At 50.2% G+C, this 82702-nt stretch carries 65 protein-coding genes, 2 pseudogenes and 1 riboswitch (1 of these 68 running past the window's edge); of the genes and pseudogenes, 20 read left to right on the top strand and 47 right to left on the bottom strand.

Going from position 1 to position 82702, the window contains the following annotated elements; all coding sequences use genetic code 11:
• From O9H85_RS29735 to O9H85_RS29760, 6 genes are all read right to left on the bottom strand, one after another.
• On the bottom strand, positions 1–401 hold the start of the coding sequence (locus tag O9H85_RS29735) for a glycosyltransferase (RefSeq protein WP_269885032.1). 721 nt of this gene lie to the left of the window's left edge; 401 of the gene's 1122 nt are visible here — the first part of the coding sequence; the start codon lies at positions 399–401; its stop codon lies off the left edge, out of view.
• Between the two features lie 100 nt (positions 402–501).
• On the bottom strand, positions 502–1641 hold the full coding sequence (locus tag O9H85_RS29740) for an acyltransferase family protein (protein WP_269885033.1): 1140 nt from the start codon (positions 1639–1641) through the stop codon (positions 502–504).
• Positions 1642–1658: 17 nt separating this feature from the next.
• Positions 1659–2774, bottom strand: a complete 1116-nt coding sequence (locus O9H85_RS29745; protein WP_269885034.1) for a glycosyltransferase family 4 protein — start codon at positions 2772–2774, stop codon at positions 1659–1661.
• Between the two features lie 217 nt (positions 2775–2991).
• A complete protein-coding gene (locus O9H85_RS29750) occupies positions 2992–3210 on the bottom strand; it encodes a helix-turn-helix domain-containing protein (protein ID WP_269885035.1) in 219 nt (72 codons plus the stop codon).
• 187 nt (positions 3211–3397) lie between these two features.
• Entirely contained in the window at positions 3398–4546 is a 1149-nt protein-coding gene (locus O9H85_RS29755; RefSeq protein WP_269885036.1) for a glycosyltransferase, read from the bottom strand.
• 24 nt (positions 4547–4570) lie between these two features.
• The gene (locus tag O9H85_RS29760; RefSeq protein ID WP_269885037.1) at positions 4571–5683 is read right to left on the bottom strand and encodes a glycosyltransferase family 4 protein; all 1113 of its coding nucleotides are present in this window, start codon (positions 5681–5683) and stop codon (positions 4571–4573) included.
• Positions 5684–6157: 474 nt separating this feature from the next.
• On the opposite strand from O9H85_RS29760, the gene asnB reads away from it, so the two are divergent.
• Both asnB and O9H85_RS29770 read left to right on the top strand, forming a co-directional pair.
• Positions 6158–8038 carry an asparagine synthase (glutamine-hydrolyzing) gene (asnB, locus tag O9H85_RS29765; protein ID WP_269885038.1) on the top strand — a complete coding sequence of 627 codons (1881 nt, stop codon included), beginning with the start codon at positions 6158–6160 and terminating at the stop codon, positions 8036–8038.
• A gap of 158 nt (positions 8039–8196) precedes the next feature.
• Positions 8197–8973 (top strand): metallophosphoesterase, encoded by a 777-nt coding sequence (locus tag O9H85_RS29770; RefSeq protein ID WP_269885039.1) that lies wholly within the window; start codon positions 8197–8199, stop codon positions 8971–8973.
• A 105-nt stretch (positions 8974–9078) separates the two neighbouring features.
• Here O9H85_RS29770 and O9H85_RS29775 read toward each other — a convergent pair whose 3' ends face one another.
• Both O9H85_RS29775 and O9H85_RS29780 read right to left on the bottom strand, forming a co-directional pair.
• A complete protein-coding gene (locus O9H85_RS29775) occupies positions 9079–9249 on the bottom strand; it encodes a hypothetical protein (RefSeq protein WP_269885040.1) in 171 nt (56 codons plus the stop codon).
• Between the two features lie 264 nt (positions 9250–9513).
• On the bottom strand, positions 9514–9960 hold the full coding sequence (locus O9H85_RS29780) for a hypothetical protein (protein WP_269885041.1): 447 nt from the start codon (positions 9958–9960) through the stop codon (positions 9514–9516).
• A gap of 204 nt (positions 9961–10164) precedes the next feature.
• Here O9H85_RS29780 and O9H85_RS29785 point away from each other — a divergent pair, with 204 nt between their 5' ends.
• Positions 10165–10551: a helix-turn-helix domain-containing protein gene (locus tag O9H85_RS29785; protein WP_269885042.1), complete on the top strand. Its 387-nt coding sequence runs from the start codon at positions 10165–10167 to the stop codon at positions 10549–10551.
• A 70-nt stretch (positions 10552–10621) separates the two neighbouring features.
• On the opposite strand, the gene O9H85_RS29790 is transcribed toward O9H85_RS29785, so the two are convergent.
• The gene (locus tag O9H85_RS29790) at positions 10622–11860 is read right to left on the bottom strand and encodes a DUF1501 domain-containing protein (protein WP_269885043.1); all 1239 of its coding nucleotides are present in this window, start codon (positions 11858–11860) and stop codon (positions 10622–10624) included.
• A gap of 15 nt (positions 11861–11875) precedes the next feature.
• A complete protein-coding gene (locus O9H85_RS29795; RefSeq protein WP_269885044.1) occupies positions 11876–13192 on the bottom strand; it encodes a DUF1800 domain-containing protein in 1317 nt (438 codons plus the stop codon).
• A 794-nt stretch (positions 13193–13986) separates the two neighbouring features.
• Between O9H85_RS29795 and O9H85_RS29800 the strand changes: the two genes are divergently transcribed.
• The 4 genes from O9H85_RS29800 (at position 13987) to O9H85_RS29815 (ending at position 18728) form a co-directional block, all read left to right on the top strand.
• A complete protein-coding gene (locus tag O9H85_RS29800; protein ID WP_269885045.1) occupies positions 13987–14760 on the top strand; it encodes an IclR family transcriptional regulator in 774 nt (257 codons plus the stop codon).
• Positions 14761–14963: 203 nt separating this feature from the next.
• The gene (locus O9H85_RS29805) at positions 14964–16922 is read left to right on the top strand and encodes a primary-amine oxidase (protein ID WP_269885046.1); all 1959 of its coding nucleotides are present in this window, start codon (positions 14964–14966) and stop codon (positions 16920–16922) included.
• Positions 16922–17302: a hypothetical protein gene (locus O9H85_RS29810; protein WP_269885047.1), complete on the top strand. Its 381-nt coding sequence runs from the start codon at positions 16922–16924 to the stop codon at positions 17300–17302. Before O9H85_RS29805 ends, O9H85_RS29810 begins: the two co-directional genes overlap by 1 nt.
• A gap of 121 nt (positions 17303–17423) precedes the next feature.
• Positions 17424–18728: an ammonium transporter gene (locus tag O9H85_RS29815; protein ID WP_269885093.1), complete on the top strand. Its 1305-nt coding sequence runs from the start codon at positions 17424–17426 to the stop codon at positions 18726–18728.
• A 387-nt stretch (positions 18729–19115) separates the two neighbouring features.
• Here O9H85_RS29815 and glnA read toward each other — a convergent pair whose 3' ends face one another.
• The 8 genes from glnA to O9H85_RS29855 form a co-directional block, all read right to left on the bottom strand.
• On the bottom strand, positions 19116–20540 hold the full coding sequence (gene glnA / locus O9H85_RS29820) for a type I glutamate--ammonia ligase (protein ID WP_269885048.1): 1425 nt from the start codon (positions 20538–20540) through the stop codon (positions 19116–19118).
• Between the two features lie 263 nt (positions 20541–20803).
• Entirely contained in the window at positions 20804–21847 is a 1044-nt protein-coding gene (gene aroF / locus O9H85_RS29825; RefSeq protein WP_269885049.1) for a 3-deoxy-7-phosphoheptulonate synthase, read from the bottom strand.
• Between the two features lie 119 nt (positions 21848–21966).
• Positions 21967–22482, bottom strand: a complete 516-nt coding sequence (locus O9H85_RS29830) for a DUF2062 domain-containing protein (protein ID WP_269885050.1) — start codon at positions 22480–22482, stop codon at positions 21967–21969.
• A gap of 50 nt (positions 22483–22532) precedes the next feature.
• The gene (locus tag O9H85_RS29835) at positions 22533–23486 is read right to left on the bottom strand and encodes a 4-hydroxy-3-methylbut-2-enyl diphosphate reductase (RefSeq protein ID WP_269885051.1); all 954 of its coding nucleotides are present in this window, start codon (positions 23484–23486) and stop codon (positions 22533–22535) included.
• A 42-nt stretch (positions 23487–23528) separates the two neighbouring features.
• The gene (locus O9H85_RS29840) at positions 23529–25076 is read right to left on the bottom strand and encodes a sensor histidine kinase (RefSeq protein ID WP_269885052.1); all 1548 of its coding nucleotides are present in this window, start codon (positions 25074–25076) and stop codon (positions 23529–23531) included.
• A gap of 1 nt (position 25077) precedes the next feature.
• Complete coding sequence (locus O9H85_RS29845) at positions 25078–25770, bottom strand: response regulator transcription factor (RefSeq protein WP_269885053.1); 693 nt, start codon at positions 25768–25770, stop codon at positions 25078–25080.
• A gap of 91 nt (positions 25771–25861) precedes the next feature.
• Complete coding sequence (locus tag O9H85_RS29850) at positions 25862–27454, bottom strand: S1C family serine protease (RefSeq protein WP_269885054.1); 1593 nt, start codon at positions 27452–27454, stop codon at positions 25862–25864.
• A gap of 363 nt (positions 27455–27817) precedes the next feature.
• The gene (locus tag O9H85_RS29855) at positions 27818–28231 is read right to left on the bottom strand and encodes a YugN family protein (protein ID WP_269885055.1); all 414 of its coding nucleotides are present in this window, start codon (positions 28229–28231) and stop codon (positions 27818–27820) included.
• 235 nt (positions 28232–28466) lie between these two features.
• On the opposite strand from O9H85_RS29855, the gene O9H85_RS29860 reads away from it, so the two are divergent.
• Positions 28467–29768 (top strand): ammonium transporter, encoded by a 1302-nt coding sequence (locus O9H85_RS29860; RefSeq protein ID WP_269885056.1) that lies wholly within the window; start codon positions 28467–28469, stop codon positions 29766–29768.
• 42 nt (positions 29769–29810) lie between these two features.
• On the opposite strand, the gene O9H85_RS29865 is transcribed toward O9H85_RS29860, so the two are convergent.
• The 5 genes from O9H85_RS29865 to O9H85_RS29885 all read right to left on the bottom strand — a co-directional run bounded on the left by O9H85_RS29865 (position 29811) and on the right by O9H85_RS29885 (position 34765).
• The gene (locus O9H85_RS29865) at positions 29811–30152 is read right to left on the bottom strand and encodes a hypothetical protein (protein ID WP_269885057.1); all 342 of its coding nucleotides are present in this window, start codon (positions 30150–30152) and stop codon (positions 29811–29813) included.
• Positions 30153–30445: 293 nt separating this feature from the next.
• Positions 30446–30580 carry a hypothetical protein gene (locus tag O9H85_RS29870; protein ID WP_269885058.1) on the bottom strand — a complete coding sequence of 45 codons (135 nt, stop codon included), beginning with the start codon at positions 30578–30580 and terminating at the stop codon, positions 30446–30448.
• Between the two features lie 62 nt (positions 30581–30642).
• Positions 30643–31308 (bottom strand): 3D domain-containing protein, encoded by a 666-nt coding sequence (locus O9H85_RS29875; protein ID WP_269885059.1) that lies wholly within the window; start codon positions 31306–31308, stop codon positions 30643–30645.
• Between the two features lie 241 nt (positions 31309–31549).
• The gene (gene thrS, locus O9H85_RS29880) at positions 31550–33493 is read right to left on the bottom strand and encodes a threonine--tRNA ligase (RefSeq protein WP_269885060.1); all 1944 of its coding nucleotides are present in this window, start codon (positions 33491–33493) and stop codon (positions 31550–31552) included.
• A gap of 342 nt (positions 33494–33835) precedes the next feature.
• Positions 33836–34765 carry a putative sporulation protein YtxC gene (locus tag O9H85_RS29885; RefSeq protein WP_269885061.1) on the bottom strand — a complete coding sequence of 310 codons (930 nt, stop codon included), beginning with the start codon at positions 34763–34765 and terminating at the stop codon, positions 33836–33838.
• A gap of 132 nt (positions 34766–34897) precedes the next feature.
• On the opposite strand from O9H85_RS29885, the gene O9H85_RS29890 reads away from it, so the two are divergent.
• Both O9H85_RS29890 and O9H85_RS29895 read left to right on the top strand, forming a co-directional pair.
• Positions 34898–36007, top strand: coding sequence for a GGDEF domain-containing protein (locus O9H85_RS29890; protein WP_269885062.1), 1110 nt, complete (start codon positions 34898–34900; stop codon positions 36005–36007).
• 185 nt (positions 36008–36192) lie between these two features.
• Positions 36193–37731, top strand: coding sequence for a L,D-transpeptidase family protein (locus O9H85_RS29895; protein ID WP_269885063.1), 1539 nt, complete (start codon positions 36193–36195; stop codon positions 37729–37731).
• Positions 37732–37899: 168 nt separating this feature from the next.
• Here the strand turns inward: O9H85_RS29895 and gndA are convergent, their stop codons facing one another.
• The 5 genes from gndA to zwf are packed head-to-tail and all read right to left on the bottom strand — an operon-like array spanning position 37900 to position 44928.
• Positions 37900–39318, bottom strand: coding sequence for an NADP-dependent phosphogluconate dehydrogenase (gene gndA / locus O9H85_RS29900; RefSeq protein ID WP_269885064.1), 1419 nt, complete (start codon positions 39316–39318; stop codon positions 37900–37902).
• 17 nt (positions 39319–39335) lie between these two features.
• Positions 39336–40685 carry a glucose-6-phosphate isomerase gene (locus tag O9H85_RS29905; protein WP_269885065.1) on the bottom strand — a complete coding sequence of 450 codons (1350 nt, stop codon included), beginning with the start codon at positions 40683–40685 and terminating at the stop codon, positions 39336–39338.
• A gap of 41 nt (positions 40686–40726) precedes the next feature.
• Positions 40727–41395, bottom strand: a complete 669-nt coding sequence (gene fsa / locus O9H85_RS29910; protein ID WP_269885066.1) for a fructose-6-phosphate aldolase — start codon at positions 41393–41395, stop codon at positions 40727–40729.
• A gap of 37 nt (positions 41396–41432) precedes the next feature.
• Positions 41433–43421 carry a transketolase gene (tkt, locus tag O9H85_RS29915; RefSeq protein ID WP_269885094.1) on the bottom strand — a complete coding sequence of 663 codons (1989 nt, stop codon included), beginning with the start codon at positions 43419–43421 and terminating at the stop codon, positions 41433–41435.
• The gene (zwf, locus tag O9H85_RS29920) at positions 43405–44928 is read right to left on the bottom strand and encodes a glucose-6-phosphate dehydrogenase (RefSeq protein ID WP_269885067.1); all 1524 of its coding nucleotides are present in this window, start codon (positions 44926–44928) and stop codon (positions 43405–43407) included. The genes tkt and zwf overlap by 17 nt, the downstream gene beginning before the upstream one ends.
• A gap of 126 nt (positions 44929–45054) precedes the next feature.
• Between zwf and O9H85_RS29925 the strand changes: the two genes are divergently transcribed.
• On the top strand, positions 45055–45948 hold the full coding sequence (locus tag O9H85_RS29925; RefSeq protein WP_269885068.1) for a LysR family transcriptional regulator: 894 nt from the start codon (positions 45055–45057) through the stop codon (positions 45946–45948).
• A 1055-nt stretch (positions 45949–47003) separates the two neighbouring features.
• Here the strand turns inward: O9H85_RS29925 and mqnC are convergent.
• From mqnC to metA, 5 genes are all read right to left on the bottom strand, one after another.
• Positions 47004–48143, bottom strand: coding sequence for a cyclic dehypoxanthinyl futalosine synthase (gene mqnC / locus O9H85_RS29930; protein ID WP_269885069.1), 1140 nt, complete (start codon positions 48141–48143; stop codon positions 47004–47006).
• Positions 48144–48280: 137 nt separating this feature from the next.
• A complete protein-coding gene (locus O9H85_RS29935) occupies positions 48281–49654 on the bottom strand; it encodes an EAL domain-containing protein (RefSeq protein WP_269885070.1) in 1374 nt (457 codons plus the stop codon).
• Between the two features lie 156 nt (positions 49655–49810).
• Entirely contained in the window at positions 49811–50998 is a 1188-nt protein-coding gene (locus tag O9H85_RS29940; RefSeq protein ID WP_269885071.1) for a trans-sulfuration enzyme family protein, read from the bottom strand.
• Positions 50991–52181, bottom strand: coding sequence for an aminotransferase class I/II-fold pyridoxal phosphate-dependent enzyme (locus O9H85_RS29945; protein WP_269885072.1), 1191 nt, complete (start codon positions 52179–52181; stop codon positions 50991–50993). Before O9H85_RS29945 ends, O9H85_RS29940 begins: the two co-directional genes overlap by 8 nt.
• Entirely contained in the window at positions 52178–53104 is a 927-nt protein-coding gene (metA, locus tag O9H85_RS29950; protein WP_269885073.1) for a homoserine O-acetyltransferase MetA, read from the bottom strand. The genes O9H85_RS29945 and metA overlap by 4 nt, the downstream gene beginning before the upstream one ends.
• 120 nt (positions 53105–53224) lie before the next feature.
• Positions 53225–53374, bottom strand: a riboswitch (SAM riboswitch).
• A gap of 418 nt (positions 53375–53792) precedes the next feature.
• Here metA and corA point away from each other — a divergent pair.
• A complete protein-coding gene (gene corA, locus O9H85_RS29955) occupies positions 53793–54728 on the top strand; it encodes a magnesium/cobalt transporter CorA (protein WP_269885074.1) in 936 nt (311 codons plus the stop codon).
• Between the two features lie 76 nt (positions 54729–54804).
• Entirely contained in the window at positions 54805–55392 is a 588-nt protein-coding gene (locus tag O9H85_RS29960) for a DUF421 domain-containing protein (protein WP_269885075.1), read from the top strand.
• A 14-nt stretch (positions 55393–55406) separates the two neighbouring features.
• On the opposite strand, the gene O9H85_RS29965 is transcribed toward O9H85_RS29960, so the two are convergent.
• A complete protein-coding gene (locus O9H85_RS29965) occupies positions 55407–56408 on the bottom strand; it encodes an HRDC domain-containing protein (RefSeq protein ID WP_269885095.1) in 1002 nt (333 codons plus the stop codon).
• 220 nt (positions 56409–56628) lie between these two features.
• On the opposite strand from O9H85_RS29965, the gene O9H85_RS29970 reads away from it, so the two are divergent.
• Complete coding sequence (locus O9H85_RS29970) at positions 56629–56922, top strand: hypothetical protein (protein WP_269885076.1); 294 nt, start codon at positions 56629–56631, stop codon at positions 56920–56922.
• A gap of 57 nt (positions 56923–56979) precedes the next feature.
• Here the strand turns inward: O9H85_RS29970 and ilvD are convergent, their stop codons facing one another.
• Positions 56980–58668 (bottom strand): dihydroxy-acid dehydratase, encoded by a 1689-nt coding sequence (gene ilvD / locus O9H85_RS29975; RefSeq protein WP_269885077.1) that lies wholly within the window; start codon positions 58666–58668, stop codon positions 56980–56982.
• Between the two features lie 227 nt (positions 58669–58895).
• Here ilvD and O9H85_RS29980 point away from each other — a divergent pair, with 227 nt between their 5' ends.
• Positions 58896–59189 carry a DUF3055 domain-containing protein gene (locus O9H85_RS29980; protein WP_269885078.1) on the top strand — a complete coding sequence of 98 codons (294 nt, stop codon included), beginning with the start codon at positions 58896–58898 and terminating at the stop codon, positions 59187–59189.
• 83 nt (positions 59190–59272) lie between these two features.
• Here O9H85_RS29980 and O9H85_RS29985 read toward each other — a convergent pair whose 3' ends face one another.
• Complete coding sequence (locus tag O9H85_RS29985; RefSeq protein ID WP_269885079.1) at positions 59273–60961, bottom strand: penicillin-binding transpeptidase domain-containing protein; 1689 nt, start codon at positions 60959–60961, stop codon at positions 59273–59275.
• Positions 60958–61293 carry an NTF2-like N-terminal transpeptidase domain-containing protein gene (locus O9H85_RS29990; RefSeq protein WP_269885080.1) on the bottom strand — a complete coding sequence of 112 codons (336 nt, stop codon included), beginning with the start codon at positions 61291–61293 and terminating at the stop codon, positions 60958–60960. The genes O9H85_RS29985 and O9H85_RS29990 overlap by 4 nt, the downstream gene beginning before the upstream one ends.
• A 63-nt stretch (positions 61294–61356) precedes the next feature.
• On the opposite strand from O9H85_RS29990, the gene O9H85_RS29995 reads away from it, so the two are divergent.
• Positions 61357–61488, top strand: coding sequence for a hypothetical protein (locus O9H85_RS29995; protein WP_269885081.1), 132 nt, complete (start codon positions 61357–61359; stop codon positions 61486–61488).
• Here the strand turns inward: O9H85_RS29995 and O9H85_RS30000 are convergent.
• The 7 genes from O9H85_RS30000 to O9H85_RS30025 all read right to left on the bottom strand — a co-directional run bounded on the left by O9H85_RS30000 (position 61478) and on the right by O9H85_RS30025 (position 75045).
• A complete protein-coding gene (locus O9H85_RS30000; RefSeq protein WP_269885082.1) occupies positions 61478–61795 on the bottom strand; it encodes a cupin domain-containing protein in 318 nt (105 codons plus the stop codon). The genes O9H85_RS29995 and O9H85_RS30000 overlap by 11 nt on opposite strands.
• A 133-nt stretch (positions 61796–61928) precedes the next feature.
• Entirely contained in the window at positions 61929–62441 is a 513-nt protein-coding gene (locus tag O9H85_RS30005; protein ID WP_269885083.1) for an acyl-CoA thioesterase, read from the bottom strand.
• 222 nt (positions 62442–62663) lie between these two features.
• Complete coding sequence (locus O9H85_RS30010) at positions 62664–68294, bottom strand: S-layer homology domain-containing protein (protein ID WP_269885084.1); 5631 nt, start codon at positions 68292–68294, stop codon at positions 62664–62666.
• Positions 68295–68946: 652 nt separating this feature from the next.
• Positions 68947–69177, bottom strand: coding sequence for a GGDEF domain-containing protein (locus O9H85_RS37970; RefSeq protein WP_409348221.1), 231 nt, complete (start codon positions 69175–69177; stop codon positions 68947–68949).
• Between the two features lie 79 nt (positions 69178–69256).
• On the bottom strand, positions 69257–70393 hold the full coding sequence (locus tag O9H85_RS30015; protein WP_269885085.1) for a response regulator: 1137 nt from the start codon (positions 70391–70393) through the stop codon (positions 69257–69259).
• Positions 70394–70395: 2 nt separating this feature from the next.
• Complete coding sequence (locus tag O9H85_RS30020) at positions 70396–73497, bottom strand: hybrid sensor histidine kinase/response regulator (protein ID WP_269885086.1); 3102 nt, start codon at positions 73495–73497, stop codon at positions 70396–70398.
• A 666-nt stretch (positions 73498–74163) separates the two neighbouring features.
• Positions 74164–75045, bottom strand: a complete 882-nt coding sequence (locus O9H85_RS30025) for a 5'-3' exonuclease (RefSeq protein ID WP_269885087.1) — start codon at positions 75043–75045, stop codon at positions 74164–74166.
• A gap of 346 nt (positions 75046–75391) precedes the next feature.
• On the opposite strand from O9H85_RS30025, the gene O9H85_RS30030 reads away from it, so the two are divergent.
• The 4 genes and pseudogenes from O9H85_RS30030 (at position 75392) to O9H85_RS30045 (ending at position 80166) form a co-directional block, all read left to right on the top strand.
• On the top strand, positions 75392–76090 hold the full coding sequence (locus O9H85_RS30030; RefSeq protein WP_269885088.1) for a response regulator transcription factor: 699 nt from the start codon (positions 75392–75394) through the stop codon (positions 76088–76090).
• Positions 76091–76326: 236 nt separating this feature from the next.
• Positions 76327–77496, top strand: a complete 1170-nt coding sequence (locus O9H85_RS30035) for a HAMP domain-containing sensor histidine kinase (RefSeq protein WP_269885089.1) — start codon at positions 76327–76329, stop codon at positions 77494–77496.
• A 110-nt stretch (positions 77497–77606) separates the two neighbouring features.
• A complete protein-coding gene (locus O9H85_RS30040) occupies positions 77607–79115 on the top strand; it encodes a choice-of-anchor Q domain-containing protein (protein WP_409348223.1) in 1509 nt (502 codons plus the stop codon).
• Between the two features lie 118 nt (positions 79116–79233).
• A pseudogene (locus O9H85_RS30045) lies at positions 79234–80166 on the top strand (transposase).
• A 132-nt stretch (positions 80167–80298) separates the two neighbouring features.
• Here O9H85_RS30045 and O9H85_RS30050 read toward each other — a convergent pair.
• The 3 genes and pseudogenes from O9H85_RS30050 to O9H85_RS30060 all read right to left on the bottom strand — a co-directional run.
• Positions 80299–80796 (bottom strand): annotated as a pseudogene (locus tag O9H85_RS30050) (amidase family protein); the annotation flags it as partial.
• A 392-nt stretch (positions 80797–81188) separates the two neighbouring features.
• Positions 81189–81614 (bottom strand): universal stress protein, encoded by a 426-nt coding sequence (locus O9H85_RS30055; protein WP_269885091.1) that lies wholly within the window; start codon positions 81612–81614, stop codon positions 81189–81191.
• Between the two features lie 77 nt (positions 81615–81691).
• Entirely contained in the window at positions 81692–81955 is a 264-nt protein-coding gene (locus O9H85_RS30060; protein WP_269885092.1) for a hypothetical protein, read from the bottom strand.
• Positions 81956–82702: the final 747 nt, after the last annotated feature.

Raw genomic sequence — 82702 nt, forward strand, 5'->3', positions numbered from 1 at the left:
TTCCGAAACCAATTAAGCCCTCCGTCTGACCCGCCTTCTACAAATCTGCTTGGAATCAATACCTCAATACCTTGCAGTAAACGCCTATAAATAAGTGGAAGCAGTTCTGGTGGATGCTGAAGATCGGCATCCATGACTATAATGAAATTTCCTTGTGTTCTTTTGAATCCTTCCACAACCGCTGTTCCAAGTCCTCTTCCATTTTGACGATGAAGATACTTCACTTCATGATGATTTTTTGATAATTCTTCCAGCACTGTCGGGGTGTCATCACGGCTATCATCCACAAAAAAAATTTCATAACTGCATCCTATGGGTCGCAGTACATCCATAATCCTGTTTGTTATTTTCCTTACATTTTCACGTTCATTAAATGTGGGAATAATAATGCTGAGTTCCATGAGTCACACTCCTAATTAACCAATATTATCAATCAGTTTATGATACATATTGTATCATAAACAAGACGATGGTCCGTTAATAAATGGGACTTATAATCATTCAACCTTCGTTTCCCATTTCAATCAATGATGGGCTACGATTTGTTGCTTTTTGTTTCTTTGAAGTCAATATTTTTCCCAAACGGATGGAAGGTCTTTCCACAATAAAGTAGGTTAGCGATGAAACTATAAGTGTTAGAATTATAGTCAAGATAAATATGATTGAATCGTGAAGTTTATTATGAAATACATTTATAAGCGTGATTAAAATAAGAATATGGAAGAGATAAATACTATAAGAAATCTGTCCGAGATATGTAAAAATTTTTTTCCGTAGAACGTTTCCCCATGATTGCTTACCTAGAATTGCTATAATAAAAACAACACCTGCAAAAGCCGTTAGCCAATCTGAAACTTTTGAAGGAAGTGCCCCCCCATAATATGAAATGTATTTATATCCGAATACATAAACCACGAAATTCAAAATCACGAAAAGGATATTATGTTTAAACTTATTAAAAATATGAATTAAATCCTCTTTATGTTTTGCGACTAAGGCTCCCATAATAAAAATAAAAATGTAATGAAAGGTATCATAATAATTGGTAAACATATCCGCACCGGAATCAAACCTTAATAAGGTAATACCAATTAGAGAACTTAAAGCACCAATTAACAAATTTATTCTCCAATTTAAATTTATTACCAAGAACATTATTAACGGAAATAGAATTGAAATTCTCATTTCGTGAACCAATGACCAAATGACAGGAACAAAATAATTTTGACTAAACGAAGAAATTAAAACTAGGTGATTTAAATAAACGGCCAGGTTTAAACTTCCACTCCAATGACCGGGTAATACATTTTGATTAAACAAATAACGACAAGTTATTCCAACTATAATTGCAAAAAGATACGGGATATATATTCGACAGAGCCGTTTGATCATGAATTTATAGTAGTTAACTTTTACTCCACGTAAAAAAGGTAAAGCTAAAACAAAACCGCTTAACAAAAAGAAAACAATAACCGATTGGTGTCCGGAAATTAAAAATGCGAATGGGGTGTACCATATATTCGACTTTATTTTAAGAGGCACATCCAATAGCACCCAACAATGAAAAATAACTACAATTAAAGCTGCAATCCCCCTTAAAGAGTCAAGCTCATAATAACGAGAATTTTCTATTCTCTTCACAAGTTGCACCTCAATTATTAGTTAATAAGTGAAGCAAGATTATTTTCAAAGTTTTCGGCCATATGTGCAACAGTGAACTTCTTTTCAACCGTTTGTCGGGCTCTTATTCCTATTTCCGCCAAAGATACTCGACCGTTCAAAACTTTATCCATTAGTTGGACTAATTGACTTTCCGAACCGTCGTAGAGCAAACCGTCGTTTCCATTAGTAATAATTTCGACCGGTCCACCTTGCCCTACGGCAATAACTGTTTTGCCTACTGCCATCGATTCAATAATTACCATGCCAAATGGTTCCATCAAGGAAGCATGGACAACAGTATCGGCTGCTTCCAATATAGCTCCAACATCTTTTTGATGACCCATAAATATAATTTTCGAATTTTCTCCTGTCGCAGCAAGCTCCTTCAATTCATCCTCATAATCTTGCTCTAGCCCAAACAATGTACCACCAATTATAAGCAGGTAAGTATTCTTCCCTTTAGCAACTTGGTTAAATGCTTTTATTACCACATCCGGACGTTTCCAGCGTTGTAATCGTCCCACAAAAGCAAATACGACTGAATCCTCGGGGATACCCATTTTTTCCCGGAAGCTCTTCGTTTTATTGGTGCTGCAACCGAACTGCTGCAAATCAACGCCAAGATTATTTAGTAACACACGTCTATTAGGAGTTAATTTTTCTTGAAAATGTTTTGTTACTTTTGAAGGGCAAAGCACTCCGTGTGCCGGTATTCTAGAAGCTAATTTATCCATCCAATGATTTTTGGGAATCATATGCTGCCACCAAACGGATTTTTTCTTTTCTAGAAGTGCAGCAATACCACCATATAAATGAGCTTTAGGCATCCAACTTATAACGATATCGATTTGATCATTACGTATTAGTTTTCGTATCTTACTAACAACTCTAATGTATGTACCAAGGTCTCTAAGCCTGTCGGCCGGTATCACTTCCGTGTCATATCCTAACCGACTCATCTCTTCCACCAACGAACCATGTTCAAAAAAAACAAGCTTGGCACTAAATTTATTACGGTTTAAATATTTTAGGGTATCGACCATAACCCTTTCGGCCCCACCTCTTTCTGCAACAGGGCTAAGAACTAATAAGTTAGTCAGTAACTGCTTCATGATAATTCCTCCTGAATTCACAAACAAAGTCGATTCAGCTTACTATATGTATAATATCATCAATGATACAATTTGTAACTATTTTTTTGTGTAAAAAAATTGATAAACTCTTATTTTGACAGAATTTTTAAATATGAAATAAACAAGCCGACATCGATGAATATAGACGTCGGCTCGTAACCTTGTTTTTTAAAATGTCGAATAAACAGTGGCCTTGTTAACCATGTATTTGAGTCGTATTATCTCCCTCGATAACATACTCTACACTTACTGAAAAGTATTTGGCTATCTTCATAAGCGTATTGTAATCCGGTAATCTCCGATCATTCTCATAATGAGAAAGTGCAGCTCGTGTAACCCCAATGATTTGAGCTAGTTCGCCCTGGGTAATTTGCTTTTGTTCCCGAAGTCCGGAAATACGTTTACCCAATTTCATTAAACCTACCTTCCTTTCTATACATTCATCAAATCATGGATAATAGATAAATTTATTGTAATCGCTTTCCTTATGATCTTCTTCATTGGAAAATTATAAGTTTACGTTAACATTATACATCTTTGTCACTTCTGATACAATTTGTATCTGACACTTTTTGTATATTTTTTTAAAAGGAAAGCCCGAGCTACATGCTTCGGGCCACTTTTTCCAGCTCTATTGCTTGGAAGCTGCTCGCTGTTTCGTTTCTCAACACATCCACAATAAACTCGCTGACCGCGTTGATTTGGGCTTCTTTATCAAATACGGGAAAATTCCTGGGAATCCCGCCTCCCTTCGATTGCACATTTTCCCAAGTCACTTGTTCCATAAAGTCGGCCAAGTTACGAATATAAGTTTCTGACCAAGGTGTATCTCCATAAATTCGATACGCCCAATCCCCATATAAGTCATAGGTCATCGGCAGAGTTCCCGCCAAGATCGGAAGCCCTACGGATAAGTATTCACTGATTTTTGTCGTATAGCGGAAATTACCTACTTGATCGATGCTTTGCGGCAAGCTGGCCAGATCAAAGGCCGATAAATACATAGGAACCTGGTCTCTCGGAACACGCCCGGTCAAGATCACCCGGGCCCCGGGGCCCGTACCGGCCAATTGCTCCAACTGTGCTTTTCCCGTGCCGTCTCCGACAATCATGACGGTAATGTCGTCCCGCTTTATTCTTCGGGCAGCCTGTACCAATTCATAACCGTAGCAATAGCCGATTCGTTTGCTCCAATTTAAAGAGCCTACGATGCCCACCACAATGTGATTCTCCGGTATGTCATACTTTTCTCTGATCTGCTTCCTGAACGCTTTCCGTTCGCTTTCCGAATGCTGAAAGGGCGCCCAGCCCGCAGCAGTCATTGCGTATTTGGTTCCGTAGGACAACGCCCTTCCGGCCAAATAAGGGGTCCAGCCAATGAAACCGATCGATCTCCGGTAGAGCAGCTTTTCATACATCAGAAACAAGGGCCCCAAGATAGGCTGATGTTTAGCGATGAAAGGACCTACGGCATCCCCGCTGCTTACGATATAGGGTACGCCCGCTATCATATTTCCTGCGATCAAGGCAAGGCCTCCGAAGATACCGGTTCCCTCCATGACCATCAAATTCGGCCTGTCCCGAATAATGCTTTTAAGGAGGCGCCAAAAATTCAGATGCTTCTTTCTTTTCTCGAAAGGATAGAAGGTAGCAGGAACTTGGCTTAATAATGCCTTGAGCCGGTTCTCATCATCCCCGTTGCTTCCTTGGGTGGCAAACCCAACGATTTTAACATTTTGATTCCGATCCAATGGCAACAGCCTCCAATGACAAGTTTAAGTCAGAGCTTTTTCCTTCAGCCCGTTGTGATGTTCATCATAATGCCCGATCAAAATGCGGTGCATGTTCTCCCAAGTCAGCTGTTTAACGCGCGCCCTGGCCCGCTCTCCATAAAGACGATAACGTTCGGGAGCGCTTAATATTTCGCGTAAAGCCGAAGCAATTTCATCACTGTTCCGCTCTAAAATGAAGCCATTGACGTGATGCGTAATTAGATCTTCCACGCCCCCAACCTTAGTCGAGATGATGACCATGCCGGCAGCCGCCGCTTCATGCACTACCAGAGAAAAAGTCTCGTAACTGGACGGAAAGACGAATATATCGCTCATCCCGAACCAAAGCTGCGGTTCCGATTGTTTTCCCGTGAATCGGACGCGATCCTGATGTTCCGGCTGTACCATCTTATAATACGGCTCACGTTCGCCTTTCCCGACGACAAGCAAATAGAGCTCCGGAAATTGATCCGCTACTTTATTGAAGGCTTCTATGACGAGATTAAGCCCCTTTCTTGGCCAGTCCCCTCCCATAAAGAGCAGAATATCGCCGTCCTCAGGAACGCCGTACTGCTGGCGAAGCACTTTTTTAGCCTCGCTCTCGTACACGGTAAACTTGTCGATGTCCACCCCGTTCGGAAGATAACCGACTTGTTCCGGTGCGTAGGGGAAATCCGCCAAAATTTCTTCCCGGACCCGGTTCGAAACAGCAAGCAGCTTCGCGGTTCGGTTCGGATGATAGACGATTCGCTCCATCGTACGGGCAATGAAGGAAGCGATATCGCTGTTCCACTTGCGAAACCGGGAAACTCCGCTGTCTGCGCGTGTGCCCCCTGCCTTCAAGTAGCCGTGATGGCAATAATGAACGGTTGAGAAATCGGCGCGGTTAAAGACGATCGCCCCCGTGGTGTGAAGAATATCCCGCTTCACGAAGAGAAGTCTCAGGCTGGCAAAAATGGAAAACAGAATCAGTCTTAGGGGGACAGGCCTTTTGATCACCGGTATTTTAATAAATTTGATGCCCTCGGGGTTTGTCACGTTTAAAGAGGAAGCAACTACCGTTACGTTGTAATCTTCTTTAAGACGCATAATCATTTCATTTAAATGAATTTCCATTCCGCCTAAGCCTCCGGCATCATGGGCAACAATAGCTATAGTCGGTTTTTTTATCATAGGAGCTCCTTCCATGCCGAACCGTTAATTTAGTTGTTTGGATACTAAGTGTATCCTTTTTAACTAAATTTACGATACTATTTGTATCATTGTCAATTTATTTTCATATGTTTTTTGCAATTATTCTGAAAGCCGGAGTTGAAATTTATTATTTTTTTAACCATTTGATAATTGCTTTCTCTTGATACACACCGTATAATGATCTCGATGTTACGTTTTGTATCATTAAACCTGCACAAGGAACAAAAGAACCATTTTTTCCTATTCTTTATTTTATGTAAAGAACAACCGGCTTCGTTCTCTATCTATTTATTACTAAAGAACCAACGCGTTGCACTTGATTTGACAGTTAAGTCGATGCTTTAACCGTATGCAACAATGATAAGTAACTTAAATTAGAGTTGGAGTGGATCATACATGTGTGGAATTACCGGTTGCGTTGGTTATTCAATGGATAAAGTAAAACGTTCCCTGAACCGAATGGTGGAGCGAGGGCCGGACAATGAAGGGACTTGGAGCAATCAGGATGTGATTCTGGGGCATCGCAGACTTTCCATCATCGACTTAAGCGCGTCAGGGCATCAGCCTATGCTCGATGCAAGCGAAGAAATCGCGATTACGTTTAATGGAGAAATTTATAATTATTTGGATCTGCGCAATGAGCTGAAGCACCAGTACTCGTTTCGTACCCATACGGATACGGAGGTGATCCTCGCCGCCTATTCATGCTGGGGGCTAAACCGGACACTCCAAAAAATCAGGGGAATGTATGCCTTTGCCATCTGGGATAACCGCAGCAAGAGTCTAATCATGGCGCGCGATCCTTTCGGCAAAAAACCGCTTTTCTATTCCTGTGCGAATGGAAAGCTCGCTTTCTCATCGACATTAAATGCGCTGTTGGAATATTATGATGCGCTTCCGCCCGTCAACCCTTGTGCGATCGATGATTATTTGACCTATTTGGCCGTTCCCGGGGACGAGTGCATTTTTGAAGGTATTCAGAAGCTTCTGCCCGGCCATTACGCGATTTATAAAGACAGGAAATTGTCTGTCGAACGTTACTGGCACCTTTCTTTCGCCAATCCCGTATCCATCTCGGAAGAAGAGGCCTTGGAGGAACTGGACCGCTTGATTCGAAAAGCCGTTCGCAGCCGAATGGTAAGCGACGTGCCGATCGGCGCCTTTTTAAGCGGCGGCGTCGATTCCAGTCTTGTCACCGCCATCATGGCCCTGGAGTCCGGAAAACCGATTACGACCGTAACAATGGGGTTTGACGATCCTCAATATGACGAAACCCGATTCGCACGCAAAGTTAGCGAGGCTTATCAAACCGACCATCATGAATTCACTCTCACGATGGATTATTGGAAGTCGATCCCCGACATCTTGAGCAGGTTTGGCGAACCGTTTGCGGACTCATCCGCCCTGCCCACTTATTTTGTATCCAAACAAGCCAAGGAAGAAGTAACGGTCATTCTTAATGGAGACGGCGGGGACGAACTGTTCGCCGGGTACACGCGCCCTCTGGCGGAATCGATGGCCATGCGCTACAGAAAGGCGCTGCCGGGATGGCTCCGGCGCCCGATCGGTCGTTATGCGCTTTCTAAACCGAAGCTTTCCCCCAGGATTTTGAACGGCATGAAACAAGTATTCGAATTAGGGATGACCGACGCGCGAACCGCTTATGTTTTCAACCGCGCGCTACGGCCTTATCGGGAATCCGTTTATACGCCGGAATTTCTGCAGCAGCTGGGGAACCATCATCCGGATATATGGTATCAGCGCGTCTGGGATCAGGCGGACGGCCTCGCTTCCGTGGATAAAATGATGTACGGCGATCTGAACAGTTATTTGCCGGACGATCTTCTTGCCAAGATGGACACGATGACGATGGCTCATTCGCTTGAAGCGCGCTCCCCGCTGCTTGATATTGAACTGGCCGAATTCACCGCAACCCTCCCTCATCAGCTGAAAATTCAAGGTCTCGATACGAAGATGCTGCTGAAAAAGCTTGCATCAAGGTACGTGCCTCACGAGGTATTGTACCGTCCGAAAAAAGGGTTTAATATGCCGATCGAATCTTGGCTGCGGACGGTATTGTCCAAGAAGGCTTCAGAGCTGCTTTTGGGCAAACGAGCCGTAGACCGGGGATTGTTCCGATCGGAGCATGTCAAGCGGCTGCTTGATGCCCACCAATCGGGGAAACGCAATTATGCCCAGCAATTGTGGTCATTATTATGCCTTGAAATTTGGTTCCGGATCCAGGTGGACAAAGATTTTCTCTCCATGCTGATGTGACGGCACCAGGATAAATATAAACTCTTATCAACTCCAAAAAGTCCTTACTTTTTTCACGCAATGAAAAAGGTGAGGACTTTTTATTCCCGGATGGGGTCTTAAGAAAATATTTGTGATACAATAGGTATCGACTCTATGTATCGTGAAAGGACTTCAAGATGACCCTAATCTTATCGACTGTTATCTTCATTGCAATCTTCGCCGGGATGTATACCCTCTTCATTCTCCCCACCCAGTGGCTCAAAACGGAAAAGATCCGCCTTGATCTGGGTATCGGAAAAAAAATACTCCAGCTCAGCGATCTGCATGTCGAGCGGCTCCGGGTGCGTCCGGGGCAAATCCGGCGTGTCATCGAAGCGGAGCGCCCGGATTATATTATTATTACCGGGGATTTCACGAAGCTCCCCTCCAGCCTTCCCAAGCTGGGAACTTATTTAAGCATGGTTCGGGACAGCGGCATTCCCGCCTATGCCGTTCTCGGCAATCACGATCACCAGCAGCCCAAGGTCAGCCGGTTAATCAAGTTCATCGAAGGGTACGGCATACGGATTTTACGCAATGAAGCCGCTCTCTTGGACGGTTTTCAGCTGGTCGGAATCGATGATTTCGACAGCGGCAAGAGCAGAATACGCAAATCCTTCGCGCAGGTGCATCCTCAGCTTCCCATCCTCGTCGCAACGCATGATCCGAATATCGTATTGATGATGAAACAATGGTCTTACCATTATTTGATGGCGGGCCATCTGCACGGCAAACAAATCAACATTCCGTTCTTTTACAAATTCAGACCGATGGGCCCTTTGCCCGCTTCAGGCATATACAAAGGATTGCACCGGAAGCCTTACGGTACCTTCTATATTTCCAAGGGTCTTGGACAAACGGGGATCAATATCCGGTTCATGGTGCGCAGCGAAGTCACCTTGCATATGCTGTAATCGCCTGCTGCGTACCAGATACCGTAGGATGAATCTAGGAAGGCATGAACCCAAGTTTCGGCTTGCGCTTACGTAGTGGGGGTTAGGCTCAATCGAGCGCGAGGATTAAGACAGGCAGGAAAACCATGTCTTCGGAGCCGGAGAAGAGGATGTTACGCTGGTATTTGAGACGGCGGCATTCATACGGGTGTACTTCTCTTGGTCAATATTCATCTGAGCCAAAATCTTGTGAATATCCAATTCGACCTTGCCTTGATTCAAACGGTCGCTGCTCATTTACAACGCTCCTTCTGACAGATATGGATTTGACGGGTGAGATGATGCGGATATCCCGGTGCCTTGCCTCAAATAACATGATGAGCTATGCAGCGAAGATGAATTGCCGTTATGCTCTAGTAACACTTTATGTTACGATATGTATCCTTGTCAAACGCTGTTTTTCGGTTTTTTTGTCGTCTGATGAGGCTTTTAGGCTGCTTTTTGTAAGTTAAAATATAAATTTTCCTTTACCATTCCGAAAACTGTATGTAAGCCCTTTCTTTAGGTTTGAAAATCAATTTGAGGGTAAAGCTGAGGATAGGGCTGCAGCGCATTGTAGCTCTCCACAGCCTTGGCGGTGAAGGTTTGGGCATGAACCGCCATCTGATTGATCATGCCGAAGAAGAAGGAGCGGCTTGCTGCCGGCATATCGTATTTCACCCGGTACGCATAAGGTGCCCGTACGCCTTTCTTCTCAATTCGGCTTCCGAGCAACCGGATCGAATGATGTGCTGTAAACAGCTCCAGGCCTATCGTTATACGGTGATCCTGAGGGAAGTCAAGCTCGCTGTCGAACCGGATTTCCCCTGCATCCAGGTAAGTGATCTTTATCGTCGTATAGTTGCTTTGGACCGCTCTGCCGTCCACCCGGACGATCGTCAGCCTGCACTCGAGAGAAGTGAGCAGCTGCTGCCATTGCAGCTGTCTAAGCTCCATCGCATTGGTCATTTCCTTACCACCCGGCTTCCCCAATTTTCGGTAACAGCATTTCAATAATGATACGAATAGTATACTTATAAAGCCATAATCCAAGATAAGATACGTTTCGTATCATGTCAAGTATTTGTTTGTGCTCCTACCGAAAAACGTGCTATCTTGGTATTAGAACAACGAGTATAATTAACAACGCATGTAACCACTGGAGGTAGTCGCATGAAATACGGAGAGCGGATTGCCCAGCTTCGCGAGAAGCATGCCTTGACTCAGGAAGAGCTTTCTAGCAAACTCGGGATTACCCGAGCCTCTCTCTCTCACTACGAAAACAACCGAAGAGAACCGGATTACAACACGATGGTCACGATCGCCAATTTTTTCAAAGTGCCTATCGATTATCTCATCGGGAGAACAGACAATCCCCATCCGATCATGGATGAAGATGTACGTGAATTTGCGGACAGCCTGGAGCTATCGGACGATAAGATCATGGAGAAGTTCGCTCTGACGATAGACGGCAAGCAATTAACTCCGGAGGAAGCCAGACGGTTCATCGCTTTCGTCCGGGCCGAGCGCTCCATTCAAAAGGACGACAAGAGCGATTAAGTCCGCAAGGCAGGGCGGTGGCGCCTCCTTTAAACGCAAAAAAATCGAGGCCGAGGCCTCGATTTGCTTTCTACACGAAGGTAAGCTTCTCATAAGCTTTCCCCAGGACGCCTTGCGCGTCTCCCTTCATCCATCCGTCCAGAACCGTATAGTAGACGCTCCTGAAGTCCACTTCATACTTCAAATCCCCGTTGTTCAGGTTCGTTAAGCTCGGCATAACCCCGTACAAGCCCCCCTTGATTCTGCCGCCAAGGACAAAGACCGGTGCAGCCGTCCCATGGTCCGTACCGCCGTTGCCATTCTCCTTCACCCGTCTGCCGAATTCCGAGAAAGCCATCGTGACCACCCGGTCGACGAGCCCCTGCGCCTCCAAATCCTTGTAAAACGCCCCGAGCGCCTCATCCAACTGTTGCAATAGCTTCGCATGCAGTACCTTTTCTTGAATGTGATCGTCGAAGCCGCCGAGCTGAAGATAGAATACCCTTGTTCCGGAATTGCCCGCCAGCATTTTGGATACGAGCTGCAAATCCTTTGCAATGCCTGTCTTCGGATATTCCACCTTCATTTGATAACCGTTCGTCAGGCTGTGAACCGCTTCGACGCTCTCATACGCATCCTTGCCGCGCTGACAAGTAACTTGAATGGCCGTTCCTTGCTGGTCCGGATCGTACATATCGAGAAACGCTTTGGCGATCCGGTTCTGGTCCGGCTTCGGCGTCTTCGGATCCAGGAAATTATACGTTTCAAGCGATTGAATGACCGGAATACTGACGACGTCGGAGTTCATGGCCTTATTCGCGCTGTTGCCGATTTGCAGCGCTTTAAGCGGGTTGGCGTTCGACTTCAGGGAAGTTTCCGCATACCTGCCCAGCCAGCCGCTGTGGATGTATTTCTCCGGCTCCGCCGTCTGCCAAATTTCCATCGAACGGAAATGGGAATGGTCCGGATTAGGATAGCCAACCCCTTGGATGATAGCTAGCTTGCCGTTGTTATACATATCCTTCATATTCGTGAGGCTGGGATGCAGGCCCACTTGATTGTCGATCGCAAGCACTTTGTTTTCCGTAATTTTTAGCGTCGGCCTAGCGTCGAAATAGCCTCCCATACCGTATGGAATCAGCGTATTGATCCCGTCATTGCCGCCGCTCAGCTGAATGACCACCAGCACCGGAGCATCCGGATCCGGCGTATCCTGGCTTTGGGAGCTGAGCAGGCCTCCACTCTCTGCAAAAATCATCGGTCCGCCGAGGCCCAGCGTGGCCAGCAGCGCCGTCCCTTTAACGATGAAATCTCTTCTTGTAAGCTTCATACGGCTTGCTCCCTTCTATTTCATCTGAGCTTCCGGTGAAATCATGACCAGCTGCAGCAGGCCGCGCATCCCGTTCGCTTTTTGAATGGAGTGAATGAACGTATCGTCGGCATACTTGGACAGCGCAGCGGCGGATTGCGTGCCGAACGACCAGATGCCGGTATTCATACCGAACTGCTTTACGTATGTATCCGCCGTCGCCAAGGGATCGAGCATATAATCCGGCTTGCTCAGCAGATTGCTGTTCAGCCTCTTGGCTACCGATTCCGCAAACTGGTATCGCGCCAGCAGATTCGACGTCAGCAGCCAGGTCGCTCCGCCCCTCCAGCCCGCTACATCCGGAGGCAGGTATAGCTCCTGCCCCATCTTGCGCATCGCTTGCACGAAGCCTCTGGCCACCGGCAGCTGAAAGGCCTTCATGATCCCGACCACATATTCGGCCGGCGTCTTGATCAGAGCGCCTCGATTAGCGTCCGAATAGAAAGCGTCGGACAAGAACAGCGCGCTTAAGGTTTCTTTAATATTGTAGTTTTGGGAGAACACCTTCGCGATTTCATCGATCCATTCGGCAGCAGGGTCGTCCGCCGCGAAGTAGGTCAACAGCTTTTTCGCTATAAAATGCGGCAGCGCATCCTGCTTGAACAGTATCTTGACGACATCGGTCTCGTCGAAGTTGCCCCTGCTGCCCAGGAAGCTTTTTGTGCCGGTGTCGTGCTGCCCCTTATTGAATTTGACTTCGTCCGTCTTCATGTTATAGCTCCAGCCGGTAAGCGCCCGCGCAGCTTCCCGGATGTCCTGCTCGGTATAATTCCCGATGCCCAGCGTAAACAGCTCCATGACCTCGCGGGCGTAGTTCTCGTTCGGCTTGCCTTTGCGGTTGTTGTTCGTGTCCAGATACAGCATCATGGCCGGATCCTTGCCGATTTGGTCGACCAGCTCATGGAAATTGCCGAGCGCGTATTTGCGCAGCAGCTCGTTCTGGCGCACCATCAGCGGAATCTCGCGAACCTTCTGGTAGGACGTAGCAAAATGCCCGTGCCAGAATAGCGTCATCTTCTCGATGAGCGGCGCATCGGTACCCGCCATCCGGTACAGCCAGTACGTTTGCTGATCACCGATCTGGTTGGCAGCCAAATCCTTGCCGTCCGCCTTGACCTGGGCGAACGGAAGCAGCTCCGTTCCCGTTCCCGTCAGCGGTTCCCCATCCAATAAACGGCGAACCGTTTCTTCTTTACCCAGCATTACGGAAGCGCTTACCTCGGTTTTTCCTGCAAAGAACGCGGCTCTTCCTAGTAAATGAGCAGCTTCCTTATCTGTCCATCCCATCGTCATCCTCACACCACCTTGCTTCGCTTTTAACTATATTATCGTCATTATATATGGCAGATGTTACAAAAAGTTGAACCTGTTCGGTGTTGTGAAATAGATAAATAAAGCGTGATGGCAGGTGCAGAGGTGATGCCTCCGGCGGCTGTTAAAATTCGTGACCTTTTGTTATACATTACAAGAATTCCGGTGAATAAGAAGCTGCTCCCCGAGCAGATCATTCTTCCGATCGCTGCTCTGCCCCGCAAAGTGAAGTCCATTCAAAGAAGCAAATCCAAGTACTTTGCGGGGACCCCCACCCCTAGAATTCTTGGATTTGATAACACCTTAAGCGGTAAGAATCCGGGGACAAAGGCGAACGCTTGCGCTTCTCCAGAACGATCCGCCCGCTCCGCTGTTTATTCACCGGACTTCTAGTGGAAGGTTATAAAAGCGGCGCCTGGCGGCTCCTCCGGCAGCGCCTCACTTTCCCTCGAACGCTAGAGTAAAGATTTAAAGACACTGGCAGCAGGTTCAAGGGGGAGAGATAGAAAAAAACCTTCCCGATGAACAGGGAAGGTTCAGAGTGCCCTAGAAAGAGGTGTTTGATAAGAATATAGATACAAACGGAGGTTGGCTACTGGAGGAGCGATAGCGTTCGCCTTTGTCTGCGGGAAAAAGCGTCCTTCTTTTTTATTTTTTCCTGAACGGATCGATTTTCTCGCATAGTGGGAAAACATCGTTTTTCTTTTCTGCATTATGTGGTATATTTATGTTATATAATATAACATCATATCGAATTATTTTGGGAGGTGATCGATTTGTCTGTAATTTCGAAAGCCATTCAAATTTTGGATATTTTGGTGCCGCAAGGGATGGAGAAGGAGCTTAGCGTAACAGAGATCAGCAAGGAGCTAAGCATGCCTGTGCAAAGCGTCCATCGTATTCTTACCTCTTTGTGCGGGCATGGCTTCATCTCCCAGAACAGCAAGACGAAGAAATACAAGCTCGGTCTATCCCTCATGAAATACGGGTTTCTGATGTGGGACAGCTTGATGCTCCGCTCTACCGCCAGACCGTATATGGTGGAGCTTTCGCAAACGACACGGGAAACCGTCTACCTCGCAACCCGTGAAAATGACGAGGGCGTCTATATCGATTCCATCGACTCCCCCCAAATCCTCAAGATTTCCGAGCCGATCGGGCTGCGTCTGCCGCTCTACATCGGCGCTTCCAACCGCGTCATTCTTGCCTATTTACCGCAAAAGCTGCAAGAGAACCTGCTGCGTCATGTCAATTGGAGCTCCGTTCCGTCCCTGAAGCCGCTTAGCTATGAGTTTATACGACAGGATCTGGATCAGATCCGGGCTCAAGGCTACTCCGTCACGACGGGTGAGGCAACGGATGGAACTACCGACGTGGCCGCCCCTATTTTTTCCTACGAAAATACGGTTATTGGCTCGCTGAACGTCGCCGGTCCGGTGCTGAGATTCAGCCGCGACAACCTTCAGAAGTATGCATTTTATGTAAGCAAGTATGCGGATCTGATCTCCAAGGAGCTTGGCTATCGGAGCAATTACCGCGCTCGTCCGTAGTTTCCCATTCTGATAAAGCTAAGGGCGAAACATTTTGTTGCTTTCCCACTATTCGGTAAACCTACATTTATTTTACTTATAATGTCTCTATAATGTTAATTAAGATCACATTAAAACAAGTTCTTTCGAAGATACTGCATTAAGCGGAAGTTTTTCATGTGATGAGACACAGAAAAATAAGTTTCGAAGGAGAGGGAGAACGAATGAATATGAAGCTTGCACAGGAATATCAGGTAAAGCACCCCTTGGAACCGCTCAGCGCGAAAGAAATTGAATTGGCCGTCCATATCCTGAAAAATAAAAAAACGCTTGGTGCATACGACCGATTTATTTCGGTCATGCTGCGTGAGCCGCTCAAGCGGGAAGTGCTGGCTTTTGACGGCTCCAAGCCGTTTGACCGCCAAGCTAACATTGTCATCCTGAACAACGAATTTAACGCATGCTATGAGGCGATCGTATCGATCACGAACGGGGAGCTGTTATCGTGGAAGCACGTGCCGGGCGTGCAGCCGAGTTTCATGCTGGAGGAGCATGCCGAGTGCGAACAGGCGGTGAAGGCTAGTCCCCTGTTCCATGCAGCGCTGGAGCGGCTCGGCATTACGGATCCTGAACTTGTCATGGTCGACTGCTGGTCGGCAGGCAACTTCGGCAGTGAGGAAGACAATACGCTCCGGCTGGCACGCCCGCTGTGCTTCCTGCGCAGTGATGCTTCCGACAACGGCTACGCCCGTCCGCTCGGTCTTGTGCCGATCGTCGATTTGAACAAAATGGAAGTGCTGCGGGTCGAGGAATATCCTTACGCCACGATTGCGACAAAGCCCGCCAACTATACACCGGATCGCGTCGGACCGCTTAGATCGGATCTGTTGCCGATCTCCATTACGCAACCGGAGGGGCCCAGCTTTACCGTGGACGGCCATGAGGTGAATTGGCAAAAATGGAACTTCCGTATCGGCTTCAACTCCAGAGAAGGCCTCGTCATTCATACAGTCAGCTACGACGATCAGGGCGTGAAGCGCCCGATACTTTACCGCGCTTCGCTCTCTGAAATGGTCGTGCCGTATGGTGATCCCGGGCCTACGCAGAACCGCAAAAACGCCTTCGACAGCGGGGAATACGGCATCGGCCAGTTAGCGAACAGTCTCGAGCTCGGCTGCGACTGCGTCGGCTACATCCGCTATCTCGATGCGGCGATCACAAACAGCAAGGGCGAGCCTGTCGTCATTAAGAACGCGATTTGTATGCATGAAGAAGATTATGGCATCCTGTGGAAGCATACGGATTGGAGAACGAACGAGGTCGAGGTCAGACGTTCGAGAAGGCTGGTTGTCTCCTCCATCTCTACCGTAGCCAACTACGAATACGGCTTCTTCTGGTATTTTTATCAGGACGGCAACATCGAGTTCCAGGTGAAGCTGACAGGCATTTTGTCGGTCGGCGGTCTGGCCGAAGGCGAGAAGCCTTTGTACGGAACGATGGTGGCACCGGATCTGTACGCACCGAACCACCAGCACTTTTTTAATGTACGTCTGGATTTGCAAATTGACGGAACAGACAATTCCGTATACGAGGTCGATACCGTACCGGCTCCGGCAGGTCCGAACAACCCGATGGGCAATGCCTTCATGGCCAAATCCACATTGCTTGCCACCGAGCAGGAAGCGATTCGCGATCTGAAGCTGGAAACCGCCCGCTACTGGAAATTCGTGAACGATAACGTCAAAAATGAAATGGGACAGTCCGTCGGCTACAAAATCGTCCCTGGCGAAAACTGCTTCCCTTTCGCTTCCATGGACTCCAGCCTGCTGAAGCGCGCCGGATTTATTAAGCATCATCTGTGGGTCACTCCTTATGACGAGAAGGAAATGTTCGCTGCCGGAGATTACCCGAACCAGCACACCGGCGGAGATGGCCTTGAGAGCTGGACACAGCAGGATCGTCCGGTGAACAATACGGATATTGTCGTCTGGTACACGATGGGACACAACCATATTCCGCGTCCGGAGGATTGGCCGGTCATGCCGGCGGCATATACCGGATTTTTACTGAAGCCGACGGGCTTCTTTAATGCCAGTCCCGCCCTCGACCTGCCGCCGTCAGCCAAGAAAAGCGCCTGTAGTACCGTTTCGAAAGAATGCCATTCCAGGGAGGGACACGGATAATGCTCAAACCGGCCGCTATGCGTGACGATACCAAGCATGCTTTGATGTCTGTCATCCCGATCGGCCTCGCCCTGGTGCTGCACACCGTTCATTTGCTCCTCGCCCCGGCGCTGCTGGGGATGGGGGCTATGGCGATGAGCGGTCATCACCATCACGATATGTCCTTGCCGATGACCATGGGGGATGCAGCTTCATCAGCGGGAGCCTCGTGGATCACCATCGCCTTCCTCGTCTTGAACGGCATCGGCATTTATTATGCCGGCCGTGTGCTGTGGAAGTCCCGTTCGGTCAAAAGTACAGGACGGCACGGGCAGATTTGCAAAGCCATATCCGTTGCTACAATTGTCATCGGGGTTGTATCGGGCGTTAGCCTAATTTAAATAGGAGGCGGAACATATGAGCATGAATAAGCTTTCTTTATGGTCTAAAACAACGATAGCAGGCGCAGGCTTACTTAGCCTGCCTTTTACAGCGTGGGCTGCGGATGGCGCTCCGCCGAAGGTGGACACAGGGGATACGACTTGGATGCTCATCTCCTGCGCTATCGTGCTGTTCATGTTCGTGCCGGGGCTGGCCCTGTTCTATGGCGGGATGGTCAGCGAGCGCAACGTCATCTCCACGATGATGTACAGCTTGAGCAGTCTGCTGATCGTCAGTGTGGTATGGGTGCTGTGGGGATATACCCTCGCCTTCGGCCCGGATGCAGGCGGCTGGATAGGCTCGCTTGATTATTTGGGATACTCAGGCGTGGGTCAGGAGGCGATGGCTCCTCTGACGATTCCGCACATCATCTTCTCGATTTTTCAGCTGCTGTTCGCCGGCATCACGGTAGCTCTCATCTCCGGTGCCGTGGCTGAGAGGGTCCGTTTGTCCGCCTGGGTTGTGTTCTCGGTATTGTGGATTACGTTTGTGTATGCGCCGATGGCGCATTGGACGTGGGGCGGCGGCTGGCTCTCCAAGCTCGGCGGGCTGGATTTTGCCGGAGGTACGGTCGTACATATTTTATCCGGGGTGAGTGCCCTGGTTGCTGCGATGATGATCGGACGCCGGAAAGGCTTTACGAACAAAACGGTTCCTCCGCATAACGTTATCTTGTTCTTCATCGGCGGCATGTCGCTTTGGTTTGGATGGTTCGGGTTTAACGGCGGCAGCGCGCTCGCTTCCGGCGGCCTGGCTACGATCGCCTATGCAACCACACATGTGGCCGGTGCGGCAGGCGGGATCGCTTGGGCGGCTATTGAATGGGCCCGTAAGAAAAAGCCTACCCTGGTCGGTACGGTCACAGGCGTCATTGCCGGACTGGTTGCGATTACGCCGGGGGCAGGCTTCGTCTCGGTCACTTCCTCCCTTGTGATCGGCTTCGTCGCCAGCTTCGTCTGCTACTTCGGTGTCAACTACCTTAAGACGAAATTCAAGTACGACGATACGCTCGATGTGTTCGGCATTCACGGATTGGGCGGCATCTGGGGTGCCATCGCTACGGGGATTTTTGCCAGCAAAGAAGTTAACCCCGCCGGGAACGACGGGTTGATTCACGGCAATGCCAATCAAGTAGTAATCCAGTTGATCGACGTGCTTGTAGCGATCGTTCTGGCGGCCGTCGGTACTTATCTTTTGCTCAAAATCGTCAGCCTCTTCGTTCCGCTGAGGGTAGAGAAGGATCAAGAGGAGGTAGGTCTCGATATCAGTCTGCATGGGGAGTTGGCGTATAACTCCGCCTCTGTGTTTGCAGAGGTCTACGCGTCCTCGGCACCTCCTGTGGTAGAGAAGACTCCGGTCAACGCTCCGCTCCCTAGTAACACTTAAGCTTACGGATGATAGAGCAGCACCCTTTAAAATGTAACAGCCCAAACGATATCGGTCGTTTGGGTTGTTTGTTTCTTTAGTTATGAAGCAGGCAGCAGTTCACAGCCTGTCTTTTTTTATTTTTGAAGCATCCGCAGCAGTAAAACGATGGCTTTCCGCCCGCGTCGTGCGGTCCAACGGTACGAAAGCGCCGCGGTCCCTTCCCTGCAGGAAGCCGTTCTGCTGCGCGGCCGCATTATAGCCTTTGGCCCAAGCCGGGAAAGGTCTGACTTCTCACCAACCGACTTTCACTCCATAGTCGGTGCGCTGCCAAGCGCACATGAAACAACCTTCCCTGTATGAATAGGGAAGGTTGTTTGATTTAAATGATATAGATAAAGCCGGATCTTACAAGTCGAAGTACAAGGAGTACTCGTGCGGATGAATGCGGATGGAAACGGCTTTCGCTTCATCACGGTGCAGAGCGATGTAGTTGTCGATGAAGTCTTTGGAGAATACGCCGCCTTCAGTCAAGAACTCGAAGTCAGCTTCCAGAGCGTCAAGCGCTTCGTCCAGGGAGCCTGGAACGCTGCGGATTTCGGCTTTATCCGCATCGGACAGCTCGTAAATGTTCTTGTCGAGCGGGCCGTAGCCGAGTGCGCGAGGGTCGATTTTCTTCTTGATGCCGTCCAGACCTGCAAGCAGCATAGCCGCGAATGCGAGGTAAGGGTTAGCCGTGGAGTCCGGCGTACGGAACTCGATGCGGCAGCCTTTTGGCGTTACGGCAGCAACCGGAATCCGAACCGCTGCGGAACGGTTACCTTTGGAGAATACGAGGTTAACCGGCGCTTCGTAGCCAGGAACAAGGCGTTTGAAGGAGTTCGTGCTCGGGTTAGTGATCGCAATCAATGCCGGAGCATGGTACAGGATCCCGCCGATATAGTTCAGAGCCGTCTCGCTCAGGTTGGCATAGCTGCCTTTTTCCCAGAAGAGAGGCGTGTCGCCGTTAAAGATGGATTGGTGAACGTGCATCCCACTTCCGTTGTCGCCAAACAGCGGCTTCGGCATGAAGGTAGCAACCTTACCATATTGTCTTGCTGTATTTTGAACGATGTATTTGTATTTCAGAAGGTTATCGGCTGTTTTGGTCAGCGTGTCGAAACGGAAGTTGATTTCGCCTTGTCCGGCTGTCGCCACTTCGTGGTGGTGACGCTCGATGCGAAGTCCGGACTCGATCAGCAGACGGCACATTTCGCTGCGGATATCTTGCTGGGAATCCGTAGGAGCAACAGGCACATACCCGCCTTTGTGCTTCACTTTGAAGCTCAGGTTGCCGCCTTCGTCCTTGCGGTTGGAGTTCCAGTGAGCTTCCTCGGAATCTACGAAGAAGGAAGAGCTGTTTTGCGTGCTTTCGTAACGAACGTCGTCAAAGATGAAAAACTCGGATTCAGGAGCGAAGAATGCCGCCGTACCTACGCCGGAGGATTGAAGATATTCTTCCGCTTTTTGAGCGATCGAACGCGGGTCACGCTCATAACGCTCTCCGTCCGGAGTGAAGATGTTGCACATAATAACGATTGTCGGATGTGCAGTGAAAGGATCAACGAAGGAAGATTCCGGATCCGGCATCATAACCATATCGGATTCTTCGATCCCTCTGAAGCCTGGGATGGAAGAACCGTCAAAAGCAACACCGTTTACAAAAGTTTCTTCTTCGACTTCGGAAGCCGGCAAAGAAATGTGATGCGCTCTACCGCTCAAATCGACAAAACGGAAATCGACCCACTCGATGCCTTTTTCTTGGATAGTGTTTAACACGTTTTGAACTGACATGGTCTCGCTACCTCCTAATTTCCGAACATTCCACGATGATTGTTCGAACATTGTTCAAGTTTTTGTTTATCATGGTCATATTATAAAACTTTCCTTAAAGAATCGTCAATACTTATGTAAGGTATTTTTTATGGATGTGTAAGGTAATCTCACACTTCAACGTATTTTGTTCACAAAAACAACAAAAAAGAAACTTGACTTTCCTGATTTCCAGGAAAATCAAGCTCTTTCCGCGTTTTCGGTTCCCTCTAAACGAACATTCCTTAGCTGCACACAAGCTCTTTTTTCGAGTCAAACCGTTTGCCGCAGATCGGCGCCAGCTTCTCGAGATCTAACATCAGCTGAGCAAATTGTTCCGGGAACAAGGACTGCACCCCGTCGCCTGTCATCGAATTATCGGGATCGGTATGCATTTCCACGATCAAACCGTTCGCTCCGGCCGCAACGGAAGCTTTGCTCATCGGCTCTACCAACTCGCGGCGGCCTGTTCCGTGGCTCGGATCGGAGATGACCGGCAGGTGACTGAGCGTTTGAAGCGCCGGGATGGCGGACAAATCGAGCGTGTTGCGCGTGTAAGTTTCGAATGTTCGGATTCCACGCTCACACAGCATCACGTTAGGATTACCGCCAGCGAGAATATATTCCGCCGCATTGAGAAATTCGTCATAGGTTGAGCTGAAGCCCCGCTTCAGCAGGACCGGCTTCTGAATCGTTCCAAGCTTGCGAAGCAAATCGAAGTTCTGCATGTTCCGCGTTCCGACCTGCAAAATATCGGCGTACTCGGCGCATACGTCTACGTATTCCGGCGTCATTACTTCCGTGATCGTCAAGAGACCGTGCTTTTGCCCCGCTTCGGCCATCATGACAAGTCCCTCCACGCCGACGCCTTGGAAGCTGTACGGTCCGGTTCTTGGCTTGAAGGCGCCTCCGCGAAGCACCTGCGCTCCGGATGCCTTCACAAGCCGGGCGATTTCATCGATCTGCTCGGGCGATTCCACCGCACACGGTCCGCCCATAACCACCAGCTGGTCTCCACCGATTTCGACGCCGCCGATCTTGATCACGGTGTTGTCGGGATGAAAGTCCCGGCTGGCCAGCTTATACGATTTGGAAATTTTCACAACCTGCTCCACTCCTGTCAATTGCCTAAGATGCTCGGCCAGCATGGGACTTGCCTTGCCGATGATGCCGATCACGGTGCGGTCCACTCCGCGGGATAGATGCGTCGTAACTTCATGCTTCTCGATATGTTGGATGATTTCGGCGATACGTTCTTCGGTTACTTTATTGGAAAGAATAACGATCATGGCTTGCACGCTCCTTGGAAAGTTCATTTGCACTTAGACGCTTCGACGCTTATACGCTTTTAAGCACTAAAGTGATTATATAACGGAGAACCAGTCTCCGTCAATAGGCCGGGCAAACCTTAATTGTTTGCATCCGATGTCAGCGTCAGCTGTTCCTTGCGCTTCCTGCGGCGTTCCTTGCGATTATGGTGGTACAATTCGAGCAGCCATTTAATAGGAAAGTAACAGAGGATGCCGAGGACGGCCCCTACAATCATGCCTCCGACAATGAGCTTCAAGTTAAATTTAATGAAAGTGTCCAACCAGCTCGGCAGCATGTGCAGCAGATTGTGCCTGGCCCCTCTCGGAAGCACCCAGCCCCCGACCATCCGGTTCAGGAAGGACATCGGAATATAAATGACCTTGCCGAATACGAAGCCGATGAGTGCGGCCGCCATGCTGGCGCGAAACAAATAAATCAGAGGAAAGATTAGAAAGAAAGCGAGTCCTGCCGTCGGCAGCGTGAACATTTCGACGAAGAGACCAATGGAGAAGCCCATCGCGACTAAGCTAGGACCCCCTTTGGCACGTGTCAGCAGCAAATATTTATATTTAAACCAGCGTTTTATGTTACGGACGTGAAAAGGTTTTTTCATTTTCCCCGGTGCCTTCATCCGCTGCCGTCCCTTTCTATATCAAGTTGTTGCTACTCCGCCCCCGCCTTTTGCCGCGCGGCCGGAATCAGCCGATCCATGTTTACCGTTCTGCGAATTTCCCAGGTTGCGGGATCGCCCGGTTCATACTGCTCCAAATAGGTAATGACTTCCTTCGTAATCGGAGTTGGCGTCGAAGCGCCAGAGGTGACCGCCACCCGCTTCACATCCTTCAGCCATTCGCGGTTCAGCTCCGAAATATCGGCGATCCGGTACGCCTTCGTCCCGGCGATTTCCTCCGATACTTGAGCGAGGCGGTTAGAGTTGTTGCTCCGCGGATCCCCGACCACGATGACCAGGTCCGCATCCTTTGCCTGCTCCGCTACGGCCTCCTGCCGCACCTGAGTCGCCAGACAAATTTCGTTATGAATTTCGGCCTTGGGATACGCCTCCAATAACCGATTCATCAGATGCTTGATATCCCACTGGCTCATCGTCGTCTGGTTGGTGATGAGAATCTTGTCGCCGGACAGCTGCAGCTGCCCGATATCGCTTTCCTTTTCGATCAAATGCACCTTATCCGGCGCGACGCCGATGGCGCCCTCCGGCTCCGGATGCCCTTTCTTGCCGATGTAGATGATCTCATAGCCCTCGGCGGTTTTCTCGCGGATCAGATCGTGCGTCTTCGTCACATCCGGGCAAGTCGCATCGACCATCATGAGTCCTTTCTCCCTGGCGCGCCTCCGAACCTCGGGCGATACGCCGTGAGCCGTAAAAATGACGGTGCCTTTGTCGATTTGCTCCAAGATGTCGAGCCGGTTCGGACCGTCCAGCGTCTTGATGCCTTCCTTCTCGAAGAAGTCCGTCACGTGCGCATTATGAACGATCATACCCAATATATATATAGGTCTCGGCAAATTTAAGTCCTTGGCCGCCTGCATGGCGAGGGCCATGGCATCCACTACGCCGTAACAGTAGCCCCTGGGTGAAATTTTGATGACTTCCATGCCTTACCCCCTGCTTGTCGAAAAATCGATGCTTTTAGTTCATTATACCTGATTCCCATCCGGTAGGGAATGCCCTTCCGCCGTTACGGGCAGTTCATTTTGCATGGCCGCGGTCGGAAGCCAGATAACGAACGTGGTGCCGACATCTTTGATGGTTTTGACCTCGATCGAGCCGTTATGCTCGTCGATAATCCATTTGGCGATGGACAGTCCGAGTCCCGTGCCCGACTTCTTGCCGCGGGAAGGATCGGCCCGGTAGAACCGGTCGAAAATATGCGGAATCTCCTCTTTATCCATCCCGATCCCCGTATCCTCAATGCGAATGCCTACCTGCCCGTTATGCAGGAACGAATCGAGCCGGACATATCCGCTGTCGGTATACTTGAACGCATTCTCGATGAAAATAAACAGCAGCTGCTGCAAATAATCGGAATTGCCGTAGACCTTGACGCCCTCCAGCCCTGCAAAATCGCTCGTCAGCCACTCCGTGCTGCGCGGCAGCATCTGCGCCTTGCGGGCGACCTCTTCCATGAGCGGCCGAAGCTCGACCTCCGTCTTCTCCATCTTGAAGCCGGCATCGGCTCTGGCCAGGGAGAGCAGATCGTTGACAAGCCGCGACATCCGTTCGGCTTCGCCGGCAATGTCGCGCATCGCCTCCAGCGACAGCTCGAGATGCATCGCTTCCTTGGCCTCGGGTCCCGCCTGAAGCGCCGTTTGCTTCCACATCTTCTCGAGCAAATCGACATTTCCGCGAATCGTCGTCAGAGGGGTCCTCAGCTCATGCGAAGCATCCGACACGAACCGCCGCTGTGCTCCGTACGCTTCCTCCTGCTCAGCATAAGCATCCTGCAGGCGCCCCAGCATCCCGTTAATCGTCTCCGTCAGCTGGCCGATCTCGTCCCGCGGTCCATAATATTCGATCCGGCGGTCCAGATCCGCACCTTTCTCGATCTGATTCGTTGCGAAGATGACCTGCTCGATCGGACGAAACGCCTTGCGCGAGAGAAACCAGCCGACCGAAGCGGCCAGACTGACGGCCAGCGCGCCCGAGATCCACAGTATCCACCGCAGCAGCACGAAAATGCGGTCATACTGCTCCAGGAAGATGCCGGCTTGTATCATACCGAGCACTTTGACGTTTCCGCTCGGCAGCTCTTGGATGATAATGGGCTTGTTATAAATCATGAAATTCAGATTTTGAATTTTCACTTCATCGAATGCCGAATCGTTCTCCAGAATTTGCTGGATCTTTTGCTGAGTCAGATTGGGAAACTGAATATCGGCATCCTTCGCATTCGGAGACCGCTGGACCGTATTATTGCTCAAATTGACGATCTGAAAAAACATATTGCTGCTTCGAAGCATATCGCGCCCCGGGATATTGAAATTAAAGCTCATGCTGCCGTCCAGCGAAACGGTAGGTCTCGGGCTGATCCATTTGTCAATCAGGTCCGCCTGCTCCTTAAGGTCCGTCTTCAAGCTTTCGTAATAAATAAAGTGCGTGAATAAATATAAACCAAGGCCGAGCAGCAGGAGCGTTGCGGACAATATCCCGGTGTACCACATGGTGAGCCGCAAACGCACGGACATGTCAGCTCTCTCCTCTCAGCACGTAGCCGGCTCCCCGTACCGTCTGGATCATGCGCTTATGCCCGTGCTCCTCCGTTTTTTGACGCAGCAGCGCAATATAAACCTCCAGCACGTTGGATTCGCCGCTGTAGTCATAGCCCCAGATCTTCTCCATTATTACGTCCCGGGAAAGCACCCGTTTCGGATTTTGCAAAAATAAATGCAGCAGATCGAATTCCTTCGTCGTCAGCTCGATCAGCTGGCCGCCGCGGAATACTTCTCGCGTATCCAGATCCATGAAGATATCTTGATACTGCAGCTTATTGGTCGGCTGCTCCGACTTCTCCGAAGCTTTACGGCGAAGCAGCACGCGTATTCTCGCAAGCAGCTCCTCGAGCGCGAACGGCTTCACCAGGTAGTCGTCCGCACCGAGATCAAGTCCCTTGACCCGGTCCCCGATTTCGTCCTTTGCCGTAAGCATGAGCACCGGCACGTCGGAGCCGCCTTCGCGGATGCGCCGGACGACCTCCCAGCCGTCCAACTGAGGCATCATGACGTCAAGAATAACCGCGTCGGGTTCATGCTCCAGAATTTGCTTCAGACCGTCCATGCCATGAAATGCCGTAAGCACGGTATAGCCTTCGAAAGCCAAGCTCCGGCGCAGCATGGATGTGATTTTTTCGTCGTCGTCGATTACTAATATTTTTTCTCTCATGAACTCGTCACCTGCCCTGCTACTATTGTATCAGATATCGTCCTTTGGACAAAAAGAAAGCAGAGCTGAGGTCGCTCTGCTTCTTCGCACCTTAGTTTTGCGTGTCTGCGTTGCGGTCGCCGACCGTAACATCGACGGTCGACTTTTTGCCGTCCCGCATAATGCCGAGCGACGCTTTATCGCCGACCTTCAGTTTCTTGATCGCCGCGGACACTTCGTCCGAAGTTTTTATTTTCGTGCCGTTCACGTCCGTGACGACGTCGTACTGGCGCAAGCCGGCTTTGAAGGCTGGGCTTTTGCGGTCCACTTGGGCTATAATGGCGCCGTCCGTATTATCGAGCTTCAGCTCAGATGTCCAGCTTTGATCGATATTTTGCAAGGCAACGCCAATGTAAGGAGACGGTTCCTTCGGAATTTTCACGTTGTTCTTCAGGTTATCCAGTACGGCGGAAATCGTGCTCGTCGGTATTGCGAAGCCGATCCCTTGCGCCTGTGCGCTCACCGCGGTGTTGATTCCGATAACTTCGCCGTTCATATTGAGCAGCGGGCCGCCGGAGTTCCCCGGGTTGATCGAAGCGTCCGTTTGCAGCAAGTGCTTGTATTCGCGTGTGCCTTTATCATCCGGAATGGAAATCGGACGTTCCTTCGCGCTCAGTACGCCGACAGTCACCGTATGGTCGAAACCGTATGGGTTACCGATAGCTACAACCCAGTCCCCAATATTCGTATCATCGGCTTTGCCCAGAGGCAGCGTAGCGAAATCTTTGCCGTCGGTCGCATCGATTTTTAATGCAGCCAAGTCGAGGTCGTAGCTGTTCCCGAGAAGGGTCGCTTTGAACGGCTTATCGTAGCCTTGAACCGTAACCCAAATTTCGTCCGCTCCGTCAATCACGTGCTCGTTCGTCAGGATGTAACCGGATTTCTCGAAGATAAAGCCGGTACCCATGCCGCCGGGCTGGAGCTGGCCGGAGCCGCCGTTACTTTTGGGCTGCTGACTGCCGTTATCTCCGAAAAATTGTCTGAAGAACGGATCGTTGAACAGCGGATTGCCGGTTCTTCCCGTACTATTTACTTTCACTTTCGTTTCTACCTTCACGACGGCGGGACTGGCTTGTTGAAAGATTTGCGGTATGTTCTGCGGACGGCTTATATCAAGCGACGTCGGTTTAACGCCGCCGTTATTCGAGGAAGATTGGCTGACGGAAGGAGCCGTCGTCGTGCCGTTCGCCATCACGCCCCTGCCTGTGAACAGGTTATACTTGTCGGAAGCGTACATCAGGCCTCCCACCACAAGCACCCCGGCCATGAATGCCGCGAACATGCTGCGGAATCCGGCTCCGGTCCGCTTCGGCTTGTTTACCTTCCACCCGGAACCCGACTGGTCGTCGCCCGACTGGAAGCTGAAGGAGCGAAGCGGCTTCGGCGGCGTCATTTCGACGGGAGACTCGCCATAGCTGTCCGATGCCGTCGAATCCGTCTCGGCTTTTCTATCGTTTGAATCTGCGGACCATGCCGATTTGTGAGGTCCGTAGGAGAAGTAATGCGATCTCGGCTCCTCCGAGACTCTTCCGCTTGCGCTTTCGCTGCGGCTCTGCCCGTCCCGTTCGTCGCGGCCGTTCAGGTCTTTATCTGTATCGTCGGCCGGGCGACGAAAAAAGTCGTTGAAATTATTTTTGTTATCCATAGAATAGTCCTCCTATCAGTATAAAATGATGTGTTATTATTTCGCTGTCGCCCATGATGTCTGTTTATTTATTATTCTTGACTATATATTGCACTGACAACCTTAAGCGAACCTTAAAATAAGTTAAAACGGAAGTAAAACATTTAGGCGATCCGATAGATTTCGAGCCGCGCAGGATAAACGGCTACGCCGCCCTTGTCTTACAAGGACCAGCGCGTTTACCAAGGTTGATGCGAAGCTATAAGTTATGAAAACTTATTTCTTATCAACGCAGCAAAGCCCCTGTTCCGCCGAAAGCGGAAAGGGGCTTCATTCGATTCGTTATGGTTTAAAACGCCGCTGTTCGCCAAGATCCGCCTCCCGCTAGGAAAGCCAGCCGGATTCGACATCCCGAAGCAGCGTTTTCGCTTCCTTCACCCACCGGTCCTCGACACGGGCGTCCTTATCGGCAGGCTCCTGGAATTGATCCACCAGCGCGCCAAACGCGCCGACTTGAGCTTCCTTATCCAGGCCTTCTTTATATTGATGCTTCAGAACGAAAGGCGTACCGATTTGAATAATGGCATCCGTAGCTCCGGTATCCCCGTCCAGCATGCCGTGGGTCACTTGAAAAGGGATCCGCAGCCATACCTTATGACCTTCGTCCAGATAGCAGTCGAACGAGCCGTGGTCATAATCCCAATTGCCGCCCAAAGCGAACTCATGCCGATGAAGATAATGCTGAACCTGATCAAACGGTTCCTCCCGGTTTGTCAATGCGGATTCCAACGGAATCATCTTCTCACGCTCCCTCTGCGCCATGTAATTACTTGTCTATCTATAGAATGTTCTTCATGAGGGAATATTATGCTATTAGAGAAAGCTTACATACAGCACGTATGCCATAATACTAAAAACACGCCTTATATGTAACAATAGCTTACGTTATCCGTTGACATAATTATCACAAAAACCGTATAATGAGGTCCATCAGCTCAGTCAATCGTACGTATTTTTAAAGGAGTGGAGTAATGTGGATTTGACCACCCTGCAGAGCGGACTCGATACTATCTGGGTCGTGCTCACGGCAGCCATGATTTTGCTGATGGAAGGCGGCTTCGCCTTGCTCGAGGCCGGTTTCGTTCGCCAGAAGAACGCCGTCAGCATCATTATGAAAGTATTCGTGGATATTACGTTCGGCGCACTCATCTTCTTCTTCTTCGGCTTTGCTCTGATGTACGGAAAGGACGTTTCCGGCTTGATCGGAAGCACAGGGTTCTTCATGAGAGGAGACCTGTCACACATTTCCTTATCCATTTCGCATGACACCTATTGGCTGTTTCAATGCGCCTTCGTCATCGCGGTCATCTCCATTGTTTCGGGCGCGGTGGCGGAACGCATTAATTTTCATGCATATATCCTTTACACGATTGCCATGACCGGTCTCATCTATCCGATCGCCGGTCACTGGGTCTGGAGCGTTGGAGGCTGGCTCGGCAGGCTGGGCATGATCGATTTCGCCGGCTCGGCCGTCATCCACGCGCTCGGCGGCTTCTCGGCTCTGGCCGCTGCGCGCATTATCGGACCCAGGATCGGTAAATTTGCCGAGAACGGCTCGGCCAATATCGTTCCGCCCTCCAACCTTCCGCTCGCTTCCGTAGGCGCCTTTATTCTCTGGTTCGGCTGGTTCGGCTTCAATTCCGGGAGCACGCTAAGCGCGACCAACGGCTCAATCGGCCATATTGCCGTTACAACCATGCTGGCTGCCGCTTCGGGCGGAGCCGCTTGCATTCTGTTCACGATGCTGCGCTACCGCAAATCCGACCCGCCGATGGTCATTAACGGGTCGCTGGCCGGTCTCGTCGGCATTACGGCGGGATGCGCCTTTGTCAGCGATGCGGCGGCGATCCTCATCGGCGCCGTATGCGGGATCGCGATGGTCTTCGCTACGGAATTCCTCGAATCCAAAGGAATCGACGATCCGGTAGGGGCCTTCCCCGTGCATGGGATTAGCGGCAGCATCGGCACGCTGGCCGTAGGGCTGTTCGCCAAGCCGGAGCTTACGGCTGGAGTCGGCCGAAGCTACAGCGGCTTATTGTACGGCGGCGGCTTTCAATTGCTCGGCGTACAGGCTCTTGGACTGGCCGTCGTCTCGGTCTGGGGCTTTGCCTTGACTTGGATTGCCTTCAAAGGGATTAACCGTGCCGTCTCCGTCCGGGTCAGCAGGGATGAAGAGCTGGTCGGTCTGGATGTCGGAATCCACGGGGTGCCCGCTTACAGTCAGGATACGGATTTCATCGAGCTGCAGCAGCTGAAGATGGACTATAAACAGTAAGATGAATACAGCAAAAACCCGGCCGTCAGGCCGGGGCAAGAACTATTTTATTTCTTTCTCGAGCTCTTCGCTCACGGCTACCAGGTCACCGGGCTGGCTTTCGCTGAGAATCAAGCGCGCATGCTCGATTTCGGCCCGAAGCTGGCGAATTTGTTCCATCGGCTTCTTCACATAGTGAATATATTCAACGGCCAGGTGGTGATCCGGCTTTCTTCCGGTAAACATTCGCCTCAAAGTTGACATGGATTGGTAGCTGCGCTCTTCTATCATCCGTTTCTTCTCGTAACGTTCGATGACCTGCTCGATCTCGCCGATCTGCTCTTCTTTACGGGCGATGAACGCCTCTATAAACGGATAAACGTCCGCGGCTTTTCGCTTGTTCACTTGTATCGAACTCCCTATCAGTAAAGCATTTAGCACGAAACTTCACATCCAATCCGTTCAATCGCTTATATCATGTCAGAAATAATGACTGTAATCTTATTTTACACCAAAACATTCGCTTTGAAAATAAGCAATTTCGTTCGGATCTCCGCCTTCCTTCTTTTGGAAAAACAAAGAAACCATATCCACAGCCAGCTGAAGATACGGTTTCTTTCATGGATAAACGGGGATCTTCTTGGCCATTCAAGAAGATGGCAGTTGTTTATCGCAGGAATCTATAGGTTCGTGCCAAATTATTGCTCCGCGTAGTCGCAAGCGCCTCGGTTCGCGTTGTTCTTTTGAACGGACTGCCGCTTATTGTTCACTGCAGCCACTTCTTCGGAAAACTCCGTTTGATTTTTTACGTTTTTGTTCTTGTTCTTTGCCATCCTGGAATCACCTCCCCTTCGAAGCTTAGTATGGGGAGGCCTACCTGCAATTATGATGGAAATTAAAACAAGATTTCATTCTTCAGCTGCGACCACATCGTTGCATTGATCTTCCCGTCTCCCTTGCGGACGACAAACACATGGAGCGTCTTCTTGCCCCACTCCTTGTATACCTGATCCTTCGTCTCGAAGTACAAGTCGATGCGTTTGCCCTTGATCGCACTGCCCGTATCCGCCACGATGCCGTAGCCGTAGCCTGGAACATAGAGCACGGTGCCGATCGGAAAAATGGAAGGATCCGCTGCGATCGTAGAAAATGCGTTGACGTCCCGCGTTACCTTCATCCCCGAATAGGTCACTCCGTACTCCGGGTGTCCGGGATTTTTGCCGGTCGACTCCCGGCCTGCGTAATAGCCGGTCGCCACAACCTCCACTGCGGTCAGCTTGCTTAAATCCTGCGACGTATGCGGAAACAGCTTATAGCTTCTTGCGCCCTGCGATTGCTCCCCGCCTCTTGCTGCGGAGGCCGGCTTTATAGGCTCCTGCGCCGGCTTGGCGCTGGCCCTTACGGCGGGCTCCTCCGGTAAAGCCAGGGTCATGCTTTGCTTGTTTGTCGATATGTCAGTCGGTCTGATCGATTCGTTTTCCTGCCGGGCCCACATCAAAATGGTAAGCATCACCGTGATGAACCAAATCCATTTTGCATGGCTTGCGGTTTTAGATAACATGAGTTTTGTTAAACCTCCCCTTAATAAAAGAGGCTGTCCAACTTTACTCCATACTATACCCTGCTTACGGCAGATTCGATGGTAAGAAAAAAGATCCATTCGCTCCATAGGTTGCGATACGACAAGTAAAACACGCCTGACGAGGATCTTCCAAGAAACCCAAGAACAACTTAAAAAGCCTGTCTCCTTAAGGAAACAGGCTTATACGGCTTCTTCGCTCGGATCGGCTTTACGCCGGAAGTTATTGCTGAGCTTTGGACCGGATTTCTTCTTCGATGAGCTTAACCACGTTCTCCACGCTGTGGGCGCCGAGATCGCCTTGGCCTCTGCGGCGGACGGAGACGCTGCCGGAGCTCGCTTCGTTCTCGCCTACGACGAGCATGAACGGAATTTTCTCCAGCTGGGCCTCGCGAATCTTGTAGCCGAGCTTCTCGTTGCGCAGGTCAGCTTCGATGCGGATACCCGCGGAAAGAAGCTTTTCTTCCACTTCCTTGGCATAACCGTCGAACGCTTGGGATACCGGAAGCACCTTCGCCTGAACCGGGCACAGCCAGGTCGGCAGCGCGCCGGTAAAGTTCTCGAGCAGGAACGCCGTCATCCGTTCCATCGTTGAGATGATGCCGCGGTGAATAACGACCGGACGGTGCTTCTGCCCGTCGGAGCCGATATATTCAAGCTGGAACCGCTCCGGCAGCAGGAAGTCCAGCTGTGCGGTGGACAGCGTCTCTTCCTTCTTCAGTGCCGTCTTGATCTGTACGTCGAGCTTCGGTCCGTAGAATGCCGCTTCCCCTTCAGCCTCGAAGAACGGCAGACCGAGTTCTTCGACGACCTCGCGAAGCATGCGCTGGGACATTTCCCACATTTCGTCGTTAGGGAAATATTTCTCCGTATCTTTAGGGTCGCGGTAGGACAGGCGGAAACGGTAGTCCTTGATCCCGAAATCCTCATAGACGTGGCGAATCAGGTTCACCACCCGCGCGAACTCTTCCTTGATCTGATCCGGACGGCAGAAGATGTGCGCATCGTTCAAGGTCATCGCCCGAACACGGTGCAAACCGGTCAAAGCGCCGGACATTTCATACCGGTGCATCGTGCCGAGCTCGGCGATGCGGACCGGCAGGTCGCGATAGCTGCGCATATCGCTCTTGTACACCATCATATGGTGCGGACAGTTCATCGGACGGAGCACAAGCTCCTCGTTGTCCAGCACCATCTTGGGGAACATATCCTCATGGTAATGCTCCCAGTGACCGCTCGTCTTGTAAAGCTCGACATTGGCGAGCACCGGCGTATAGACGTGCTGGTACCCAAGGCGCTCCTCCAGATCGACGATGTAGCGCTCCATGGTACGGCGAAGTTTCGCGCCGTGCGGAAGCCAGAGCGGCAGCCCTTGGCCTACTTCACTCGAGAACGTAAAAATTTTGAGCTCCTTGCCCAGCTTCCGGTGGTCGCGTTTCTTCGCCTCCTCGAGCAGGTGCAAATGCTCGTCCAGCTCCGCTTTCTTGGCGAAGGCCGTGCCGTAAATGCGCTGGAGCATCTTGTTCTTGGAATCGCCTCTCCAGTAGGCGCCGGCCACGCTCAGCAGCTTGAACGCTTTGATCCGGCCGGTGGACGGCAAATGCGGCCCGCGGCACAGGTCGAAGAATTCGCCCTGATCATAAATCGTAATGACGGAATCCTCCGGCAAATCACGGATCAGCTCCAGCTTTAACGGATCCTCAAGCTCCGTGAAAATGCGGATCGCTTCCTCGCGGCTCACGACGCGGCGGCGGATCGGCAGGTTCTCGCCTACGATACGTTCCATTTCCTTCTCGATCTTGGATAAATCCTCCGGCGTAATGGAGGTTTCGAGGTCGATATCGTAATAGAAGCCGTCCTCGATCACTGGACCGATGCCCAGCTTGACGCTCTTCTCGCCGTAAATGCGCTTGATCGCCTGGGCCATCAAATGCGCCGTAGAGTGACGATATACCTCCAAGCCGTCCTCGCTATCCAGCATCACGAGCTCCAGCAGCGCATCCTGATCAAGCGTCGTATTCAGATCCACCACTTTGCCGTTGATTTTGGCCGCCACCGCATTCTTTTTCAGTCCCGGGCTGATCGAACCTGCAATATCCTCCGCCGATATGCCCTGCTCATATTCCCGAACCGCTCCGTCGGGGAAAGTTACTTTAATTGCTGCCATGCCGAGAAGCCTCCCTCATCGAATTATGGAAATAAAAAAAGCGCATCCTCCCGTAAGGGACGAGTGCGCTTTAAGCTCGTGGTTCCACCCTAGTTCGATCCGCTTCAAGCGGGCCTGCTTGCCTGGCCTCATCTGCCGCGAATCCTCAAGACATTCGGTAACGGGAATGATCCGGAAGCTTATACTGACTGCCTTGCTCATCCAGACTCATCGGGATGGTCGACAGCGTTCCAAGCGACGGCTACAAAGGGGTAAACCGTCTGATGCACACTGAAGGGGCTTGCAGCCGTGTCCCCTCTCTCTGGGCAGCGCTTCTTGCGGTCCATGTCTTTGATCCTTGCCTTACCCTTTATTATATTCGCCGGCCGTCGATCGGTCAAGACTATGACACAGCCGGCAGTAACCGCAGAGCTCCACCCGGTTTTCAAAAATTTGCGAGATCGTCTTGATTACCTGTACCTCCGGCTCCCGGGTGTGAATGTAAATCTGCTGCGGCGATACGGTAATGAGCGTGCTGACGATCATATCTTCAAAATTCATGTCCTTCTCGAGCATTTCCACCGTGACCGTCGCTTCCCTGTCATCGGTATTGATCCTTTCCATCCGGTCATTGAGCAGCAGGAAGTCGCCTCCCCCTTTATGGATCAAATGCACGAATGGAATTTTGGCTTCCTGAATATATACAAAATATTGCAGCAGTGAGATGAACTCCTGATGCTGCCGATCCATCACGTATTCATCGACGGCATATTCGACGACTTCCCGAAGCTCATCCATGTAGCCATGAAGACGGAACCGCATGAATCCGTCCAGGTTGAGCTCCGTATGCTCCGAGAGATAGCCCGTCACCTCGGAAATGATTTTTCCCTTGCGCCGGTCCCTTGCATGACTTAATGGAAATTCGCCTTCGGCAGAGCTGGCGCCGCTGAGCATTTGCTCGCAGTAAACCATGATTTGGGCCATCTCGTCTTCCTGGTCGTACTCGAACTCCTCCCGGATCAGCTTCCGGATCAGCTTGCGTTCTTCTTCCGCGAGCATGTAATCCGCAATGGCGGAAGCGGCGCCGGCATACACGGCTTCCGCATCCTTAAGAAGTTCAAATTGAGGCAGCACTCCCTCCACTTGAAGCACCGCCATATCCTCCGCATCGTTCAGGGTGATATGGATTAGGTTAGCGTTATGTAATCCGTCTGCGGATCGCCGCAGCGCCTGCAGCAACCGGTCGGCCTGCTCTTTCGAGCGCTTCATCATAATGACGTTAAACAGCTTCATCCGATTCACTCCTTTCCCTTGCGCGAAATCTCCTTTAAAGTATATGGCCCATGAGACGCATATATACAAATATCAAGCGTCCATGGTATAGTAAAATAATGAGAGAAGCCCAGAAATATGGAGTGAACCCCGATGGCTTTTGATTTTCAGCAGCAGATCAGCTTGCCGAAATGGAACCGGATTCTGCTGAACGGTTACTGGGGAATGGTGATCCTATCCATTGCATTAACCGTTATATATAACGTAATCGCTACTTTATACCTGAAGGTTCAACCTGCTAGAATATTAGGCCTTTACACGCTATGGGCATACGGCGGACTTTTGATCATGGAAGCGGCTAACGCTAGGCTCAAACGGTTCGCGGATTACATCGTCATATTGGGCGGCGGCTTACTGGCTTTCTGTCTCATAAGCACTTACCCGCAAGTCAGCTCCACACTGACAGCGCTTTTTCTTCCGATCCTTGCCTCCGTCTTTTATTTCCAGCGCCGTAAACTTGTGTTTTCGTTCTTCGTCAGCTTGATTACCTTCTATGGTACATACCTCTCGACGCTAAAAACGCTCCCATTTTACGGAATTAGAGAATTGTTGACCATGACCGGCATCCTGGCCGTTGGATTCGCGCTGGCCTTCGGCATTATTTGCCGCGGTGCGGAGCTGCTGAAGCATTTGCGAACAACCATTGCCTCCGAACAAGATCTCCTGGTCAAAAATATACTGATGGACAAAATGGCCAAAACGGATGCGTTAACGGGACTTTACAATCATATGTCCTTTCATGAGCACCTCGATAACCTGATCCTCCAAGGCGAACGGAACGGTCTGACCTTTCAACTCGCCCTCCTCGACATCGACCATTTTAAGAAAGTGAACGATTCGTACGGACACCGGGCCGGGGACGCTGTGCTCAAGAAGGTGGCGGGCATTCTGCAGGACATGGTTTCGCTCAATGATTTCCCCGCGCGCTACGGGGGCGAAGAGTTCGCCATCCTGTTCACGGACATGTCGACGGACGAGGCGCTGCTGCATCTGGAGCACATCCGCAGGAAGATCGCTTCGCTTCGCCATGAGGAGCTGGGCGGAAACCCCGTGACGATCAGCATCGGTCTGAATACCTTCGAGAAAGGCTGTCTCAAGGAGCAGCTGTTCGCTGGAGCTGACAACGCGCTGTACAGGGCCAAACGGCAGGGCAGAAACCGTACGGAAATATACGCTCAGGAAGCTGCGACCCTATCATCTTAAAGATGAGGGTCTTTTTTTATCGGTAATGATACAATTTGTATACATAACTTTTAATATTAAGAAAGTTATGATACTATTTGTATCATAGATTCATAGGAAGCTAGGATAAAGCATATTAATTATTAAAGATGATAGGTTGGGTATCCTATTTCTATCAAATTAAACTACGAATGTGGAGGTTGGCTATGGAACATTCCCGAAAGCGGTTTAAAACCCATTTGGACAGCAATCTGGTACACCTTCACAAAAATATATACCTCAACCGCAGCGATCCGCTCTACTATGAAAAAATCATTCGCTTCCACGACCCGCGTTCCCCTGAGGCGCACTACCGTTTGGGCAGGCAGCACGAAGAGCTCGGTAGGAAGGACGCGGCGCTCTATCATTACAAGCAAGCGATGAAGGTTTTCCCTTCTCCTTATTATTATCCTGCTTCCAGCGCAGTGCGTCATCTGGAGCAGCCATCGAAGCCCAAAATATCGGAATCCGGTTCAGCCTCCGCGGCAGTACGCCCCAGCTCCATTCCGCTGCTGCTCAAAGCGCTGCTTCTTTCCCTGCTCTTCCTCAATTTGCTATTGTTAGCGTTCGTGTATGGTCCGGCCGCCGTATCGAAAGCAGTCACTTGGGTGAAGCCTTGGGGCATCGGAAAGGATGTAACCTACGAAAGCGCGGAAAGCCGGTTCGTTCTTCATTTTCCTTACGGCGCACAGCAGAGCGAGGTGGAGACAGCGCTGCATAAGAAGGCGCTGGAGTTGTCCAATTGGTACCCGAACCGGAGCATCACCGTTTATGGGCTTGCTTCAGACGTAAAGCAAGCGGACAGCAAAGCCGTGCCGATGAATGATGAGAAGCTGAAAACGATCGCTTTCGTAATGGCGGAATATAATCCTTCCGTCGATACAGCCGTCAAGATCCGTTTCCTGAGCAGCGACCTGAAGCAGCTCCGTACCGAGGCGGAAACCGGCGCCAATCTGGTCCGTACCGCGCTTGGAGCTTATATGAAGGAACACGGTCAGCCGCCGACGGAACTAAGCCAGCTCGCCGCCGGCTATCCGAACAACTACCTCAGCGCAATTCCTCTTGAACCCGCAACCGGTTCGGCCTCGGCCCGAACCGGTTTTGACGGTTTAGGCGGCTGGGTCTATGACCAGAACGCCGGTAGCCTGGCCGCCATGTTTTATCCGAACTTCGTTTATGAGGCCTCCTCCGGTATGGCGGCTCACGCTCCGGAGGCCGTACTGCCCTATGAGCCTTATCGCATTACGGTGGACCCCTCCGCTCACCGGATGCAGCTGACCGCGGGAAATGCCGTTGTAGCGGAGGCGGCAGTCGGCATCGGCGAGGCGGGCCATCCGACGCCGGAGGGCGTTTATACGGTCGGCACAAGGGTCCGGTCGCCGCAGGGAAAGATGCCGGGTGTATACGGCAGTGCCGCACTTGGCCTAGGCGAACTCGCCATTCACGGCACAGCCGATGCTTCCTCCATTGGCGAGAACGCCTCGCTCGGCTGCATTCGCCTGGGAAACGCCGATATGGACCGAATTTACCTGCTTTCCCCGCGCGGCACGGAGGTCGTTATCCGTAACGGGTCGCTGACGAGGGACGGAGGGAATCCATCCGATCGTGGCCATGCGTCCCGTCTCTTGCCGGCGCCTCCAAGCTTCTCCTCGCCATCGCGCGAGGGGGAAACCGCCGGTAATGCCGTATTCCATTGGCTCGGTTGATACGCAAAAAAGCCCAAGCCGGGGGCCATCGACCGTCAAGGCCGAATGCCCGGCTTGGGCTTACCCGTTTTTATCTTGAAAACCGGTTAGTTCCGAAATCGTTATCGACCTTACAGAAATACAGGAATACTTTACTGTCCTTACGCCCGCTGATTTTTTAAGAAGATGTTATTCGTTATTTTCCATCCATTGAAAATGAAAGCTTCCCTTTTGATCAAGCCGTTCAAACGTATGCGCCCCAAAATAATCCCTCTGAGCCTGCAGCAAATTAGCCGGAAGCCTCTCCGTACGATAGCTGTCATAATAAGCTAACGCGGAAGCAAAAGCAGGAACCGGAATCCCCCTCGTGACGGCAATCGAGACGACTTTTCTCCAAGCTTCCTGATAGTTTGCGATAACTCCGCCGAAGTATTCGTCGAGCAGCAGGTTTTTCAGCTCCGGGTTCCGGTCGTAAGCATCCTTAATATTTTGTAAAAATCTTGCGCGGATAATGCATCCCCCGCGGAAGATCATCGCGATGCCGCCATAGTTCAAATTCCAATCGTACGCGTCGGAAACAGCTCTCATTTGCGCAAAGCCTTGCGCGTACGAAGCGATTTTGCTGGCGTACAAAGCTTGACGGACAGCCTCGATGAATTCCTTGGGATCGCCGTCGTAGCTTGATGCCGCAGGGCCATTCAGCCGTTTGCTAGCGGCCACGCGTTCTTCTTTCATCGCGGAGATAAACCGCGCAAACACGGATTCGGTAATAATGGATAACGGAACGCCCAAATCGAGTGCGCTTTGGCTCGTCCATTTACCGGTCCCTTTCTGTCCTGCCGAATCAAGGATGACGTCAACCATCGGTTTGCCTGTATCCGGGTCGGTCTTCGCGAAAATATCGGCCGTGATTTCGATCAAATAGCTGTCCAGCTCTCCATTGTTCCATTCGGAGAAAATGTCGTGAAGCTGGCTTGCATTTAAATTCAACACATCCTTAAGCAGATGATACGCTTCGCCGATGAGCTGCATATCGCCGTATTCGATGCCGTTGTGCACCATTTTGACATAATGTCCGGCGCCGTCTTCTCCGATATAGGTCGAGCAAGGATCTCCGTTCACTTTGGCCGAAATGGCGGTCAAGATGGGCTCTACCAGCTCATAAGCGTCTTTTTGCCCGCCGGGCATAATCGCCGGTCCATTCAGCGCCCCCTCTTCGCCGCCCGAAACACCCGCGCCGATATAGCGGAATCCTTTGGCTTGCAGTTCATTATTTCTTCTTTGCGTATCAGGGAAATAGGCGTTTCCACCGTCGATGAGAATATCACCTTGACTAAGGTAAGGCACGAGCTGATTAATGGTATCGTCTGTCGGTTGCCCCGCTTTGACCATGATTAATATTTTACGCGGCGACTCGAGCGATTGGACGAATTCTTCGACGCTGTAAGTGCCTAGAAGGTTCTTTCCTTGCGCTTCCGCCACAAGTTCATTCGTTTTCTCCGGCGACCGATTATATACTGCAACCGAGAAGCCTTTGCTTTCGATATTCAAGGCCAGGTTTTTCCCCATGACGGCCAAGCCGACGACGCCGATTTGCTGTTTTTTCATTATATATTGCCTCCCTGTCATTCCTGTCCTTTTGCAGATAAACGTTTGATGAGCTCGGCTTTTTGCGCTTCGAAACCAGGCTTGCCCAGCAGCGCAAACATATTGGTCTTATACGCTTCCACGCCCGGCTGATCGAAAGGGTTAACCCCAAGCAGCAAGCCGCTAATGCCGCAGGCCTTCTCAAAGAAATACACCATTTCGCCGTACGTATATTCATTCAGCTCATCCAGCTCTACAATCAGATTAGGCACGCCTCCATCAACGTGAGCAAGCCGCGTGCCTTCGGTTGCCTTCTTGTTCACTTCATCCATCGTCATGCCCGCAACAAAATTGAGTCCGTCCAGATTGCCCGCGTCCTGTTGTATGGTTAGCTCCACCCGCGGCTTCTTCACCGAAAGCACCGTCTCGATGAGATCGCGCCGGCCTTCTTGGATATACTGTCCCATCGAATGCAAATCAGTCGTAAAATCGACGGATGCGGGATAAAGCCCCTTCTGGTCTTTGCCCTCGCTTTCGCCGAACAGCTGCTTCCACCATTCGGAAACAAAATGCAAGGACGGTTCGAAGTTTGCCAGCAGCTCGATCGTTTTTCCCTTGCGGTAAAGGGCATTGCGAACGGCCGCATATTGATAGCTCTCATTGGAGCGAAGATCGGGGTTGTTATATTTCCGTGCAGCGGCGGCGGCTCCCGCCATCATTCGATCGATATCGAGCCCGGCAACGGCAATGGGCAGAAGCCCTACGGCTGTAAGAACGGAATAGCGTCCGCCTACATCGTCAGGAATGACGAAGGTTTCATAGCCTTCTTCATCGGCAAGTTTTTTCAAGGCACCCTTTGATGAATCGGTTGTAGCAAAGATACGTTTTTGCGCTTCCTCTTTTCCGTACTTCTTCTCCATATAATCTCGCAGAATACGGAATGCGATGGCCGGTTCTGTCGTCGTTCCCGACTTGGAAATGACATTCAGGGAAATATCCTTGCCTTCCAGCAGCTCCATTAAATGGGTGATGTACGTAGAACTGATATTTTGCCCGGCAAAATACACTTGGGTCTTACCGCTTATCTGATTGTGAAACGTATGAGACAACGCTTCGATCGCGGATCTTGCGCCTAAATAGGAACCGCCAATGCCAATGACGACCAAAGCGTCGGAATGGCTGCGAATGCGCTGTGCAGCTTGCTTGATTCTCGCAAACTCTTCTTGATCGTATTGAAGCGGCAAATTCACCCAGCCCAGATAATCGGAACCGGGGCCTTCCTTCTCATGCAGCATGCGATGAGCCACGTTCACAAACTCGCTGAAGTAATCCACTTCATGCTGCTGGATAAATGGCAATGCACTGGAATAATCAAATGAAATAGTCATTCGGAACGCCTCCTTTAAACTCGCATTGGGTAATTCGCATCTTAAAGCTGAGCTGTTTTTTTCCAATCGGCAGCGAATTTGTCCATGCCTTGATCCGTTAGCGGATGCTTGGAGATTTGCTCGATCACCGCGAATGGAATCGTTGCGATATGCGCGCCTGCCATCGCTACGCGAGTCACGTGATCCGGATGCCGGACAGATGCCGCGATAATTTGGGCATCCAGGTTATGAATACGGAACAATTCAGCGACTTTTGAAACGAGCTGCACGCCGTCTTCCGAAATATCATCCAAGCGGCCAAGAAACGGAGAGACATAGGTCGCGCCTGCGCGAGCGGCCAACAGCGCTTGGTTCACGGTGAAAATCAACGTCACATTTGTTTTCACGCCTTTTTTAGTCAGGTAACGGCAAGCCTCCAAACCTGCCAGCGTCATCGGAAGCTTGATGGTGATGTTTTTGTCATAATTATTGATTTGAATCAGTTCGTTCGCTTGCGCGATCATTTCTTCGGCTGTCACCGCATCCGGCGTTACTTCGGCAGAAACGGATTCAACCTCGGGCACTTCCCGCAAAATCTCGGCGATTCGATCTTCAAATTTCACACCTTCCTTGGCAACCAACGACGGATTCGTCGTAACGCCGGATAAGATGCCGATTTTATACGCTTTTTTGATGTCTTCCACATTTGCAGTATCGATAAAAAATTTCATAGGTGAGTACCTCCGTTATTTTATTGTTAATTTATAATTACTTCAGTAATTCCTTCGTCAGGCGAACCACTTGATTTACGGAGAAACCAAAGTATTCCATAACCTCCGTACCGGGCCCAGAGGCGCCAAATGTATCGATCGACAGTACTTTTCCGCCTTGTCCCGTGTAACGGTCCCAGCCTAACGAAATGCCGGCTTCAATGGCCACCCGCTTCGTAACGGAATTAGGAAGGACACTCTGCTTATAGTCTTCGGGTTGACGATCGAACAGCTCTCTGCTCGGCATGGCAACGACGCGTACGGAAATGTTGTCCCGCTCCAGCTCCGCTTTGGCGTTCACGGCCAGAGAAACCTCGGATCCGGTTCCGATCAGGATGACATCCGGCTGACCGCCCGTTTCGCTCAAGACATAAGCTCCTTTGGCTACCCCTTCAACATTGGCCTTGGTCGCTTCATATACAGGCAGATTTTGTCTGCTCAGCACCAAGGCTACCGGACCTTCATTTTGCAGCAGAGCATACGCCCATGCGCTTGCCGTTTCATTGGCATCGGTCGGCCGAATGACCGTAAGTCCCGGAATAGTGCGCAGCGCAGCCAAGTGCTCGACGGGTTCATGCGTAGGTCCATCTTCCCCGACGGCAATGGAATCATGTGTAAATACATAAATCACAGGCAGTTTTTGCAGCGCAGCCAAACGAATAGACGGGCGCAAATAATCGCTGAATACGAAGAAGGTGCTTACGAATGGTTTTACGCCTCCATGCAGGGCCATGCCATTGCCGGCTGCGCCCATAGCGTGCTCACGGACGCCAAAGTAGATATTGCGTCCCGAGTAAGACTCAACGGCAAACTTTTGCTCTCCTTTGATGTCCGTCATAGTCGAATGCGATAAATCCGCACTTCCTCCAAAAATCGAAGGAACGGTTTTTACGTAATGATTTATGGCTTCGCCGCTTGCTACGCGGGTAGAAATCGTTTTGGAAGCGTCGAACGTAAGGATGTCCGCGGCCTCAATCGACACGGAACCGTCGATGACTTGCTCGAGCTCCTTACCCTGCACAGGATATTGCGCTTTATAGGCAGCGGCCAATTTGTTCCACTCTTCTTCTTTGGCCTCGCCCTTACGTTTCAGCTGCTCGAAATGTGCATTGACTTCTTCCGGAACGGTGAACTCTTCCTCATACTGCCAGCCGTAAACTTCCTTGGTCGCCTTCGCTTCTTCTTTGCCGAGCGGATTGCCGTGTACTTTGTTCGTTCCCGCTACCTTGCTGCCGTAACCGATAATCGTCCGAATTTCGATAAGCGTCGGCTGGGCATCGTTTTGCTTGGCTGCGGCGATCGCTTCGGCAATCAGGGAAATGTCATTGCCGTCCTCGACCCGGATATATTCCCAATTGGCCGATTCCGCTCTTTTTTGCATATTTTCGCCGAAGGAAAGGTTCAGCGCTCCGTCCAACGAGATGTCGTTGGAATCATACAATACGATTAATTTCCCAAGCTTCATATGTCCTGCCATGGACATCGCCTCGTAAGAGATTCCTTCCATCAAGCAGCCGTCTCCGACAAGCGCATACGTATAATGATCGATTACCCGGAAACCGTCTTGATTGAATTTCGAGGCCAAATGAGCTTCGGCCATCGCCATCCCGACTGCCATCGCCATCCCTTGTCCCAGAGGCCCAGTTGTCGCCTCTACGCCATCCGTGTGCCCATATTCGGGATGCCCCGGCGTTTTGCTGTTCAGCTTGCGAAACTGTTTTAAATCATCAAGCGACACCTGATATCCGGACAAATGCAGCAGGCTGTAGAGCAAGGCTGATCCGTGACCCGCAGAAAGAACGAAGCGGTCGCGGTTAAACCATTTGGCATGGCCGGGATTGTGATTTAATAGTCTGGACCAAAGGGCGTATGCCATCGGCGCCGCTCCCATCGGCAGCCCCGGATGACCGGAATTGGCGCGGTTGGTGGCATCGATAGACAACGTTCGGATCGTATCAATAGCTAATTGATCAATGGTTTGGGTAATAGGCATACTGTTCTCCTTCTTCGGTTTTGATATGTTGTTCTGGCTTGTCATCGAACCACCAATGATAGCCATCCTTCGCCAATAACGCATCGGACTCGGCAGGTCCGTAAGTGCCCGCTTCATACCGATGAAGCGGAACCAGATTCTCCTCGAATGCTTCCAGGATCGGTTGGACCCATTTCCACGACAATTCGACTTCGTCCCAATGCGCGAAGAACGTGGGATCTCCGTGCAAAGCGTCGTAAATCAAATTTTCGTAAGCCTCGGGAACATCGTCCCGGCTCTCATGAAAGTCCATTTGAATGGGCTTGAACTCCCCTTTATGCAGAGGGTCCCTCGTATTTAATTGCAGCGTAATGCCTTCGTTAGGACTAATTTCAAATACCAGAAGGTTAGGCGATTTTCCTTCAGCATTTGCCTGTGAGGACATCTTTAACAGTTCCTTGAACTCAATCACAATCCGCGTTGATTTCTCTTTCATTCGTTTGCCTGTTCGGATATAAAAAGGAACGCCGCGCCAAAAGAAATCATCGATCTGCAATTTAGCGGCAATAAACGTATCGTTCATGGAAGTAGAAGCGATGCCCGGTTCGGACGTATAGCCGATTACCGGCTTTCCTTGAACGGTTCCTGCTTTGTACTGCCCGCGGATAATGCTTGCGCTCACCTCCTCTTTTTGCAGCGGCTCGAGAGCTTCCATCACCTTTTTCTTCTTAAAGCGCACCATTTCCGAGTCGCTGTTGTTCGGAAGATGACTCGTCAGCATCATCAGCAATTGCAGCATATGGTTTTGAAACATGTCTCTTACGGCGCCTACATGATCGTAATAACCCGCTCTTTCTTCTACGCCGACGGTCTCGTTTGCCGTAATCTGCACGTTGGCAATGTAACGATTCGTCCATAAGGCATTAAGGACCGGATTTTGCTGCAAAATCTCAAGCTTCTGGACCAGCGGCTTGCCGAGATAATGATCGATTCGGTAAATTTCATGCTCCGCAAAAGCTTTGCTCAGCTTCTGATTCAAATCGCGGGCAGATTGCAAATCATGGCCGAAAGGCTTCTCGATCACGAGACGCCTCCAGCCATTCGCGGAACCTAGCCCGCTTTCCTCAATGCCCGCTGCGATCGTTTCAAAAAATTCAGGTCCGACAGATAAATAAAACAGGCGATTCGGCGGAATGCGCAGCTCTTCTTCCCGCTGTTCAATCAGTTGCAGCAGCTTCCTGTAATCTTCTTTGCGGCCTATATCAAGAACGCTGTAACGGAATGCGCTCAAAAAATCTTTGATTAACGCAGAATTGTTCGCTTCGCGTCTGGAAAAAGTTCGGATAGACTGCTCGACATTTGCCTGAAACGATTCATCAGACAGTTCTCTTCTCCCAAGACCAACTAAGGAGAATGATTGCGGCAGCTTCCGATCGATATATAAGTTGTACAAGGCAGGGTATATTTTCCTTTTGGCTAAATCCCCTGTCGCTCCAAACAAAACAAACGTGGTCGGCTCCATGTTTCTCTCTCCTTCCGGCAGCGCTCTCTTAATCAAGCTCTGGTTTCTTTTTCGTAGTTCCACTATAATACGATTATCATCTATACAAGTAATAAATATATTTCACAGGAGCTATAGACCACATCTATGAACAATAATTACGAATTGTACAAGGTTTTTTACTGGGCTGCGAAGACAGGCAGCTTGACTCAGGCTGCCAAGGCCTTATACCTCACCCAACCGAGCGTCAGCCACGCCATCAAACAGCTTGAAGACAGCTTCGGCATCACTTTGTTTTACCGGAATTCCAAAGGCGTTGCGCTGACGAAAGAGGGCGCCATACTGTATTCCTATATTGAGCAGTCACAGATCTTAATATCGCTGGCCGAAGAAAAAATGGCCGCACTTAAAAATCTGGACAGCGGCGAGCTGCGGATCGGCGGAAGCGATTCGCTGTTCAAGCATTATTTGCTCCCGTACTTGGAAGACTTTCATCAGAAGCATCCCGGGATCAGACTTCACCTGAATCATGGAACTACGCCGGAAATCATTGCATTCTTAAAAGAAGGCAGAATTGATTTGGGCGTCGTCCGCATGCCTATCGTCGATTCCCAGCTTGAAGTGAGGGAGACTTTTCAGCTGCAGGATTGCTTTGTAGCGGGGGAACGTTATGCCGAGCTTAAGGACGCGGTTCTAACGCTGGATATGCTGCTCCAGTACCCCATCATCCTGTTCTCGCGCAATAGCAGGGCACGAATGGCCATTACGGAATTATTTCAAAGCTACGGCTATAAGCTCAAACCTGAAATTGAGGTCGGAAGCGTGGATCTTCTCATCGAGTTTGCGCGGAAAGGACTCGGAATCTCTTACGTGACGAGAGAATTTGTTTCGAAAGAGCTGGAAGAGGGCTCCCTCTTTGAGATTCAATTGGACGTGCGGCTGCCGCCATCTCACGTGGGGATTATGATTATGCGCAACATGCCGCTTTCCATGACAGCATGCAGGTTTATAGAGTTGATTCAAACGTGTCCGTTAGGTTAATCATCCATTTTTTTACATCACCCTTCGCCCTTCTTCAACCGAAGAATGGGAAACGTTGGATGTTGCGGAATGTTTGGATGAACGCATCCCGGTATATATGCAAGAGCTGCATAGCTTCCACGTCCAGTAACGACCGGAGCTTACCAGCTTACCCGCATGGTGCGCAGCGTCTCCATCCGGTTTGGCTTCATCCGCTCCGGCACTGGAACAATACAGTCTTGGTCGGCTTTTTTCTGTATATCAACTATCGTTCCTCGTCCTCATTTCTTCGTGATGGACGCAGGGATTCCTTTTTATGTAAGTTACGCCATAGATAACTGCCCGTCCCTCGTAACGATCGATCATCGATTAATGCTTTTTATTCTCAGTACGGAAAATAAAAGGGGTTACATATTAGTTATGTTTAATATGTAAGCCCCTTTATTTTAATAAATTTTTCACAACCAAGGTCTTGATAATTTCCAGTCTAATACTATATTTTCACTGAACAATTTGATTAACACATAACTCCCGTTGAACAGAAAAATTTGGAGACAAGGCTCGCAGGTTGTGGCTTAGGTCTACTAAGTCCAAGGTATTTTTATTTTAAAAACTGTACAAAATAGCTGCTCACTCCGGCTATTTTGTACAATATGATATTTATGTACAAATATAATTTATGCCAATAATGCATGGTACAAAATGATTAGGATTGTTTTTTTAATAATGTACATATTGGTTTATAGAGATATTTTTAACTCGAAAATATGCTCCCTGGAGTCAAGTGCTTCAGGCCTACTCTTGAGTAGCATCGGCTCTATAAACATCTTGCTTCACCTGGTATTCATTGTATCACGACGGAATCAATGTATCGGCAGGGGGCTTCTTCCATGTATGTCTCTGCCAGAAGACAAAGAACGCCTATCCATACAAATCCCTCCAGTGGATTAGTGTAGATAAGCGTGTAGTTTATACTCGCAACTGAGACGGTAAATACATTATTTCCCGTCGTCATTACAAGTTAGTTTACCTTTGAAGTATTACCCTATTCGTCCAAAACCTCGAAAATTCCCCGATTAGTTCTGCATCACGAAATCGTTGTCGACCTTCGCGTTCTCATCGTCAAACACGCGCAAAATCTTGTACTGCGTATTGCGCTGCGCCGGAATTTTGCCCGCCTGGCGGATGATGTCCAGCGTCGAGCCGATGTTCACCTTATGCGTCGTGCCGGCCGCCGAAACGACGTTCTCCTCGATCATCGTCGAACCGAAATCGTTGCAGCCGTAATGCAGCGACTGCTTGCCGACCTCCGGTCCCATCGTGACCCACGAGGACTGGAAGTTTTTGATGTTGTCCAGCATGATGCGGCTGATGGCCACATTTTTCAAGTAGGCTTCCGCTCCCAGCTTCTCCGCCTTCATGTTGGTGTTGTCCGGCTGGAACGTCCACGAGATGAACGCCAGGAAGCCCGGAGAATTGTAGCCGCTGGCTAGGCATTTGTCCTGCGCCTCGCGCACGCGCAGCAGATGAAGCGCCCGTTCCTCGCTCGATTCGCCGAAGCCGATGACCATGGTCGCCGTCGTGCTCATCCCTACCCGGTGAGCCGTCTCCATCACGTCCATCCAATCGCGCCACGAGCCCTTCAGCCGGCTGATCCGCTTGCGGGTGCGGTCGTCGAGAATTTCCCCACCGCCGCCCGGCAGCGAATCCAGTCCCGCCTCGTGAATGGCACGGATGACTTCTTCCAGGCTCAGCCCGTTCGAAACCTCCTGCATCTTGCGTATCTCCGCCGGGGAGAAGGAATGCATCGTAATGTCCGGGAACCGCTTCTTGATCTCGCGCAGCAGGTTCGTATAATAGCTGAACGGCAGGTCGGGATTCGTTCCGCCCTGCATCAGAATTTCCGTCCCGCCGACGTCTATCGTTTCCTGGATTTTCTGAAAAATCGTTTCGTCCGGCAGCACGTAGCCTTCCTTTGAGCCCGGGGCCCGGTAGAAAGCGCAGAACCGGCAGTACACGTCGCAAATATTCGTATAGTTGACGTTGCGTCCGATCACGAACGTCGTAATCGGGTCCGGATGGTGCTTCAGCATGATTTGGTTCGCCGCATGCCCCATTTTCTCCACTTCGTCCGATTCATATAATTGGATGCAATCCTCCAGGCTGATCCGCTGTCCGGCTACCGCCTGATCCAAAATCCGATCGATGGCACTCATCGCGTCCTCACTCCTTTATACCAACATCCTACCACAAAAGGGCGGAAGCCTGCTATACGCAAAGACCGCCAAATCAGCCCTGACGGACGATCGGCGGCGCAATTGTTACGATTTTGTGATGGTTCCGCGCGAACCCCTCAAGCCGTGTGAACTCGGCGGTCCTGATCGATTCTTTCCTTCACGAGCTTGAGCTGCTGGCTGCGCTCATGATCCGTTACGAGCGGCTGCGGCCGCGCGAAGTAGAAGCCCTGTACCATTTGCACCTGCATCTGCAGCAGCATCGCGGCTTCCTCCTTCCGCTCCACGCCCTCGGCGATAACCTGACAGTTGATGTTATCGGCAAAATGAAGCAGCGCCCTGAGCAGCGACTGCTTGACGGAAGCCTGATCGATGTTCGAGATGACGGAACGGTCAATCTTGATCATGTCCGGAATCAGCTCCGAAATGGATTGCAGGCTCGAATACCCCGCCCCCGCATCGTCTACCGCGAACCGGAAGCCATGGGCGCGGAAGGCCGCCATGACCGAGCCTGTATATTGAAAATCGCGAATTGCATGACGTTCCGTAATTTCAAGAACGATCTGCGAGGATGAGATGTTATCGAATTCCTTCACCGTTTCCAGCATGTGATGGAGAAACAGCGGATGGCAGAGCGTAACCGGCGTAACGTTCAGGAAGACCTGCTCCCGGATGCCGCGCAGCGAGATTTCCTCCACCGCCTTGCGGATGACGAGAAACTCAAGCTTCGACAGCAAATCCGCCTGGAACGCCATCTCGAACAGCTCTCCGGGCGTATGCAGGGGCGAGTTGCGCGGGCCCCGGGTCAAGATTTCCCAGCCGAAAATCTCGCCGCTCGCCAGATTCATGATCGGCTGCGCCAGCACGGAGATTTGCTCCCGCTTCAGAATATCGAGCACCTGATCGCGGAGCGCGGAGAAATGCGCTGGCAGCTTCCGTGTAGCAATGGAATGCGCATAGTAATACGCGCTCTGGATGGCGGCTTCCGTATTCTCGATATCTTGTCCCATCCGGTAGCAGCCGAAGCCGAAGGAGAACGAACCGCTCCATTCCTTCGGGACGGATTCGCGCAGCCGGGTTTCAAGCGCCCTGCGCAGCAGCAGCCCTTGACGCTGAAGCTCCTCGTAGCGGCCCCCCGCTTCGTCCTTCAGGAAGAGACAGAAATCTTCTCCGCTATACTGGCGTACTCCGATGATATCGTTGCTTTTGAAAAAGGCGGGAATCAAACCAAGCAGCGCATCGCGTATATGCTTCTGCAGACGCGCGGTAACTTCATGAGGATAAGAGGTGAACAAACGGTGAAAATCTTCCCAATAAAAAAGCAGCAGTCCGCACGAATTGCCCTGATTGCGATATTGCTTCACAAGTGCGTGAACGGGATCGCGGAATGTAAATTCCGGAGGAAACAAGCGTAAAGCCCGATTCGGTAATGGCAGATGAAACAGCATCTTCAGGCGTTCAATCCATCCGCCTGATGCGAATGAGAATTTCATGGACGACCCCCTACCTCCGGGCAGCATAGTTCAATAGGATTATCATACCATGAGTTCGTTTTAGTGAATAGTGCGAATCATGCTAATTTTTGCCGCAATGAAACAAGCCGACCGCCGCTGGCTATTCGGGCGATCGGCTTAGTTCCGGCGGTCCGTTCAGTCTTCCGCCAAGGCTTGCTCCAGATCTTCTATAATGTCCTCGATGTCCTCCAGGCCGACGGAATAGCGTACGAGTCCGTCCCTAATGCCACGCTGATGACGCACCTCGCGCGGCATAGCCGCATGCGACATCATCGCCGGATAAGAAAGGATACTTTCCACCGCGCCCAGGCTGACGGCCACGAGCGGGATGCGCACCTTGGAGAGCAGCCGCTTCGCCCGTTCGCCGGAGCCGACGTCGAAGGAAACGACGGCGCCGTAGCCGAGCGATTGCTTCTCGTGAATATCCCGTCCCGGATGATTCGGCAGTCCAGGGTAATAGACCGTCTCGACAGCCGGGTTCGAGGAAAGCCAATCCGCCAGGCGGCGGGCGCTCAGCTCGTGTGCCTCCATCCGGGCTTTCAGCGTCTTCATGCCGCGCATGAGCAGCCACGAATCATTGATGCCGAGAACCGTGCCGAGTCCGTTCTGGATTTGCTTCAGCCGTCGGCCGAGCGTATCGTTAGCGGCTACGGCCAGCCCGGCCGTAACGTCGCTGTGTCCGCCGAGGAACTTGGTGGCGCTGTGAAGCACGATATCGACGCCGAGCTCGATCGGACGCTGATGGTAAGGCGTCATGAACGTATTGTCCAGCATCGTCAGCAAATCGCGCTCCTTGGTCCAAGCGGTTACCGCCGCAATGTCGGTAATCTTCAGCGTAGGGTTCGAAGGCGTCTCGAGGAAGACGGCTTTGGTGTTCGGCTTCAGCGCCGCCTGTACCTGATTCAAGTCCGTCATGTCGACGAAGGTCGTCTCGATGTTCATCCGCGTCAGGATCGTCGTCAGCAGCCTGTACGTTCCGCCGTAGACATCCTCCGTGCAGATGACATGATCTCCCGCCGACAGCAGCATGAAGGCGCCGGAGATGGCCGCCATGCCGGAAGCGAAGGCAAAGCCCCGCGATCCGCCTTCGAGGAGCGCGATATAATCCTCGAGCGCCTGCCGCGTCGGATTCCCCGAACGGGTGTAGTCGTAGGCTTGCGGCTCATCCAGCGAAAACTGATGAAAGGTCGAAGCCTGATACAGCGGAACGCTGGCTGCGCCGGTAACGCCGTCGATCTCCGCTCCGAAGTGAATCAGCTTCGTAGCGAAGCTGCGTTTCTTGAACTCGTCGTTGCCGTGAGTCGGGCCGGTCGGGTTAGCCATGAACCGTCTCCCCCTCTTCGATTTCTTTATGAGCCAGTTCGATCGCCCGGCTCAGATCCGCGATCAGATCATCCGCATGCTCGATGCCCACGGAGTAGCGCAGCAGCTTGTCGTCGACCCCGACCTGACGGCGGATCGCTTCGGGAATGTCCGCGTGCGTCTGCACCGCCGGATACGTCATGAGCGATTCGACGCCGCCCAGGCTCTCGGCGAAGGCGATCAGCTTGATGTGGCGCAGGATCGGTTCGATATAACGCGCATCTTTCATTTTAAAGGAAAAAATGCCGGTATTGCCGGATGACTGCCGCTTCTGGATCTCGTGACCCGGGTGGTCCGGAAGCGCCGGATAGTACACGGATTCCACCTGCGGATGAGCCTTCAGGAACGCGGCGATCTTCGTCGCATTCTCCTGATGGCGCTCCATCCGGAGCGCCAGCGTCTTCATCCCCCGCATCAGCAGCCAGCTGTCCTGCGGGCCCAGCACGGCCCCGATGGAGTTATGCAGGAACGCCATTTCCTCCGAGAGTTCCTTGCCCTTGGTCACGATCAGACCGGCCAGCACGTCGTTGTGCCCGCCCAAATATTTGGTCGCGCTGTGAATGACGATATCCGCCCCGAGCTCGATCGGGCGCTGGAAGAACGGCGTCAGGAGCGTATTGTCGACGATGGACAGGATACCCTTCTTCTTCGCCCAGCTGCAGACAAGCTCCAGATCCGTAATCATCATCAGCGGGTTTGTCGGCGTCTCGATCACGATCGCTTTCGTATTCGGCTTCCAGCCGGACTCCAGCGCATCCAGATCGTTCGTATCCACGTACGTCGCGGTCACGCCGAAACGGGACATAATGCGCTCCAGCAGACGGTACGTGCCGCCGTATAAATCCAGGGAGACGATCAGATGATCGCCTTGGCCGAACAGCGCGAAGATCGTCTGCAGCGCCGCCATCCCGGAGCTGCAGGCGAATCCGGCGTCGCCGGATTCGAGCTGCGCGATCGCTTCCTCCAGCACCTTGCGGGTCGGGCTCTTCGTCCGCGCATAGTCGAAGCCGGTGCTTTGGCCGAGCTTCGGATGGCGGAACGCCGTAGCCTGGTAAACCGGGAAGCTGACCGCACCCGTTACCGGCTCCTCCTGAGATCCCAGCTGCGCCAGACGGCTTTCGATTCTAAGGTTATCCAAACTCATATGACATAATCCCCCTTATATAAATCGTACGGCGTTTCCTGGTACACATAATAGTTCAACCAATTCGAGAACAGCAGGTTCGCATGGGCTCTCCATGTATTCCGCGGCTCCCGGCTGGGGTCATCGTTCGGATAATAATTTTTGGGCACTGCAATCGTGAGCCCTTTATTCACGTCGCGGTCGTATTCATATTTCAAGGAACAGGCATCATATTCGGAGTGGCCCGTTACAAAAATTTGCTTGCCGTCGAGCGACGCCGCGATATAGACGCCTGCCTCCTCGGACTCGGACAAGATCTCCAGCCCCCTGGCGCTTTCCACTTCCTCGCGGCGCACTTCCGTGTGGCGGGACTGGGGAACCAGGAACTGTTCGTCGAAGCCGCGGAGCAGCTTTACATTCGGTTTGGTGATCGTATGCGGGAAGACGCCGAACATCTTCTCCTCGAGCGGATACTTCGGCACGCCGAAATGATGGTACAGGCCGGCCTGCGCCGCCCAACAAATATGCATCGTGGAGGTGACGTGCGTCTTCGTCCACTCCATAATTTGCTTCAGCTCATCCCAATAATATACGTCTTCAAAATCGAGCTGCTCCACCGGCGCGCCGGTGATGATCATGCCGTCGAACCGTTCCTCGCGGACATCGTCGAACGTCTTGTAGAACTGCTCCAGATGCTCCGCCGACGTATTCTTCGACGTGTGCGTCTTCGGATGCAGCAGTACGAACTCGAGCTGAAGCGGCGTATTGCCGATGAGACGAAGCAGCTGCGTCTCGGTCGTTTCCTTCGTCGGCATCAGATTCAGGATCGCGATCCGCAGAGGGCGGATGTCCTGGTGATAGGCTACGCTTTCATCCATAACGAAAATATTCTCGTTAATTAACACTTCTTTGGCGGGCAGATGATCCGGAATTTTGATAGGCATCTCAGGCTCACTCCTTCTTTGGGGGTCGTATTCGTTTCCTAAGGTGCGGCGGAGCCCGGCATAGAAATAGGCCTTTCTCCGCACGCTAGAGAAAGGCCTATGTATATCGCACATGGTCCTCTCTCATCTCTCAGAAGCTTAACGCTTCCGCAAGATTTAGCACCGTGCATTCCAAAGGCTGTCCCGCGCCGCTCGCGCTGCGCCATCGCCTAAGGTTTGTCGGTTGCCGGGTATCATCGGGCTAGTCCCTCCACCTGCTCTTGATAAGAGTTTGAAACCGAATCTATTCAATTGGTAAGACTAATAATAATGTAATCGAAATCGCGGTGACCGTCAAGCCCCCCTCCGCACCTTAATCCGCTTCCTCACATATGTTATTCCAGACGAACCGTACCGGCAAAATCCAAGCGTTACTGCTTGATGTGTGGAAAATGAAGGGTTATACTAGACAAGTATTCGACATTTAAAGCCAAGAAGGGGTGCAGCGATCGAATGGACGGAGACCCGAGGAGTACAATCTGCGTTCAACAACAACTGAATCGTTCGTTGGGATACCGGTCAATTCCGGCTGTTCGTCACTGCGATTTCATGCCTTCTCGGTAAGTCGTTCCGATTAGCGTTTCTTTCGCCTGACCGTGCGCCGGAGCTGCAGCGTGTTCCGCTTCGACCAACAAGAAGGGGTGGAAATATGAAGGCACGCTTGGTGCAAGACGGCATTTTTACATTGGTTGAGGATATTACCCAGACGGCCAATCCCCCTCAGCACGGATTTTATTGGATTGACGCCGATGTGGAGGATTTGGAATTATTACAGCCCTTGTTTCATCTTCATGAGCTCGCCATCGAGGACGTCCTGACGGAGGAAGAGCAGCGTCCCAAGATTGAATTATACGATACGAATTATTTTATCGTGGTCAACAGCATCCGATTCGACGACGCCGAAATTTTCCTGCGGGCGCTGAACATTTTCCTGGGGAAGCATTACATCATAACGGTCACCCGCCAGAAGATCAATGAGATCCGGGCGCTCAAGCCGGTGCTTTGGGAAGAGGAAGTGACGGCTCCGGACCGGTTCCTCTATCACTTGATGGACTTGATCGTCGACAATTATACGAATGTGGCGGACCGGATCGAGGCGAAGATCGAGAAGCTCGAAGAAGATATTCTGATGAACACGAAGAAATCGCATCTGAACGAAATCATCGGACTGCGAAGCGAAATTTTATGGCTCAAGAAAGTGCTGGTGCCTCAAAAAGAGGTAATCAACACTCTGAACAAGAAGGAACTGAAGCTGATCAGCGAGCCGCTCAAGAAGTATTTCGGCGACATCTACGAGAACGCGGTCAAAATTTCGGAGACGTTCGAAACGTTCCGCGATTTGATGGGCAACTTGCGGGAGGCTTATCAATCGAGCCTGTCCAACCGGGCGAACGAAATCATGCGCGTGTTTACGGCGCTGACGACGATATTCATGCCCCTGACGTTCATCACCGGGGTATACGGGATGAACTTTGAATATGTGCCTGGCATGCATTGGCATTACGGCGGCGTTGTCGCTTTGGTGTTCATGGTGATCGTGGGCGTGTCCATGTTTGTTCTTTTCCGTAAAAAGGATTGGCTGTGAGCCGGTCCTTTTTATTTTGCCGGGAATGGATCGGGCATCTGCGATTCATCCTATGAAGGAATGGAGGAGGTAGAACGTGGATTATCTTTGGAAATCGGCGCTGCTGGTCGTTAGCGCCGTAGTGCTGCTCCGGCTGGCAGGCCGCAAATCGCTGTCTCAAACGACGATCGCTTCCACGGTCATCATGTTCTCGCTTGGAGAAATTCTGGTCCAGCCGATCGTGAGCACCGAGATTGGCGCGACTTTATTGTCGGTGTCCGCATTCTTAGGAACGTTAGTGCTGCTGGAATACTTGCAGCTCAAGGGGAACGTGCTGGAGCGCTGGCTCTCCGGGCAAGCGGTGACCGTGATCGAGAACGGCAAGCTGCTGCCGGACCAGCTGCGTCGAACGAAGCTTACCGTGGACAATCTGGAAATGCGCCTTCGCACCAAAGGCATTGTCCGCTTATCCGACGTGAAGACGGCTACCCTGGAAATTAACGGTGAGCTGGGCTACGAGCTCATCGAAAGCGCTCAGCCCGTTACGGCCGGACAGCTCCAGAAACTTCTGGATGCTTGGGCCGCCGGCAAGCCGCTCGTCGTTCCAGCCGCTGAAGACAGTGGATTATTTAAGGAAGTCGAGGAAGGAGCGCATAACGCGGCTCCCCCCTCATCTTTGAACTAACGCGAATTCGCTGCTTAGACCGCCGCTTCCATCTTCAGTTGGCCCGACCGGCGGAACTTTAACCGAAGCAGACGAAGCCACTCATAAATCCGGTCCGTATCCTTCGCCGACAGCTCCTCCTGCTTATACACGGTTTGTAGAATCGGCTTCAGGTAACGGTCTCCCTGCTGCTCGAACGCCTGCCAAGCGAGCTCCCGCTCCGCCCTCGGCACCTGCTCCAGCAGCAGCTCGATATAAGGCTCCAACTCGTAACCGTCCCGGTCGAGCTCTTCGATCCACTGTACCAAATTGCGCCGCTGCAGCTTCGTCTGCTCCTGCAGCTCGTCGAGCGGCTCCATGCGGTGAATCGCCTCCAGCAGCTTGCGCTTCAGCTCCTGCTTATCCGCTTCCGCCTTGCGGCGCCGCTCCTTCTCCTGCAGCTGCCAGGCATAGAACTCACTGGGGTTCACCTGCTGCTCCACCCATACAAGAGGGAACGATGTGGTACGCTCTTGCTCCGCCGTAATCGCGAGCAGCTCGGCGGCATACTGCGCCGCCTTCGCTTTGCCGAAGCCCGGGAGCTGGAGCAGCTCTTCCTCGGACTGCGGCACGAACGTGCTGATTAGCTTCAGCAGACGGTTTGTCGCCACAATGAACGGCGCTTTGCTCTCCTTCGACGCCATCTTCAGTCTCCATTGGCGAAGCGCCTCATAAAGCTCATCGTTCGGATGCAGCTCGCTGTAATACTGCAGCAGCTGGATGTAAACCGCGCGTTCATCGGCTGCGTTCATTCCGCCGGCTACCGCTTCGATCAGCGGCTTAAAGCCTTCGCATTGCTTGGACCAGACGCGTTCGCGAAACACCGCCAGCATCTCCTCCCATTGCATGCCCTCGTACCAATGCTCCTGCCGCGTGCGGCCGTCCTCTTCGGTCTCTGTCCACATCACATACCAGATTCCTTCCTGCTCCCCGATGGACACCTGCGCCGACCGGGCAGCTCCTTCGCTTTCCGCCTTCTCCAAGCTGTTCAAGAACATCAAATTCAAAGCTTTCCCCTCCTGATAAATGAAAATCGATCTTTCCAAACGCAAAAAAGCACCCCTCCTACGCGTTCGTAAGAGAGGTGCTTCCTCTGCGGTTTGAAATTAGGTAAATCATACCATGTCTTACAGCGAAAGACAAGCATGAATTTGGATAACGAGGGGATTTCCCGGTTACGCTACTAACGGCAGCAGAACACGAAGGAGGCGCGGAATCATGGATAAGCGGAAAGACGGCTTCTTACAAGAAGCTCCCGACAAAAAATATACCGATCTGGCCACCGTCGAATCACAGCGCAACGACCTGATCGCCGAGGAATTCCCCGAAGGGCCCTACGGCTCCAGCTTCGCTCCCGAAATCCTCGGCAAAAGCACGCCCTGGAGAGAGGACCAGCGCTCGTATAACCAGTTCACTTACGAAAACCGCGAGCTGCACGCCGGCCTTTCCCGGGAGTATCCGGGCGCGCATCCGACGCACGATTCGAGCGGCGACGATCATGTCGAAGAATAGAAGAGCAGCCCGGCTCCCCCTTGAACGCGGGACCGGGCTGCTCTGCCTTGAGACGAATTAGATTTTCATGATGCCGCCCATGCTGGCGTTCGTAACGAGCTTGGAATAGCGGGCAAGATAGCCCGTTTTCACTTTCGGCTCGAAGCCTTTCCAGCCGGCTTTGCGGCGCTCCATTTCCTCGTCGCTGATCAGCAGCTGAATCGTGCGGTTCTCCAGATCCAGCTCGATCTCATCCCCGTCTTGGACGAAAGCGATCGGTCCGCCCTCCGCCGCTTCCGGCGAAATGTGTCCGATGCTGATGCCGCGGGATGCGCCGGAGAACCGGCCGTCGGTGATGAGGCCGACCTTCGCGCCGAGGCCCATGCCCACGATTTGCGAAGTAGGCGCCAGCATCTCAGGCATGCCAGGGCCGCCCTTCGGTCCTTCGTAGCGGATTACGACGACATGGCCTTCTTTGACTTTGCCGTTCGCAATGCCGGCCAGCGCGTCTTCCTGGGAGTCGAAGCAGATGGCAGGCCCTTTGTGATAGCCGCCGACGGATTTGTCTACGGCGCCTACTTTAATGATGGAGCCTTCCGGTGCCAGGTTGCCGAACAGTACCGCCAGGCCGCCGCGCTCGGAATGCGGATTGTCGAGCGGACGAATGACGTCCTTGTCGAGGATCTCGCAGCCGGCTGCGTTCTCGGCGAGCGTCCGGCCCGTTACGGTCAACGTTCCGCCGTGGATGGCGCCCGGCTTCTTCAGCAGCTCGTTAATGACGGCGCTCACGCCGCCCGCATTGTGCACGTCTTCGATATGGTAGTCGGAAGCCGGTGCGATCTTCGCCAGATGCGGCACGCGGTTCGCGACTTCATTGATGCGCTCGATCGGATATTCGATGCCCGCTTCGTGAGCCAGCGCCAGCGTATGCAGCACGGTGTTAGTGGAGCCGCCCATAGCCATGTCCAGCGCGAAGGCGTTGTCGATCGCTTCCACCGTTACGATGTCGCGAGGCTTGATGTCCTTCTCGATCAATTCCATCAGCTGTCTTGCGGATTTCTTGACGAATTCCTTGCGGTCTTCGGAGATGGCCAGAATCGTGCCGTTGCCCGGCAGGGCGAGGCCGAGGCCTTCCGCCAAGCAGTTCATGGAGTTGGCCGTGAACATGCCGGAACAGGAGCCGCAGGTCGGACAGCCGTATTGCTCCAGCTCGAGCAGGCTCTTGTCGTCGATCTTGCCGACTTGGTAAGCGCCTACGCCTTCGAATACAGAGGTTAAGGAAATCGCGCGGCCGTCGCTCGTGCGGCCCGCTTTCATCGGTCCGCCGCTGACCATGATCGTCGGGATGTTGACGCGCAGCATGCCCATCATCATGCCCGGCGTAATTTTATCGCAGTTCGGGATGCAGACCATGCCGTCGAACCAGTGCGCGGAAACGACCGTCTCCAAGGAGTCTGCGATAATCTCGCGGCTCGGCAGGGAATAACGCATGCCGATATGGCCCATTGCGATGCCATCGTCAACGCCGATGGTATTGAACTCGAAAGGTACGCCACCCGCTTCACGGATCGCTTCTTTTACCAGCTTGCCGAATTCCTGCAGGTGGACGTGTCCCGGAATAATATCGATATAAGAGTTGCAAACCGCAATAAACGGCTTGTCGAAATCTTCCTCTTTGACGCCTGCGGCACGCAGCAAGCTGCGGTGCGGAGCGCGGTCAAAGCCCCTTTTAATCATGTCGCTTCTCATTTTCTTCGGTTTGGACATCGGTAGTGTTGCCTCCGTTTCGGTTCGTAGGAATGGACCCTCGCTCTTATGGTATAATCGCTTCTGTCAATTGTACCATGTTTCAAAAGAATTGAAAACGCGAGAAACATCCTGTTATCAGGCGATAGACGGACATCCGCTTCCCTCTTTGCCCCATGGCGCTCAAATCTGTTATAATTTCGGTATCCATTGGAGGAATACAGATGTACAGGGAGGGTGGGCGTCATATGACGGAACTTGATTATTTATACGACGGTACGGAGGAAACGAAGACGAGATTCGTCTGCTTCGTCGGGGAGACGCTTCGGCGGTTCGACCTGGCCATTACGACGACCAGCCGCTTCTACGGCAAGAAGCTCGTTACCGATATGCAGTCCGGACGCACGGCGGTCATCGGACCGGACGATCTGGAGGAGGAGGGCTACCTCGAGCACGTCTATAAGCTGAACGGGGAGGAGGCCGCCGAGCTTCGGTCGTTCCTGGAGGAAGTGATCGGACCGGTGCATTTTACCGATCTTTAATAGCCAAGCTTTAGGCGCGCATAGGCAAAAATCAAGGACCCAGGCATGATCGCATGCCCCGGGTCCTTTTTAACCTCCGGCCCCTAACCGGCCAGCCCCTGAAAAATCGCTTTGATCTTGGAAGCCAAATAATGGCTGCCTCCCCGCTGCTCCACCTGCTCGACCATGAGCGCCACGATAAGCCGCGGATTGTCGGTGTCATACGCAACGAACCAGCCGTTCTCCTGGCCGGCTTCCCCTTTTTTCTGCTTCAGCTCTGCGGTGCCAGTCTTGCCGGCAAGCCGTAGCCCGGGGATTTGAGCCGCATGTCCGGTTCCGGCCGAGTCGTCGATGACCGCTGTCAGCTTCGACGTCATTAGACGACTGATCTCCGGAGAGATCAGTCCGCTTTTCCAAATTTCCCCTCCGACTGGTCCGCCCTTGCGCTCCAACACCGGCTTCAGCATGCTGCCCCCGTTCGTAAACACCGTGTATGCGGCGGCGACATGCAGCGGGGTCATGAGCACTTCGCCTTGCCCGTAGCCCGAATCGGCCAGCTGAATATCACTCTTGATGCCGGCGACCGCCAAGGAGGACGAGTCGATCGCCAGAGGAAGGTCCAGCTTCTCGCCGAAGCCGAACGGGGTCACCGACTGCACGAAGCGATCCTTCCCCAGCTCCAGAGCGACCTGGGCAAAATAAATATTATCGGAATACAACAGCGCCTTCGATAAATCGACCGCTTCCGCCGCCTGGGAGACCCGGCTGACGTAGTAATTGCCCCAAGAGGCGTCCTTGCGCCACTCCTTGCCGGTGATCGTACGGACCGCTTCGGGGTCCAGCGTCTTCACCTGCAGGGCAACGGCCGCCATGATCGGCTTGAAGGCCGAGCCCGGCGAATAAGCGCGAGCGAACCGGTTCAGCAGCGGTTTGTCCGGATTCTCGTTCCACTGCTTCCACTGGTCGTTCGAGACGCCGCTAACCCATACGTTCGGGTCATACGACGGCGTGCTGACGAGCGCCAGAATGTCCCCCGTCAGAGGATGCAGCTCCACCCCCGCAGCCGCATCCTTGCTCAGCTGGCGGTACAGCGATTCCTGGTAAGCCGCGTCAATCGTCAGCTTGACCGCCTCTCCGTCAACCGCCTCCCGCTGGGCGAGCGTCGCTTTTTCTTTGCCGTCGGCGCCCGTGATGTAAACCCGTCCCCCGTCCTGCCCGCGCAGGCGTGCTTCGAGGGAAAGCTCCAGGCCGGTCTTGCCGATCCAGTCGTCGGGCTGGTAGCCTTTGCTCTTCAGCCTTTCGAGCTCCTCCCCGTTGATCCGGCCGACATATCCCGTAAGATGCGCAGCCGCTTCGCCCAGCGGATAGGCCCGCACCTTCTTCGTCCTTGTCCCTACACCCGGGATGGCCAGCAGCGCCTCCAGCCGGGGATCCCCCTTGGACACGACCGTCAGCGGCACGAACAGCTCCGGCTTCACCCAGGCCGCCTGCAGCTTCGCTTGAATATCCTCCGGCTTTATCTTGAGCAGCTCGCCCGCTTTGGCGACGGATGAATCCGTCAGCTTCCCAGGCACGATTCCGACCTCATCCCGGTCCTCGTTGATGGCTAGCCCCTTGCCGCTGCGATCGTAAATCTCACCCCGCATCGCCTTCGTAGACTGCACCCGTACCTTGTCCGTCTCCCCCAGCTGCGGGAACAGGAACGCCGGCGACCACTCCACACCCCAGGCGCTGCCTTCCGCCTTCAACACGGCCGTTTGATCATAAGCTATCGGTCCAGCGACCGTATTCATCTCGACATGCAGCTTAAACCGTGCTTTATCCGGTTCTTTCGGATCTTCTCCGGTCCCGCGGACGTGACGGTAAGCCCGTTCATTCCGATGCCTTCATAGATTGTGCGATGCCGGCCGGAGAACGCCTCCTCGCTCAGCTTTTGCCTCGTTTCGGCCGAGAGTGCGCTGTACATCAGCGCATACCGGCCGGCTTGCCAGGCTTGGGTAAACGTCTGCATGACCGCCTCCGGCGGCTGCCGGTCCGGCTTGCAGCCCGCCAGAGGAAGCAGCAGCAGGAAGGGCAGCAGGCTCCAGCCCCCCGGAATCCAGCCCCGATGTTTCGATTTGTTCATGTTCGGTTCTCCATCCTTCCACAGCTTCTGTCTTCTGCTAGTGTAATAGAGGATGGGCGTCGGTTGAACGAACAATTGGCTGATATTTCTCTTACAGGAAGCCGTCAGGGAGATCGAACCCTTGACGGCACAAAAAAAACCGGCTGCCGCTCGGAAAGAGCGGGCAACCGGGCAGGGCAGCCGTTTATCTTTTGACCAAATCTTCGCGAACCGGAGTGAACGAATCGAGCAGCGCGCTCGGCTCCAGCGCACGGCAGCCATGTTTGGCGCCGCTTGGAATGTAGATCGTCTCGCCGGCGGAGATCACTTTCTTCTCCCCATCCACGGAGAACTCCAGCTTTCCGCGCAGGCAATAGGACAGCTGCTCGTGGGGATGGCTGTGAATATACCCTTCCGCGCCTTCCTCGAAGTGCACTTCCATCATCATCAGCCCTGCACCGGGCTCGAAAATTTTGCGCTTCACCCCGGGCTCGGCATTTTCCCATTGATTGATATTGCTCATCTGTACTTCCCTCCGTATTCCAAGAATAGGCCCTGCCGGCCTTCAAGGCACCCTTCATTATACCTGATTCGCTCAGGCGGCATGTAGGAGTTTTTCCAGTTGTCGCATGGTTTTCTTTAGCTCGCTGCCTCTGTTATTCCCACGGAAACGTAGTAGTCAGTACATCCGCGAACTTCTTGCTCTGTTCCCTGCGTAAGGAGCGTATCTCCGCCCGGTGCACGGCCGTCTCGTGCAGCCGCACTTCCTCAGCCGATTCCGGCACGACCTGCGGAACCGTGACCGGCTTGCGGTTTTCGTCCAGCGCTACGAAGGTGAGAAAAGCCGTGGCCGCCACCCGGCGCTCCGCCGTTTTCAAATCCTCGGTCATCACCTTCACGAAAACCTCCATCGAGCTCTTCCCCGTCCACGTAACGAACGACTCGAGACAAACCGAATCGGTAGGCCGAATCGGAAACAGGAAGTCCACGGAGTCGGTGGAAGCCGTCACTACCGAACGCCGGCAGTGCTTAGAGGCGGCGATCGAGGCAATGTCGTCGATGTAAGCCATCAGTTTACCGCCGAACAGCGTATTGTGATTGTTGACGTCCGTCGGAAAAATCCGGGACGTCTTGTAGCATCTTGATTCCTTGACAAATCGTTGTTCCATCCGAACCAGCGTCCCCTTCATTCGTTAAACTGATTAGCTAGCCTAACCCTATCATACCTTTGCGGGGACACGCAATCCCGTTTATTCCGGCCAGATTGACAAGAAACCCGGATATGCAGAATAAAGCCCGAACGTCACCATACACAAAAAAGGCAGGAAGCCGAATGCACTCGGCCTTCCTGTTGTATTTCCTGGATTGTTCTGTTCTGCGGCATCGTTGAGCTACTTCTGTACTTCTTTGTTGTCTTGAATCATGTAGTCATGATCCGTCGATGCTTCTTCAATATCGCCATATGCCCAGTAACTTGGGTTCACATCCGACCATGTTGGATTACCCACACCTGTTAACGGTCCGCGATTCATAAGACGGTTAATCATCGTGACAACTTCGGCACGGGTGGCGTTTGCTTTGGGACGGAACGTTCCATCCTCATAGCCTTTTAGGATACCGGCTTGAGTTGACAAATAAATGGCATCGCGCGCCCAGCTGCCGGAGATATCCGTGAAAACATCCATCCCTGTGCCTTGCAAGTTTTTCAGACGAGCCACAATACCCGCCATTTCTTCCCTTGTAATCGGTTGATTCGGGCGGAATGTCCCATCGGGGTATCCGTTCATAAATCCGGCTTTTGTGACGGCTGCAATTTCATCGGCTCCCCAATCCGCATGGGATACATCCGAGTAGGACATGCCGTCTAAAGCGGATTTGGAAAGGTGATAGACTCTAAAGAGCATAGCCGCAACTTCTTCGCGGGTTACATTTCTTTCCGATTTAAACGTTCCGTCCGGATAGCCCTCGATGTACTTTTCATGATGACCCGATTCATGAGTTATGGACGCAGTATCCGCCGCCATCGTAATCGACTTGCTTACCGACTGCTTCGTTTCTGTTCCATTAACGACAGCCGACACTGTGAAAATGTGGCTGCTTCCCGCTGTAAGACCTGTAACTTGGTAGCTTGTACCCGTCACATTCGAAGCAATAACCTTACCGTTATCGTAAATGTTATACGATTCGACTCCGGACATCACATCCCAATTCAACAATACGCCAGCAGACGTAATGCTGCTTGTTGTAAGACCCGTAGGAGCATTGCCGCTTACAAACGTGCCTCCGGATCCGGAAGATGAACTGCTTTGCTTCTTCATTGAATAGCTGAATGATACGATCGTTTGCCCAACATGAATGATTCCGTTTTGAATGTAACTGTCCGAGCCGTCAACTGCTGGAACGTTGGGCGCGGCAATTAAGGTGTTGTAATTGGTATAGCCGGGTTTTGTCGCCACAATGTAATAGTCTGCATTCGGGAATACCATCCACCCGTACTCTCCCGCCGCATCCGTGATTTGCGGGTTATGGTTTTGATTCGGCGCAAAGTTGGATAACTCCGGCAAGTTAACCGGTGTATTCGGTGTGTGTCCATTCTGTCTATTCAGCGGGGTATCCGCCCAATACAAAGTCATATTGATTCCGCTCACAGGCTGCCCCGTATATGCATCCGTAACGATACCATATGGGTCAATTAAGGAGTAGACAACGCCCATCTCCCCATTTTGATTGATACTCACGGAGACCGACGGTCCGGCCAATATAGACCCGTCTGGAGCTTTTATCTGGTATTTAATAATATATTGTCCTTGCGGCACGTTGTTCACATCAAAGTTTCCGTTCGCATCCAGTCCGGCGGTATAACTGAAATTATTTCCATTCGTGCCTTGAACGACCGCGCTAACATTCCCAGTTCCGAACAGGCTTCCGATGGTTGGCTGCGAATTCGAACTATTCGAAGCAGATCTTGAAATAAATAATTGGCCGCTGATTTTGTTAGCCGAAGCAATCGTTTGCCCTGTGCCGTTTAATTGCCCTACCGTCGCCGTTTGCGTTTGATTCAACATGACGGTTTGATTTCCAACTTGAACCGGTGTTTGAATGTTCAGCGTATAAGTAAAGTTGCCGCGAGGCACATAAATTTGGTATGAACCATCCGGACCCGTAGTAACGGTAGAAGAAAAGTCAATGACTCCATCGCCGTTAAAATCTGCCGTAACCGAAACCTTTGCGCCAGCAACAGGTTTTCCGGTCATTTTGTCGATCACGAATCCCTGCACCGAAGCCGGCATGTAATTAATCGCGATGCTTTGCTGCGTTGACAGTTTGGATGTTGGATCGGTTGCCGTTGCCACAATCACTTCATTGACAGGATTAATACCATTGATATTCGGTGCAGTAAATGCCATGGAAGCAATCCCTTGTGCATTCGTAATCACGGTTTGATCTGCTGCAGAGCCTTTTCCAAAATGGAACGTAATTGGCACATTCGCAACCGGATTTCCGCTTGTTGAAACGACGCTGGCACTCAAAGTTACTTGCGATTTCCCGTCTCCAACCACTGATTTAGGCGAAGTGGTCAAAGTGATGCTGAAATTTGGGACGGCATTTACCACAAGAACGGTTGCCGTTGCAGTTTTTCCGCCGAATGTAGAAGTAATTGTTGCAGTTCCAGGCGATATGGCCGTGACCAAACCATTAGCGTCTACAGAAGCAATTTCCGGGTTGGAAGAACTGTATGTTGCCAGTTTTGAAACATCTGTAATGCTTTGATCTAAATACACTGCGTTCGTAACCGTTTGATGTTTGGCCCCTATCGGGAGCGTGTAGCTACCCAAGTCAACCAGCAGATCGCTTAATGTCGACATAGCAGCGCTCGCGCTTTCCGAAGCTGAAGATTCGATGCCGTTACTTACCGCCGTTACGGTGAAGCTATGATTTGTCCCTGCGGTTAGACCTGTTACCGAGTAACTGGTACCTTGTACACCCGATGCAATTAACTTTCCATTATCATAAATGTTATACGATTGAGCACCGGTTACCGCATTCCAATGAATAGTTGCCCCCGTAGATGTAATGTTGGTTGTGGTCACACCTGTGGGCGCGGCAATGGTCACGGTAACGTTAGCTTGTACTGATGCGCCGCCATACACGGCTTGAATTATCGTCGTGCCTGCTCCTACCGCCGTCACAAGGCCATTCGAACCAATAGTCGCTATATTCGGATTGCTGGAACTAAAAGATGATTTATTCGTAATATCAAAGCTGCTGCCATCTGAATATACAGACGTTACTACCGTGGAATGCGTTGCTCCTATCGGCAATGTGTAGCTCGTACTGTCTAAATTCAATCCTACCGACTTGGGAACAGTTACACTGTTTGACGGTGCGGATTCAAATCCATTGGTTACGGCGGTCAACGTAAAGACGGAGAATGTTCCCGGAACAAGTCCGGTGACGTTATAAGTAGGTGCCGTCACATTGGCAGCATATAAGCTTCCATTTTTATAAATGTTGTAGGAAGCTGCGCCGTTAACCGAATTCCAAGTAAGCGTCGCGGCTGTCTGGGACGTTGTTACTGCTGACAATCCCGTCGGTGCGGAGGGAATCGTCACTGTTGTATAGGCCCCGCCGATAGCGGTTGCCGTTACCTTACCCGAAGGAGAAAGACTTCCGAAATCGAGAATCGCCGTACCCTGACCATTGTTGTCCGATTGTAAGTCGGAAAGGGAAGTACCGCTTACAGCCGTTAAAGTCCCTTGCGTTGACGTGAAAGTGATTGGAGCTCCGGGAACAGGATTGCCATCCACATCATACACCGTAGCGATAACGCTGTATTTGCCCGGTTGACCTGTCGGTGCGGCATTAACCGTTACTTTTGTCGGCGCTTGTTTGTACGTATATTGCGTAGTATCGATCGGATCGAATTTGTTCGTAAAATCCCACGATAAAATATCGTGGTTTTCCCAAGCGCCGCCGGTTGCCGCAGTAAAACCTGCGTATACGCCCGGTTGGCCGCCAAATATAGTTCCAAGATCGATATTCGGAACATTCAACACCGGAGCGGCCGGTCGCGTATTGGCGTTGTTGATATAGACTTTGACGGTTTTGTTCACGCCGTCATAGTCAATCCACGAATAATAGACATTGCCGTCGTACAGCTTAAAAGAAGTTTGATTCAAATCGTAGTACCAGGAAGGATTGGTGTTGTTGACATTACCATTTTGTGCCAATCCGATATAATTATCCGATGGATCGTTATTTGGAGAACCATTTGGGAATGAGTCGTACTTCACGGCAAAACTTGGGGTAATTCCCTGATAACCGATACCGCTGCCTAATGTCCCGGCATTGCTTGACTGCGTTTGAATGGCAAATGTAATGCCGTCGGCATGGCCCGGAGCAATTCCGCCGCCGTTTGACATACGGAATGCAAAGGATGTACTAAACGAATAGTTGTTGGCTGGAGCAATAAGTGCTTTATTAAAAGCCGTACCATATTTATTTCCAGATGCCGGAGTTAAGCGCAGCACTTTTCGATTTTGATTGTCTGTGACTACACTTGCATTTCCGTTTAGCGAGAATAGATTAACTTGATTCGCATTCGAGAAATCGTCATTCTTAAACGTTATCCATTTAGTAGGGTTTGCCGTTGATGTCCCTGTTAGCAAAATAACCCTCGGTATATTAAACGCATCCGAATCAATCGCGACGCTGCCGGTAAATGTCCCTGCGCCTGCCGGATTAAAGCCAATGTGGAGATTACATTGCGCATTTGGAGCCAGTGTGTTCCCGCAATCCGAGGTAACCGTAAAGGGGCCGCTTGGCGTAATCGAATTAATTGTAACGGTCTGGTTAGAGGTGTTTTGAAGAATGACCGTTTGATTAGCTGCATTTTGATTAGGAAAAGAAACCGTCGTTGTCGATAAGTTCAACTTATACCCTTGCAATAGACCCGCATAAACGGCTAGATATACTTTACCATTGCTTTCATAAGCAAATAAAATATCCCCGTTTGTCGTATTAATTGCAGATTCCGCAATGGTCGTCCCGCTAATCGTTACCGGTGAACCAAAGGTTGCTCCGAGGTCCTGGCTGACCGCAAAAGTAACATTGGTTCCATCGGAATAACCGGTGACCACATTGCCAAAAGCATCGGCGCTTATGGAACGTCCTTGCGAAGTAGTGTTATTGCCAAAGGTAAGTGTCGTTAACTTCTGATTGTCAAGATCATATTTGTAAGATGTAGTTCCTTGACCTGCCACGAAATTATAATGACCCAAGGCTCCACTCGAAAGAGCACTTACAGAGTAAAAAACTTGTCCCGAAGGATCGACAGGCCCTTTTAATGTTTTCCCGTGATCATCGCTTGTATAGTATCTTAAAGACGGATTATCTTTTTGAATCACTACCTGATGTGTGGACGAATCAACATGAACATCCGAATATACATAGGATGTTGGTATCGCATTTAGAGTGAAGGTGGCTCCATTGTCAGAGCTATAATAAAAGTGCGTACCATTTTGATCGATGATATAAATATAGTTATCATCGGTGTCCATATGTACAGTTCCATTTGCGGCTCCAATATTTACAGGTGTACTGAATGTCGCGCCCTTATCGGTGCTCTTACTAAAATATACGCTTCCGCTTTGAGAATAAATCACATAAACATTACCGTTCGAGGATGCCGCAATCTCCGCCTCCAGATTCGAACTGTTAATTTGAACGCTGGGAGAAAAGGAATTCCCCCGGTCCGTGCTCTTGGCTACTCTGATTCCGGCATCGCCATGAAACAATACATAGATGGTTCCATCCGGCGTTATAGCCAGTTTCCTGGATGTATTCCCTTGACTAATACTGTTTGAAGTTCCTGCGTCAGATACTTGAACACCGCCTGGCGGATTCCAAAGCGGAGCCGGACCGCTAGCTTTAACTGATTGCACATTAGCAAAAGAGAACATGGAACTTAATAACGCCAACGACATGATTAATCTAATCACTTTTGAATAAATTCGTTTCAAGTTGTTATCCTCCGTAATCGTTTGTTTTGAAAAATGCTTTTAATTCAAGTTGACTTAAGTCTCAATCCCCCTTCTATTTTTCAAAAACATAGATCGGAGTGAATTTCTTTTCTATGCCTTCAAATTTTTGTTACGTAAAGACTCCGATTTTACAAAAATTCAGATAGTCCTAAAGCACTGCAGGACAAATTAATTATATAAAGGGCCTCTCATAAAATTCTCACAAAATCTTGTTTTTAGGATAAAAAATGAGTGTTTTCGACAACGAAGGGGCCATCCAAAAGTCATCAAAAATGACTGAGGAGTGCCCCTAGTTTCATGGCTCATATACGTTGATTCAATCCTATTGTTTCCTTCAGCACGACGACATGATTTCTCAATAATTTCACATGCTCGTCTTTAAGTATGGTTCTTGCTCTTGACCGTTTGACCCTTGATAATAGCTTGTACGTCTCCTTTAATGCCAAGCTGCTCATGATAACCTTAACGTCAATGTTCGTCTTCATGCTTCCCCTACCAATCATTTTGTCGCTCCCATTCCTCCCAAAAAACAATACAGTTTATTTAACTGCATCTAATACACTTCTATAGATGTAGTTCTTATTACGCTTGTCACTGTACATTTTTTTATCCGTAATCTCGATCAGATCGTTCAATTCAGTGCCTTCATCCGGATAAGAAGAATTAAAAATTCGTCGCCTCCCCATCTGACAATATAACCCGCATCCCTAAACATATTTTTGAGTGTATTCGAGATCAGCTGCAGTACAATATCGCCCATTGCATGATCATGCTGATCATTGATTAACTTGAAATCATCAACATCAATTAGGATGATAATGAGTGTTTGCGCTCTTCTGTGCGACGAGCGTTTCAGTTGCATCGTATCAAATCGTTCTCACAAAAAGCTCACAAAAACAAACACAAAAAAAAAAAACAGAGAGAATATCTTCTCCCTGCCTCTAGTCGTTTGCTGGATTTGAAATATGCCACATGCGGGATTCTACCCAATTCTTTATCTCGTACGAAGGCTCAACGCCTATTTCCAAGCGATACGCATCTTTGAATCGGACATAGTGTTTCATCATTTGATCCCTTCTCCCCCTGTTCTCATAGATTTGCAATAAAAATAGATTCATCTCCTCATTCAACGGGTATAATGCTAAATATTGTTCCGCCCTCTGCTCCGCTTTGTCCCACTCCTCTGCATCCATAGCTTGTTGAATCAGTCCACGCGCCAAGATCGTGTACTGTTTGATGTATCTTTCCTCCAACGACGCTTTCCAGAGATAATCTTTTCGTTCCAATAATGAGCCTTTATAGAGGGAGAACCAAATCTCCTTTTCCGCTGAATCACGTGCCCTTTCCGTGAAGGATTGGTGATTTCGCTCAAATTCCAGTACATCATATACAAGATTGCCTATATCCAGGGTATATCCTTCATTTACTTTCTGGATCTCGACGCCCATTTCGTGCTCTTTCAACAATTTCTTCAAACGATACATCGTGTTATGCAGATTATGTATAGCACGGTCCTCATCCATATCGGACCACAGCAAATCCGCTAAGTGCCACTTATTGAACTCCATTCCCGGATGACAGAGAAAATAAGCAAACAATTCCTCTGTCTTGCGTGTCGGCCAATGAACGGAAACGCCTTGCGAATTGCGAACCTCTAACCCTCCAAAGCATCGGATCGTACTTTGTTTCACTCGCTGTTCAGGCAAGATTGCCGGAAGATGCTGCTTGATCAGACGGTTGGCTATTCGCTCGATCGCCGTTTTTGTCACAGGCTTCAAAATATAATCGAAAGCCTGTACATGGAATGCCTCCAATGCGTAATCCTTATGCGCCGTCGTAAAAATAATTTTGGTATAATCCGACATCTCATTGATTTTTTGCGCAAGTTCCAGCCCGTTCATCTTGGGCATCTCCACATCAAGAAAAACAACGTCCGGTTTCAAATGGGATAATGAAGCTAATGCCTCAAGCGGATGGGTGAAGGCCCCCAAGATGGTATAATGGGGATTTTGGCCGATGACATATTTCATTAGATCGAGTATCAGCTTTTCGTCTTCAACAATAATTACATTAAACAACTTTATCCCTCCAATTCGTTTGGATGTTTTTTTGGGGATAACGGCAAATATAGCGTTACAATTGTTCCACGTCCCAATTCTGAATTGATGTTCATTGTAGCGCCTTGTATGGCATCGAGTCGCTTTCGGATATTTTGAATACCGATTCCGCCGCTCTTCCCATCGCCTTTGAGCATTTTATACAACAAATCGTCCGGAATACCCACTCCATCATCTTCAATGACCACTTTCACATACTCGCCCCCTTCATAAATCGAAAGCGATACTGTACCGTACCCCTCCTTTTCGAATAATCCGTGACGGATCGCATTCTCAACAAACGGTTGGATACATAGCGAAGGAATCTCTATATCTCGAACACTTTCCTCTACATGGCTTACAAAGTCGAATCGATCGCGGAAGCGGGCTTTTTCAATCTCGACATAAGCATCGAGCAGTTCCAATTCACGATAAAGCGGGACGAAAAGCGTACTATGGTCCATATCCAAAATATAGCGCAAATATTGACTGAGCATCGATAAGAGGTAGGCTGCTTTATCTCCGTCTGTATAACAAAAGGAGATCACGCTGCTAAGTGCATTGTATAAAAAATGCGGCTTGATTTGGGCTTGATGAAAAGCCAATTCATTATGAATGGCGTCCTGCATCGCCGTTTTCATAGCTAGCAAAGTTTGGATTCTTGCGATCAAAGTCTCTGCATTAAATGGTTTAGTGATATAATCGTTGGCTCCCGCTCTAAAGCCAAGAGCGATATCCTGGGGAGTATCCTTGACGGTCGCAAAAAGGATAGGCATATCCAGAATCGAATATTGGCTGCGCAGCATTTGACACAGCTCAATCCCCGATACTCTCGGCATCATCACATCCAGAATCGCCAAATCCACTTGGGGATACTCTTGCAATTTGGCAATTGCCTCTTTTGCCGAGAATGCCGTTATGACGTTATACTGATGACGCTTTAATATATTTAATAAAATATGGATGTTGGAAACTTCATCGTCCACAATCAGGATTGTGTGATCATGTTGGCCCAGAAAATCCAGCGGAATCTCCTCGCTAATCATTCGTGATTGATTCATTACGGTACCTGCTGTTTCCAGATAAGCCTGTACATGGCTCACAATAGGCAGCGTAAAGGCGATTCGTGTGCCGACTCCTGCCTCCGACCACTCGACCCAAATCCCCCCCCCCATTCGTTCTACCAGCTTGCGGCTAACGTACAAACCAACTCCCATACTGGTATAGCCATCCTGAGGCGGCGGCTCGCTTAACTGCTCAAAATATTCAAAAATAGCCTCATGCTTCTCAGCTGCAATTCCCGATCCGGTATCCTCAATGGTCATATGTACCATATCACCAACGATATAGGAGACCACATTAATTGACCCATTGTGAGTATGTTTTATAGCATTCTGGACAAGATTGTACAAAATTTGACGCAACCGATTTTCGTCCGCCAACGCCCATAGATCTGAATCGACCAAATTGTTCAGCTCCACATTTTTACCCGCCAGTTCAAATTGCAGCACGTCCAATACAATTTGTGTCAGCACCTTTAAATCAACAACCGTCGGGTATAAACGCAGCTCCCCGTGTTTTAAACGAGTGACATCAATCAAATCGTGAATCAGCATGGACAGCTTGATCGAAGTATCCTTGATCAACCAGAGATTTTGTTTATGCTTTGCAGATAAGGCCTGCTCCTCGTCATCCAGCAACTCTGAAGTAATATTCATAATTCCATGCAGAGGAGTTTTGATTTCGTGCGAGGTATTTGCCAAAAATTCGTCCTTCAGTTGATTGGCTAGTGTCAGCTGATTTGAAAGCATTTCTGTTTTTTCATAGGCATTAGTGAATCGAAAAGCGAGCAAAATATTCATAAAGGAAATGAATCCCACCACGCCGATTTTCCCTATCAAATCGGTTTTTACCGTATTCTCCGTGTAGAGCATGCCGAATATCATATAAATTCCTAACGAAAGAACGGTGCCAATGAACAAAATCAATTCCTTGCGACCGGACGAATCCCGCTCATTCTTGATGTACAAAAAGACCATTCTGCCAAGCAGATATAAGGTCACAAAACCTAAGTAGGTAAAGAAAAACGCCTTCATTTCACTGTGTACGGGATAAGGAAGCGCCACGACTGCTGCCATGTAAACAACATTCGGGGAATTGAGCAGAAGCATTTTTCGGTATGACATAAGACGTGCATCAATAGAATAAAAAAACAGTATGCTAATAGCTGCACTAAGAAAAATGCTGAAATCAAGCAGCTTGTAAGCGAATATAAAAGGAATATTCGGCATTAATTTAAGAGCGATCTTCTCATCCAGCAGGAGTTGTATGACCAAGAGAGTTAGCAAATACGTTCCGCTAAAAAGATAAGGTTTCTCCCGCCTGCGCAAGAAATAGAAGCTGAGATGATAAGTGCCAAACATGCCCATAATCAAGACGGCCGCGATATTGGTACCCAGTCGTAATCCGTTTAACGTGTTTATGTCACCGTACAAGCCAAACTGGATGGAATTAACGATGCCTCCCGTCATGTACATGTAATTTGCCACTTGTATAACAATTTCGATTTCGCGCCCATCGGAATAAAAGAAGGCGCTATATGGGGTATTGCCCGGTATATTTCCGTTTATGTCCGCTGCAGGCTGTCCGCTTTGACCTTCTAAACGACCATTAATATACAATCGGTGAGACATACGGATACTATTGATTTTCATGCCATAGATTTGATTTTCGTCGTGTACAATGACTTTCAAACGATAAGTTCCGAAGCCTTTTCTGCTCATGCCTCCATCCAATTCTTTTCCTAACCAAATACTAGGCACACGTAAAAAGGAGGCTTCCGCTCGCCTCCCTTGGAAGAAATCAGCCGGCTCCAGCAGTTCGCCTTCATAAAACTCCCACTCTCCATTCAGGTTAACCAATCCCTTGCCGGAAAAGTCCCAATTGGATAAATCCAGCACCCCGTGCTTGGCAGTCGGCGTATTGGCACCCGGTGTGGTCAGGGAATATACTCCAGTAAATAGCGCAATAGTTAACGAGAAAATCAAAAAGATCCCGATCAGTTTGCTGTAATTAATTTTCTTCAATAGAATGGGCCTCTTCTTCCAAAAAAAATGTTATCTTAATTATGATTGCATACTCATACTGTCATTACAATATGACTCCATTCCGAGTAGTGTAAATAATTGCTTCTTAGTCATATTTAAAATATGTCTTCCGTTTGTTTACTGGTATATTATTGCCTTAAAAACGCTCAGCAGGACACAAACAAACAGAATGACGCCCGCGATGATCCATAAAGGATTCAGACTATCGATCAAAGAATTCACCCTTAACTTTTTTCGATTTTGTACCTATGATTAATGATTGTACAACCGTTTTATAGGATCTAAAGCTTATTTTATCAAGCTAATCTCACAAAACTCTCACAAATCGACATCTTTTTTAAACCCAGGATAAACGGCTACGCCGTCCTTGTCTTACAAGGACCAGCGCGTTTACCAAGGTTGATGCGAAGCTATAAGTTACGAAGACTTATAAATTCTTATCAACTAAAAAAAGGCCTTATTTTCCTCGCGGCCGCTGAAGAACTAGCATCTTTTTCGAAGCTTTTCAAATAGCCCAATAAAAAGACGACCTTTATTCAAATTTATTGAATAAGGTCGTCTTTTTCATGTTGACGTCGGCCGGATAAAACCCGATACGTTGCAGCATCCCTATTCCCGGCCGAAGGAGCTGGCACCCTTGGCTTGTTAACTGATCAGCCTCTCTAAGCCCTTGAACTCCAATTCCTCGAACTTCGACATGACGGAGGCGCGGTCAAGCACCCACAACGCCGACTGCAGAGCGCATTCCACCGGCGCGTCGCAGCGGATCCGGGCCAGTTCCCGGGACAGGTGCAGCATGTCGAGCTGGGTTTCGATCTTGGTGCGGACCCCTTTGGGCAGCTGCTCTAAATTTTCGATGATGCCCTCGACCGAGCCGTATTCGACGAGCAGCTTGATCGCCGTCTTCTCCCCGATCCCCTTCACGCCCGGATAATTGTCCGCCGTGTCGCCCATCAGCCCCTTCAGGTCGATGAACTGCTGCGGGGTCAACTGCTTCTCTTCAAGCAGCGCCTCCGGCGTGTACACGGCATAGTTGCCCTGCCCCTTCTTCATGATGACCACGTTGATCCGCTCGTCCACGAGCTGCAGCATATCATGGTCCCCTGTCAGTATGTATACTTCGGCCTCCGTGCGGTACAGCTTGGCGAGGGTGCCGATGCAATCGTCCGCTTCAAACCCAGGCAGTCCGATATTGACGACGCCGAAGCTTTCCGTCATCTCCTTCACCAGCTCGAACTGGGGAATCAGCTCCTCCGGGCAATCGACCCGGTTCGCCTTATAAAGGGCGAACTGCTCCGTACGGAACGTTTTGCTTCCCATGTCCCAGCAGCAGACGATATGGGTAGGGCGGAATTTCATGGCCGCGTCCCAGAAATATTTCACGAAGCCGTATACCGCATTCGTCGGTACCCCCGCGCTCGTTTTCATAATATATCCACCGTAGGATGTGGCGTAGAAAGCGCGGAACAGCAGCGCCATCCCGTCCACCAGCAGCACCCGCTTATCCGCGGATTGTTCTTGAAGCACAACGCATCACTCCTAAACTAGCATTTCTCCCATTATAGCATACAATGCCCGCAGGCGGCTTCGTGACCAGGATAAACGGCTACGCCGTCCTTGTCTTACAAGGACCAGCGCGTTTATCAAGGTTGATGCGAAGCTGTAAGTTACGAAAACTTATAAATTCTTATCAACCAAAAAAACGCCTTCGGCTGCGAGCGGTTGGGCTCGCCGCCAAAGGCGCGCGAATCAGGCTTCAGCAGTAACAATTGCCTTAACTGGCAGTACCATTACATTATCCGAGAATATCGACAAAATGTGCTATAATCTTTCTCATAGCCTCACAAGATCGAATAAATGGGGGGATACCTTCGTGTCTCATACTATCTTAATCGCCGATGACGAAAAAGAAATTGTCGAGATTCTCAGTCTTTATTTGGAGAAAGAAGGCTTTCAAACAGTTACAGCCCACTCGGGATCAGAAGCTATTGCAGCCATGGGCACAGGCGACATCGATCTTGCCGTACTCGATATCATGATGCCGGACATGAACGGGTTCCAGGTCATAAAAGAGATTCGGCTCACGCGAAATATCCCGATTATTCTATTATCCGCCCGCATTCAAGACCACGATAAAATTTTGGGACTTGGGCTTGGTGCCGACGATTATATGACAAAACCTTTTAACCCACTCGAAGTGATCGCACGCATCCAAGCGCAGTTAAGAAGATATTATCAACTGAATCCGGGTATGGAACCCGGTAAACCATCTCACACACTTAGAATCGGAGCTTTGACTTTGGACACCAATAGCTGCCAACTATATAAAAATGGTGCGGCTATCCCCCTAACCTCAACAGAATTCAAGTTGCTTCGCATGCTTATGGAACATCCGGATCGAGTCTTTACGAAAAAACAGATTTACGAATCGGTTTGGGGAGACTTTTATGGGGCAGACGATAATACCGTGATGGTCTGTATCAGTAAACTTCGTGACAAAATCGAATCCGAATCCGAACAACCTTATTTGATCACGATAAGGGGACTTGGGTACAAAATGAGGAAGGTTTAGTTGATATGGAGCTTCGAAAAAAGCAAATCAATCGTACATTATTTCTGCAATACTTGCTCCTCGTCACGATTGTGAGCGCAATCGGCGTCTGTAATGTATTATATGTATTTTATAGCATCGACCAAAGCTACGAGGATACGCAGACCGACATGATTCATGCGAGCGATTTTCTAGCCGGGTCGGATACGAAGTCCCTCCTCGCCCAATTGGAGCGTGAGAACGGCTGGGTCGAGACATTGGACGGACATCAACATATTGTCGCAGTTTGGGGAAAGCAGGGAGAAGAGAGGACCGCGTATACGGAATCGGAATTGTTGAAAAATCTCGAAAACAACAATAATGATTTTTATTATTCCATGGCTGCCTTTACCCGAAACGATCAACCGTATTACTATTTAGTGAAAATACCTATGGATCGGGTAGACAACGATAAAATGCTGGATTCGAAACGACGCGACAAACTAGTCCATCGCTATGTTTTCACCTCGATCGCAGGATTTATCCTGTCATCTTCTCTCGTTATTTTTATCTACAGCCGCCTTTCCGCACGAAAAATCAAGGTTCCCCTGCAGCAAATAACCGAAGGAATTGAAATCATGATTCAAGGCAACTACAAAGTTCGTTTGCAATTCGAAGCGGAAAGCGAGTTTCTGACGATCCGCGACGCTTTTAATTACATGGCTGATCAACTTCAGAAGTCGGAAGCCGAAAACCGCAACTTGGAGCTGGGCAAAAGAAAATTGCTTGCCGATATTGCCCACGATTTGAGAACGCCCATATCTACTATTCAAAGCTTTGCAAAAGCGCTTCACGATGGAATGATTACCGATACCGACCAACAAAACCGTTATTTGTCTACGATTTTCCATAAATCGGAGCGAGTTCAGATGCTCATGGATTCCTTGTTCGAAATCACTCTTCTTGATACACCTACCTACTCATTCAACATAGAGGAAGCGGATCTATGCGAATGGACCCGTGAACTGATCGCTGAACATTATACTGAAATTGAGCGGCATGGGATTGTACTGGAACTCGACATTCCAGACATATCCATTCTTTACCCTTTCGATCGGAAGCAGATGGCCCGTGTAGTGTCTAACTTGATCACGAACACGGTCAAATACAATCCTGAAGGTACCCGCCTGTTCATTCAAGTAAAGAAAGTGCCGAATCAGGTCATTCTCGAATTTGCCGATACCGGCGTTGGCATCCCGGAATCCCTTCATCAATCGATCTTCGATCCGTTTGTACGCGGTGACGAAACACGATCCAGTACGGGCGGAACCGGACTTGGACTTTCCATCTCCAAAAAAATCGTCGAAAAGCATGGAGGTACCCTCGATCTCATTCACTCGGAAGCATACTCCACCGTTTTTCGGATCTCGTTACCCGATCAAAGATGAATCTTAAGGTAACGTTAAGAATTCGCTATGATTCCTGAAAGAACGTTCTTCTATACTATCCATTGTAAGCAAATTTGATAGGAGGAGTGAGGAAACAAGTGATTCTGACTATGAAAAAAGTTTTTGTTGGGGCATTGGCCCTAGGTTTACTTTCCTGTACATGGTTTGGGGCTGGAAAATGGAACACAGCGGCCGCCGCCAGTGCTATTTACTACGTTTCGCCTAACGGCAATGACGGGAATTTGGGTACTTCCGTGGACGCCCCTTTTCGAACGATTCAAAAAGCGGCGGATGTCGCAGGGGCAGGGAGCACGATCCTTGTTAGAGGGGGCATTTATAACGAATCCGTTACGGTCACAAACTCGGGTTCAAGCTTAAACGGCTATATTACGTTCCAAAACTATGCCGGCGAAACGCCTGTGATTGACGGTACGAACCTACCCGCATCAAATACTGGACTATTCAATATTGCGAACAAAAGCTACATCCGCTTACAAGGGTTTGAAATTCGCAATTTCCGTGCCGGAGTAGTAAGCGATATCCCGATTGGTGTTCATATTGAAGGGACGGGTCAGTATATTGAAATTCTCAATAATTATGTACATCATATCGAGACCGGTTTTCAAGGCGGAAATGCCCTCGGAATTGCGGTTTTCGGTACTTCATCGGATTCGGTTAACAATCTGAACCATATCGTGATCGATCATAACGAAGTGGCGAATCTGAAACTGGGACTCAGTGAAGCTGTCTCCATCAATGGCAATGTGGACACATTTCAAGTGACCAACAACAAGGTTCATGATAACAATAACATTGGAATTGTCATGATTGGGTTTGAAGGAGTATCGCCCGATTCCACACTGGATCAAGCGCGAAACGGCACTGTTGTCACAAATGTTGTTTACAATAATTCATCGAACGGAAACTCCTCGTATACCGGATATTCGGCAGGAGGAATTTACGTTGATGGCGGAAAAGATATTGTCATTGAACGAAATGATACACACGATAATGATATCGGGATTGAAGTGACAAGCGAGCATGCAGGTCATTATGCAAGCGGCGTCACCGTAAGGAACAATTTGATTTATCGTAACATCATGTCCGGAATAACGCTCGGCGGCTACGATCAATATCGGGGATATACCCAAAACTGCTTTTTTCTGAATAACACGATCTTTAGCAACGATACTCTCGCCATGAACTACGGTCAAATTACGTTTAATTACAACACCCAAAATAATACGGTTCAAAACAATTTGATTTACGGCAGCGCCACGAACGTTTTGATTTCCAATCCGTTTACGGAAAATGCCGGGAATGTTCTTGACTCGAATCTTTACTTTACGACTTCCGGGGATCAAGCCGGATTGTGGCAGTGGAAAAATGTCTCGTACACCGGTTTTGCGAATTACAAAAGCGCGACCGGAAACGATTCGCATTCCATCTTTGCCGATCCGAAATTCATGAACCTCACAACGCCCGATTTGCATTTGCAGTCTGTATCGCTTGCGATTAACGCAGGACAAAATTTGCCCAACATTGGCGACACGGATTATGACGGGAACGCGAGAATTCAAGGCGGCATCGTTGACATCGGTGCTTTCGAAGCCAGGTAGAACGAAAGAAAGGGGCTGTCCCAAAAGGGTTCAGCCCCACAATATCGTCTAACGACAAAAGAAACCTTTCCTTGGTAAAATGGAAGTGACGAGCAACCATTTCAAAGGAGAGGTTTATTTGTACATCCAATATAGCATGGACCAACTCTGTCTGCCAATGGAGCTTGAGGAAGATATCCCACAAAATCATCTTGTTCGCATCGTCAACGCCGCTGTAAACCGGCTGGATGACGCTATTTTTATGTGGATCGCAGACCGACAGCGTCCAGATTTCCGCACCATCAATCGGTTTCGCTCGGAGCGGATGAAGGATGTGCTGGAAAAAGTGTTCACCGCCATCCTTCAATTCCTGGTGGAAGCCGGCTACGTCAAGCTGGAGCATTATTTCGTGGACGGCACCAAAATCGAGGCCAACGCCAACAAGTTCACGATGAAGTCGGCGCTCGGCAAACTGCCGGGAACCGTCATTGCCGATACCGGATATGGCGGAGAAGAAAATTACGCCTATCTGGAGAAAGAACAGGTCAAGGCCGTGGTCAAATACAGCACCTACCACAAAGAGAAGTCGAAGAAATGGAAAAACGGACATCAGCAAGGTAGAAAATTGGTCGTATGAGGAAGCAAGCGACACGTGGCAGTGTCCTGGCAGTCAATCCTTGACTTTTCTTTATGAAAGCAAGCAAAAAACCGAAAGTGGCTATGAAATAAAACTTCGTCATTATCGAAGTACGGACTGCACGGGTTGCCCCTCAAAGAGCGACTGTACGAAAGCAAAAGGAACCCGGAAAATTCGGCTCAGCATGAATTACCTCAGGCAGAAGCGGCAGGCACGAGAACTGCTGCAAAGCGAGGAAGGATACAAGCTGTCCGTACGCCGATTGATTGAACCGGAAAGTGTGTTTGGACAGATGAAAATAACCGGAGCATCCGGCGATTCCTGCTTCGCGGCTTGCCCAAAGTGAGCCTGGAGGTCGGGTGGCTTTCTCTTGCCCATAATCTGCTCAAGTGGGCAAAAGTAAAGCAAAAAGAGCGATCGTTCGTGGGAACCTGACCAAGAACATCGCTCTTTTTTGCTAAATTGATGGCTATTTTATAAGCCAAGGCTGTTTCCCAGTAGTTTGAACTACTTATGGGACAGCCCCTTCTGCAGGTATAAAAAATCAAATATTTCGCGTTCAATTATCCCATTATAAAATGGGATAATGCCCGCAGGACCGCCCTTCGGGCTATAACCTGCCCACATAGTTGAGGAAACACCGTTGGCCCATTCCGTCATATTTGTCTTGCCCAAAATGATGGCTCCGGATTCTCTTAGCCGCCGAATCAGGAAAGCATCCTCCGTACTCACATGCTGGGCCAATGCTAATGCTCCCGCACTCGTACGCATCTTGTCTCCGTTTTCGATATTATCCTTCACTAGAATTGGAATGCCATGAAGAGGTCCTCTACTACCCTTACGATGCCATTCTAAATCAAGTGTCTCCGCAATGAAAATAGCATCCGGATTAATTTCCATAATGGAATTTATGTGAGGACCATCCTGATCATATTTTGCAATACGGGATAAATAATAAAACACCAATTCTCTTGAAGTAATTTTTCTATGCTCCATCGCGCCCTGTAACTCGAATATACTTGCATCTTCTACATCAAAGTTCAGCTTAAAAAGATCTTTTTTCATAAACACACCCCATGTATTTAATTCGATAATATCATGATGGGGAAACGTTTTAGCAGGATTAAACAAACATATTAAACTATGCTGCCCTTTAGTTGAGCGGATTGTGCGAAAACATAAACAAGCGATGGATCGGCTCCATCGCCTTGCTATCGTTACCCGTTAGTGCAACTAACCCTTGTGCCCACACACGCTCTCTTCAAATTGTGCCCGACAACCCGGACGCGCCCGACAACGTGTCGATCTTCCCCATGGATAGCCTCGCCCCCACACTCTGCCTACGGGCTAACTTTCCACGCCCAGCAAGAGATTCAGGTCAACCTAATTTTCAAGAATAATGCTTCGATGTTATAACTATCGCTTAGCATACATTATTTCCGTTTCGTGATGCTCCCTTATTTTACAACCAATACAGGCACCTTGGCATGCTGAACGATGTTATGGCTGACACTGCCCAATACGAACTCGCCAATAGCGCCTAACCCCCTGCTGCCGACCACGATCAGATCGCCACCCTCGCTATCGGTATATTCTAAAATTGTTTTGGCAGGATGGCCCTTTTTAAAAAAGACATTAACATATGGCAGCCCTTCCAACGCTTTTTTGGCTTTTTCCACGATTGCTGAAGCTATTTTATTTTGTGAATCCGAAGGTAATAAAAGAAACCCTTCACCGCCCATAACCATTTCTGGAAACGGTACCACATAGATCACTTTCAGTTCGGAGAAATGATTCTGTTCAGCAAGCTTGATCGCCGATTCAAGCGCCTTTTCCGAATGTTCGGATCCGTCATACGCAACAATTATTTTCGAATACAGCATGTATATCACCTCATATTTTTTTTGTTAACCTCATCCTCATTATAGAATCGGGCAATAATAATCAAATTCGGCAAATTTCACATGGACAGGCCGGATACGAAGGACATTGACAGAACGGTTTCAGTTCGTTCAACGATTTGACGACCACATGGCCGTCCGCCATATCGATGATGCCTTCCTTCTTTAGGTCGCTTAGCATCCGATCGACGCTCTCTTTGCTCTTTGAGCGCGATCGAACGCTTCACGATCTTTTTGAAAGTGATATCCTTCATTACTGTTTTTTTTGGCCCATTCACTCTTAAAATGTAAATGACCGCCATTTTCAAACACCGTACGCCCACTGCGACTACCTCCCTCTTAACTCTCGGATCATCTTTTTTCTTTAATTCCATTCCCCAAGGCAATGATTTGATATTACACGTTTTCAGTCTAATACCGAAAAACCAATTGATCAATATCATGTTAATTATGATTATAATTAGAAAAACCAATGATTCTGAGGCGGTAGCTCCTGGGGATAAATATCCGCAGTCATCCTCGTGCTCCGGCCAAATCCAGAAAGTTACCTTAAACAGCTAGAGGAAAAGTTTGGTGCATTGGTTATTCCGTCGTAGTTTTTTTGTTTATCAAGAAGCTGATGATGTAATGTCGGGACATTTGTGTCGTTAGAAAAAAATTGGCATGAATAATCCGTCGTCGCAATTAGACAAATAAAATGCAAAATCGTGGCAACGTTTTGGATCAACAGGACGCTGATAGCCTTTTCCCGAAAAAGAGGAGACATTCATAGTTATGATTTATGATTTCAATAGAAAAAACAATATTGATTCTCCACCTGAATGAGTGAATAATTAGTTTATAATAAATTTTATTAAAAGAGCAGCGGTACGATGTCAAGACCTTAATTGGAAAAAATCTTGAAGTACCGTAACTTTTTTGGGAGGTGTCCCTAAAAAAGTCCGCATCGAACTAGACCCACCCTATCTTGCCGTTTTCAGATATTTCCTAATAAGCAAGAAAATAGGTGGATGTGTTGGATGTGTTATGTCAAGCTTTTTGTCGGATCACCTCCTGGGGTTCGTAGAGTC

This window comes from Paenibacillus gyeongsangnamensis (assembly GCF_027533625.1).
Taxonomy (GTDB): Bacteria; Bacillota; Bacilli; order Paenibacillales; family NBRC-103111; genus Paenibacillus_G; species Paenibacillus_G gyeongsangnamensis.

Coding starts and splice junctions, on each gene's coding strand:
- O9H85_RS29745 (WP_269885034.1), bottom strand. CDS start 2,774: ATGAAGCAGTTACTGACTAACTTATTAGTTCTTAGCCCTGTTGCAGAA.
- O9H85_RS29750 (WP_269885035.1), bottom strand. CDS start 3,210: ATGAAATTGGGTAAACGTATTTCCGGACTTCGGGAACAAAAGCAAATT.
- O9H85_RS29760 (WP_269885037.1), bottom strand. CDS start 5,683: ATGGAAATTCATTTAAATGAAATGATTATGCGTCTTAAAGAAGATTAC.
- asnB (WP_269885038.1), top strand. CDS start 6,158: ATGTGTGGAATTACCGGTTGCGTTGGTTATTCAATGGATAAAGTAAAA.
- O9H85_RS29770 (WP_269885039.1), top strand. CDS start 8,197: ATGACCCTAATCTTATCGACTGTTATCTTCATTGCAATCTTCGCCGGG.
- O9H85_RS29775 (WP_269885040.1), bottom strand. CDS start 9,249: ATGAGCAGCGACCGTTTGAATCAAGGCAAGGTCGAATTGGATATTCAC.
- O9H85_RS29780 (WP_269885041.1), bottom strand. CDS start 9,960: ATGACCAATGCGATGGAGCTTAGACAGCTGCAATGGCAGCAGCTGCTC.
- O9H85_RS29785 (WP_269885042.1), top strand. CDS start 10,165: ATGAAATACGGAGAGCGGATTGCCCAGCTTCGCGAGAAGCATGCCTTG.
- O9H85_RS29790 (WP_269885043.1), bottom strand. CDS start 11,860: ATGAAGCTTACAAGAAGAGATTTCATCGTTAAAGGGACGGCGCTGCTG.
- O9H85_RS29795 (WP_269885044.1), bottom strand. CDS start 13,192: ATGACGATGGGATGGACAGATAAGGAAGCTGCTCATTTACTAGGAAGA.
- O9H85_RS29805 (WP_269885046.1), top strand. CDS start 14,964: ATGAATATGAAGCTTGCACAGGAATATCAGGTAAAGCACCCCTTGGAA.
- O9H85_RS29810 (WP_269885047.1), top strand. CDS start 16,922: ATGCTCAAACCGGCCGCTATGCGTGACGATACCAAGCATGCTTTGATG.
- glnA (WP_269885048.1), bottom strand. CDS start 20,540: ATGTCAGTTCAAAACGTGTTAAACACTATCCAAGAAAAAGGCATCGAG.
- aroF (WP_269885049.1), bottom strand. CDS start 21,847: ATGATCGTTATTCTTTCCAATAAAGTAACCGAAGAACGTATCGCCGAA.
- O9H85_RS29830 (WP_269885050.1), bottom strand. CDS start 22,482: ATGAAAAAACCTTTTCACGTCCGTAACATAAAACGCTGGTTTAAATAT.
- O9H85_RS29835 (WP_269885051.1), bottom strand. CDS start 23,486: ATGGAAGTCATCAAAATTTCACCCAGGGGCTACTGTTACGGCGTAGTG.
- O9H85_RS29840 (WP_269885052.1), bottom strand. CDS start 25,076: ATGTCCGTGCGTTTGCGGCTCACCATGTGGTACACCGGGATATTGTCC.
- O9H85_RS29845 (WP_269885053.1), bottom strand. CDS start 25,770: ATGAGAGAAAAAATATTAGTAATCGACGACGACGAAAAAATCACATCC.
- O9H85_RS29850 (WP_269885054.1), bottom strand. CDS start 27,454: ATGGATAACAAAAATAATTTCAACGACTTTTTTCGTCGCCCGGCCGAC.
- O9H85_RS29855 (WP_269885055.1), bottom strand. CDS start 28,231: ATGATTCCGTTGGAATCCGCATTGACAAACCGGGAGGAACCGTTTGAT.
- O9H85_RS29870 (WP_269885058.1), bottom strand. CDS start 30,580: ATGGCAAAGAACAAGAACAAAAACGTAAAAAATCAAACGGAGTTTTCC.
- O9H85_RS29875 (WP_269885059.1), bottom strand. CDS start 31,308: ATGTTATCTAAAACCGCAAGCCATGCAAAATGGATTTGGTTCATCACG.
- thrS (WP_269885060.1), bottom strand. CDS start 33,493: ATGGCAGCAATTAAAGTAACTTTCCCCGACGGAGCGGTTCGGGAATAT.
- O9H85_RS29885 (WP_269885061.1), bottom strand. CDS start 34,765: ATGAAGCTGTTTAACGTCATTATGATGAAGCGCTCGAAAGAGCAGGCC.
- O9H85_RS29890 (WP_269885062.1), top strand. CDS start 34,898: ATGGCTTTTGATTTTCAGCAGCAGATCAGCTTGCCGAAATGGAACCGG.
- O9H85_RS29895 (WP_269885063.1), top strand. CDS start 36,193: ATGGAACATTCCCGAAAGCGGTTTAAAACCCATTTGGACAGCAATCTG.
- gndA (WP_269885064.1), bottom strand. CDS start 39,318: ATGAAAAAACAGCAAATCGGCGTCGTCGGCTTGGCCGTCATGGGGAAA.
- O9H85_RS29905 (WP_269885065.1), bottom strand. CDS start 40,685: ATGACTATTTCATTTGATTATTCCAGTGCATTGCCATTTATCCAGCAG.
- fsa (WP_269885066.1), bottom strand. CDS start 41,395: ATGAAATTTTTTATCGATACTGCAAATGTGGAAGACATCAAAAAAGCG.
- zwf (WP_269885067.1), bottom strand. CDS start 44,928: ATGGAGCCGACCACGTTTGTTTTGTTTGGAGCGACAGGGGATTTAGCC.
- O9H85_RS29925 (WP_269885068.1), top strand. CDS start 45,055: ATGAACAATAATTACGAATTGTACAAGGTTTTTTACTGGGCTGCGAAG.
- mqnC (WP_269885069.1), bottom strand. CDS start 48,143: ATGAGTGCCATCGATCGGATTTTGGATCAGGCGGTAGCCGGACAGCGG.
- O9H85_RS29935 (WP_269885070.1), bottom strand. CDS start 49,654: ATGAAATTCTCATTCGCATCAGGCGGATGGATTGAACGCCTGAAGATG.
- O9H85_RS29940 (WP_269885071.1), bottom strand. CDS start 50,998: ATGGCTAACCCGACCGGCCCGACTCACGGCAACGACGAGTTCAAGAAA.
- O9H85_RS29945 (WP_269885072.1), bottom strand. CDS start 52,181: ATGAGTTTGGATAACCTTAGAATCGAAAGCCGTCTGGCGCAGCTGGGA.
- metA (WP_269885073.1), bottom strand. CDS start 53,104: ATGCCTATCAAAATTCCGGATCATCTGCCCGCCAAAGAAGTGTTAATT.
- corA (WP_269885074.1), top strand. CDS start 53,793: ATGAAGGCACGCTTGGTGCAAGACGGCATTTTTACATTGGTTGAGGAT.
- O9H85_RS29965 (WP_269885095.1), bottom strand. CDS start 56,408: ATGTTCTTGAACAGCTTGGAGAAGGCGGAAAGCGAAGGAGCTGCCCGG.
- O9H85_RS29970 (WP_269885076.1), top strand. CDS start 56,629: ATGGATAAGCGGAAAGACGGCTTCTTACAAGAAGCTCCCGACAAAAAA.
- ilvD (WP_269885077.1), bottom strand. CDS start 58,668: ATGTCCAAACCGAAGAAAATGAGAAGCGACATGATTAAAAGGGGCTTT.
- O9H85_RS29980 (WP_269885078.1), top strand. CDS start 58,896: ATGACGGAACTTGATTATTTATACGACGGTACGGAGGAAACGAAGACG.
- O9H85_RS29985 (WP_269885079.1), bottom strand. CDS start 60,961: ATGAATACGGTCGCTGGACCGATAGCTTATGATCAAACGGCCGTGTTG.
- O9H85_RS29990 (WP_269885080.1), bottom strand. CDS start 61,293: ATGAACAAATCGAAACATCGGGGCTGGATTCCGGGGGGCTGGAGCCTG.
- O9H85_RS30000 (WP_269885082.1), bottom strand. CDS start 61,795: ATGAGCAATATCAATCAATGGGAAAATGCCGAGCCCGGGGTGAAGCGC.
- O9H85_RS30005 (WP_269885083.1), bottom strand. CDS start 62,441: ATGGAACAACGATTTGTCAAGGAATCAAGATGCTACAAGACGTCCCGG.
- O9H85_RS37970 (WP_409348221.1), bottom strand. CDS start 69,177: ATGCAACTGAAACGCTCGTCGCACAGAAGAGCGCAAACACTCATTATC.
- O9H85_RS30040 (WP_409348223.1), top strand. CDS start 77,607: ATGAAAAAAGTTTTTGTTGGGGCATTGGCCCTAGGTTTACTTTCCTGT.
- O9H85_RS30055 (WP_269885091.1), bottom strand. CDS start 81,614: ATGCTGTATTCGAAAATAATTGTTGCGTATGACGGATCCGAACATTCG.